We start from the raw sequence: 109,592 nt of genomic DNA, 5'->3' as shown, positions 1-109,592 counted from the left end.
CCGTTCTGGTCGCGCAGGCTCAAGGGCCGGTTTGACGACGGGTGCGACACGGCCGCCGCCCTGCGCAAAGCGGCCGAAGAGGAAGGGGAGCCGTGGCCTCGAAAACAGACGATCCGCTGACGGTGGCGCGACAGGAACTGGAGCCGGGCGAAGAGTTGATCTGGGCGGACCGCCCACAGCCGGAGGTTCTGGCGCGCACCAAACTGCCGCAGGTCATCCGCGGCACCCTGGGGCTGGCGGTGATCGCCGGCCTGCACTGGTACGGCTATGTTCCGGACTTTCGCGCCTCGGCGGAAAGCGCCTTGCTGTTTGCTTTCCTGGTGGCGGCCGCCCTCTACTGTCTGGCGCTGGTGGTAGCGCCGCAGGTGACCAAGGTCTCGGCAGGGCGCATGGTCTATGCGGTCACCAGCCGGCGGCTGATGATCCTGTCGTTCTGGCCCTTCCGCAGCAAGCGGGTGTTCATGCCGGAAGACCTGGATGAACCGCGCGCCCTGGCCGATGACTCCGGCCGCGGGGCAGCCGTGTTCATTGAACGCAAACTGCCGTGGTGGAAACGCAGCGCCGGCGGCAGCTATCAGATCGAGGCGTTCTACGGCATCGCCGACGCGCCGCGCGTGACGGCTGAGATCGCGCGACTGCGCGGTCCCGTCGACCGATCGCCTTTCGATGCGGAGGACTGAGAACCGGTCCGGAAAAAAGAGGGGCGGCGGGCCCTTTGCTCGGGGGGCGGCCCGCCGCCGCAAGTTGCAGGGTTATGGGTGTGTGTGCAGGGGATAGGCGCGAGGCCTTAGCGGTCGCGGCCTGCTGATGCCGAGATATCGACAATGTCTTCGCGGGTCAGTCCGAGATCCCTCAGGAGGTAGTCCGGCATGTCGTTGAGCCGGTCTTTCTCCTCAAGGCGTCTCTGCCAGGCGATCAGCGGGCGGGCCAGTGCGAAGAAGCCGTCCAGCAGCAGATTGGCGACCACCGCACGGTCCCGGCGCCACCGCATCTCCGGCCGGCCGAGATCGGCATAGCGACCGGAGGGTGTGCCTGAAAGCTGGCGGTACGGAAGGGTTGCGTGGACCCCAGAAGAGGCCCCGTTCGAAGAGCTGGTCATTAGGTCACCTGATAGGCTGGGGGTGGTGTCCGGGTTGACGGATCCCAAAGGTTCTGACCAGAAATATTGGCCAGATTCGAGAAAGCCACAAACGATGATTCGTAATGGGCTTAATAAGCTGGTCTAATGGGTGATCATGCCCCGAGACGTCCCCGGAGACGCCGATGCCATCGCCCCCGCTGGCAGCCTTGCGGACCTTCGAGGTGGCGGCCCGCCACCTCAGTTTCACCAAGGCGGCTGCCGAGCTGCACGTGACCCAGGGCGCGGTCAGCCAGCAGATCAAGCAGTTGGAAGCCAGCCTGGGCTTTGCGCTGTTTCACCGCGGCGCGCGCGGTCTGACGCTCACTGAGAAGGGTGAGGACCTGGCGGAGACGGCGCAGACGGTTTTTCGGCGGCTGTTCGACAAGGTCGCGGAACTGCAGCAGCCCGATGAGAGCGGTATCCTGACAGTCACTGCCAGCCCGTCGCTCGCGGTGAAATGGCTGATCCCGCGACTCGGGCGTTTCCACGACATCCATCCGGAGATCGACGTGCGCATCCGGCCGACCGGCAACCGCATCGATCTGGTGGCCGAGGCAGCCACCATCGACATGGCCATCCGCTTCGGCCAGGGTCCTTTTCCGGGGCTCGTCTCGAAAGCGATCATGCATGAGACGGTCTTTGCCGTCTGCAGCCCGGAGCTTCTGGCAAAGGGCCCGCCGCTCAGGCGGCCGGAGGACCTGAAACACCACACGCTTCTGCATACGGAATCGGCGCGCATGGAGGTGAACTCCATGGCGACCTGGTCGGTCTGGCTGGGGATTCTGGGGGCGAGAGGGGTCGACCCGACGCAGGGTCCCGCCTTTCCCAACAGCTACATGATGATCCAGGCGGCGATCCACGGACAGGGCGTCGGGCTGACCTGGGCCACCCTGGCGGAAGACGATCTGCGGGCCGGCCGGCTGGTGCGGCTGTTCGACCGCGCGGTCGAAGGGTCGATGTCCTACTTCGTCGTCTGCACCGAAGCGGCCGCGCGCAAACAGAAGGTGATCGCTTTTCGGGATTGGCTGGAGGAGGAGGGCCGCAGCCTGGCGCGCGGCGCCGAAGAGGACCACCGCGTCGCACAGCCCTCATGAGATCGCCCCGGGTCGCGCGGCCGCGCCAGACGGCCGGGATTGTGCGCGCCAGCCAAGTTGACCTGAGGGCCTGCCTGTGCTGAATAGCGCCCTCCAAAGGGCGGATAATCACTATGGTTAATGACAGGCGGGTCTATCTCTTCGACTCGACCCTGCGCGATGGGGCGCAGAGTCAGGGCGTCGACTTCTCGGTTTCGGACAAGCTGGCCATCGCCCGTGTCCTCGACCGCCTTGGTCTGGACTACGTGGAGGGCGGCTGGCCCGGCGCCAACCCCACGGACGACGCCTTTTTTTCGGAGTCTCCCGGCCTGGAGCGCAGCCGCTTCGTCGCCTTCGGCATGACCCGCCGCCCGGGCCGCAGCGCCGAGAACGATCCCGGTCTGGCCGGCCTGCTGAATTCCTCGGCGGAGGCCGTCTGCATGGTCGGCAAGACCTGGGACTTCCACGTCGATGTCGCCCTGGAGATCAAGCGTTCGGAAAATGTCGCCATGATTGCGGACTCGGTGGCCCACGCGCTCACCCGCAAGGACGAGGTGATGTTCGATGCCGAGCACTTCTTCGACGGCTACAAGGCCAACCCCGCCTATGCGATGGAGTGCCTGGAGGCCGCCCATAAGGCCGGCGCGCGCTGGGTGGTGCTCTGCGACACCAACGGGGGCACCCTGCCCGACGAGGTCGCCCGTATCGTCGGCGCGGTCTGCGAGCGGATCCCCGGCAGCCACGTCGGCATTCACTGCCATAATGACACCGAGAACGCGGTCGCCAACTCGCTGGCGGCGATCGATGCGGGCGCGCGCCAGGTGCAGGGCACCATCAACGGTCTGGGCGAGCGCTGCGGCAATGCCAACCTGATCAGCCTGATCGCCAACCTGATGCTGAAGACCGACTACGACGTCGGCCTGGACGAGCATGCCCTCGGCCAGCTCACCCATGTCTCCCGCCTGCTGGACGATCGCCTCAACCGCCAGCCCGCGCGTCACGCCGCCTACGTCGGCGAGGCGGCCTTCGCCCACAAGGGCGGTCTGCACGTCTCCGCCGTCGCCAAAGACCCGCGTACCTACGAACACATCGACCCCGCCACAGTCGGCAACCGCCGCCACATCGTGGTCTCCGACCAGGCCGGGCGCTCCAACATCCTGGCGCGCCTCGCCGAGATCGGCATCGATCTGGACCCCAAGGACCCGGGGGTCAACAAGCTGGTCGACGAGGTCAAAGCGCGGGAGTTCGAGGGCTTTGCCTACGACGGCGCCGAAGCGTCCTTCGAGCTGCTGGCGCGGCGCGCGCGCGGCGAGGTGCCCAGCTACTTCTCCCTGGCGCGCTTTCGCATCATGGACGACCGGCGATGGAACGCGCGCGGCGAACTGGTCACCGAGTCCGAGGCGACGGTGACGCTGGAGGTCGCCGGCAAGGCCAAGATGGAGGTGGCCGACGGCAACGGCCCGGTGAACGCCCTAGACACCGCCCTGCGCAAGGCCCTGGTGCCGCTCTATCCGCAGCTCGAGGACATGCGCCTGGTTGACTACAAGGTGCGGATCCTCACACCCCAGGCCGGTACCCGCGCGGTAACCAGGGTCATGATCGAGAGTGCGGATTCCCAAGGGCGGCGCTGGACCACCATCGGGGTGTCGACCAACGTGATCGACGCCTCCTTCAACGCGCTGCACGACGGCATCACCTGGAAGCTTCTGCAGGATGGCGCCGAGGTACCGGCGGAGGCAGCGGTATGAGGATGCCGGGCAGGCTCCTTGCGGCTGCATTCTGCTTCTTCTCGCTGTGGGCAGGGACGGCCGCGGCCCAGGCGCCGCAGACTGCGCCTGAAGATGCGGACACGGTTCACGCTGCCTTCGCACGGCTGGTCGAGCAGAGCGAGACAAGACGGCATTTCGGCCTTCCGCCGGACACCTTCTGGCGCCACAGCGGCTCGCTCGCCATTGCCTTGTTGAGCGACAGTGCCGAGACTTCAGCGGCGTCGCTGAGCCGGGTCGCGGCTGCCTTCTCCGATCCCACCGGACTGGACATCGCCCTGGCCGAAACCGGCGCCGCGCCGCAGCCCGGCGATACCCTCGACAGCTTGTCAGCCGGTGCCGATCTGGTGATCGCGGTCGGGCCGCGTCAGGATCTGGCGGAGATCGCTTTCGCGGCCGGTTTCGAAAAGGGCATGCTGGCGCGCTTCGAAATCGGCACGCTGCCCTTTGTCTTTTCCTTCACGGAAGCGCCGGCGCGCCGGGGTGTCGTTTTGCTGGCTGACGACGAGCCGGAGCGGGCACGCGAGGCCTCTTTCATCCTGGCGACCGTCTGGGCCTTGGGCGGCGTCACGCTGGGACCGGAGCTGACCGGTCTCATCGATCCCGATCCGGCAAGCGGGCCCAGCCTGACGCCCTTGGGCAAGGCCGTCTTTTCCCTGTTTTTCCGCCCGGAGCTGGAGGTCGGCGCCAGCCTTTCCGATACGCTGCTGCGGGCCCGCGCCCTTCTGGCCGAATAGGCGGGCCGTGGCGGGAACCGACCATACGCAGACGCCGGTGACCGGCCAAGGGCCGGCCATCATCCTGGTGGCTCCGCAACTGGGCGAAAACATCGGCATGGTGGCCCGCGCCATGCTGAACTGCGGCCTGACCGAACTGCGCCTCGTGCGCCCGCGCGATGGCTGGCCCAGCGAGAAGGCGGAGGCGGCGGCCTCCGGCGCTTCCGAGGTGATTGCCGGCGTGCAGCTTTTCGACACCACAGAGGCGGCGATCGCCGACCTGCAGCGTGTCTACGCCACCACGGCGCGGCCGCGCGGGATGGTGAAACCGGTGGTCACGCCGGCACAGGCCGCGCTTGAGCTGCGCGCGGCGGCTTCGGACGGCCAGAAGACGGGCCTGCTGTTCGGGCCCGAGCGCTCCGGCCTTGTGAACGACGACATCGCGCTGGCCGATGCGGCCCTGACCGTGCCGCTGAACCCCGCCTTTTCCTCCCTCAACCTCGCCCAGGCGGTGCTGCTGGTGGGCCATGCCTGGTTCATGGCCGCCGACGAGACCGAGCCGCGCCGCCTGGAAACCGGGGTCGGCGAGCCGGCCAGCAAGGAGGAACTGGTGAACTTCTTCACCCGGCTGGAGACGGCGCTGGACGAGACCGGCTTCCTCTTCCCGCCGGAAAAGCGCCCCAACATGGTGCGCAACCTGCGCAACCTTTTTCACCGCATCACCCCCACCGAGGCGGAGGTGAACACTCTTCACGGCATCATCTCGGCGCTGCGTGGCAAGCAGGGGCAGGACCGCTAAGCGGCCGCGGTTTGGCCTGACACGCCGGCTGTACTAGACTGCGCCGCGCACGCCCAAGCCCAGCTCAATGGGACCTGTCCGGGCGAAACGAAAATCCAAGGAAACGGTCGGAGGACGATGCAATGGCGAAAACGGCTTTGGTGACCGGTGCGAGTTCGGGCATCGGCCGGGCCTCGGCCCTGGCGCTGCACAAGGCGGGCTTCAGCGTGGCGATCTGCGGACGGCGCGCGGATGCGCTGAAGGAAACCGATGCCGAGGGCGGCGGCGGCATGACGGTGTTGCCCTGCGACGTCACCGACCCGGAGGCGGTGGCGGCGATGTTCTCAAAGATCGAAGCGGACGTCGGACGCCTTGATGTGATCTTCAACAACGCCGGCACCAACATCCCGGCGACGAACTTCGGCGACCTCGACTGGAGCGGCTGGAAAAAGGTCATCGACGTGAACCTGAACGGCATGTTCCTCTGCGCCCACGGCGCCTTCAATTTGATGCGCCGGCAGTCGCCCCAGGGCGGGCGGATCATCAACAACGGTTCCATCTCCGCCCACGTGCCGCGGCCCGGCTCCGCGCCCTACACGTCGTCCAAGCATGCCATCACCGGGCTGACCCGCAGCATCTCCCTGGATGGGCGCGCCTTCGATATCGCCTGCGGCCAGATCGACATCGGCAATGCCGCCTCCCACATGACGGAAGCCATGTCTTCGGGCGTGCCCCAGGCCGACGGCTCCATGAAGCCGGAGCCCACGATGGACGTACAGCACGTGGCCGACGCGGTGGTCCACATGGCCGGGCTGCCCCTGGAGGCCAACGTGCAGTTCATCACCGTCATGGCCACCAAGATGCCCTTTGTCGGGCGCGGATAGTGCAGCCCTGCGTTTGAAGGAGGCGCTCGCCGGGTGTGCGGCGGGCGTCTCGCCAGTTCGGCATACGAACGAACTGCCCTCAGAGGAGAGAACACTCCGCTTGATGCGTGACATGCAGTCCTTCGGACAGAACATATGGACGGTGAGCGGCGACGATGTCCGCATGTACGCGGTGCTGCCGTTCACGACAAGGATGACGGTCGTTCGACTGGAATCCGGCGGGGTCTGGCTTCATTCCCCCGTGCGGCCGACGCCGGAATGTCAGCGCGCCGTTGATCTGCTCGGCCCGGTCGAGCATCTCGTTGCGCCCAACAAGATCCATAGCCTTGGCATCACGCCCTGGAAGGCGTTGTACCCTTCAGCCAGGGTTTGGGCCTCGCCGGCATTTAACAAGCGTCATCCCGACATCGCCGTCGACACGCTGCTGACGAATGACATCGAAGCCCCTTGGAGCGGTGAAATCGATCACTGTGTGATTGATGGCCATGCCGTTCTGGACGAGGTCTGGTTTCTGCACAAGGCCTCCAAGACGCTCATCGTCACGGATCTGATCCAGAAGCATGAAGCCGCCGGCGAATCATGGCTTTGGCGCGGCGTGAAAGGCATGGCGGGCGTCCTGGGTGAGGACGGCGGAGTCCCTTTGGATATCAAGCTCAGCGTTCGGAACAAAGTGGCGATGCGGCGCGGCATCGAAACGGTTCTTGCTTGGGACTTCGACAATCTCATCGTTGCGCACGGCCATTGCCTGCAAGGCGGTGCAAAGGAAGACGTCCGCCGCGCATTCGATTGGATCACGGACGCCTAATGACTCAACGGGCGGGGTGTAAAAGACAGCCGCATGTGGCGCATGACGCGCTCTAGTCGGCGAGCAGGACCCTGTCTAGGACCGTGACGTCACCGTCTTTGCCGACGCGCAGCAGAACCATCTCGCCCGAGCGCGGGAACACACCCGTCAAGGCGGTGATGTTCACCTGATGGGTGACGAGCACCGCTGTTTCTCCGGGCGGTAACTCTGCCAAGGCGGCGGCGGTTGCGACGGTCTGGGAATCGGCGGTGCTGCGGTCGCGGAAGAAGGAGTTCAGCATCGGCGCCTCGGTCACCGGGCCGAGATCCAGCAGGAGGGCGGTCTCCGCCGTGCGGCACCACTGGCTGGTGAGGACGTGGTCGATGGCGATGCCGGCGTCGCGGACCGCTGCGCCGATGGCGCGCGCCTGCGCCCGCCCGACGTCATCCAGGTTGCGCTGCGTCGTGCAGTCGCCGAGGGTGAAGTCGGCCGGATCGCCGGTGCCGGGGGCCAGCGCATGGCGCAGGATCGCATGGGTGCCCGGCTCAGTCAGCCGGTCCAGGATCGGGTTCGCCTCGACAGGCTTCGTGGCCAGCAGGGCGGTGGCGACGACGAAGAGAGTGAGCAGGCTTGCGCGCATGGAAGGCTCCGGTGGTGCTCTCCTGTCAGCTAGACGCAGAACTGCCGAAGGCAAGCCCTAGGCCCAGTGTCAGTCCTCGGGCGGGCGCCGGCGCATCTGCTTCAGGCGTCCGCGCTGGGCCTTGGTGTCGAGGCGGCGTTTCTTGGAGGCCAGTGTCGGCCGGGTCGCCTTGCGCGGGGTCGGGGGGATCGCGGCCTTCTGCAGCAGGGCGACCAGCCGCGCCAAAGCGTCCTCGCGGTTGCGCTCCTGGCTGCGGAAGCGCGCGGCGGTGATCACCAACACCCCTTCCTTCGTCAGGCGCTTGCCGGCCAGCCGCTCGGCCCGGGCCCGCAGCGGGGCCGGCAGGGAGGGGGAATGCCTGAGGTCGAAGCGCAGCTGGACCGCGGTCTCCACCTTGTTGACGTTCTGCCCGCCGGGGCCGGAGGCGCGCAGGAAGCTTTCCTCGACCTCGGCGGGGTCGATGGCGATGTCTCTCGTGATGGCGATCATGGCCGCAGACCCCCGAAACCGGTCTGAAAACGGGCACCAGGTCCTTGATCTTTATAGAGTTTCTGCAGGTTTGACATTTCCGCCGCGATTCGTATAGTCCGCGCTTCTTCCCGGGAATGCGGGCGGGCAGAGGCCCCAACCCCGTTCAGGACCATTCCTAGGCCATTGCGGCCGGTCTTGAAACTACCGGGACAATATCAGCCGGACCCGAAAGCGGGACGGCGCCAAGCAAAGAAAGGAGCCGCCGGGCCATGTCCAAGCGCCTTGCGTCGAAGTACAAGATCAACCGCCGCCTCGGGGTCAATCTCTGGGGCCGCCCCAAGAGCCCCGTCAACAAGCGCGAATACGGACCCGGCGAGCACGGTCAGCGCCGCCGCAAGCCGACCGACTTCGGCATTCAGCTTGCCGCCAAGCAGAAGCTCAAGGGCTACTACGGCAACATCGGCGAGAAGCAGTTCCGCAGCTATTACAAAGAGGCCTCGCGCCGCCGCGGCGACACCGGCGAGAACCTGATCGGCCTGCTGGAGCGCCGTCTGGACGCGGTGGTCTACCGCTCCAAGTTCGTGCCCACGGTCTTCGCCGCCCGCCAGTTCGTGAACCACGGCCACATCACGGTCAACGGCAAGCGCGTCAACATCCCCTCTTACATGGTCAAGGACGGCGACGTGGTGCAGGTGAAGGCCAAGAGCCGCGAACTGCCGCTGGTGCTCGAAGGCGTCGAGTCGGTGGAGCGCGACCTGCCGGATTACATCGAGGTCGACCACAACCAGATGAAGGCAACCTTCGTGCGCGCGCCCAAGCTGGCCGACGTGCCCTATCCGGTTTCCATGGAGCCCAATCTGGTCATCGAGTACTACTCGCGTTAACGCGGTCTGACAGCATTTACTCTGGGAGACGCAGCCCCCGCGTCTCAAGTCTCTGGGGGCTGCCAAGAACGGAGCCGCCCGGCCATGCTGCCGGGCGGCTTTTTTCATGAGGGGGACAGACCATGACCCGCCTGAACGTAACCGCCGGATCGGTCACGATCGCGATCGAAACCCGCGACACGCCGACGGCGGCAGCGATCCTGGAAGCTTTGCCGATCCATGCCCGGGCCCGAACCTGGGGCGAGGAGGTCTACTTCGACACGCCGGTCAGCGTGCCGCAGGAAGCCGACGCCAAGACAATTCTCCAAGCAGGAGAGATTGCGTTCTGGCTTCCCGGCGACGCGATCGCCATCGGCTTCGGGCCGACGCCGGTGTCCCGGGGTGATGAGATCCGGCTGGCGTCCCCGGCCAACATCTGGGCTGATGCCCTCGACGACGTGCGAAAACTGGCTACGGTGCGCGATGGCGAGACTGTCGTTGTGGAACGCGCTGTCTGAGAAACAAGGAAGGGCGGCCGGCGATAGAACGCGGCCGCCCCCATTTCTTATGTCACCTAGTTGAACGTCCGCGTCGGCTCCGAACGCTCATACTCGGGGTCCAGGCAGAAGCTGGAGTACACGTTGTTCTTCTCGTTGCTCTCGGCGACCTTGTTACCGTGGTCGATGCTCATGACAAAACTCGCCTTGCCATTCACCCAGGCGCTGTCGGGGATGAGCGCCTCGAACATGTAGTTCGAACCGGGTTGCATCATCGTCTGAGTCTCGGAAACAGTCTTGCCGCCGGAGAACTTGAACTGCACGGTCACCTTGCCGGCGGGCTTGTCACCCTTGTTCTTGACCGAAATCTGTGCCCCTCGGGGCCGTGTGTCGTTGCCGGCCAGGAACATACAGTACCATTTGCCCGGCGTGCCCTCCAGGCCCAGGGGGTAATAGGGAAAGCCGTAGAGATCGACGTACGGCGTCGTCTTCAGGTCATCCGCCGCACCCGGCTTGCCAGCCGGCCCGCGCGTCGGCGGTGTGGGCTTGGCGGGAACCGCCTTGAACTGCGCCGACTGAACGCCGGGCTGTGCCGCGGCGTCGGAAACGACGCCGAAGTCCGGCGCGGTGACGGCCAGGGCCAGTGCTGCCGTGGCGGATGCGAAAACAAGGTTCTTGAACATGGAAAACTGCTCCAGTAGGGGTGGATTGCCCTATTGGTCGCGGCGATACGCAAGAGGGTTCAAAGACCAAGGTTTTCGGGCAGGAAGCTGAAAGCCTGGTTAAGGGTCTCGGTTAACGGGAAAACCGGGATTGACTGAATCAGATCGGCGGGTTGGGGCGTGGCGGGCCCGGCGGCCGCACGGAGATGTCGAAGCAGCCGCCCTGGGGCAGGGCGGCCAGCATGTCGGGCGAGAAGACGGCCCAGGCGCCGGCGGCCTTCAGCGCGCCGACAAAGCCGGGCTCGTCGGACTGGGCCAGCCAGAGACGGCCGCCGAGCAGGCTGCGGATCGGCCGGCCCTCGGCGGCGGCAACACGCAGAAGATTGCGGTCGTCGCCGACATTCATCGGAAAGGCGACAAGAACGAGGCCGCTCTCCGTGTCGTCGAGAGCGGCGCTGGGCAGGGCGACGGCCATGGCCGCCAGCCAGAGGCCGAGCAGCAGCAGCAGGACCTTCAGAGCAATGCCGTGGGTCCCTTCAGCCATGGCTTACCGTTACCCGGCCTGCGCCAGGCGCGCCACGCCCTGCTCGCGGATCGGCCAGTGTATCGCCGCGGCCAGCAGGCCAAGGGCGACGCTGATCCACCACACCACGTCGTAGGAGCCGGTCTCATCGAAGAGGTAGCCGCCCATCCAGACCCCCAGGAAGGCGCCGACCTGGTGGCTGAAGAAAACGATGCCGAAGAGCATGGCCATGTGCTGGGTGCCGAAGAACTGCGCCACGAGCCCGGAGGTCAGCGGCACGGTGGACAGCCACAGCAGGCCGATGGCCAGCGAGAAAGCCAGCACGCTGGCCTCGCTGATCGGCAGCAGGATGAAGAGCGCGATCACGATCGCCCGGGCGAAGTAGAGCGCGGAGAGCAGATACTTCTTGCTGAACCTGCCGCCGAGCACGCCGGAGGTGTAGGCGCCGATGATGTTGCCGCCACCGACGAGCGCCAGGGCCCAGGCGGCGAGGCCCGCCTGCAGGCCCATGTCGGTGATGTAGGCGGGCAGGTGGGTCTGGATGAAGGCGACGTGAAAGCCGCAGACGAAGAACCCGGCGGTCAGGTAGTTGTAGCTGGGATGGGCAAAGGCCTCCCCGAGGGCCGCGCGGATCGACTGCTTGGCCTCCTGGCGGGTGTCGGGCCGGCCGGTCAGTGCCGCCGCGCAGGGCACCATCAGCAGCGCCATGAAGCCGAAGATCGTCAGCGCCATCGACCAGCCGTAGGCCGAGATGAAGCTCTGGCCGAGCGGCACGACGAAGAACTGGCCGGCCGAGCCGGCGGCCGTGCCGATGCCCAGCGCCCAGGAGCGCTTCTCCGGTGAAACCCGGCGCGTGAAGGCCGCCAGCACGATGGCGAAGGAGGCGCCGGCCACGCCAAGGCCAACCAGAACGCCGGCGGAGAGGGTCAGCATCCCCGGCGTCGAGGCGTCGGCCATGATGAAGAGGCCCGCAGCGTAGATCAGCGCGCCGATGGTGAGCACACGACCGGAGCCGTAGCGGTCGGCAAAGGCGCCGGCGACCGGCTGGGACAATCCCCAGAGCAGGTTCTGAAGGGCGATGGCGATGGCGAAGACCTCGCGCCCCCAACCGAATTCGCTGGACATCGGGTCGAGGAAAAGCCCGAAGCTGGAGCGCAGCCCGAAGGACAGCAGCGCCAACAGGCAGCCGGCGGCGATGACGAAAAGCGTCGTGCGCCAGAACGGACTTTGCGGCTCGGTGGGGGCAGAGGCGGTCATCGACGGGTGCTTCCTCGGGCGCGCTGTCTCACTGCTTCGAAGTCTAAGGATCGCCGAGGGTTCCGGCAAACGCCGGTCGCTGACCGGGGGCATGCCCTGCCGGCATGGCTTCGGCGTCGCATTCCTGCGTCAGCCGGCCTGCGGACCCCTCTTTTTCTGCCATGCTGTCCTGATTGCTTGGCCGCCGCCGCGGACGTAGGCGGCCCGGCATTCACCGTCTGACGGTCACTTGATGCGGGCGCTTTCGCATTCGCGTCGCCGCAGGCGCCCACGGCGGCTTGCGAGGGTGCGCCTGCGCACTAGCTTAGCCTGCGGCTCCTTTCGGCCGCCGTGGGCGGCAACCGGAGGATCACATGGACCTCGTGCGCCGTCGTATCCTGGCCGCCCCGGTCGCGCTGGCGGGGGCCTGGTCCCTTGCGGCCCTGCCGGCCCCTCGGCCCCCGATCCGGCAAAAAGCCCTTTCGAACCGGGAACGGCCCATCACCACGCCTTTCTCGCCATGCGCCGGGCGGCGCCCAAGGTGGAGGCGCGCCTGCGCCGCTGGTCGGATCTGGCGCGGCGCGAGGCAGCAACGCTGGCAAGCTCCGACCATCCCGTGCTGGTGCGCTGGCGCCGTAACCTGGCGGCGCTCCCTTCGGGACGGAGCGACGGGCTCGTTCGGCAGGTGAACCTGCTCGTGAACTGCGACGTCCGCTATCGCTCCGACTGGGACCACGGGCACGTGCGGGACAAGTGGTACGGCCCGGTCGAGACCCTGGCGGAAGGGGGCGACTGCGAGGACTACGCCCTGCTGAAGGGCCTGCTGCTCCATAACCGGGGCTGGCCTGATCAGGCCCTGCACCTGGTGGCCGGTATCCTGGCAACAGGCGAAGGCCACATGATGTTGGGTGTCGACTATGCCGACGGGCGGCAGGTTCTGCTGGACAACCTGACGCCGCGCCTCCACGCCCGGCCCTTCGGCGGCTGGACGCCGAAGTACCAGATCGGCGCCCACCAGCAGACTCTCGTTTACATCAAGGCGTTCTGATCGAGCGCGTTCAGACTGCCCGCACCTCGAAGCCGGCGCAGTCCAGGGTGTAGCTGCCGTCCTCGCCGATGTCGAAGTGGGTGGCGGCCTCCTGCGGCGCTTGAGCCTGAAGCGAGCGTATGGCCCGCTGCCGGTCCGGCGGCGTCTGCATGCGTTCGATCCAGGGCTTGAAGTCGATGCGCAGGCGAAAGCGTTTGACCTCCTGAAGTGCAAAGCCCGCGGCCTGCAGGGCAGCCACCCATTCCTCGATGGCGTAGTCGCGCACGTGGGAGGGGTCGCGCAGCAGTTCGATGGCCTGCAGATGGGTGTCGAGGAGCGGTGTGCCGGGAGAGACCGCATCGGCGAAGACGGCCGTGGCGCCGGGCCGCAGCACGCGCCGGCAGTCCCGCAGGGCCGCATCCAGATCCTGCCAATGATGGGCGCTGAAGCGGCTGGCGGCGAAGTCGACACTGGCATCGCCCAGGGGCAGGGCGCGGACATCGCAGACCCTGGTCTCGAGGGTGTCCAGCCCCTTCGCGCGGGCCGTCTCCGTCACGGCGGCCAGCATCTGCTCGGAAAGATCGCAGGCGACCACCCGCCCGGCGTAGGGTGCGATGGCATAGCTGACATGGCCGCCACCGCTCCCGAGGTCGAGGGCGACTTGCGGGCGTGCGCGCTCCGCCCGCTCGGCAATCCAGGCCAGATCGGGACCGCTGCTGTGCACGGCGCTGGCGACATAGGCGGCCGCGCGCGGGCCGAACTGGTCGTCGATCAGGGCGCTGAGGGGTTTCTTGCCGGCCATCGCAGGGGTCCTTTTCTGGCATCGGGAAGGTCCGGCCGTGCGGCCGTCCGGGCCTGATCCGATCATGAGATTGTTTCTTGATCTGCGGTGAAGCGTCAGCCTATCCCAAGATTTCTCGATGTGCTAATGAGGGTTCGTGATAGATATTGAGATTCTCTCATGATTGACCGGCCCAGCCTGAAGGCCCTGCGGGTGCTGCTGGAGGTGCGGCGCAGCGGCAGCTATGCAGTGGCGGCCCAGCGCCTCGGCGTCACGCCCTCGGCGGTCTCCCACATGATCGCGGCGCTGGACGCGGAGCTCGGCGGCACCCTCTTCGAGGACCGGCGCCGCGCCCGCCTGAGCCCGCGCGCCGAGCGCTTGGTGGACAGTCTGGAGCCGGCCTTTCAGGCCATCGCCCATGCCGTCGGACAGTACCGCGCGCAGCGCGCCAGCATCCGCGTCTCGACCCTGTCCTCACTCGCGGTGCTCTGGCTGATCCCACGTCTGGGCCGGTTGCGGGCGCGCCTGCCCAACGTGGACATCCTGGTCTCCACCGACCTGCGCCCGGTGGACCTGAATGCCGAACCTTTCGACTGCGCGATCCGCTGGGCCACAAGCCCGCCTGAAGCCGCCGGGCTGGTGACGCTGCCGCTGTTCCGCGAACACCTGGCCGTGGTCGCCAGTCCGCGCCTGCTGGATGGACAGAAGGGGGCCTCCATCGCCGCGCTGCCGCGCCTGAAGGCGCGCTCGCGCATGGACGACTGGTCGCTCTTCCTGGGGGATGATGATGCAGGAGAGCCCGCTGCCGGCATCACCGTCTTCGAAACCCGCAGCCAGATGCTGGAGGCGGCGGTGGCCGGCCTCGGCGCCGCGGTCATCGACCTGAGCCTCGCCGAACAGAGCCTCGCCGCCGGCCACCTCGTCGACATCGGCGGCCGCACCGTCGAGCAGCCCGTCGGCTATTACTTTATCTGCCGCCGCGCCGCCCTCGACGAGCGTCCGCTCAGGATCTTTCGCGACTGGCTGGTGGAAGAGACGGCGAGTAAATCTGGCGAGAAGGGGTCCGCGGCCTAGATTGCTCAAAAGTCCTAAGCCGGCCCTGAGCGGTCATTCGTCTCTGGTCAGGCGACAGGTGTCCGTGCGGACAAAACAAACTTTTGCTGCCCATAAGCAAGGGTCGCGCCACAAACACAGGTCGTGATTGGGTTCAGACTCCCCGCCTACTGAAGACTGCGGTTATCGAAGACGGCGCGGGCTTTTTCGATCTTTGGGCGGTTTTCCAGCGCCCATGCCGACAGTCCCGCCAAAGGATCAATGAGCGACTGTCCGAGCTCGGTGAGGGCGTAGTCGACCCGCGGCGGTGTCGTCGGCGTTACGGTCCGCTCTACCAATCCTTCTCGTTCGAGTTTTCGCAGGGTCTGGGTCAGCATGCGCTGGGAAATGTCCGGAAGCGCACCAAGCAGCTCCGAGAAGCGGTGCGAGCCGAAGCGAAGGTGCGCAAAGATCAGCAGACTCCATTTGTCGCCAATCTGGCTGAGGACGTTTCGCACCGGGCAGAGCTCGCGGTCGTAGAACTCGGCCGGGGCGATGTTCGGGCTCCGTCTCATACTTTCACCTGCTCTTGTTACTAAAAAGTGCCTACTTCAATTCTGCGCGTTTGTTCTTGATAGTAACAAATACCATCGAGGGGTCCCAGTCGGGAAGAGAGGCAGCGATGAAACATCCGCTGCTGCAACGCACCGCTTTCGCCAGCGCCGCCATCGCGGGTCTGGCCGGTGCATCGAGCGCAGGAGCAGACGACATGAAAGAGACGGCAGTCGGCATTCTCATCGAAGGCATCGTGAACGGCGACAGGTCCTTTATCGAGGAGCACGTCGCCGAGGATTACATCCAGCATAACCCGAACGTGGCGGACGGGCGGGCGGGCCTGCTTGCGCTCATCGATCATCTGCATTCGCTCGACAGGAAACCTCAGATCACGCCTCTGCGTGTCCTTCAGGATGGCGACCTGGTCGCCGTCCATAGCGAACACGTCATTGGAACCGAAGGCGTCGCCTTCGATCTGTTCCGCTTCGAGAACGGCGTAGCCATGGAGCATTGGGACGGCATCCAGCCGAAGCCGGAGACCACCGTCAGCGGCCGGTCGATGACAGACGGCCCGGCGGAAATCGTCGATCTGGACGGGACCGCGGCAAACCGGGCGCTTGTCGTCAACTTCGTGGAGGACATTCTGGTCGGCGGGAAAAGCGACCGCATCACCGATTACATCGGCGAGACCTATCTCCAGCACAACCCCCGGATCGGCGACGGACTCGAAGGGCTCGGAGCATTCCTCGAGCATCTTCGGGCGACCGACATCTCGTTTTCCTACGGGTCAATCCACAACGTCGTCGCGGAGGGGAACTTCGTGATGACACAGAGCGAGGGAGAGATCGGAGGGGCGCCAACGGCGTTCTACGATCTTTTCAGCGTTGAGAAGGGGATGATCGTCGAACACTGGGATGTCGTGCAGGAAGTCCCGACCGAAATGGCCCACGACAACGGGATGTTTTGATCGGAGGCCGCCGCGACCGGCGAGGCGGCGTCGCCCCTCTAACGTCCATGAATCCTCTAACGTCCATGAATCAAGGGGCCGCTTCCCGAAGGAAGCGGCCCTTGGTCTCTATCGCCGTCTGGCGCGCCGGCTTACGCCGCCGGCTTGATGTCGATGCCGTTGGTCTGGAGGAACTCGGAAAGCTCGCCGGTCTGGAACATCTCGCGGATGATGTCGCAGCCGCCGACGAACTCGCCCTTCACGTAGAGCTGGGGGATGGTCGGCCAGTTGCTGAAATCCTTGATGCCCTGGCGGATGCCCGGGTCCTGCAGCACGTCGATGCCTTTGAACTTGACGTTCAGATGCGACAGGATCTGCACCACCGCGGCGGAAAAGCCGCACTGCGGGAACACCGGCGTTCCCTTCATGAACAGGACGACATGGTTGTCGCCGATCTCCTGCTTGATCCTCGCGGCTACGGTTTCGTCCATAACCTTCACTCCTTGTTTCTATGGCGTCTCTGTGTCGCGATCTCTGTCTTTCGAGATCTCTTTGATCGATTGGCGCCTGGCTGACCCCGCGCCCCTCTGGCGGTCGGCGCTCAGGCCCCGGCGTTCAGGTCCCGGCGTTCATGCTTCCGGCGGGGTCGAGGTCTGCAGCGCCAGGGCGTGCAGTTCGTTTCCCATACGCCCCTGCAGGGCCTGATAGACCATCTGATGCTGCTGGACCCGGGTCTTGCCGCGGAAGGCCTCCGAGACGATGTAGGCGGCGTAGTGATCGCCGTCCCCGCGCAGGTCTTCGATGCGGACCTCCGCATCCGGCATGGCGGTCTTGATCATGCCTTCGATTTCCGACGGGTTCATCGGCATTGGCTCTGTCCTTCCCCAGCCCCTCTCGTGGGGGTCCCTCTGATAGGCTGCTGATCGCCCCGATCGGCGCTGGCGGCGGTCAGACCTCTCCGGCCATGTAGGCGGCCAGCCAGGGTTCGTGGACGTCGCGCAGCTCCGCAAGCGATATGGCCTCGTTTTCCGCCAGATTCAAGCGATCCCCGCCGCTCAGGCCCAGAACCCGGGCAGGAACCCCGGCCTCGGCCGCCGCGGCCAGCAACGCCTCGGCGTCCCGGCAGGTGACAAGATAGCGCGCCTGGTCTTCCCCAAACAACCATGCGGACAGAGGGGTGTTTTCCGGTGCGGAGGCCGCAATATCGGCGCCGCAGTCCCCGGCCAGGGCCATTTCCGCCAGGCCGACGGCGAGGCCGCCGTCGGAGAGATCATGGCAGGCGGTGACGGCGCCGGCATGGATCTGGGCGCGGACAAAATCCCCATTGCGCCGCTCGGCAGCCAGATCCACCGGCGGCGGCGCACCCTCGCGGCGTCCTTCGATATCGCGCAGGTAAACCGAGGCGCCCAGATGGCCTTCCGTCTCGCCGATCAGGACGATGGTCTCCCCGGCGCCCGGCATGCCGATGCCGACGGTCCGGTCGAGGTCGTCGATCAGGCCGACGCCGCCGATCACCGGGGTGGGCAGGATCGCCTGGCCGTTGGTCTCGTTGTAGAGCGACACATTGCCGGAGACGACCGGGTAGGCGAGGGCCTCACAGGCCGCCTTCATGCCGGCGACGCAGCCGACGAACTGGCCCATGATCTCCGGGCGCTCCGGGTTGCCGAAGTTCATGTTGTCGGTGACGGCCAGGGGCCGGGCGCCGACGGCGGTGAGGTTGCGCCAGCTTTCCGCGACCGCCTGGGCGCCGCCGCGCTCCGGGTCTGCCTCGCAGTAGCGCGGCGTGCAGTCGCTCGCCATGGCGAGGCCGCGGTTGGAGCCGTGGATGCGCACGACAGCCGCATCGCCGCCGGGCCGGGCCACGGTATCGGCCATGACCATGTGGTCGTACTGTTCCCAGACCCAGCGCTTGGAGCAGAGGTCGGGGCCCGCCATCAGTCGCTTCAGCGCCTCGGCGGCACCGGTCACGGGCGTGAAGCCGGGGTCGATGTCCGCGCGCTCCGGCGTCGGCTGCCAGGGCCGGTCATACTCGGGGGAGGCCTCGGCCAGGGGGTCGATGGGCAGGTCGCCGACGACCGCGCCATGCATCTTCAGCACCATGCGGCCGCTGTCGGTCAGCCGGCCGATGATCGCGAAATCCAGGTCCCACTTCTCGAAGATGCCGCGGGCCAGGTCCTCCTTGCCGGGCTGCAGGACCATCAGCATGCGCTCCTGGCTTTCGGAGAGCATCATCTCGTAGGGCGTCATGCCGTCCTCGCGGCAGGGCACCTTGTCGAGGTCGAGCTCGACGCCGGAGCCGCCCTTGGAGGCCATCTCGAAGGAGGAGGAGGTGAGGCCGGCGGCGCCCATGTCCTGGATGGCGACGATGGCGTCGGTGGCCATCAGCTCCAGGCAGGCCTCGATCAGCAGCTTCTCGGTGAAGGGGTCGCCGACCTGCACGGTCGGGCGCTTTTCCTCCGAGTCCTCGTCGAACTCGGCCGAAGCCATGGTGGCGCCGTGGATGCCGTCGCGCCCGGTCTTGGAGCCGACGTAGACCACGGGCTTCCCGACCCCGGCGGCGGCCGAATAGAAGATGCGGTCGGCCGGGGCGATGCCCACGGTCATGGCGTTGACCAGGATGTTGCCGTTGTAGGAGGGGTCGAAGTTCACCTCGCCGCCGACGGTCGGCACGCCGACGCAGTTGCCGTAGCCGCCGATGCCGGCCACCACGCCGGCCAGCAGGTGGCGGGTCTTGGGATGGTCCGGCGCGCCGAAGCGCAGGGCGTTGAGGTTGGCGACGGGCCGCGCGCCCATGGTGAAGACGTCGCGCAGGATGCCGCCGACACCGGTGGCCGCGCCCTGGTAGGGCTCGATGAAGGAGGGGTGGTTGTGGCTTTCCATCTTGAAGATGGCGGCCAGCCCCTCGCCGATATCGACCACGCCGGCGTTCTCGCCCGGCCCTTTGATCACCTGCGGGCCCTTGGTGGGCAGGGTCTTCAGCCACTTCTTCGAGGACTTGTAGGAGCAGTGCTCCGACCACATGACGGAGAAGATGCCGAGCTCCAGCAGGTTGGGCTCGCGGCCCATAATGTCGAGAATGAGGTCGTACTCGGCATCGCTGAGGCCGTGCTCGCGCGCCACCTCCGGCGTCACCGGCCGCTCGTTGGCCATGGCAGCGGTCACGACAGCGCCTCCACCAGGCCGTCGAAGAGGGGGCGCCCGTCGCTGCCGCCCAGCCGCGGGTCGGCCAGGCGCTCCGGATGGGGCATCAGGCCGAGCACCGTCTTGGTCTCGTTGTAGACGCCGGCGATGTTGCGCTGGGAGCCGTTGGGGTTGGCCTCCGCCGTGATCGCACCATCCGCCTCGCAGTAGCGGAAGGCGACCTGGCCGCGGTCTTCCATCGCCGCCAGGGTGTCGCCGTCGGCGAAGTAGTTGCCGTCGTGATGGGCGACGGGAATGCGGATCGCCTGGCCCTGCTCGTAGCGGCTGGTGAAGAGGCTCTGGCTGGTTTCCACCTTGACCGTCACGTCGCGGCAGACGAAGCGCAGGTCGGCGTTGCGCATCAGGACGCCGGGGACGAGGCCGGTCTCCGTCAGCATCTGGAAGCCGTTGCAGATCCCAAGCACCGCCACCCCCTTGGCGGCGCGCGCAACGACTTCTTTCATCACGGGGGAGTTGGCCGCCATGGCGCCGCAGCGCAGGTAGTCGCCGTAGGAGAAGCCGCCGGGCAGCACGATCAGATCGACCGGGTCGAAAGTGGTTTCCTTGTGCCAGACCATCAGCGGCTCCCGCCCCATGGACTGGCGCAAAGCGACCTGCACGTCCCGGTCGCAGTTCGATCCCGGAAAGACGATGACCGCCGCTTTCATGCGCGCTCTCCTAAGAATTTCGGGTCCCGGGTCAGGCGCACCCGGATCAGCCATCCAACTCGATGGCGTAGTTCTCGATCACGGTGTTGGCCAGCAGCTTCTGGCACATGGCCTCGACGTCGGCCCGGGCCTTCGCCGGATCGCGCTCGGCCAGCGAGAACTCGATGACCTTGCCCTGGCGGACGTCCTCGACGCCGTTGAAGCCGAGCGCGCCCAGGGCCTGCTCGATGGCCTTGCCCTGGGGGTCGAGAACACCGTTCTTGAGGGTAACGTGGACGCGGGCCTTCATGGGCAGATCGCTCCGACTCGCGGGGTGGAAAGTTGGCCGGACCTTAGACGCGCCGGCCCCGCAAAACAACTGCCAAGACAGCCCATCGCCAACGCCGGACGCGGGCTGGCCTGCTGTCTTAGAGCCAGCGCCGAACCCTTTGTTTGTAGGCCCTGTAGTCGTCACTGAACCTGCGCTCCAGGTAGCGCTCCTCCCTGTGGATAACGCCGATCTGCATGGCCGCCAGCAGCGGTATCAGCAGGACCAGGGCGCCAAGGCTGGCGAGGCCCGCCACCAGCCCCAGGTAGACCAGGGTGAGCCCCAGGTAGATCGGGTTGCGGCTATAGCGGTAGAGGCCGTCTGTCACCAGCGCCGTCGAGGGCAGGTGGGTCGGGATGTTGGTGCCGGCCTTGATGAAGCGGAACGCGGCGGCGAACAGCAGGGCGAGGCCCAGTGCGCCAAGGACGACCCCCGCGGCCAGCCCGGTCCCGCCTGGGAGGTAGGGCAGCGGCGGCAGCGCCAGCAGCCAGTCTGCGCCGAGTCCGATGAAAAGGGCGCCGAGATAGAGCACCGGCGGGTGGGCGATCACGCCCGCCGAGTCGTCGTGGTTCCCAGCGTTCACCAGCGCTGGCTCCCCACCACCGCAGCGTCGATGCGGCTGCGCTGCTGCGGGTCCAACAGGGCGTAGAAGGCGGCGAAAGCGGGCTCGACGCTGTCCAAGGCGGCAAGACCGGCCGTCATGCGCTCGCGCAGCGCCGCAAGCTGTTCGGGCGCCGAGGCCGATGGCCGGCCGGGCAGGTCACCGCGGGCCTCGCGGGTTTGGGCCATGGCCGCCTTGGCATCGGCGACAAGGTGCCGCCATGCCGGTAGCTGGCCTGCCGTGAGATCCAGGTTGTTCTCGATGAAATCAGCCATGCGATCGAACATGGCGGCTTCGTCTGCCAAGTGACAGGTCTGTCGACGGTGCCGATGCACTTCTGCCTCCTTATTTGACAAGAAAATTGTCAATTAAGCGAAGCCTATAAATTGACAACTTAATTGTCAATATTGATTTGGCGATCCATTGCCTCAGGCGGAATCGGTCTCGATCGTTGTGGCAAGATGGTCCTTCAAGTCTCTGATTGTATGAGAGCTTATCTTGAGCTCTTCGAGGTCTCGGCCCTGTGCGAGATCGTGGCAGAGGGCCATGAGGTCCCGGGTTATCTCCCGGTAGAGCGCCTTGCCCCTGGCGGTCGGGCGGAGGAGCCTGGAGCGCTTGTGGGCCGGGTTGTCGATGAACTCGACAAGGCCCTGGCCGGCCATGTCGTCGGCCAGCTTCTGGATGTGCTGGCGTGCGACCGGTCGGCTGCGGGCCAGGTGCGGCACCGTCTGCGGCCCCTCGGTCTCCAGGCTGCGCAGCAGCCCCCAGAGGCCGCCGCCCCAGGAGGTGACGCTGCCGTTGCGCTGGCCCAGGGCCCGCAGCTTGAACGACAGCGCCAGGCTTTCCAGGAAGAGGTCGAAGACGGCTTCGGCGCGCGGGTCGGCTGCCGCGATCTTTGAGGTCTTGGCCATGGACCAGCAGTATCAGGGCCGACGGCCGGATGACAACTGTCTTGTCATCCGGTCGTCAGGGTTGCCGGCAGCCGGTGCGTGCTACCCGCGCAGGCCTATTCGGGATTTATGGTGGTGATCTTCGTTCCCTCGATCGTCAGCCCGGCCATGAGGCCCTTCTGGTCGAAGAAGAAGACGTAGATGCCTTCCCGCTGCGTGGTGGTGGAAAGCGCCGCGCTGGCGCCGCTGTCGACCACCACTGCGTTGGGCGTGGTACCGATTTCCCAGCCGTCGCTGCTGTCGAGGTAGTTGAGGCTGGCGTCGTCGAGGAAGAAGACGGCGTAGCCGTAGGTCTGAATGCCGGCCTGCAGCCCGAAGGAGGCGGCGGCCGTGCTGTAGTAGCCGGAAACGGCGTCGCTCTTGAACAGGGCCCCCTCGCCGTACTGGCCGCCAACGATGAGGCCGCCCTTGACGATCTTCGGGAACACCAGAATCCCGGCCGCGTTCTGCGACAGCGCCTTGGCGCCCGCGGAGCTGTCCAGCAGCAGCGCCAGCGCATCGCGGGAGTTTTGCTCGATGGTGGCCGCCTTCTCGGCGAAAGCGGTCTGGCCGCCAAGGCCAAGCGTCACAGCGGCCACAATCAGGATGGCCAGGATCTTTGGAAATCGCACGCGCATCGCTGCTCCCTTCTTTGAGCAAGCCGACCGATCAATTGCCCCGTTTAAAGCGAATCGCCTTCAACTGGGCGGAAGTCTAGCGCCATCTCACCGGCAGGGAAAAGGGGACAGCCGTGAAGCCACCCCCCTTCAGCAGTCTTTGCTTCGCCGCCTGGGGGCGGGCCTGCATCACTGCAGCAGCCGGGGGCCCTTGATATCGATGGGGCCGGCTTCCGGCAGCACGCCCAGACGCCGCGCAACCTCCTGGTAAGCCTCCTCGACGCCGCCGAGGTCGCGGCGGAAGCGGTCCTTGTCCAGCTTCTCGTTGGTGGCGATGTCCCAGAGCCGGCAGGAATCGGGACTGATTTCGTCGGCCAGGACGATGCGCATCTCCTCGTCTTCCCAGATGCGCCCGAACTCCAGCTTGAAGTCCACCAGCTTCAGGCCGACACCGAGGAAGAGGCCGCAGAGGAAGTCGTTCACCCTGAGGGCGTACTGCAGCATCTCGTCCAGATCCTGCGTGTGGGCCCAGCCGAAGGCGGTGATGTGCTCTTCGGACACCAGCGGATCGCCCAGCTCGTCGTTCTTGTAGTAGTACTCGACAATGGAGCGGGGCAGGGGCGCGCCTTCCTCCATGCCCAGGCGCTTCACCAGGGTGCCGGCGGCGACGTTGCGCACGACGATCTCGATCGGGATGATTTCGACCTCGCGTACGAGCTGCTCGCGCATGTTCAGCCGGCGCACGAAGTGGGTCGGAATGCCGATGCTCTCCAGCCGCGTCATCAGGTACTCGGAGATGCGGTTGTTCAGCACCCCCTTGCCGGTGATGATCCCGTGCTTCTGATTGTTGAAGGCGGTGGCGTCGTCCTTGAAGTATTGGACGATGGTGCCGGGCTCCGGCCCCTCGAAGAGGATCTTTGCCTTGCCTTCGTAAATCTGTCTGCGTCGCATTGGCTGCATCCAGTTCTAGGAAAAATATCCTGCAATCTGCAGGGTCGGTCTGACGCCGGGTCCATCGGACGGCCCGCCGCCGCGCCATGGTCCCGGCGGCGCCGGCCGGCCCGGGGGGCCAGTGATATAGCAGGTGGTGATGCGCAAAACAATCGTGCCTCCCGGGCCCGCCAAAGGCCCCGGTTTCGCCCCTAAAACCCCCCGAAAACCGGCCCTTTGCCGGTAGCCAGCGCCGGCGGCAGAGCAAGGTCGACGGCCGCGTAGGGGTGCCGGTCCGGGCGCCCGGCGGCAAACAGCCAGCGGGCCGGCGGGGTGCCGGGCGGCGGGGCCGCGGCCAGGGCGATGAGGGAGGAGGAGACGGTCTGGAAGCCACCCAGGCTGACGGTCATCGCCGCCTCGGCCGGGGCGCCGGGATCGCTCTCCGCCGAGCGGGCCAGGATCGCCTGCCAGGCGGACCACGCGCCGTCGTCCGGCTCCGGTGCGGCCGCGCGCCGCAGATCTTCGGCATGGCGGGCGATGCGCGGGCTCGCAGGATCGTTCAGGTCGTAGGCGGTGATCATCGACAGGCCTTCCGGTACCGGCAGGACTTCGACGGGGTGGGCGCCGGCATCCCTGCCACCGTCCCTGCCACCGCCCCTGCCGCCTTCGCTGCCTGCGTTCTTGATCCAGTAGGCGTCCCTGTTGTCGGCCACCACCATGTTGAAGCTGCGATAGGCGGCCGGGTTGAGCTCCGCCAGCGCTTCCGCCGCCGCCAGGGCGTCGGCGTGGTCGAGGGCTTCCAGCACCAGCTCCCCGCGGCTGCGCTTGTCGGCCGCGGGACCGAGGGTTCCGCGCCGGTTGAGGATCGCCGCGGCGAGGCCGTGATCGTTCACCCCCAGCCAGGACCCGCCGCCGGTGCGGTCGAGGCCGGCCACCACCTCCGGCCGGTCGGCCCAATGGCGGCCGGGCGCCGCCCAGGGCCGGTCGACCATTTCATCGCGGTTGGCCGCCAGCAGCAGCGGCCAGGGGTGTTCGGGGCGTCGCAGAAGCACGAGAGTACACATGGCGCGGCGTCGGCTCTCCAAGGGCGGCGAAGGGGCGCATTTCCCCCTCCGGAGGACGTAAATTGAGCGGCAAGCGGGCTTACCCGCCTGCCAAGAAACCGATATACTTATCCTGAGGTTCTAATGCTTGACGCAGCGGAATAGAACCGCCACCTGAAAGAAAGCAGCTATCGTACCGGGAGACAAAGGGTCCGATGACCACATTCAACGAGCGCGAAAAGGCCTTCGAAGACAAGTACAAACACGATCAGGACCTGCAGTTCCGCACCGAGGTTCGCCGCAACAAGCTTCTGGGCCAGTGGGTCGCCACCGAACTGCTGGGCCTGGAGGGCGAGGCTGTGGAAAGCTATGCCAAGGACGTCATCGCCTCGGACCTCGACGAGCCCGGGCCCGATGATGTGGTCCGCAAGGTGATGGGCGATCTGGAGGCCAAGGCCGTCGATTTCAGCGAGCACCGCCTGCGCCACCGCATGGACGAACTGCTGGCCATCGCCAAGAAGCAGATCATGGAAGAGTAGGCCGCGGCGCTTTCAAGCCTGACGCAAAGGGGCCGTCCCGCGGGGGCGGCCCTTTCCTGTTCCCGGACATGCCGGGGTCGCACGCAGACTGAGACTGCCGCCTAGTCCTCAGAGCGGCCCGCGGAAGTGCGGTCGCGGTCATAGCGTCTCTTCAGCGGAAACGCCGGCAGCCAGGATTCGCGGCGGATGGTCCAGAGTTCGTAGGTCGGCTTCAGTTGGTCCGGGGCATCGAGGGATCCCAGGTTCACTTCGATTTCATCCCCGTTGCGTCCGAACACGGTGGAGCCGCAGTGCGGACAGAAGTGCCGCCTCTCGTAGTTGCGCGTTTCGCCGTCGATCGTCACAGCGTCCCCTGGGAACACTGCGGAAGCATGAAAAAGCGCCCCATGGTGCTTGCGGCAGTCGAGACAGTGACAAAGGCCGACCCGGTAGGGGCGTCCCGACGCCACAAATCGCACTTTGCCGCAGAGGCAGCCGCCGGTGAACCGCTCCATGCCGTGCCTCCTTTGAAGACATCAAGCCGTCTTCAGCCGAAGACGCGCCGGAAGATCGTGTCCACGTGCTTGGTGTGATAGGCCGGGTCGAAGCAGGCTTCCAGCGCCGGAGCCTCGATGCTGCCCGAAACCTCGGGGTCGGCCTTCAAGAGGGCGAGGAAATCGCCTTCGCCGCCCCAGACCTTCATGGCGTTGCGCTGGACGAGGCGGTAGGCGTCCTCCCGGCTGACGCCGGCCTGGGTGAGGGCCAGCAGCACGCGCTGCGAATGGACCAGGCCGCCGAGCTGGTCGAGGTTCTGCTGCATGGCCTCCGGATAGATCAGCAGCTTCTCGATGACACCGGCGAGGCGGTTGAGGGCGAAGTCCAGGGTCACAGTCGCATCGGGCCCGAACATGCGCTCCACCGAAGAGTGGGAGATGTCGCGCTCGTGCCAGAGGGCGACATTCTCCAGCGCCGGCACCACGGCGGCGCGCACCACCCGGGCGAGGCCGGTGAGGTTTTCCGTCAGGATCGGGTTGCGCTTGTGCGGCATCGCCGAAGAGCCTTTCTGGCCCGGCGCGAAATACTCCTCGGCCTCGCGCACCTCGGTGCGCTGCAGGTGGCGGATCTCGGTCGCGAGGTTCTCGACGGAGGAGGCGATGACCCCCAGGGTCGCGAAGAAGGCGGCGTGGCGGTCGCGCGGGATCACCTGGGTGGAGACCGGCTCCGGCGTCAGGCCCAGCTTCCCGGCGACGTACTCTTCTACATAAGGGTCGATGTTGGCGAAGGTGCCAACGGCGCCGGAGATGGCGCAGGTGGCGATCTCCGCCCGCGCCGCTTCCAGGCGGGCGCGGCAGCGCGCGAAGGCGGCGTAGTGGCCGGCCAGCTTCACGCCGAAGGTCGTGGGCTCGGCATGGATGCCGTGGCTGCGCCCCAGGCAAACGCTGTTCTTGTGCTCCAGCGCCCGCGCCTTCAGTGCGGCCAGCACACGGTCCAGGTCGGCCAGCAGGATGTCGCTGGCCTGGGTCAACTGAACCGCGAGGCAGGTGTCGAGGACGTCGGAAGAGGTCATGCCCTGGTGCACGAAGCGCGCCTCCTCGCCGACGTGCTCGGCCAGGTTGGTGAGAAAGGCGATGACGTCATGCTTGGTCTCGCGCTCGATCTCGTCGATGCGCGCCACCGCGAAAGCACCACGATCCCAGACTGCCTTGGCGGCTTCCCTGGGGATCACCCCCAGCTCCGCCTGGGCATCGCAGGCATGGGCCTCGATCTCGAACCAGATGCGGAACTTGTTCTCCGGTTCCCAGATGGCGGTCATTTCCGGGCGGCTGTAGCGAGGGATCATGAAGGTCGGGTCCTGAACGCGCGCGGCCCCCGAAGAGGGGCCGTGGAAGGGGATGGCTTTGAGGCGATGCGAGTCTGTTCGGCAGACGCCCCGGTTTATAAACCCATGGGCGCGCTACAGCAAACCCGCCCTCCAGCAAGCCCGCCTTACAGCAAACCCTGGGCCCGAAAGCTGGTGTGGCCGGCGCGGCCGATGACCAGATGGTCGTGGATGACGATGCCCAGCTTCTCGGCGGCATCGCGCAGTTCCTCGGTCATGGCGATGTCGGCGGGTGAGGGCTCGGGCTCGCCGGAGGGGTGGTTGTGCACCAGGATGAGGGCTGCCGCCCCCAGTTCCAGGGCGCGCTTCATGACCTCGCGCGTGTAGACCGGTGTGTGGTCGATGGTGCCCTCCTGCTGCACCTCGTCGGCGATGACCCGGTTGCGCTTGTCGAGAAAGAGCAGGCGGAACTGTTCGACCGGCGCATGGGCCATGGTGATCCGGCAGTAGTCGAGCAGCTGGTCCCAGGCGGAGATCACGGGAGCATCGACCATCTGCTCGCGGGCGAGGCGGGCGGCAGCCTCCGGCACGATCCGCAGGGCGGCGACGGAGGCCTTGCCCATGCCGGGAACCTTCGCCAGCGTCTCCGGGTCGGCGGTCAGCACCCGCGAAAGGCTGCCGAACTCCGCCAGCAGCGCCTTTGCCAGCGGTTTCATGTCGCCGCGCGCCCGGGCGCTGAACAAGAGGAACTCGAGGACTTCATAGTCCGCCAGGCTCTCGCCGCCGCGATCCAGCAGGCGGTCGCGCAAACGGTCGCGATGGCCGTGGTAGTGGGGCTGGTCGTTCTTCTCTTCCGCGCTCACCGGACCGTGTTCCCTGAAGATATCCCTATCTCGCATCCGCCTGCATTCGCTTCCGTCCGCGGCTCGCTCCCGCAGCGGCGGAGATTTGTCTGCGCTGCCGTTCAACTCTGGGGTCGCCCTTTCCCAGGGCTAGCTATTTGTTAACCGAGCACAACATTATAATGGGTACCACCATGGAGTCTTTGCCCACCTTTGTGCATCACTGCTGCAGGGAATGACCATGACCGATGCCACCGTGATCGCGTTTCCAGGACACGCGCCCTCTTCGGCTCCTTCGAGCCCCGCCGAGGCGTATCGCGACTGGCTGAGCTGGGCGGAATGCGAGTTCTCGATTCTCGGGCACGACATTGCGGCGAGCGGCTTCGACTGGGAAGCCGCCTATCGCGACGGGCTGCGGCCGGAAGCGGCGGCCGCGCAGGCGGCCGCGCAAGTCGAGGCCGGCTGAGCCCGGTCAGGAGGGCAGCGCCGGCGACGCGGGCGACGCGCCTGGGGCCGCCGCGGTCTTCGTCCCCGCCATCAGTTTCAGCCAAACACAGCTATCCGTTTGGGCGCCGTCCACCACAAATGCGCAGCCCTGCAAGCCCGTGATTCGATAGACAAGCCCTGCGGGCAGGCGTAGCGTAACCACCATCTGCTCATGACCGCGAAGAGCGTTCCCTGGACCGCCCGGGGTGGTATCAGTCTCTCGTCGGTCGACCCCTTGCCTGTGGCCCCGGGTGGGCTGCAGGGCCCGATCTGAACGACGGGGCGCTGATCACGCCGCAGCCTTCAGAGAAGGGTTTCCGGCTTCAGGACCTGCAGACCCTGAAGGTCCGATCTACGGATCGACAGTTCGGTATTCGACGGTTCGGCGCTCCCTGTTCGGTACAGGCGCCGGACCCAGGCGCCGCCCGCGCGGCGTGGGACTGTTCCTCTCGATGCGACTTCCAAGCAGCCGCCAAGCAGGCGATCCCAAGACGGTGATTGCGTCCCGACAAGGGGCGCGGTGAGGATAGCGAAAACGGTCTGCCGGGTGCCGTGGCCACGGTTCCCGCCGGGCAAGCGATGCTCGCACCGCCGTTCTGACGCGCAGGAAGCGCGGCCATGAACAGCAAACCCCTCTGGCATCCGGCCGGAAGCGGATGGAGGTATGACCCCATGGATATCGAAGCGGTTCTCAGGAAGCACGAAGACAGCCTGCTGTCCTACCTCAACGTCAACGGCGTGGGGATCGGAGAGCGGGCCGGCCGCCCGGTGATCAAGGTCATGGTCATCAAGAAGGTTCCGGAATCCTCCCTGCCGCCCGATCAGATCCTTCCCAAGGAACTGGAAGGCTGTGCGCTGGACGTCGAGGAAGTTGGCGAGATCACGGCCCGCTAGGGCCGTACCCATCCGGGAGAGAAGATCATGATGGATGCGAAAAAGATGGTTCTGAGCCCCGAGGATGCCCAGAAGGCCCAAAAGGCGCATGCAGCGGCGGTGGACGATTTCCTGCAGCCGGAGAAGGCGCCCGCCAATGTTGTCGGCATGGGTTATGGGGTGAAGTGGAGCGACGGTGAGCCGACCGGTAAGCCGGCCCTTCTGGCCCTTGTCTCTCAGAAGGTCGACAAGGAGGAACTGACCGAGGCCGACATGGTGCCGGGCAAGATCGGCGATCTGCCCACCGACGTGCTGGCGATCGGCCAGCCATTCGCCGGTCAGGCCGAACCGCTGGAGGTCGGCGTTCAGGCCCTGGCGCAGCGCGCCCGTCCGGCCCCCGGCGGCAGCAGCGTCGGCCACAAGAACATCACCGCCGGAACGATCGGCACCTGCGTCTTCGACATGGTGGGAACCCCCGGCAATCCGGTCGGCATGCCGGGGCACTACTACATCCTGTCCAACAACCACGTGCTGGCCAACAGCAACAACGCCACGCCGGGCGATGCGGTTCTGCAGCCCGGACCCTTCGACGGCGGCAGCGACCCGACCGACCGCATCGCCTCGCTCAGCCGATTCATCCCCATTACCTTCGACCCGCCGGTGCCACGGGCTCTGCATCGCAACCTGGTCGATGCGGCGGTTGCGGAAGGCGAGTTCCACGACCTGAAGCGTGAGATCCACTGGGTCGGCCATCTGCGCGGCTGGCGTTCGCGCGGGCATGTCACCGTCGGTACGCTGCTGCACAAGACGGGACGCACCACCAACTACACCACCGGCCGTATCACTGCGGTGAACGCCACCGTCGACGTGAACTTCGGCGGCGGGCGGGTGGCCCGTTTCCGTGACCAGATTCTCACCACGCCGATGTCGGCGGGCGGCGATTCCGGTTCGCTGGTGGCGGACCGCGAGAACTTCGCGGTGGGGCTGCTCTTTGCCGGTTCGCCGCTGGTGACGATCCTGAACCAGATCCAGCACGTCCGCTCGCTGCTGCGGGTCGAGATCGTTTGACGTCCGCGGCGGCGCTGCCGCCACCGCCATGAAGCAGGGGCGCCGGGCAGTTCTCTGCCCGGCGCCCGTTTCAATTCGTCCGTTTCAGTTCTGGGTGGGTGCGTCCGCTTGTGGCGCTTCAGGCGTAGGGCGGCGCGCTCCAGCCCTGGGGCGAGACAGTGAAGATTTCGTAGCCGCTGGCGGTCACGCCGATGGAATGCTCGAACTGGGCCGAGAGCTTCATATCCCGGGTCACCGCGGTCCAGCCGTCCTGCAGGATCTTCACTTCCGGGCGGCCGGCGTTGATCATCGGTTCGATGGTGAAGAACATGCCTTCGCGCAGGGCAATCCCATCGCCCGCCCGGCCGTAGTGCAGCACGCTGGGGGCGTCGTGAAAGACCTGGCCGAGGCCATGGCCGCAGAAGTCGCGCACCACGGAGAAACGCTGCTTCTCGGCGAAGCTCTGGATGGCGTGGCCGATGTCGCCCAGCGTGGCGCCGGGTTTCACCACCTCGATGCCCCGCATCATGGACTCGTAGGTGATCTCGACCAGGCGCCGCGCCTTGATCTTGGGTTCGCCGACGAAGAACATGCGGCTGGTGTCGCCATGCCAGCCGTCGACGATCACCGTCACGTCGATGTTGATGATGTCGCCGTTTTCCAGGCGCTTGTCGTCGCTGGGGATACCGTGGCAGACCACGTGGTTGACCGAGGTGCAGATCGACTTGGGAAAGCCGCGGTAGTTCAGCGGCGCCGGGACCGCGCCATGGGCCTCGATGAAGTCGTGGCAGAGTTGGTTCAGCGTGTTGGTGGTCACGCCCGGCTTCACCTCCGGCGTGATCATGTCGAGGGTCTCGGCGGCAAGGCGGCCGGCCCGGCGCATGCCCTCGAAGCCTGCCTCGTCGTGAATGACGTAGCCGCCGTCCTTCGGGCTCACGCGCTCCACGCTGTATCCTTGCTTCATCGAATCGATCCTCTCAGGGGTGAACCTTTCGGGTGGCGCCCTCTTCGCGCCGGCCCGCAACCCTGGTCCGTCTTCGTCGTGACGCCCGAGCCTCCGCTGGCTCCGGCGACCGCTTATCGTGCCAAGTTATAGTGCCAAGGGCAGTGGCGCGTCCAACGCCACGCCCTCGGGAGATACCTCGCAACTATAGCACAACACTTCAACCCCCTGGGCGCGCGCCCGGTCCAGCGCTTCGCCGTAGTGGGGATCGATGTCCCTGGCGACTCCGACCTCCCGGCAGTCGCCGCGCTGAACGAGGAAGAGCAGGACGGCCCGATGGCCTCCAGCAACCATCGCCGCCAGTTCCTCCAGGTGTCGGGCGCCACGGGCGGTCACCGAGTCCGGAAACTCGGCCAAACCGTCCGAGCGCTTCAGAGTGACTGATTTCACTTCTAAATAACAATCCTTTACACCGTCTTTCTGCAAGAGAAAGTCAACCCGGCTCCGCGCGCCGTAGGGGACTTCCCGGCGCACCCGGCCGCTGGCGTCGAGGGCCGGAATCCGCCCCTGGTCCAGGGCTTCGCCCACCAGGCTGTTGGCCCGCCCGGTGTTGATGCCGACCAGCGCCCCTTCCGAGTCGACCAGCTCCCAGGAAAATCTGAGCTTTCGCGCCGGGTTTTGTGCGGGCGACAGCCATACAACCGAACCGGGAGCGGCGAGGCCTAGCATCGATCCCGGATTGGCGCAGTGGGCCACCACGACACCGCCATCCTCCAGCTCAACATCGGCGAGGAAGCGCTTATATCGCTTGAGAAGACGGCCGGGAATCAGGGGGGCTGGAAAACGCATCTGGGCGGATTAAATGGAGGGTCAGGATACGCAACTCTCAGGTGTGGATTCGGGCACCAAGGCCGATGACACGGGCTTGCAACTTCGGTGCTGTAAAGCCACTGTACGCAGCGTAGGTTAGCAGTTGACCTCCGCCCGCTCCACACCAAGGGGCGCCGTTCCGGCTTGAGGGACAGGCGTCCGCAAGGAACCCCAGATGTCCGTGCATCACTCACCGCGTGTCGCTCTGCGTCTTTCCACCTTGACGGCCGGTCTTCTGCTGCTTGCGGCATGTTCGTCTTTTCCCGGTCTCGGGGGGGAGGAAACGGGCTCCGCCCCGCCGCCCGGCAGTGCGGACCGCGGCGCACAGACCGGCCAGGCGCTGCCGCCGCCGGGCGCCTCGGGCGAGGCCGGCGCCACGCTGCCGCCGACCGCTTCGGAAGGCTTGCCGTCGCAGCAGGCCGCCGCACCGGAAGGGGATGGGGAAGCCGTCATTCTGAAGGGCCCTGACGGGACCAACTGGGCGGTGAGCAGCGACAGGGACGAAGAGGCTTACCGGGACGACATCGAAGACTGCTATGCCTATGCGACGGCGCAGACCCGGCGCGACGCGCAGATCACAGATGACCGCAATGCGGGCATCGACACCCTGACCAGCGAGTCCCGCTATTCGGCCCTGCGCCAGCGCGTCGACGAGTTCGACCTGCGCCAGCGCCGCGGATCGCTGATGACCGGCTGCATGGAAGCCAAGGGTTACGTCCGCACCGACACCGTGCTGCCGCGCCTGGAATTCTGAGGCCCATGGCGCAAGAGAAGGTCACCGCCTGCCTGCTGATTATCGGCAACGAGATCCTCTCCGGCCGCACCAAGGACAAGAACCTCGCCTTTCTGGGGGAAGAACTGAACCGTCTGGGTATCCGCCTGATGGAGGCCCGGGTCATTCCCGACGTGGAAGATGTCGTTGTCGCCACGGTGAACGAGGTCAGGCAGTGCTTCGACTATGTCTTCACGACAGGCGGCATCGGTCCGACCCACGACGACATCACGGCGGACTGCGTGGCCAAGGCCTTCGGTGTTCCGCTGATCGTCAACCCGCAGGCGCGGGCGATCCTGGAGGCGCATTACGAGAAGGGGCAGCTGAACGCAGCGCGGCTGCGCATGGCACGCACGCCGGAGGGCGCCGACCTGATCGAGAACCCGGTCAGCCGCGCGCCGGGGTTCCAGATGGGCAACGTTTTCGTCATGGCGGGCATCCCGGCCATCATGCAGGCAATGTTTCAAAGCCTGCGCCACCGTCTGGCCGGCGGGGAGCCGCTGCTGTCCAGAACGGTCTCGGTGGATCTGGGCGAAGGCACCCTCGCCGCGGGCCTGGGCGAGATCCAGGATCGCTTTGCGGATGTGGAGCTTGGCAGCTACCCCTTCAACAGGAACGGCACCTTCGGCGTTCGCCTGGTGCTGCGGTCGACCGATCCCCGGCGCCTGGAGGCGGCGGGGCAGGCGGTCGATGAATTGATCCTAGAACTCGGAAGCCGCGGGGATTGGGACCCGGCGGGGCATGGCCCCGTGGAACCGCGGCCGACCGGGCAATCGTCGGGCGTCTTGGGTGCGGACTAATGCCTTAGCACCAATCGGCTAGGGGAGAAAGAAGGGCAAACCGAGCAATGGACCTCTTGCCGTTGCTGTTTACCACTGCCTTGGTCGCCTACGTCCTGGCCCTCGGCAGCGTCGATCTTGCGCGCACCATCATTCGAGTCGTCTCCCTCTTTGCCGCGGCTGCCTGCCTGGTTGCCTGGGGCATAGCGATGCTGTCCTACGGGGACTGGGGTCAGCCGGTCATCGACGAGTTCTATGCGACGGCCTACATCCACCGGCGGCTGGACTACGAGCTGGGCGGACTCGTCCTGGTGCTCGGCGGCCTGGTGCCGATCTGTTTCGCGCTCTTCGAGCTCTGGCGCCTGAAAGCGACCCGGCCGTCCCTTTGATGCCGCCGTCCCTTTGACTCTGGCATCCCTTTGATGCTCGACGCCGCCGCGTCCCATTTGCTTTGATGGGATTCGTGGTTCAGGAAGACGTGGGAGGAGAGGAGCAGATGAGCGAAGCGCAGAAGCAGGCCAAGGGAGACCCGGTCGACCTGATCATAGAGCCGCGCAGCCGCGACCTTGGCGGTTTCGAGGTGCGGCGCATCCTGCCTTACGCGAAGCGGCGCCTGGTCGGCCCCTTCATCTTCCTGGACGAGATGGGCCCGGCGGACTTTCCGGCAGGGCAGGGCATCTCCGTAAGGCCGCATCCCCACATCGGACTGGCGACCGTGACCTACCTCTTCGAGGGCGAAATCATGCACCGCGACAGCCTGGGCTATGAGCAGCCTATTCAGCCCGGTGCGGTGAACTGGATGACGGCGGGCAAAGGCATCGTCCATTCCGAGCGCAGCCCGGAGGCGGCGCTCGCCGGCCCCCAACGCCTGCACGGCATGCAGTCCTGGATCGCCCTGCCGCTGGCCCATGAGGAGGCGGCGCCGAGCTTCACCCATTATCCCACAGCCGATCTTCCGGAGATCGAAGCCCCGGGGCTGTGGATGCGGCTGATCGCCGGCTCGGCCTTCGGCCACTGCGCGCCGGTGCGCGTCTTCTCCGAGATGTTCTACCTCCATGCCGAACTGGACGCGGGCGCGACGCTGGAACTGCCGGCGGACTACGCCGAGCGCGCGGTCTACGTGGTGAGCGGTGCGGTAGAGATGGCCGCTGGAGAGATGGCCAATGGAGAGGCAATGGGTCAGAGTTTTGCGGCCAACACCATGGCGGTGTTCAAGGCCGGTGCGCCGGTTCGCCTGACGGCCGCAACGGCCAGCCGGGTCATGCTGCTGGGCGGGGCTCCGGTCGACGGACGGCGCTTTATCTGGTGGAACTTCGTCGCTTCCTCGCAGGACCGCATCGAGCAGGCCAAAGCGGATTGGAAAGCCGGGCGGTTCGCTATGGTGCCCGGCGACGACGAGTTCATTCCGCTTCCCGAAGACTGATCCCGAAAAAAGCCTCGCCTGCCTGAACCGCCGCCGTCGCAGCCGCGACTAAGAAGTGCCAACGGGTCGGCACCTGACCCGGGGGACGGGCCGGCGCAATTCATCTGCGTGCGCGCCCAGGGCGGGCGGCTGTTGGCGGCGACTACAGCCGCCCGTTTCCTTTCCGATTACAAGACAGTCCGGCTCTCCGGAGAATGGCCCGGCAGGCTCGCCGGTTCAGACGGTCGGCCGGATGGGCGGCCCCCGCACTGGCCCTTTTGCACAGACATCGTAATTGAAAGGGGCGCGGGGCGCTCTGCTGTTCAGGCCGCGAAACCCCGTCGCGTCTGCCTCCTTTGCCGCGGGCCCCAAGGGTCCTGCGAACTTGCATAGAGGTTGTGCGGTTTCACGGGTTCACGGCTGGCAGCCGGATCTGTATCTGGTTCGGGCGAGTGCACACCGCGGAGGGCCGCCCACATGGCATCTTCACGGATCGCACCCGCCCTGACGCTGAGTTTAGCCGAAGGGCAGGTTTTGAGCAATTGGTCTGCTCTGCACTCGCAGGCGGGCGGCTACCGGCGGTGATTGTAGCCGCCCGTCTCTGTCTCAGGCAGTCGTCCGGCGGCCTCTTCTCCGCAATTTAATCGGGCGATTCCTGAGGCAAGCACCTGAGCGCCGAGGGTCCGCGCGCTCCGACAAACAACCGTGCAAGAGAGCCAGTGGCCGGCCCCCGAAAGGGGTCTGGCGGCAGGGGACGGGTGGCTGCCGTGGGTGAGACGGCGGCCGCCCGCTTTCCCTTCACCAAGCGTCGGGTTCTGGCTCCGAATTCGTAAAAATCAATCAATATCAATGAATTAAAGGCACGATCCGGCAAAATCCCATTGTGCTTATGCGGTTTCGCGGGTTCACCCTCGCGTTGCGTAGCTGTATCCCAGCCGTCCCGCCGATGTGGGACGGTCGAATGGGGTCTTGCACAGAACCGCGGTGCCTTAAACCCAAGCGCTTCCTCCAGCGACCAACACGAAACTCTGCCGTATGGGCAGCCTTTCCGCTTTGCCGATTGAGAAGGAAGACATGATGTCCAGTCGCGATAGTTCCGGCATCCCTTTCCGAAAACCCTGTGTTGCCTCCCGGCCAACCGGGAGGAGTGCCTTCCGGCGCGGACTGCTGTCCGCTGCCGTCCTAGCCGCTACGGTCTCCGCCGCCGCACCGGCGCTGGCGGACTCTGGGAGCGCTTCGGTGATTGAGCTGGACCAGGCCGTCATCCAAGTGGCCAGCGATGGTGAGCGCTATACGGCAGTTCTGAATTCGTCACCCCCCATTACTGGGGTGATGCGTATGACTCTGAACGCCCACAGAGATGGGTTTGTGAGGCGGTGGAAGCTCTGGTCGAGCATCCAGGCGGAAAACATGCCCAAGGAGCAGTTTCCGGATCTCAATTACTCCAAGAACTATAAGCTCAGCGAGCGGATCAAAAAGGTTCGCCGCGAACTGCCTTTCTCCATTCCGAGACAGGCCTACAAAGCATACGCGGAGGAAGCCTGCAACGAACTGGCCAAAGATCTGCAATTGCTGCACGGGAAGACCGACGCGGAGATCTTTGCGGAGGATCGCTCGATTGCCGTTGAGGCTGGTGCTGAGGTCAGCTGGGACATGTCGGGCATAGCTGAAGCTAACCCGCCGCTGACTGAGGTCTCCGGCGGCGGCCAGCCAAACCCCAAGATCAAGACGGTCACCATCCTCTGCTTAAAGACGCCGCCGGCCCCGCCGAAGGTCAATGGGGCAGCCGTCTTCGTCCAGGGCATCGATCCGGTCAACTCCCAGGGCAATTGCCGGATGCGGCTCGGCGGCTCACTGATCTCCAACCTGCCCAATGTCGATGGCATCAGTTTTCGCTACGTCGACGACAAAGGCAACCAGAGTGACCTGAAGACGGTCAACACTGGCGCCGACAGATGGGCCAGCTTCGAGCACGAGTATCCCCTGAACCGTGGTCAGAAGAGAGACGCCAAGATCCGGATCGTTGGCGAGAACTTCGACTTCGCCTCGCCCTGGAAGGACTTCGAATACGAGTGTGAAGACAAGCCGATCGGTAGTCTGACCACTGAGCTGCCGCCGGAGGCCACGAGTTTGAACTACTTCGTGAAAGAAGAGGTTGTCCGCCATGGCATGGTTTGCCCTTCAGCCATAACGGTCTTCGGCGTTGTCAAAGGCCGTGGTGGGTCCTCCGGCACGGTCACGCTCGGCGCAGATGGGAATCAGATTGCCGAAAAGCCTTTCAAATTCATCGGCGATGAAAGCAAAAGTTTTGCGGCCCAACATCAGATCTCCTGGAAACGCAAGGCCCGATTGAAGCAGGACGTGCCTTTGACACTGCGTATTCATGGGCTTAAGCCGGCTGACAACGGAGCAGGGGAGAACTCTCTGGGGCCATTGCAGGGCGGTTTGCAGAAGATGGTGACCGTTGAATGCCGCGAGCCGGCACTGCCGGAGCTGACCCTCTCCGTAAGGGTGGGGGAAAGGAAGCTGTATCAGGGCTACATGTGCCCGGAAAGTGTGCCTCTGAGAGCCAGCCTTCGGGGTCAGGAAGACTTTGACGGACGGACGACCTTTATCGTCAGACAGCAGCCGTCGCTGTTCGAAGCCCAATCGCAGGTGAAGGAGTTCAACTTCGCCATCACAGATGGTGAGCGCCTCCTGTTCGACTTCGCGCCCGAGGTACGATGGAGCAACGTGCCCCAGAACGGTGATGCGCCGCCCAAGCAGACGCTGGACGTCACCGTCCAGATTGTCAGGGCCGGCGCTGTCGTCGACACGACCGAGCGGTCCGTGGAGGTGAACTGCACGGGCGTGAGTATCCCGAACGTCGGCATCAGTTTCGATCCGCCCAAGGCGATCAACCTGCAAGTCGTTCCGACGACGGATGAAGTCCTCTATCAAGGTCAAATCTGTCCGGCGAGCGTGGAAGTCATGGGGGCCTTTCTCGGCCAGGGTGTCGCTTCCGGTAATGCCCTTTTGGGCGCGAATGGAAGTTTCCTGACGCAGGAATCCTTTTCCATCGACGACGGTGATGTCGGGACTGTTCGAGGCGAACACACCCTCAACTGGGTGGGCGTTGAGGGCCCGTTCCAGCAGGATGTTGACGTTGTGCTGCACCTCATTGACCCCCTAGGGACCGAGGTAGGCCGCTTGGCGAAGACTCAGACCATTGAGTGCCGCAAGCCGCAGCTTGCCAACGCGACCAGAGACCGGGCGGATGCGCTCTCGATCGGCAACCCGTCGGTAACCCATGGGCAGCAGGCTGGAAAGCCCGCGACGCCGGGGAATGGTGCGGCTGCGCAGCTCGCCCTGCAGGCGGGGCCGGCCTTCGCGGTTCAGGCACCCAAGGGTCAGGTGCGTGAGGGCAGGATCCAGCTGTCCGGCGGCGCGGCGAACGCCAAGTATGACCTGCGCTTCTACCGCGGGGACAAGGGCGGCTACCGGTCGGTGCGCTCCGCCCAGCTTCCCCGGCAGATGACGGGCCGCGCGGCGCGCTTCAGCCTCAGGGCCCTGAGTGGCGGACTCGATTGGCGCATCGAGGTCTGCCCGGCCGGCAGCAAGTCAAAAGCGGCCTGCAAGACCTCCGACTTCCGCATCCTGCAGAGCGGCTCCGTCGGCAAGGTGAAGACGCCCGGCACGCAGGGCGATGCCAAAGTCTTCATCATGCCAGGCAGCGGCAGCTAGATCGAAATCGGAAGCCGGGCCCGCACCCGCGGGCCCGGCGGCCGCGCCCTTCATCAAGTTCATTTTTTTGATTCTTAGAGGACGAAACCATGTTTCACCGGTTCATTTCCAAGCGCCGGGACGGTTGTGTATTTCATGCAGGCAACATCACGCGGAGCAGAGTCTTCAAGCATGGTTCGCTTGCGGCAGCGGCGATGGCTGCGGCCATGGCGGCAGCCGGTCCGGCGTCAGCGGACTTCGCCTACGCTCAAGTAACCGCGGTAAATACGGTGACCATCAAGGTCGAAAGCGATGGAGAACGCTATACGCAGACTGTGATTCCGAGCTCTCCCATTCACGGCGAGATTATCGCCTATTTCAATTCGGACGGAACCGGAACAGTCGAACAATGGCGGGCCTGGCCGAGCATCCTGGCAGAGGGAATGGACAATAAAGTTCAGCTTCACCACCTCGGCTTGTCTGAAAGCTATCGGCGGGGCGACCGGCCTTCAGTCGTGAAGCGCAGGTTTTCCTTCAAAATTTCTCCGTCGGACTACAAGCATCACACAAAGGCGGCCTGCAACACGCTGGCTGACCATATGCGGTATGAGGAAGGCCGGACCAACGAGGAGATTTTCGCCGAGGACCACATGATTCCGCTCGCCATCATGGGCGACTATACATATGAGATGACCGGCCTCGCCGACCATCCTCATCCCCCTGATCTTCCCGTAGTGCCGGAAACCAGTCGGGTGCAGATTCTCTGTGCGAAGGCGCCGGCGGCAGATGCGCCGACGGTGGCGGACCCGGTGCGCGAGAAGCCGGAAGTGGCAACGGTGACGCTCGCCAATCTGAAGGTGGTCGGCAACGACAGCAACACCGGCGCCTGCTCGGTGTCGCTTTTGGCGACCCTCAAGACGGAAGCGCCGCACACCCAGGCGCGGTTCTATTTCGAGAGCCAGGGCGGCCAGAAAAGCGACCTGAAGAAGCTGACAACGCCGGGGAATGCCTTCGTGCAGAAGCGCTACGACTATCCGCTTCCCGGCGGGGGCACCACCAAGACCGGCAAGATCCGCATGGTGATCGAGGGCGACAGCGTAAAGTCCGACTGGGAGGACTATGAAGTCCGCTGCGAACTGCCGCTGCAGACCCTGCTGCCGCCCAAGGCCGCGGTACTGACCATGGCCGTGGATGAAGAGGTGTCGCACAAGGGTAAGATGTGTCCTGCGGTTGTCACCGTCATCGGCCGGGTCGATGGCCGTGGCAAGGCGTCCGGTAAGGTGATGCTCGGGGCCGCCGGAAATCAGATCGCCGAGAAGTCTTTCAGCTTCGAAGGCGACGAGAAGAAGCTTTTCGTTGGCAAGCATCAGATCTCCTGGCAGGGAAAGCCCGCGACCCGGCAGGACCTGCCCCTCACGATGATGGTGCAGAACGCTCTCGGCGACACGGTCGATACCCTGCAGAAGATGAGGCGCCTTGAGTGCCGCCGGTCGGCGGGTGCCGGCGACGGGGCGGCGGCACCGCGGTTTGCCATCCGGGCGCCGAGGGGTCTCATCAACAGCGGCGATATCCAACTCGCCGGCGGCAAGAAGGATGCGCAGTATGTGTTGCGCTTCTACCGCAAGGTGGCGAACGGCTATCAGCGGCTGCGGTCGACAAAGCTGCCCACGCAGATGACGGGATCGAAGGCGTCGTTCGATCTGGCGGCGCTGACCGGTGGCCACAGCTGGCGCCTGCAGGTCTGCCCCGCCGCCAGCAAGGGGACGAAAGACTGCAAGACCTCGGAGTTCCAGCTGCCGTCGGCGCGGGCCGCCGGCAAGGCGAGGGCGCCCGGCACGCAGGGTGAAGCCAAGGTCTTCATCCTGCCGGGCAGCGGCGGTTGAGTGTCGGCAACTGAATGATGGGCCGGGCCCGCAGGGGCGGGTCCGGCACCCCCGCGGCGGTCGCCGTCTCTGCGGCCTCCCGGCAGAGCATTGCTAATCAATGCTTCTGCAATCATTGATGTAAGTGATCGACTTGGCAGAACTGCATGGCGCAAGTGCGGTTTCGCGGGTTCCCCGTTGCGCGCCAAGGCTGTACTCCCCGCCTGCGACTCTCTGCGCCCGGCCCCGATGCGGGCCTGGCCGGTCAACGTCCGCGCCGACCAATGGCACCTTGGATCACAAAACACGTCCGATCACGAACCATGTCGACCACAGACGACATACTGCTCACAAAGCGAGGTTCCGCCACAAGGCAAGGTTTTGACTGAACCCGCTTTTACCCCCGTGCGACCCACCGGGGATGGCCACACCGCCGGCCAAGCGAACGAACGCGAACCGATACGGAGACTGAGCTATGGGCCTCATGAATCCTCTCGGCGGTGCCGGCTGTCTGTCCAAGCCTTCTGCACACCGCACGCTGCTGACCCTCACGGTCTTCGGCGCCGCCCTCGCGGCGGCCGCGCCGGCCTCTGCGGGCGATTCGGCTGAAAGCGATGTCGTCTCCGTTAACAACCCGCCGATCATCGTCAAGAGCGATGGCTCGAACTACATCGGCGTGGTGGCGAACATGAGCCAGTCGATCAAAGGCCAGATCAATGTCAAGCTGAATACCGGTGTCGCCGGGCGCGTCCTGCATTGGAGCGCCGGTCCGACCTTGTCGGTCTTGGTCGAGCCCGCGAACTACCCCAGCCCTGCCGCCTATGCGAACTTCACGAAGTTCGAAGAAAGCGGTCATTCCGAAAGCTACTCGACCCCGCGCCCCAAGTCGGTGAACAAAACCTTCGGCTTCGAGATCACCAAGCAGCAGTACGCCGACTATGTTGTCGAGGCCTGCAACATGATGGCCGAGAACCTGCGGGACAACGGTCTCACCGACCAGCAGATCTTCGCCGAGCACCGCACGGCGATGATCGATGTCGGCTCCACGCTGGATTACGAGATGTCGGGCCCGTCGGGTTCACCGACACCTCCCGAAGTCGACTCACCACAGTATATGAACATCACCTGCTATGGGGATCCGCAGCGCTTCTCTTCTCCCAAGATCGTCACCGACGCGACCATGGAGGCCGAAACCGGCCTGGGCGGCATGGTCGGGTCCTGTCAGCTCCGCCTGAACGGGACCATCACCTCCAAGACTTCGGGGGCCGAGCTTCGCTTCCGCTACCATCACGGCAGCGGCCAGAAGAGCGAGGTGAAGACCATCGGAACCAACAGCAACGGCGTGGCCACCTTCGAGCATGTTTACCCGCTTGAGGAAGCCGACGGCACGACCGGCAAGGTGCGGATCGTCGGCGTCAGCCATGTCTTCCAGTCCGACTGGGCCGACTACGAGGTTGACTGTGCCAGCGGGCCGCTGACTGTCGAGATCCCGTTGCCGCCGACGCTTGAGCTGAACTACAGCGTGGTCTCGGAAGTGCTGCATCAGGGCTACATGTGCCCCGAGGGTATCCTGGCCGCAGGCAGGCTTCACGGCCGCGGCCCTGCATCGGGTACGGCCGCGATCACCATCAACGGCAATACCAAGCCCTTCGAGGGCTACAGCATCACCGGCGAAGAGATCTACACAGTCCTGCGCTCGGGCGAGTTGTCCTGGGGAGGAGGGGGCATCCAGGACGAAAAAGCGGCCCCCGGTGTCCAGCCGGCGCCTCAGAAATCCTTGGTTATCGCCCTGGATGTCTATAGCTCGGCCGGTGGTTACATCGGGTCGGAAACCGTCAACAAGACCTTGTACTGCCGCTCCATCCAATCGACGTTCGAGCCGCCTGAAACCCTGATTCAGGCGATTACGGTCACTGATGAGGTGCTTCATCAGGGCATGGTCTGCCCGGCGGCTGTGCGGATCACCGGAACAGTGATCGCGCAGAGCGACTCCCTGGGTACGGTCTGGGTGGCCGCGGACAGCCAGCCGCTCCTGGAAACCGCTTATGACTTCGAAGCCGGCAAGGGCGAGGTCTACAACGTCGATCATGAGCTGTCCTGGGACAACAAGCCGGCGACCACGCAGAGCATCAAGTACAGTCTGGTGGCCGTCGCTCCCGATGGCGAGACTTTGGCTCAATCGCGGATCACCAAGGATCTGTCCTGCCGCTCCAAGGCGTTCGACATCGTGTCGCCCAAGGGCCGTGTGCCCGGACGCAGTGCTGATGGCGAGATCCGTCTGACGGGCGGCGTACCGGCTGAGGACTACACGCTGCGGTTCTACCGCAAGGTTGCGGGGTCTTACGAAGCCCTCGAGTCCGCCGCACTGCCGGCGACCATGTCGGGCCTCACCCAGAGCTTCCCCTTGGCGGCGCTGACGGGCACGCGCTTCTGGCGCCTGCAGGTCTGCCGGGTGGCCAGCCCGCTGGACTGCAAGGTCAGCGATTTCCGCAAGCCGCTGCTGACAGGACAGGGGGGCCAGGAACCGCAGGAGCTTGTCCTGAACCCGAACCTGGTGGTCTTCGCGCCGACGGTGACCGGACTGCCGGACCCTTCGGTCCTTGAAGAGGCCCCGCGCCTTGGCAGGTTCTGCCCCGTCAAAGTGAATCTCGGGGCGCAGATCGCAGGCCAGGGCTCCGCCTTTTCGGGTTCTGCCGTGGTGCAGGTGGGCGCGCAGACGTCCCAGCCGGTGCCGTTCAGCGTCGGCGCGGAGGGTTTTGCCCAGGTCACCAGCGTCAACTTCCCATACGTGGTGACCTGGGACGTTGCCGATGAGTCGGCGCAGACGATTCAATATGCCGTCAGGCTCTTGAATGAAAACGGTGATGAGGTCGATTCGGACTGGCGTTCGGCGGTTCTCGAGTGCCGTGAGCCGAACTGGGCCGGCCCGCCGCAGGGCGGCAACGGCCAGGAGGGTGACGCTGTCCCGCCGCAGGCTGTGATCGTTCCCGGCGCCGTCACTTTCGTACCGAAGGTATCGGAGGTATCCGAGCCGCAGGTGCTCCAAGAGGTCGAACTCAATGGCATGATCTGCCCCAGCGAGGTGGGGCTGAAAGCCCAGATCGTGAGTCAGGGCTCCGCCTTCTCGGGGTCGGCCGTGATGCAAGTGGGCACAGAGACGCTCGATCCGGTGCCCTTCAGCGTCGCTGCCCAGGGGCTCGCCGTCTTCACCGATGTGAACGCGCCTTACGACGTTTCCTGGACCGGTGTTGCCTTCACCGAGGGCGCCGCGCCCCAGCAGACGATGCCGCTGACCGTCAGGCTCTTGAACGAGAACGGCGACATGGTTGGCTCGAAGTCGAGGCCTGCTGTCCTCCGGTGCCGCAAGGCGCCCGTTGTGATGGCGGCCGGCAAGGTCAATTTCCGGTTCCAGATCCTGGCGCCCCGGGCTGTCGCCACCAATGGCAACATCCGCCTGAGCGGCGCCGAGCCCGATCAGGATTACACCTTGGAATGGATGCATCGCCAGAACAACGGCCAGTGGAAGCCCGTCACCTCGGCCCATCTGCCCGGAGAGATGACCGGCGCCAGCGCCAGCTTCAACGTCCATGCTGTCGAAAGCGGGACCTGGAAGCTGCGGGCCTGCAAGAAAGGGGGGACTGCCACTGCGCACAGCTCGCACTGCAAGGCGAGTACCTTCCAGGTGGTGAAGAAGGGCAGCGGCAGCGGCCCGCATGCGCCCCCGGGCGGGCAGACGCCGGAGATCATGCTGATCACCCCCGGCGCGATCAACACGAACTAGAGCACAAGGCCGGGTCCCTCACCGCATGGGGCCCGGCCGTTTGCTTCGGGAAACCCGGCCACTTCCTTCGGGAAACAAAGAGCGAAATGAACCTTCGCGGGTGGTGAGGCGACCGACGGCAAAGGAGCGTGATCGCATGACCCTGCCGTCCTCCGCCACCTTTGCCGTGGTTCCGCTGCATCTGACCGCGGGTTTCCTCTTCGCTCTGGTGCCGGCCTCGGTCCATCACCCGGCCTACTACGCTGTCTTTGGTGCGATCGTGCTGACGTTGCTGGTGACCGTGGTGGTCTACGGCTTCGCGGTCTGGCAGCTTCAACCGGGGTTTGCCGTGCTCTGGCTTCAGTTCCTGCTGGTGCTGCTGGCGGTGGCCGTCCCGTTCTTCACCGTCGACTTTGGCGACGCCTGGACGGCGATCGTCTACCTGCCCATCATGGCGGGATCGGCGCTGGCCTGCCTTCTGCTCGGCCATGCCCTGCGGTTCATGGCCTGATCCAGGAGAGCGGCGGACCAGGCAGGCCGCCGTTCCGCCGTGCCGCGACCCGGACGCTTCGACGAGTTTGGTGCCCGCTGCCGGACTCGAACCGGCACGACCTCTCGGTCCCGAGATTTTAAGTCTCGTATGTCTACCAATTCCATCAAGCGGGCAATTCCATCAAGCGGGCAATTCCACGGGTGCGCGTTGCAGGCGCCGCGCCTTCCTTGTGCCCCAAGGCCACCGCCCGAAGCAATAGGGCGCGCGGCTGCGGGGATGGGCAGCGTCGCATAAAACCTCAGATTGAATCAAACGGGCTCCATTGAACCGATCCCTGTCCGGTGGCGACGAACCGTGAGTTGCGCCTTTTCGGGCGCGTCGTTCGCCGGGAACCCCTCTCACCCATAACCGCATCTTCTACCGCCTCCCGGCGGCCCGGGTGCCGCCTGTGCCGCAGGCGCGCGGCGCCGACGCGAGCGAAAGGCTGCTGCGGGGTGGGCTTTCCGTGCGCGCAGACGGCCTGCCCCGGGACCGGTTCGGCGGGCTGACAGGGCTCTCCCACAGCTCGAACGGCCTGCCGAACGCCCCGCGGGCCCACTCCCCAATCCACCCCGGGGACAGGCCCGCGGGGCACCTCCTTCGCGGGCTGGGGGAGGGGCTCACCCCCTGGGCTCACCGCGTGGGCTCAGGTTGTGGGTTCAGGTCTTGGGCTCAGGGCGCCTCGGCGACCTTGCCTGCGCAGGGGGCATGGTTCGCCGGCAGGAACACCGACTGAAAGCTCTCGCGCAGCCAGCGGATCGTGGCCTGGATCCGCGCCGCTTCGACCGTGTCGGGGTGGGCGTGGAGGTGCAGTGCCCGGATCAGTTCCGGCTCTCCCTCCTTCACGCGGACCAGCTGGTCGTCCCCTTCGGCCAGGCACATGGGCAGCAGGGCCTTTCCGACTCCGTGGCGCACGGCGGAGAGCATGATGCCGGCATCGGTCGCGGTCATGCGCAGCGGCTCTCCGCGGCTGCGCAGGCGCTTGTGGGCGCGGGCGACGATGGGGCGGGCGGCGTCCTCGTCGTAGAACGAGATCCAGCCGAGCTCCGCTTCGTCGGCGTTGTGCGCGCGGTAGACGGCATAGGGCACGTCGCCCAGCTTGATCGCGAACTCGCTTTCGCGTGGCTCCACCTCGAACCAGATCGACAGCGAGGCCTCGCCGCGCATGCGGCTGCGCGGCGTGAGGGTGATGAGCCGCAGGTCGAGACGCGGATGGCGCTGCAGGAAGGCGCCCATCGTGGTGCGGGCCAGCCGGTCCAGGGTCCAGTGGTTGCCGAGCAGGCGTACCGTCCCGGCGGGCCCGCTCTCGCTCGGCGTCACCGCATCCCGCAGCCGGTCGATCCGGCGCTCCACCTCGATGGCTTGGTTAATGGCGGCTTCCCCGGCGTCGGTCAGGGCGAAGCCAGTTTTGGAGCGGACGAAGAGAATTGTCCCCAGATCGCCCTCCAGGGCCGTCAGGCGCCGGCCGGCGGTGGACTGGTCGATGCCCAGCGCCTGGGCTGCCTGGGTCAGGGAGCCCAGGCGGCTGATCGCAAGCGCCACTTTCAGATTGTCCCAGTCCATATGCGGCCTCCTGGCAGGAACATGCAATGCTGCATTTTCGTTGTGCGGTTTCTCGGGTTCAAGCCTCGTGCAATTGCCGGTACTTATTTATTGCTCGCCGGCGCTCAGCAGGATCGTGGATACCATGGAGTGTCGAGTTTGTGATTAGAGGGATTTGACTAGAGACACCGCCCGATGGCTTTGACTCCCGACGAAACAGAGCTGATCCGTAGCAGCTTCCGGGTTGTCTCGCAGGACAGCCAGCAGGCGGCCAACCGTTTTTACCGGATCCTCTTCGAGCGGTCGCCCCACCTGCGCCACATGTTTTTGAACGACATGGAGCAGCAGGGAGGAATGTTGATGAGCAAGCTGGGCCTGATTGTTGCCGAGCTGCAGAATATACCGGGGCTCGTTCCGGTCTTGGAGGATCTTGCACTGCGCCATGTCGCCTATGGCGTAAAGCCGCAGCATTATCCCCTGGTCGGTGATGCGCTGATCCGGATGCTCGCGGAGGTTTTAGGCGAAGATTTCACGCCGCAAACGCGGGCGGCTTGGGTCAAGGCTTATGACGATGTTTCTCGGTTGATGATCAGAAGTGCCTACAGTCACGAGGTGATACCGGCGGAAACCTGACTGATGCCCGGGCGAGACCCGGTAAGCCGAGGATCTGCCGCTGTGCTGACCGTATTTGAGTGCTGGCCCTATTTGATTGAGGATTTTTTGATGATGATTGTTATCCGCAACGCGCCCGGTGCCACCACCCCGACAGCGCCAGAGGCTTCTTCGGAACCGGGCCGCTGGTCGACAACGCGGGTTGGGGTGGCTTAGGCGCTTCCTCGAACTCAAGAAAAACAGCCCTCTGCCGCAACAAAGATTGAACCGCGGCAGCAGAGGGAACGACTGAAGATATAGGAACGCGGCGCTCGCGCCAGCCTGTTTGGGAAAGGATCGCTTACCCCCTCGTTAACGCAGGGCGTCTGCCCGACAGACACCGCAGCGTTTCCTTTTCCAAGCAGAGACAAGTCGACAGGCTGATAGGGCTCTCCCACCCCTCCACCCAGTCTGTCGTTGCCCCACGGGTCGCAGCCTTCTCCACCCCTGGAGCGGCCCGTGGGGCGCCTCTCTTTTTCTGAGCAAATCCTAGGTCCCCGCCGGCGGGCCATCACACGGGCCGTCATTGGGCGTCTCGGTGAGGCCCCTCGAACCGCCTGCGCGGAGGGATGCCGGGCGGACTGGCCCTGCCCGCGTACTTCTTCTATGAAGGATCTGTGACACGGTGGGACGGCAGCAGAAAGCGGCAGAGGGAGGAACACCGGTATGGCCGGGCGGCTCGACGGAAAGGTGGCAATGGTGGTAGGGGCCGGCTCTTCCGGGCCCGGCTGGGGCAATGGCAAGGCGGCTGCCGTGCTGTTCGCGCGCGAAGGTGCGGCGCTGTGTTGTGTCGACATCAATGCCGCAGCGGCGGAGGAAACGGCGGAGATCATCCGCGGGGAGGGCGGCGATGCCGAGGCGTTGCAGGCCGACGTCTCCCAGGCCACAGATGTGGCGGCGACGGTGGCGCAGTGTCTGGAGCGCTACGGCCGCATCGACGTGCTGGACAACAACGTCGGCATACTTGCCGTCGGCGGACCGGTGGAGACCAGCGAGGCCGATTGGGACCGGGTCATTGACGTAAACCTGAAGTCGATGTTTCTGACCTGCAAGCATGTGCTGCCGGTGATGGAGCGCCAAGGCGGCGGCGCCATCGTCAACATCGCCTCCATCGCCGGGATACGTGACACCGGTGTGCCCTACGTCTCATACTCCGCCAGCAAGGGTGCGGTGATCCCTTTCACCCGCTCGGTCGCACTGCAATACGCAAAGAAGGGTATCCGTGCCAACGCGGTGCTTCCCGGTCTCATGAACACGCCCATGATCGTGGAACCTCTGAAGGATGCCTATGCCGAGGGCGACGTGGACGAAATGGTCCGCAAGCGCGACGCCCAGTGCCCGACCGGCAAAATGGGCGATGCCTGGGACGTTGCCTACGCTGCGCTGTTTCTGGCGTCGGACGAAGCCAAGTACATCACCGGCACCGAGCTGATCGTCGACGGCGGCATCACCGCTAAGTTTTCGTAGGCCAAGTTTTCGTAGGGCTAGCGCGCGCAAAAAGAAAAGGGGCGCCCGGCGCCTCAGCGCCGGACGCCCCAGCCGGGAAGGCGTAAGCTAGGCTGCGCGTACGCGGCCCAGGAATTCCTCGACCTTCTTGTTGAGCTCGACCGACTGCTGGGAGAGGCCGGTGGCCGCTTCCAGCGCCGCGCGGGCGGCGGTCCCGGTATCCGCCGCACCCTTCTGCACGTCGCCGATGTTGGAGGAGACCTCCTGGGTCCCTGTGGCGGCCTGCTGGGTGTTGGTCGAGATCTCTGAGACGGCGGCGGTCTGCTCCTCGATGGCCGCGGAGATCGAACCGGCGATCTCGTCGACCTTGACGATGGTCTCCTTGATCCGGCCGATCGCCTGCACGGCGGAGTCGGTGGTCGACTGCACGCCGGCGATCTGCTGAGAGATCTCCTCGGTGGCCTTGGCGGTCTGCTGGGCAAGGCTCTTGACCTCAGAGGCGACCACGGCGAAGCCCTTGCCGGCCTCGCCGGCGCGGGCTGCTTCGATGGTGGCGTTGAGGGCCAGCAGGTTGGTCTGCTCGGCGATGTCTGAGATCAGGGTGACGACCTCGCCGATCTTCTGGGCGGCGCTGGCGAGATCGCGGACCACGGTGTCGGTTTCCTCGACCTCCGACTTCGCCTCGCCGGTGCTGCGGGTCGATTCGGTCACCTGACGGGCAATCTCGTTGATCGAACTCGACATCTCTTCGGAGGAAGCCGCGACCGTTTGGACGTTGGCAGTCGCCTGCTCCGCGGCCGCGGCAACGGCCGTCGACTTGGAGGTCGCCTCCTCCGCGGCGCTGGTCAGGTTCTGCGCTGAAGTCTTGATCTCGTTGGAGGCTGAAGACACCGAGTCGACGACCTGCTTGACCGAAGTTTCGAAGTCGCTGGCAAGCTGGTTCATAGCCTGGCGCTTCTCTGCCTCGGCTTTCTTCTCCTGTTCGACGCGCTCCTCGGCGAGGCGGTCCATCTCGATGGCGTTTTCCTTGAACACCTGAACCGCTTCGGCCATAGCGCCAAGTTCGTCCTTCTGGCCCAGAGCGGGAACCTCCAGCGTCTTGTTGCCCTTGGCCAGTTCCGTCATGGTCGCGGTCATCCGGTTGATCGGGCGAGAGATGCCCATGCCGATCACCCAGGCAATGGCCACGCCCAGGGCCAGGGCAACGACGGAGATGATCGCATCGGTGACTTCGGCCTGTTCCATCGCAGCGGTTGCCTCGGGACCGATCTGATCCTGGCGGCTCTTGACGGAGAGCTTGTAGTCCTCGATGGCCTTCGCCACCTCCGGACCGATCTTGTCGAGCTGCTCACTGATGACGGCGTTGCGCTGATTGATGACCACGTTCACGTCACCGAAAGACGTCTCATAGATGGAGACGTTCTCGACCACAGCCGTGGCCAGCTGGCGCCGGCGCGGGTTCTGCAGGCTGGCCAGCAGATCGTCGGACAGCTCGGTCAGCTCGCCGAACTCCTTCATCACGCGGTCATAGGACTCCTGCTTGTTGTCGACCAGGAACTTGGTGGCATAGAGCCGCGCGAGCAGAAGGTTGCGCAACACCATGCCGGCGGTGAAGGCAGCCTCGGCATCGCCGTCTCTATAGGCGCTCTCCATGATCGCCGTCAGGTCCTTTTCGATCTGCGGACCGATGACGTTCAGGGTGCTATTGACGATCTGGTTGCGCTTGTCATTCAGTGCGACGACGTTTTCAAAGTGGCCCTTGTATTCGGCCATGCGTCCCTTCATGCCTTCCAGCAGGGTACGCCGTCCCGGGTCGACGACCAGCGTCAAGGCATCGTCGATCAGCTCAGCGGTCTTTTCCTCGAAGTGGAAGACTTCGTCCCGGTCCTTCTCGGACTTGGTGATGATGAAGTCCTTCACGTTCATCCGCGTCATCAGCAGGTTGGCCTGCACGCGCCCGATCGCATTGGCCTGGCGGGCCAGGGTGCGGTATTCGCCGAAAGTCTCATTCGCGAAGTTGAGCGAGTAGATCGACAAGACGCCGATCACCGTCAGCATGACCAGGATCAGGCCAAAGCCTCCGAAGACCCTGGTCGAGATTTTGAGATTGCTCATGAAGCCGAGCAGACTGCCCGCCTTCTCCTTAACGGAAGAGATTTGGCCCAGGTTTGCGCTTTTCATTGTCCTTACCCATCCGATGACTGCTGTGACCGTGTTAATCGCGCCTCGTTCCATCTCCCTCGGCGAAGAGGTCTCCGGCAGCCATAAGCGCGAGTTTCTTACAGGTTTATCTACTCAAAGTTTTTATAATAATTAGAGCTATTTTTATGCATATTCCGACTAGATGATTAACAACGGGTTTCGTCGCGCCTTTATTGCGATTTGAGGGTGAGAACGCCGCTCAAGCCGTTTCGCTTCGGGAGAGCGGCAAAAGAACGGGGCGCCTGGCGTGTTGCGCCAGACGCCCCGAGCCGGGATCGGCCCCCCGGTGAGGGGGCGCAGCAGTTGAAGGAGCGTAGCTAGGCTGCGCGGACGCGGCCCAGGAATTCCTCGACCTTCTTGTTGAGTTCGACCGACTGCTGGGAGAGGCCGGTGGCCGCTTCCAGCGCCGCGCGGGCGGCGGTGCCGGTATCCGCCGCACCCTTCTGCACGTCGCCGATGTTGGAGGAAACCTCCTGCGTGCCGGTGGCGGCCTGCTGGGTGTTGGTCGAGATCTCCGAGACGGCGGCGGTCTGCTCCTCGATGGCCGCGGAGATCGAACCGGCGATCTCGTCGACCTTGACGATGGTCTCCTTGATCCGGCCGATCGCCTGCACTGCCGAGTCGGTGGTCGACTGGACGCCGGCGATCTGCTGAGAGATCTCCTCGGTCGCCTTGGCGGTCTGCTGGGCAAGGCTCTTGACCTCAGAGGCGACCACGGCGAAGCCCTTGCCGGCTTCGCCGGCCCGCGCGGCCTCGATGGTGGCGTTGAGGGCCAGCAGGTTGGTCTGCTCGGCGATGTCGGAGATCAGGGTGACGACCTCGCCGATCTTCTGGGCGGCGCTGGCGAGATCGCGGACCACGGTGTCGGTTTCCTCGACCTCCGACTTCGCCTCGCCGGTGCTGCGGGTCGATTCCGTCACCTGGCGGGCAATCTCGTTGATCGATCCGGACATTTCCTCTGAGGCGGAGGCCACGGCCTGGACGTTGGCCGTTGCCTGTTCGGACGCAGCGGCTACGGCCGTCGAGCGCGCGGTTGCGTCTTCCGCCGCCTTGCTGAGGTTCTGTGCGGAGTACTTAATGTCGTCGGCGGCAGACCCGACGGCGTCGACCACCACTTTCACAGAAGCTTCGAAATCACCGGCCAGACCGTCCATCGCCTGGCGTTTTTCCTGCTCGGCCTTCTTTTCCTGTTCAACGCGTTCGGCGGTCAGGCGGTCCATTTCGATGGCGTTTTCCTTGAACACCTGCACCGCTTCGGCCATAGCGCCAAGTTCGTCCTTCTGGCCCAGGGCGGGCACGGTGATGCTCTTGTCGCCGTCGGCCAGGCGGTTCATGGCCGACGTCATGCGGTTGATGGGGCGGGACGTCCCGATACCGATTGCCCAGGCGATCAGGATGCCCAAGGCCAGGGCGAGGCCCGAAACGATGGCGCCGAACCGTTCGGCCTGACGCATCTGCGCTGCGGCTGCCGGACCGATCTGGTCCTGCCGCGCCTTGACCGCCTGCTTGAAGTCCCGGATCGTGCCGGCGATGGCAGGGCCGATCTGATCGAGCCTCTCGGCGATTACGGTATTGCGATGGTTGATGACCCTGCTGACTTCTTCAAAGGCGCCGGAGAAGGTGGCGACACCATCGGCGACCTGAGTGGCAAGGGTTCGGCGCCGCGGGTTCTGGAGGCTGGCCAGCAGGTCGTCGGAAAGCGCCGTCAGTTCTTCGAACTCCTGCATGACCCGCTCGTAAGACTCGGGCTTGTTGTCGACCAGAAAGGTGGCCGCATAGGTCCGCGCCAGCAGCAGGTTGCGCAGGACCATACCCGCAAGGAACGTCGCTTCCGCGTCGCCGTCTCGGTTCGCCGTCTCCATGATCTCGCTCAGTTCTGTTTCGATCTTCGGACCCAGTACATCCAGCGTTCCATGCACGATCTCGTTGCGCCGGGCATTCAGCGCGACGACGGTGTCGAAGTGGCCGCGATAGTCTTCCATGGCGCGCTTGACCTCATTGAGTTCGGCCCGGCGGTCGGGGTGGGCGACCAGTTCGAGCGTTGCGTCGATGCCGGCCAGCGTCTGCAGTTGGTACTTGTTGACGTCTTCCCGGTCCTGTTCGGAATTGCTGATGATGAAGTCCTTCACGTTCATCCGCGTCATCAGCAGGTCGGCCTGTGCCTCGCCCACGGTGGCGGTTTGACGCGCAAGGGCGCGGTACTCCGTAAAGGTGTCGTTGGCCGCATCGAGGGCGTAGATCGAGAAGCCGCCGAGGCTGCAAAGCAGCAGGAGAACGATTCCAAAGCCGCCGAACACCCGCGTCGACACCCTGATGTCGTTGATGAAGGCGAACAGCGGCGTCGTCCGCCCGGGCGCGGCTGCGATCCCGCTGCGGGCCCGGGTCCCGGGTGAAGAAGCGTCGAAGGTCATGGTCGTTCACCTCTTATTTAGCGATTGCTTATGATGTTTATTTGAATGGCGTTTTTCATCCGGATTTCGCTGTAACTATCTAAATTACATAGATAAATTCTACAGCGGCTGCGGCCTACGCCTAAAATCTACGATAGATTGTGCGATAATTTACAAGCGATCTGCTAATGAATGGTTATCTTGATCAACCCTGGCGTTTGGGGCGCGGCCCAACCTCCGGCCGCCCGCGGCTCTGCGGGCGATCGTCAGCGCGGGCTGGGAAGGGCTGGCCCGAAAGCCGCGGTCAGGGCTCAGTGTGCCCCAGGCTGGTGGCGTCGATGGGGTAGGCGCCCCAGGGGCTCGCGGGCGCGGTGTCTTCGACGCTGACGGGCACAGACCCATCGACTGCCCTGTCGCCGTCGAAATGGTCAGGCGCAATGACGATGACCTGCCGGGCAGGGGGCTGGGCGTCCGGGCTGTTCAGGAGAGACTCCAGTTCGGCCCCGGGAGAAACGGCGTCGTCCGGACCGAACAGTTCCCCGTCGAGGTTCAGGCCGAGCGGCAGCACAAGGCAGAGAGCCAGCAAAACGGCGAGAAAACGATCCGACATCACGACCCCTGCGACTCTTTCGAGACACTGCCAAAGCTGGCCCGGGCGGCGTGACAGGAGTGTGTCAAGTCTAGGGCCGGCCGAGGCCGCCAAATCGGCCCGGCGGCTGTTACTCGGAGCCTGTCATTCGGAAGCTGGCAGCTTGCTTCGTCCGGTCATCCCGGCGGGCAGAATGCGAAAGAGAAGCGGGGTGAAGACGACGATGAAGAAAATGCGCACGATGTGGTGCGTTGCCACCAGGGCGGCATCGACGGAAAGTGCAAGGGCGATCAGGCTCATCTCTGCGACGCCGCCCGGCGCGTAGGCCAGGAACAGGGCGATGGTCGGCAGACCGGTCAGCGGATGCAGCATCACCGCGAACAGCAGGCAGCCGCCGACCAGGATGACGGTGCTTCCCAGCGATGCCAGCAAGGTACGCCCGACAAGCTTGAGCCCGACCCCGGCAAAACGGCAGCCGATCGTCGTTCCCACCACAACCTGCGCTGCGGCGACGAGTTCGTTCGGCGGCTTGGCATCACTCCAGCCGGCCAGGTGGATGGCCGCCGAAGCGGCCATGGGCCCCAGGATTGCGGCCGCCGGAAGGCGGGCCATGCGGGCGGCGAAGAAGCCAACGACGCCGCAGAGCGTCAGGACCGCCATGTCGAAGGCCTCGGCCTCCACCAGCGGAATGCCGCCGGGCGGCCGCGGGCCGGGGGTGAAGCCGAAGACCCACTGCATGACGAAGGGCAGGGCGAGGACCACCAGAAGGATCCGCGAAGTGTGGGTAAGGGAGATGATCCGTTCGTCACCACCCATGGCGCCGCCGATGATCATCATTTCCGAAAGACCGCCCGGCGAGGCGGAGAAGTAGGCGGTGATCGGATCGTAGCCGGCGACCCTGCGCAGGAAGACCGACACCACCGCCGCGGCGACCAGCGTGTAGGCGATGAGGCCCAGGAGGGAGATGACCCAGTCGCCGACCCGGTCCAGAATCTCCGGTGCGAAGCCGCTGCCCAGCATGACCCCCAGCACCGCCACCATGGCGGTGCGGTAGAGGATCGGCAGAGCGATCGGCAGGCCGGCCATGGCGGCGATCGTGGTCGCCAGCATGGCCCCGATCATCCAGGCGAGCGGCAGCGCCAGAAGGCTGGCCAACCAGCCGCCGGCGGCCCCCACGGTCAGGGCCAGGACGATCTTGTGCCAGGGCGTGGCTTGCGCCTGTTTTGGTTTCGGTGCCATCAGCCGGCGGTCCGCCGGCGCGATCTTGCTGTTCCGGCGCGCGAATCGTTCAGCGGACCGGCTCGGCCCGCGGATGGAGGGAGCGACCTCAATCCAGCAGTCCCAGGCGCGTCAGATCATCGGCCAGGAGATCCGGCGACGTGAAGTGCAGAGCCTGCCAGCCGGCCTCCCGGGCGGCCGCCGCATTGTCCCTGCGGTCGTCGATGAAGAGAGTTTCGGCGCGTGTCAGACCGAAGCGTTCGGTCAGCAGATCATAGATGCGCGGTTCCGGCTTTTTCATGCCGACCTCGCCGGAGATCACCATTCCCGAAAAGCGTTCGAAGAAGGCGAAGCGCCGGCGCGCGTGAGGGAAGGTCTCCGCGGAAAAGTTGGAAAGCACGAACAGCGGCAGTCCCTTTTCGTGGAGGCGTTCGACCACGGACACGGTGCCGTCGATCGCCCCTTTCATCATCTCGGGAAAGCGATCGTAGTAGGCCTCGATCAGTGGAAGTTTTTCGGGATGGAGAGCGCAGAGTTCGGCAGTGATCTCCGCGGTCGGGCGGCCGCCGTCTGCCTGTTCGTTCCAGTCGGAGGAGAACACTCTGGTCAGGAAGTGCTCCATCTCCGCGTCGTCGGAGAAGATCTTGCGGTAGAGGTGCCGCGGATCCCAGTCGATCAGAACACCGCCGAGGTCGAAGACCACGGCAGCCACGTTGCGGCCGCCCTGTTGTTGCTGCGACCTCTCGTCAGCCATGGGCGAGCCCGCCGGGGCGTACCCGTTCCTCCAGCCGGTCCATGAAACGCTCACACAGTGCGATCTGCTCCAGGGTCACGAACTCGTCGGGTTTGTGGGCCTGGTCGATGGACCCAGGGCCGCAGACCACGGCGGGGATGCCGCTGTCGTCGAACAGCCCGGCCTCGGTACCGAAGGCGACTTTCCCCGTCGCATTGCTGCCGGTCAGGGCCTTTGCCAGATCGACGACCTCGGCCTCCGGGGCCAGGTCGAGGCCGGGGAAGCTGGACAGCGGCTCCCAGGTGAAGCCGCTCGCCGGGTCGATGGCCTGCATGGCCGGGGCGATCTCCTGCTCGGCGTAGGCCTTGACCCTGGCCAGAAGCGCATCGGGGGAGTCCTCCGGCAGATAGCGGAACTCGAACTCGAAGCGGCAGTGCCCAGGTACGATGTTCAACTGGGTGCCGCCCTCGATGAGCCCCGTATGGATGGTTGTATGGGGCACGTCGTAGTCGCTGTCGAAGGGGCCGTTCGCCGTCTTCTCTGCCGCCATGTCGGTGAGCAGCCCAATCACCCTGGCGGCGGCCTGGATCGCGTTCACGCCGTGGGGGGCGAGGGAGGAATGCGCCTCCTTGCCGCGCACGTGGCAGGCCATCGACAGCTTGCCCTTGTGGGCGGTGACCACCTTCATGTCGGTGGGTTCGCCGACGATGCAGAGCCGCGGGCGGACCGGCTGCTCGGCAAGATGGGCCAGGAGGCCCGGCACGCCGCGGCAGCCGACCTCTTCGTCGTAAGAGAGGCAGAGATGGATCGGCGTTTCCAACTCGCCGCTCAGGAAACGCGGCGCGTGGGCGAGCGCCACCGCCACGAAGCTCTTCATGTCGCAGGTGCCGCGCCCGTAGAGCCGGCCGCCGGATTCGCTGACCTGCCAGGGATCGCGGGTCCAGTCCTGGTCGTCGATGGGAACCACGTCGGTATGGCCGGAGAGCGCAATGCCGCCGCGGTCCTGCGGCCCCAAAGTGGCATAGAGGTTCGCCTTGCCGCCGCCGGGGTCATGGACCAGCGTTGCGGTCACGCCGAGATCCGCAAGGTAGTCCCGGACATAGTGGATGAGGTCCAGGTTGGAGTTGCGGCTGGTCGTGTCGAAAGCGATCAGGCGCTCGATCATGGCGCGGGATTCCGGCCTGATGGCCGGTCTTTCGGCATTCAGGGTGTCGGGCAAGACAGGATCACTCCGGGCAAAGGGTTGGGGGGCGAAGGGGATGGAGGCAGGGGGACAGGAACATCGAGCTTGCAGCCTCAGCAGGATGACAGAGCGGCGGATTCCGCGCCAGTCTTCCGCGCTTCTTCCAGAAGCCACTGGCGGAAGAGGCGGACGCGGCGACGCTCCGCCAAGGCCGGTGGGCAGACGATGTAGTAGGCGAACTTCGACGGCACGCTCGGTCCGAAGGGCTGGACGACACGCCCGCTCTCCAGGTCGGCCGCGGCCAGCCAGCGGTGGGCGAGGGCGACACCCTGGCCGGCGGCGGCCGCCTCGATCACCATGGAGGAGTCGCTGAAGCCGGGGCCGCGGGTGCAATCAATACCGCTGACCTTTGCCGCCCGCAGCCAGTTGCGCCAGTCCGGGCTTTCGTCGTGCCGCGAGACCTCGTCGTGCAGCAGCGTGTAGTGACGCAGGTCCTCCGGTGCCTTCAGCGGATTGGGGCCCCTGAGCAGTGAGGGGCTGCAGACCGGAAAGACCTCGTCTCTGAGCAGGAGATCGACCTGCAGACCCGGATAGTTGCCGGCGCCGTAGCGAATTGCCATCTCGACGGAGTCGTCCGAGAAGTCGACCAGCTTGTTGTTGGCCGAGATCATGACGTCGATGTCAGGGTGCCGGTCGCGAAAGCGCGACATTCGGGGCAACAGCCACTTGGCGGCCAGCGAGGGCAGAACGCTCACCGTCAGCGGGCCGGAGTCATCGTCCTTGAAGAGTTGGCTGGTGCCGGCGGCAATGCGGTCGAAAGCATCGCGCAGTACCGGCAGATAGATCTGGCCGGCCTCGGTCAGGACAAGGCGCCGGTTGAGGCGCCGGAAGAGCTGGAGCCCGAGGTGCTCCTCCAGCAGCTTCACCTGGTGGCTGATGGCCGCCTGGGTGACGTTCAGCTCGGCGGCTGCCTGGGTGAAGGAGAGGTGACGCGCCGCGGCCTCGAAGGCCCGCAAGGCCTTCAACGGCGGGAGTTTTCGGGACATGCTTTCGCATTAGATTTGCTGATGATGTGCATGAAATATCATCGTTTGCCGGATTCAGCAATCGTCAATAAATCTTGCGCTAAGAGATTGTCCAAAGTTGTAAAAGCCTGCGCCGCCGGGCGCCTCATAGTGAATTTTTCGTATAAGGAAGCCTAAGATGTCGAACGCAGTTTCACGGAGACCGTCCCCGGTCCTGGGCGCTCAGCCCTCGGCCCTCACCGACATCCTCAAGGCCGTGCTGCGGCTGCCGCTGGCCGTGCTGGACCTGATGATCGACTGGCAGCAGCGTTCCGAGGAACGCGCCTCCATGGCCCAGATGAGCCAGCACCAGAGGCGTGATATCGGTCTTACCGAAGAAGATCTGTCGGAGATGGCCAGCAGGCTGCGCTGGAGCCGCCACATCTGAGCCGCCGCATCTGAACTGGTCGCCCGGCAGCACGCTACGCGGCGCCGGGCCCGGCCGGGCCTGCGACCGCCCCTGCGACCGGCCCTGCGACCGGCCCTGTAGCTTTTGTACAAAACCCGCTAAGCTCCCGGCGTTGATGCGATTCTGATCTGATGCTGGCGAGGACGGGTATGACTGAACCGCTTGAGCGGGCCACTCTGATTGAGCAGCTTGAGAAACTGGGCAGTGCGCAGGACGAGGAGGCCCTTGCGGCGGCGCGCCGGCTGCATGGCATGGTAAGCGGTGCCGGCCAGTCCTGGGATGCGCTCATCGTGCCCGAGGAAGACGACGACGCGTCCGCGGACGAGCTTGAGGCTGACGATCTCGAGGACGACTTCGAAGACGGCGAGCTTGAGGACGAGGCGGAAGACGAGGGCGGAGACGAGTCGTCCGATGACGCGCACGCGCCGCTGAGCGCAGAGGAGCGGCAAGCCCATCATGCGGAGGCGCTGCGCATCATCGAAAAGCTCCTGGCCGGCCCCAGTGTCTCGGACGACCTGCGCGAAGAGCTTGAGGGCTACAAGACCGACATCGCCGAGGACGAGTTCACCGCCGGCGACCTGCGTTATCTGAAGGCCCTCTCGGCGCGGCTCGGCAAAGGCGCCGCCGCCGGCTGAGGCGCGCCGGCCCCGTGTCTGTCCGGCGCAGCGCCCGCGAGGCACCGGACCGGGGACGGATGTCTCCGGCAGGTAGCGAGCCGCGCAATGGCTGACAAGCGCTTGCTGATTGTGGCCCACGCGCCTTCGGCCAACACCAGAGCATTGAAGGAGGCCGTGGTCGGCGCCGCGCGGGACTGCGAGACCGACAGCCTCGACGTCACGGCGGTCCCGCCGCTCGATGCAGGGCCGGACGACGTGCTGGCGGCGCAGGCGGTCATTCTCGGGACGACCGAGAACCTGGGCTACATGAGCGGTGCGCTGAAGGACTTCTTCGACCGCAGCTACTACCCCTGCCTCGAGAAGACCCAGGGCCTGCCCTATTGCCTCTACATCCGGGCGGGACACGACGGCACCGGCACCCGGCGCGCCGTTGAGAGCATCACCACCGGGCTGCGCTGGCGGGCTGTGCAGCCGCCACTGGTGTTCAAGGGCGCGTGGCAGGACAGCTTTCTGGATGAAGCGCGCGACCTCGGCGCCGCCATGGCGGCCGGCCTCGATGCCGGAATCTTCTGAGACCTGACACCGGCGAATGACTGTCCGCCGGCTGTAGGCGCCCCGGACCCCCTAGACCATTCTGCGGCCCTGCGCGAAGACCTGCTTCCAGGTAGCGATGCGAACCGATTTGCGAAGCCCGGTCGGCCAGAACGGGTCTTCCCGAACCATACGGTCGACGGTGTCGCGGTCGTCCGCCTCGACCAGCCAAAGCCCGCCTTCGGCCTCGCCGCCCGCCGACAGGAGCGGGCCTGCGGCGACAACGCGCTCCCTGTGTCTTTCGAGAAACCGCAGATGGGCCGGCAGATGCTGAGCGCGCAGCGCCGCGGCCTCTCGCGGGTCGTCCTCGAAGAGTACCGCAAAGAGCATGGCTCACTCCCGGGTTATGGATGACCTTTCGCAGGGCAGCCTAGGCCTGCATACTTGCAGGTGGAAGGCGAAGTTATGCAATTGGAGCTGCAGAAATGCAGAAGCCGAACTGGAACGATCTGCGCTACCTGCTGGCCATCAGCCGGGCCGGGCGTCTGACACCGGCAGCCCGGCGGCTCGGGGTCGACGATACGACGGTATCCCGGCGGTTGGCGGCTGTTCAGGCCGCCCTCGGACAGCGGCTGTACCAACGCCTTGCAGACGGCCGCTTCGAACTCACGACGCTCGGACGCTCTCTGGTGCGCATCGCGGAGCGGACCGAGCGCGACCTTGCCGCACTCGATGGCGCCGCACTCGATGGCGGAGACGGCGGCGTCGAAGACACGGCCGGCGTGGTGAGGCTGACCACGGTGCCCTACGTCATGAACCGCATTCTCATTCCGAGACTGCCGGAGCTGAAGCGGAGCCATCCCGCGCTTCGGCTGGAACTGGTGTCGGACCTGAAGGATCTCAGTCTGACGCGCCGGGAAACCGACATGGCCTTGCGGTTTGCGCGCCCGCGCAGCGGCGGGTTTCGGGTGAAAGCGCAGTGCGTCGGCCGGCTGGCTTTCGGCGTTTACGGAGCCGTCGGCCGGAGCGCCGCTGCCCGGCCGCCACAGCCCTGGGTCACCTACGACGAAACCATGAGCCACCTGCCGCAGGCACGCTGGCTGGAGGCGGCGCTGCGCAGGTCGGGCGGATCGGCCGCGCCCTTCAGAGTGAGCGATGTCGATGCGGCGCACGAGGCCGCAGTCGCAGGCTGCGGACGGACGCTGTTGCCCGCCGCCGTCGCCGGACACGATCCGCGCCTGCGAAAACTGCCGCCGCCGCGGGGCCTGCAACTGCCCACGCGCGAGCTGTGGCTGCTGGTCCCGCGCGAACTGGCCGCCCTGCCGCGCATGCGCGCCGTCAGAGGCTGGATCGAGGAAACGTTGGGCCGGATCTGAGCCGCCGTGACCGCTGCTCCGACCTGCGGACTGTCAATGGTCGAGGGCGTTCAGGTCTGTTGTTTCCGTCCGGGGTCTGCTGACGGCCCCGGACCTGCACAGCGCGTCGACTTCGGCAACCGTGTAGCCGAGCATGGCAAGCACCTCCGCCGAGTTTTCGCCCAGGCGTGGCGGTGGGGAGACGGGGGCGTGGGTTGCGGCCTCACCGATGCGGAACGGCAGGGTTGGCAGCGTGAGGCCGGTCTCTCCGTCGTGATGAAGGAAACGGCGCGTGGCCGTCTGTTCAAGCGCGAGGCTCTCCGGCAACGAACGCAGGCACGCGGCGGGCACCCCGTTGGCGAGCATCTCCTCTTCCCACTGCGCTGCCGTGCGCGTCAGCAGGGCTTCGGCTATTGCGTTTTCGAGGACGGCACTGTGCACCCCGCGGGACCGGCGATCGACGAAGCGCGGATCGGTCAGCCACTGCGCACGTCCCAGCACCCGCGCCAACGCCTCGAATTGATGCTCTTCGTTGACGCCGAGGCTGAGGACACCCTCCTTGCAGGGAAAGTTGCCGGCGCCGGGACTACGGCTGTTGGCAGCGTTTCCTCTGGGTGCCGGTGCGTTACCGGTTGCGAAGAAATCGGTGATCGTCGAACTCATGAGGGTGAAGGCCGTCTCCAGCATCGATACGTCGACAAAGGTGCCCTGCCCGCTGCGCTCGCGCTGATGCAAGGCCGCGGTGATGGCGAAGCCTGCGGCAAGCGCGGTCCCGTAGTCCATGATCGGCGCGCCGGTGCGCAGGGGGCCGGACTCGGGCGTGCCGGTCAGGGTCATCAGGCCGCAGGCCGCCTGGATGTTCACGTCGTAAGCCGGCGCGTTCTCCAGGCTCCCCTTGCGGCCGTAGCCTGTCATTGCACAGTGGATCAGGCGCGGATTCAGCACCCGAAGGAACGATTCATCGAGGCCGAGGGCTGTCAGCGTTTCGGGGCGGTGGTTTTCGACCAGGATGTCGGCGGAGCCGATCAGCCGGCGCATGACCTCGCGGCCATTTGGACATTCGAGATCGAGCGCGACCGACTTCTTGCCGGCCGCCTGGGTCAGGTAGGCGGTGCTCATCCCGGCGTCGGCGCGGGCGCTGTCGGTGCCGCCGCGATAGCGCATGGCATCGCCGCGCCCGGCGGACTCCACCTTGATGACCTCCGCCCCCAGGAGACCCAGGAAGTAGGCGCAGGCCGGACCGGCCAGCACGTGGGTGAAATCGATGACCCGCAGCCCGGCCAGCGGTGCGGGTGCCGCCTCGTCGGTCTGTCCGTTGCGCCGGGCCATGTCTAGGCGTCCTCCAGGGCGGTCTGGCGCGCCTGGCGGCTGAGGCTGCGGGCGCGGAAGAACACGGCAGCAACCCCCAAGAGCAGAAAGGCCAGCGCGACGGGACGGGTGAAGAAGATCAGCACGCCGTGGTCGGACAACAGCAGCGACTGCCGGAAGGTCTCCTCCGCGCCGCCCGCCAGCACGAAGGAGATGACAAAGGCGGCTGGATTGAAGTCGAGTTTGCGCATCAGCCAACCGGCGAAGCCCGCCGCCACCATGACGTAGACATCGAAAAGGTTGCCCCGGGAGGCGTAGGCGGCAACGAAGGCGGTCAGGAATATGACCGGGTAGAGAACGCCGGTCGGCACCCGCAGGATGAAACGACCGACGAAGGCCGCCCCGAAGTAACCGATCAGTCCGTAGAGAACGATGCCCAGCAGCCCGGCGGCAAAGAGGCTGTAGACCAGCTCTCGGGAGGTCAGGAACAGGGTCGGGCCGATCTGGATGCCGTGGATCAGGAACACGCCGACCAGGATCGCCCCGATGGTCGATCCGGGGATGCCAAGGGTGAGCAGCGGCGCCATGGAGGGGCCGGATACGGCATTGTTGGCGGCCTCCGGCGCGGCAATCCCCTCCAAAGCGCCCTGGCCCCATTGTTCCGGGTTCTTCGCCCGGCGCTTGCCTTCGCCGTAGGCGACAAAGGCGGCGATCGCGGAGCCGAGGCCCGGCAGCATGCCGATGAAAGCGCCGATGAAGGACGAGCGAACCACGTGGGGCATACAGGGCTTGTACTCCGCCCAGGTCAGGCGGTTGCGTGCCCGGGCCTCCGCGCTGGAAGGGGGCGCGAAGATCTCGGTCTTGCGGTGCCGCTGTTCGAGCTGGGCGAAGACCTCGCCGAGCACGAAGATCCCGATCATCAGCGGCACCAGGGAGATTCCGTTGGTCAGGTCGAAGCTGCCGAAGGTGAAGCGCTCTTCGGAGGAGATCGGGTCGAGGCCGACCATCTGCACGAGGACGCCGAGGGCGGCGCTGGCCAGGCCCTTCAGGATCGACTTACCGATCACCGAGCCGATGACGACAAAGGCCGCGAAGTAGATGGCGAAGAGTTCCGGCGGGCCAAGCCTGAGCGCGATGGCCGCGATGAAGCCGACACCGACGATCAGGAGAACCTCGCCGGTGAAGTCGCCGATCACGGAGGACACCGTGGCGACCTTCATGGCCTTGGAGGACATGCCGCGCCGGGCCAGGGGGTAGCCGTCGAGCTGGGTGGCGGCGGAGGCGGCGGTGCCCGGCGTGTTGAACAGGATCGCGGCGATGGAGCCGCCGTAGCGGCCCGACTTGCCGATGACATAGAGAAAGGCGAGGGCCGAGAGGGGCTCCATGTAAAAGGTGATGGGCAGCAGCATGGCGATCGCCGCCGAAGCCGTGAGCCCCGGAATGGCCCCCACCACCATGCCCACGATGGCCGCGAGCAGGACAAAGAAGACCAGCGCGGGATCGGTCAGGACCGTGGCGAGGCCGGCGAAGATCTCCATGCCTCAAGGTCCCCCGATCACGTCGAGCAGGTCGAACCATGCGCCCAGGGGCGGAAAGACACCGAGACCGACGAAGAAGACGAGATGGTAAAGCAGCGGACAGAGCAGCGCGGCGGTCAGCAGAGCGAAGAGGTTGCGGACACCGAAGAGCCAGAGCGCGAGGGGCGCTGCCAGCGCCGTGCTGATCAGGTAGCCCAGTTTGGCCATAAGCCAGACGTAGGCCAGGGAAAGCAGCAGCAGTGCGAAGACGGCGGAGAGCTGAGGTGTGGCAGGGGGCGGTGCGGTCTCTCCGGCCGTCAGTCCCTTCATCACTTCCAGCAGGCCCAGCACCAGCAGCGAGGCGGACCCGGCGAGCGGGAAAATGCGCGCGCCCCAGCCGCCGTCCGGGTCTGGATTGATGCCGAAGCTGCCAATCAGCGCCAAGGCCCCGAAGGCGGTCAGGACAGCGCCGACCACAACGGCGCTGTTCCACCGCGTCACGGTCATGGCGTCAACTCTTGGACTTCAGCTGGTCGATGATCGGGGCCGCCTGCTCCTTCATGGCCCGCAGCCGCGCCTCGGCCTCGGCACCGCTGAGGAAGGCCGGCGTGTTGCCGCGCTGCGCCATGATCTCGGCAAACTCCGGCAGGGCAGCGATTTCCTTGATCGCGGCTTCCATGCCCGCCACCGTTTCGTCGTCCACGTCCATGGGTGCGAAAAGAACGATGGGTGAGCTGACATCGACGAAGTCATGGCCCTGCTCGGTGAAGGTCGGCACGTCGCTCATGATGGCATCGCGGGAGTCGGCGTTCAGACCCAGAACGCGCAATTCCTTCTCGAAGCCGGCGGCCTGTTGCACCCCTGTGAAGCCATAGTCCACCTGGCCGCCGATGATGGCGGCGCGGGTTGGCGATCCGCCCTTGAAGGGAACGTCCTGGGCTTCCAGGCCGTTGGCGTTGAGGAAGCCCTGGCCGGCCACGTGGTGCACGCCGCCGCGCCCGGTGTGCGCCCAGCGCAGTTGGCCGGGCCGCGCCCTGGCATCGGCAACCAGATCGTCGATGGTTTGGTAGGGGCTGTCGGCAGCGACCATCAGTGAGGTGGTGAGGTTGCCGATCTGCGCGACGATGCGGAAGCTGTCCAGCGGCGTCACCTCGGTCTCGCGCAGCATGGAGGTCAGCAGGAACGAACCCGCAGAGGTCAGCATGACCGTGGTGCCGTCCGGACGCGCGCGTGCCGCTTCGGTGGCACCGGTGATGCCCGACGATCCTGGCTTGTTCACGATCACCAAGGGCACCGCCAGCACCTTGTCGGAGACCGCTGTCATCGCACGGCCGAAACTGTCGGTGCCGCCGCCGGCTTTGTACGGCAGGATCACATTGATCGGGCGCCGCGGCTTCCACTCGGCGAAGGCGGTCCGCAGGGGTACAAGGCTCAGGGCCGATGCGGCAATCGAAAGGCGCAGAAGGTCTCTGCGGTCCATGGCTTCCTCCCAGGATGAATGCTTCCAGCATGTTTTCGCTGGTTTCACGCTGGCGCAACGGTAGTGGATTTCTGTTATTTGAAAAATTATAATAATTCGAATGACAATTTGAAAAATTCGAAGATATGAATCTGAAGAGCCTGCGCGTGTTCATTCACGTGATGGAAGAGGGCACGCTGGCGCGGGCCTCCGGCAGGCTGAATCTCAGCCAGCCGGCGGCGAGTCGGCTGTTGCAGATCCTGGAGCAGGAGTTCGGCTGCGCGCTCTTTTACCGCGACAAGAAGCGCCTGGTCCCGACGCCGGAAGGAGAGCTCTTCTACCCGGAGGCCCTGCGCATTCTTTCGTCCATCGACGACATCCCGGGCTTTTTCGCTCAGATCAAGGCGAACGCCGTCGTTCCCCTGCGCATCATCTGCCACCCGCGCATTCTGAACGGCCTGGTATTGCCGGCGATGGCCAGGCTCAGCCACAGCCGACCGGGTCTGAAGATGAAGCTGGAGATGCATCCGCGCCGCGACCTCGGGCGGCGGATCATGCACGATATCTTTGACATCGGGGTCTCGACCCTGCCGTTGCCGGTGGAAACCCTCACGCCGCAAAGGCTGCGGTCCGCCGAACTGCATGTGGTGCTGCCGAAGCGCCACAAACTCGCAAGGCGGCGCTTCCTGACGCCGAAGGATGTCGCCGATCAGCCCTACGTTGCGCTGGACCAGCACACGGTGATCCGCCGGATCGTGGATCAGGAACTCGCCAAGATCGGCGCGCATCTGGAGGTGGCGCACGAGGTCTCGGCAGGCGCGGCGGCCTATCGCCTGGTGCGCTACGGGCTGGGGTTCACCTTTGCCGATCCCGTGGCGCTCGACCCGGAGTTCGTCGACGATGTCGCACTCGTTCCCTGGCGGCCGGCCATGACAGTGGACTTCGGCTACTTCCTCTCCGGCAGCGGACGGCGCCACGAGGCGCTGATGTCCTTTGTCGACTGCCTGAAGGAGATCTGCGACGAACGTCTGGCCGCCTAGGGCTGGAACTGTTCCTTGATGATGCGTTCTTCCAGGTCGTGCTCGGGGTCGAAGAGCAGGTTGAGATCAAGGCTCTTGTCCTCATAGACCCGGACCTTCAACACATCGCGCACCTCGGTGAAGTCCGCGGTTGCGGAGACCGGGCGCTTCTGCGGCTCGTGCACGGTGAAAACGACTTCGGCGGAGGCCGGCAGCAGGGCTCCGCGCCAGCGCCGGGGCCGGAATGCGGATATCGGCGTGAGGGCTAGGAGCTGGCCGCCGATCGGCACAATGGGGCCGTGGGCGGAGAGGTTGTACGCGGTGCTGCCGGCAGGCGTTGCGACCATCACCCCGTCGCAGATCAACTCGTCCATGCGCTCGACACTGTCGATGGCAATGCCGATTTTGGCGGCCTGGCGCCCTTCGCGCAGCAGGGAGACCTCGTTGATCGCAAGCGCCTCGCAGCTTGTACCGTTGACGCAGTCGACCGTCATGCGCAGGGGGTGCACCGTGGCCGGCTCAGCCGCGCTCAGCCGTTCGGGCAGGTCGTCCTCGCTGTACTGATTCATGAGGAAGCCGACGGTCCCGCAGTTCATGCCGTAGATCGGCAGGCCCTGGTTCATGAAGCGGTGCAGGGTCTCCAGCATCAGGCCGTCGCCGCCAAGGGCGACGATGATCTCCGCGTCTTCGACGTCACGGTGGCCGTATCGCTGCTCCAGGCGGTCCAGCGCCTCGGCGGCTTCCGGCGTCTCGCTGGCAACCAGGGCGAACTTCGGGGCGGTCACGGTTAAGGGGAGTCCTTCCAGAGGGCCCCGCTTCGGGGCACTGACGATTGGGGGCGTCGGTTGAGACGGGCCAGAGTATAGCCATGAATTGCTTTGGCGCCAGCCCGCCCCCCGGCCCGATCGGGGAGGTCTGTGTCCAGGCCGTGCCTTTCGCCGAAGGCTTTCCCATTGTCAAAAGCAGTCTGGTCAAACCTGCTCTTGTCAAACGTCCCGTCCTCCCGCAGGCTTGGCGCAACAACGGACTGGGCTTTGTACAGGGAGAGGGTTGATGGGGTTTTGGCCACCAGCAGGGCGGCGGTTTTGCGCAACGGCAGCGATCCTGGCCGGCGTGGTTCTGGCAGGCGCAGTTCTTACGGGCCTCGCGGCGGTGACGGCGCCGGCTCATGCGGACGACCGGCATGCCGGCTACTATTATCCCGAGCCGACGTCCCGCGAGACCTATCAGGCCCGCTCCTTCACCCTGCCGGAGACCTCACGCAAGTCCCGCATCGCCTTTGTGACGGGTATCACCAGCGAGCAGAACAAGGCGCCCTATCCGCCGACGGCGGCGATCTTCGCCAAGGGCAGCGAAGCCGAGAAGCTGATTATCGTCGCTCTCGATGACGGCCGCATCGATACGGTCTTCCGCGCCCGCGCGATCTTCGCGCAGATGACGGCGGTAGCCCGGCTGCTGCCGGTCTTCTCGGAGCTGGGGGTGGAGGACTTCTTTACCTTCTTCGACCTTGCGAAGATGCTGGGCTTTGAGCAGATCACCATTTCGAACGGGCGGGACTTCGCCCATCAGGTCATGATCCGCTGAGACGCAGCCGCTGAGGCACCGCCGATAAGTCGCTGCTGAGGATCAGGCGGCGGCTGCATCAGCCGCCGGCCATGCGTCAGCCGCCGGTCACACTCATGTGGCGGGAGACCGCCGGCTGCTTGCGGCGGCGGTCGATGACGAAGTCGTGGCCTTTGGGTTTGCGGCCGATGGCTTCCATGATCGCCGCGTCCAACAGGTCGTCGCTGTCGCTGGCGCGCAGCGGCGCGCGCAGATCCGCGGCATCCTCCTGGCCCAGGCACATGTACAGCGTGCCGGTGCAGGTCAGGCGCACCCGGTTGCAGCTTTCGCAGAAGTTATGGGTCATCGGCGTGATGAAGCCGAGGCGCCCGCCAGTTTCGCGGACGCGGACATAGCGTGCCGGTCCGCCGGTGCGGTAATCGATCTCGTCCAGGGTCCACTTCTCGGCCAGTTCGGCCCGCAGCATGGACAGCGGCCAATACTGCTCGACCCTGTCCTCGCCGCCGATGTCGCCCATGGGCATGACTTCGATGAAGGTGAGGTCATGGCCTTCGTCGCCGCACCAGGAGACGAGACGATGCACCTCGTCGTCATTCACGCCCTTCAGGGCGACGGCGTTGATCTTGACCTGCAGGCCGGCGGCCTTGGCCGCGGCGAGCCCCTCCATCACCTGATCGAATTTGCCCCAGCGGGTGATGGCGGCGAACTTGTCGGGGTTGAGGGTGTCCAGCGAGACGTTCACCCGCTTCACACCGATATCGGCCAGTTCGTGGGCGAAGCGGCCGAGCTGGCTGCCGTTGGTGGTGAGGGTCAGTTCGTCGAGGGCACCGCTTTCGAGGTGGCGGGAAAGGCTGCGGAACAGCGTCATGATGTCGCGGCGCACCAGCGGCTCGCCGCCGGTCATGCGCAGTTTGCGCACGCCCTGGCGCACGAAGGCGCTGCAGACCCGGTCCAGTTCCTCCAGACTCAGGATCTGTGCTTTCGGCAGGAAGGTCATGTTCTCCGCCATGCAGTAGACGCAGCGGAAATCACAACGATCCGTGACCGATACACGCAGATAGGTGATCGCTCTCCCGTAGGGATCGATCATCTGAACCATTCCGACTCTCCCGACCTCTTGATCCGGCCGAAGGTAAACCGGACTCGACGATTTCTAATTGATGCTTATCAAAAGTAATACCAGCCCGGGCCGATTTCGCCCCCAACTTTCGTAGGGCCAAAGATCGCCAGGGCGGGCGGAACGGGGCGCGGGCTGCCGGCCCTCGACGGGTTTCCGCGAGCCTTCCAGCGGGTTTCGCGAGCCTTGCGCGAGGGCTTGTAGGCCCCCCGCCTGGGCTTTAGCCTCTGCGCCATGGCTGAACCCCGGCAAGAGGTCTCTTTTCTAGACCGTCCCATCGCCCGCGTCTGCGCCTTGGGCGTGGCGCTCCTGATGGTTGTGGCACTGGGCGTCATGCACCGCGACGATCTCTTTCCGCCTGAAGTGGCAGAGCCGGCGGCGGATGACCCGGTCGCCCGCTGCCTCGCCGAACGCGCGGCCGACATCGACGGCATGGTCGAAGAGGGCACGATTACCGCAGCCCAGGCCGACCTGTTCAAGAGCCGTGCCGAGGCGCTCTGCCAGTCTCAGGTCGGCGGTGGAGGCGGCCCGCCCCTGCCGCCCCAATAAGGGCCGCAGCAGGCGGTTCAGTTTCCCTGCGCGATGCGCCGCACGGCGGTGAAGCCGCCGCCGGTCTCGGCGCGCACGCGGCCTTCCAGGGCGGCCAGATCCTCGATGGCCACTGTCATGGTAAAGGCGTTGGCGTGCACGATGCGTGCGGCGTCTGGCATGCTGGCGTCCAGAACCATGGCGACGTGCCCGGGCGAGAAGACCAGATCACCGCGTTGCAGGACGACCTCGCCGGGCAGGCCGTTGAGCGCCTCGCCGGCGGAGGTGGCCTGCTGACAGGAGTCGCGCCTGAGCGACACACCGGCGCAGGCCAGCGACAGCTGCACCAGGGTCGAGCAGTCCAGGCCGACGCTGCTGCGCCCGCCCCAATAGTAGGGCGTGCCGAGAAAGCGCAGGGCCGTGGCGACGAAGTCCGGCTCGGAGTCGTCGAGCGGCGCGATGTGTTTGCCGTAAACGTAGCCGCCGCCGTGAAGCGCGGCGTAGTCGCCCTCGCGGCCGACGATGCAGAGCGGCGAAGCGATGCTGAGGCAGTCGAGGGGCGGCGCCTTGAGGTTCGGCTCCGGGAACAGATAGCTGCGCAGGGCCGTCACCCGGTGGGTGGGCGGCGGCGGCGCGGCGCCGAGGGCGGCACTTTCAACGTAACCGACGTAGCCGTCGGTCCGGTTCTGCACCCAGGCCCAACCGTCCGCTTCGTCGAAGACGGTCACGGCCTCACCGAAGAGCAGCTGTGTGTCGAGGCCGGAGCGGGCATTCGGGGCGCGTCGCAGATCGGCAATCCCACGCACGACGCCGGCGGACCGTCCCTCGGCGAAGCGCTCCGATGACACCCGGCCTTTGAGGGCGGCATCCGCCAGATCGTCGCGAAAAGCGTTGAGGCGCGGGTCGAGAGGGGCGCAGGGCTGGGTCATGCGCGGGAGTCTAGCGCGCCGCCCATGAAAAGGCGATTAACCGCCTGCTCTAGCCGGCGTCCTCTCCGTTGCCGCCGGTCTTGCCTGCCGCCCGCTCCGCCAGCACCTTCTGGCGCGCCTCTTCGATCTCGCGCTCGCGCAGGTAGTCGTCGGTGGTGCGCGGGGTGGGGCGCGGCCCTGCGGCAAAGGGGTCCTGGCCGCCTTCGAACTGCACCACCACCCGGCAGTCGTCGCACATTTTGATGCGTTCGATCTGTTCGGCGTTCTGGAACATATGGTGCTTGCCGGCCAGCTGCTCGGCGATGCGCTCGATGGACTGGCGCACGCCGAAGGGCTTGCCGCAGCGTACGCATTCGAAGGGCTCGGCCTCGTTCAGCATGACCGCACCCATCGCCGCCGTCGTGAAGTTGATGCGCGGCTCCAGGGTGATGACGCTTTCGGGACAGGTGTTGCGGCAGAGCCCGCACTGCACGCAGGCGTCTTCCTTGAAGCCCAGCCAGGGGCGTTCCTCGTCGTCGAGCAGCGCACCGGTGGGGCAGGCGCCGACGCAGGCAAGGCAGAGGGTGCAGCCTTCCGTATCGACTTTCACGGCACCGAAGGGCGCGCCCGGCGGCAGCGGCAGAACGTCCACCGGCTGTGGCGCATTGTCGTGCAGATGGCGCAAGGCAAGGAAGGCGCGGCTGCGCTTGCCGCCGAGGGGCAGGAAGTTGCCGCCCGGCATGGCCTGCTCCGGGACGGCGAGATCGTAGAGCTGTTGCTCGACCGCGTCCGGGTCCGCTGCCTCGACCACATGCACGCGCCCGCCGCCGTAACCGAGTCCGTCCAAGACGGCTTCCGCCAGACCGATCTGCCCGGCGAGCCCCGACAACTCGTCGCGCTTCTTGGGGTCGGCCAGCACGACGATCTGCTCGACGCCGTAGGCGAAGGCCGCGGCCAGGAAGTCGATGCCCACCTGGGTCACTTCGTTGAGCGGGAAGGGCAGAACGCGGGCGGGCAGGCCACGGCCCAGACGGGCGGAGAGCGCGATCACCTCGGCACCGTAGCTCGTATCGTGCAGCAGCAGCAGGGGCGCCTCGCCGCCGGCTTCCCGATAGGCCTCCAGCAGGGTGCGCAGGCGCTGGAACAGGCTGTCGCCGGCCGGAAGCTGGTAGGTCGCCGCCCCGGTGGGGCAGACCGAGGCGCAGGACCCGCAGCCGGCGCAGACCAGCGGGTCGATCTCCACCGTGTCGCCGGCGGAGGTGATGGCCGAGGTGGGGCAGATGTCCAGGCAGCGGGTGCAGCCGGTCTTGCGGCTGCGCGAGTGGGCACAGATGTCAGCGTCGTAATGGACGTAGCGCGGCTTGTCGAACTCGCCCACCAGATCCGCGGCCTCGAAGAGCGCGCGCTGCACCGCGACCGGATCGCCGGGATCGGGCCGGAAGTAGCCGTCGCGCTTGTCGTGGGCCGGGAAGAGGGGCGTCGCACCGGTGAGATCGATGATGAGATCGCATTCGGAAAAGGCGCCGTCGCGCGGCGGCTCGAAGGTCAGGTGCGTGCGGCCGGAGGGGGAGGCGGGCGCATAGTCGTTCACCGTGATGCCGAAGCCGCCGAGCTGGCCCTTGGCCTGGACAATGGTGCCCTGAAAGACCGGCACGTCCATGGCCGGCGGCGGCAGGATCTCGCCCGGCGCGCTCAGCAGCACCGTCACCTCCAGGCGGCCGGCCAGTTGGCGGGCCGCCTCCAGCGCGCGCTCATCGCGCCCGTAGACCAGGCAGACGCCCTGGGAGGCCAGGGCCACCAGCGGCGTCGGCTCCGCTTCCACCGCCGCCGCGGCAATCAGCGCTGCGATCTTCGGCGTGGCCGCCTCGGCCTCGCCGGACCAGCCGGCGTTCTCGCGGATGTTGAAGAACTCCACGGTGGCCTGGGGGTTGTCTTCCTCGGCGACCTCGCGGAACAGCGGCGCTTCCTGGGTACAGGCCACCAGCACCGGCTGCTGGCCCAGGATGGCGCTCTGGAAATTGCCGAGCTGGGCGCGACAAAGCTGGCTGTTGAGATCGGCCTCGCCGCTGGCGCCGGCGGCCTGGCAGGCGCGGGTCAGGCCCTTCTCGTCCAGCGGCATGGTGGATTCGCAGTTGCAGACGAGGACGCGTTTGCCGCCCATCTCCATAAGGAAACTCTCCTGTGTGCGTCCGCAGGTTCGCCAAGCCCCGGCCCGACGCCAGTGCCCAGCTTCCGCAGACGATGCTTCTTGTTGGCCGCGTCGCCCCTGGACCCGGCGCAAGTGGTATGACCAATCTGACCGTATCTTAACGGCCCGGCCCCGGCCATGACGACCCTAATTTTGCTGCGGTCATTCACAGACTTTCCTGGGTGGAAAGGGATGGGTCGTTCAGCTAATAGTTGAACGGACCAATCCATGAAGAACGGTAGGGCGATGATCTCAAGACTCCTCGTGTTTGGCGTTGTGGCATCTCTGGCGGGCTGTGGCGGCCCGGCAACCGATTTCGGCTCCAGAAGCGCGACCTTCGGCAGCACCACGATGAACGTCACCGAAGCCTTTGATGTGTGCGGGCCGAAGATGAGCTACGCCAAGCATCAAAAGGCGATCGCCGTCATTGAGGAATTCATGTCGGCAATGGAGTCTGTTGAGAACGGCTTCTGGATGGGCCGCTTCGCGGTTGCCGACTGCTACCTGAGCTACGGCCATTTCGACGAGGCTATGCAGCGCTACAGCGATGCGCTGAACGACGTGGAGGCGCGTTGGGGGCGGGAGGACATGCGCTTCGCCGCGACGCTGGAGAAGATCGCCGGGGTCTACCTGATCCAGGGCCGCTACGATCAGGCCGCCGTGCTTTACCAGCGCGCCCTCGGCGTGAAGACCGCGCTTGTGGGGGAGGACGATCCGCTGCTGGTCCTGCCCCTGACCGGACTTGGAGAGACTCATCTGCGCAGTGGCCAGTTCCGGGAGGCGCAGGGCCGCTTTGCCCGGTCCCAGGCGATCTGTGAAGAGGCGCAGGGCGCCGATCATCCCGATTGCGCCTACACGCTGAGCAACGTGGCCAAGGCCTACTACCACACCGGACGTGAGAAGCAGGCGGAAGAACTCCTGCAACACGGGCTTTCCATTGTGGAGGAGGCCGTCGGCATGCAACACCCTGCGGTGGCGGAGCGGCTCAACGACCTGGGCAGCTTCTACTATGCCCAGGAGCGGTTCGACGAGGCCAAGCCGCTGTTCCAGCGCGCGCTCTCAATCCTTGAAAGGCGGCTGGGGTCGAGCGATCTTGCTCTCTCGCCCAGTCTCAACGGCCTCGGGGCCATCAACTATGAACTGGGCCGCTTTGAGGAGGCCGAGAACCAGTACCTGCGCGGGCTTGACCTCATGGAAACGGCTTTCGCGCCGACCGATCAGCGCCTCTTCGGCGTTCTCGTGAACCTTGTTGAGCTCTACGGCGCCCAGGGACGCGAGGCGGAGGCCGATGCTCTGCGGGACCGCATCGACGATATCCTCACCGAGCACGGTTTCATTCCCGAAGACACCTTCCTCTAGGAACGGTCTCCAGGACCTGTCCCTAGAACGGACTGCTTCCAAAGCCGTTACTCTTCGTCGAACCAGAAGGTATCTGCGCGGTAGCGGCCGAAGTAGGCGCCGGGGTCGTAAAGGTAGACGGCTTCGTCTGGCAGGTTGCGCAGGCTCGCGCTGGCGACCACCGGCTGGCGCACGGCGCCCAGCAGCCCGATGGTGAAGACCTGGTCGGCGTGGATCGCCAGCATGCGCCGCCAGATTTTCTCCTGCGCGTCATCGTCGGGGCCGCTGGCCCAGGCCTCGTAGAGTCCCAGCAGTTCCTGAACGACCGGCAGGTCGGGGGCTTCCCCGGCGCTGCCGCCGCTCTGATGATGTAGGCCCCAGAGCGGCCAGTTGTTCTGGCGGTTGCTGGTTGGGGCCAGTTCCGCCGGGCTCATGGAGGCCGTGGCAAGTCCGTTGGTGAGCCCGTAGAAGATGCTCATCACCGTGGCGCCGCTGCGCACCCGCTGGCGCGCGGCCTGGCGCCCCTGGCTGCGGATGAGGACGGCGATGCCGACCTCCCGCCACTGCGCCGCAAGCACCTCCAGCGCATCGGTCTCCGAGGCGTCGGCGTCGGCGGTTTCGATCACCAGATCGGCGCGCCGCCCGTCCGGCAGATGGCGGATGCCGTCCTTGTCGCGCCACAGCATCCCCATGTCGTCGAGCAGGGCGTTGGCCCGCTCCGGGTCGTGGTCCGCCCAGGCGCGGCGGTCTTCTTCCTTGTAGAGGGGCGAGCCGGGCAGCAGGGTGTTGGCGCCGGGCAGGGCGGTGCCGCTGTAGAGCACCTGGTTCAGTTCCTCGCGGTCGGTGGCGAGGGAGAGGGCGCGGCGGAAGCGTACGTCCCGCAGAGCGTTCCGCCAGCCGGGCGAAACCACGTTCAGGTTGGGGTAGAGCGCGAGCTGGGCGCCACGGCCGATGGGCCAGAGCCGCAGCGTGATGCGGCCGCGATCCTCCGCCTCCTTCAGCACCGCGGCGTCCTTGAAGGAGAGCCCGCGGGCGATCAGGTCGGCCTCTCCGGCGGCGGCCTTGGCGGCCATCAGCCGCGCCTGGGTGCGCGTCAGGATGACTTCGTCGATGTAGGGCAGTTGCCGGCCCTGGCCGTCGACCCGGTGGAAAAAGGGGTTGCGCGTGGCGACGAAGCGGTCGGCGGGCGGCGGTACGGTATTGATCCAGGGCTGCAGGGTCGGCCGTTCCGGGTTGTCGAAGCGGAAGGGGCGGTCGCGGCGTTGGAACAGCTCGGCCCAGCTGCGCAGCCCCATGGCTTCCGCCTGGGCGGTCAGCTCCTCTTCGTCGGCGTAGCTGGCATGGAACTGTTTCAGATAGTGCGCCGGGCGGTAGATGAACAGCGGCGAGGCCGCGGCCAGCGCTGGCAGAAAGAGCGGATTGGGCTGCTCCCAGGTGAAGCGCAGGGTGGCGTCATCCAGCACCTCGAAGCGGGGCGGCTTGCCGTCCACCAGCATCGCCGGCGGCAGGCCGCGCGGCGAGATCTCCCTGTTGTTGGCGATCTCCGCCCACCAGAAGCGGAAGTCGGCGGTGGTGAAAGGAGCCCCGTCGGACCAGCGGTGTCCGGCCCTGAGGGTGAGGGTGAAACTCCGCCCGTCCTGGACCTCCACAGACTTCAGGATGTCCGGTTCCAGTTCCAGGTCTTCGTTCCAGACCATCAGGCGTGCGTAGCCCAGCAGCACGAGGTCGCGGGCATCGCGCCCGGCCCGGCTCAACAGGCGCAGGCTGCCGCCGTAGCGCCCTTCCTGCCAGCCGTCGCGATTGGGGAGGGCACTCTTCGGCTCCGCCGGCAGACGTTCGGTGAGGGACGGCAATGCGCCGGTGGCCAGTTCGAATCGCAGCGCGGGGGGCTCTTGCGGCGGCTTTGACTCCGGTGCTTCCTGGGCTGCCGCAGCGGTCGCGGCAAGCGTGGTCGCCGCGAGCAGCGTTGCGGCGATGTGGGTCCGGAGCGGGCTCATCCCGCCCTTATAGCCGGGCCGCTGCCGCGCACCAAGGGGCGGTCTGGAGGGCGTTCGTGCAGGAGTCATGGCGCGTTGAGGTATATCCGCCAATCCTTTGAATTTTCGTTAGGAAATGACGTTCTTGAAGTAAGATGTCCGGCCGTGGCTTGCAGGGGGCGGGCCCGGACCCCATAGTCTGCCAGACAGTCTTTCGGGCGGCGGAGCGGAGGAGAACGAATGGCCGAGAAGACGGCAGGGCCGGGAGTAGAAGGGGGGGTGGACGGCGGGCTCAAGCGCCTGCGCAAGGGCCGCGCCAAGGCAAGCGATCCGGCGCTGCTGGAGGAGTTCGCCCTGCGCCCCGATCCCGCCGATCCCAAGCTGACCGAGCGCATCGCCGGCGTTGATCAGGACGGCACGGCGGTGGAGACCGCCGTGGTGGTGGAGCGGCCGCTGACCCTGTTCCTCAACGGGCAGGAGATCGTCACCATGATGACCATCGGCGACTACCCGGACTATCTGGCCCTGGGCTATCTGCTGAACCAGAACATGCTGCGCCCGGACGATGTGATCGAGGGGGTGGACGTCGACGAGGAACTGGACGTGGTGGTCGTGCGCACCCAGCGCGAGACCGACTACGAGGAAAAGCTGAAGAAGAAGGTGCGCACTTCCGGCTGCGCACAGGGCACGGTATTCGGCGACCTGATGGAGAAGTTCGAGACCGTGAAGCTGCCGCCGGAGGCCGTCCTGAAGACCTCCTGGCTGGCCAGCCTCTCGAAAAAGATCAACGCCGTGCCCAGCCTCTACCTGGAGGCGGGGGCGATCCACGGCTGCGTGCTCTGCGAGGGCGACCGGCCGCTGCTCTACATGGAAGACGTCGGCCGCCACAACGCGGTCGACAAGATCGCCGGCTACATGCTGCGCCACGGCATCGCGCCGGACGACAAGATCTTCTACACCACCGGGCGCCTGACCTCGGAGATGGTGATCAAGACCGTGCAGATGGGCATTCCCATCCTGGTCTCGCGCTCCGGCTTCACCGCCTGGGGCGTGGAACTGGCGCGCCAGGCGGGCCTGACCCTGGTGGGCCGCGCCAAGGGCAAGCGCTTCGTCGCCCTGGCCGGCGAGGAGCGCCTGGTCTTCGACCACGATAGCGAGAGCCTGGAAGAGGAAGACCCGCGCCACCAGCGCAAGTCCAGCCGCGCCGACGATGCGGCCTAGCGTCCGCCAACTCGCATGACAATGGATAAGAAGACCGTAGCCGGCGTGCTGCTGGCCGGGGGCCTGTCGCGGCGCATGGGCGGCGGCGACAAGTGCCTGCGCGATCTCGGCGGGCGGCCGATCCTGGCCCATATCATCGAACGGGCAGCGCCCCAGGTGAGGGCGCTGGTGTTGAACGCCAACGGCGATGCGGCGCGCTTTGAGGCCTTCGGCCTGCCGGTGGCCGCCGACGTGGTGGAAGGTTACGCCGGGCCGCTCGCCGGCATCCTCACCGGCCTCGACTGGGCGGCCGAAAACGCGCCCGGCGCGCAGTGGCTCGCCAGCTTCGCCTGCGATGCGCCCTTCCTGCCGGCGGATCTGGTGGAGCGCATGGCCAACGCAGTGGAGGCGGAGGGCGCGGATCTGGCCTGCGCCGTCACCCACGGTCGCACCCACCCGGTCTTCGGCCTCTGGCGGCTCAGCCTGCGCGAAGACCTGCGCCGGGCGATGCTGGAGGAAGAGATGCGCAAGGTCGACCGCTGGACGGCGCGCCACCGTCTGGTTGAGGTGGATTTCCCCGACCTCGACACGCCGGCCGGCCCCCTCGACCCCTTCTTCAACACCAACCGGCCGGAAGATCTGGAAGAGGCTGCGGGGTACCTGGGGTAGCCTGGAAAGGCGGCTTCGCTGTGCGAGGCCGTTCTCCGGCCTCAGTATCCGAAGACCGCGGCGGAAAGGGGCTTCTGCAGGATGATCGCGGCGATCTCGCTGGTCAGAAACAGCAGCAGGAAGACGATCGCCACGCCGGTGATCAGGTTCGCGCGCTGGCGGGCGCTGCGTTGCCCGCGGGGCCTGCCGCTTTGGGCGGCATGAACCCGGCGGGTGCCTAGCGTCGCGGGGCGGTTTGTGGCCGCGAGGCTGGCCGAGGTGATGCGCACCTCCTGATGCTGGCCGGTGACGTCAGCCCAGCGCACGTAGGCGTAAGGCAGGCCGTCCTGCTGGAAGGCCTGCCGCGCCGCGTTTTGCAGGTCTTCGAGCGAGTCCGACATGGCCAGGTGCTGGCGGTTGTTGTCGTACAGGTGATAGATCATGGTTTGCAGAAACCGAGCTTCGCCGAATACGCCATCGGGCGCTTAAGACTGGGAAACTCCCAGGCTGGGGAACTCCCAGAAAGCTCCCGGAACTGGCGATGCGGTGAGACGAAGACTGGGCCTGCCGAGTTAACATTTGGTTGAGTGATCGCGGCAGCTAGTATCGTTATAGTTTTGATTAATCGAAGAGATTATGTTGCGCAGGACCTTCTCTGGCCGAGCGACGATCCTGCTGTGGCCGCGACGGCAGCAGTGCCTCAGAACACGCCGTAGCCGTTTGCGAAGAAGGCTCCCTTCGCCAATGCGGGAGCCCAAGAGCGGGAGCCCAAGAGCGGGAGCCCAGGAGCGGGAGCCTCACAGCGGCCAGGCGCGCCCTGCGATGGCCGGGATCGGGAATGCCTTCTCGGCAGCCTCGCCTCGGCCCGATTGCGCCCTAGTTCTTGGATGGCGGACTGCATCTGCGAAGGCAGCGCCGAACGACGAAGGCCCCCATGACAGATCCCGTTCACGTGGTTTGGTTCAAGCGCGATCTGCGGATCGCCGATCACCGCGCGCTGACCAAAGCGGCGGCGCAGGGTGCCGTGCTGCCGCTCTTCGTGGCCGAGCCCGCCTTGTGGCGGCAGCCGGATATGGCCGGGCGCCACTGGGCCTTTGTCGCGGACTGCCTCGTCGAACTGCGCCACGATCTGGAGGCTCTCGGCCAGCCGCTTGTCGTGCGTGTCGGCTCTGTCACTGAGGTTCTGGAAACAATCGATGCGGCCCGGGGCATCGCCGCGCTGTGGTCGCACGAGGAAACCGGCAACGCCTGGACCTACGCCCGCGACCTGGAGGTGGCAGCCTGGTGCCGGGCGCGTGGCGTGACCTGGCACCAGGAGCGGCAGAACGGGGTGATGCGCCGGCTCGGCTCGCGCGACGGCTGGGCCCGCAGGTGGGACCGCTTTATGGCGGAACCGGCGACCGCGCCGCCGCCGGCTTTGCCGTCGTTGGCGGGGTTGGACCCCGGCGGGATTCCCGCGGCGGCGGACCTGGGCCTCGGCCATGATCCCTGTCCGCAGCGGCAGAGGGGTGGTCGGGATGCGGCGCTGGAGCGCCTGCAGACCTTCCTCAGCGAGCGTGGCCGCGACTACCGCCGCGCCATGTCGAACCCCGCAGAGGGCGCGGCGGCCTGTTCGCGGCTCTCACCGCATCTGGCCTGGGGCAGCCTCTCGGCACGCGAGGTGACTCAGGCCACCTGGGCGCGGCAAAAGGCTCTGAAGGCTGCGGCCAAAGAAGCTGCCGCAAGGGAAACCATTGCAGGCTGGCGCGGTTCCATGACGTCCTTCGCCGGACGGCTGCACTGGCGCTGCCACTTTGCCCAGAAACTGGAAGACGAGCCGCGCCTGGAGTTTGCCTGCCTGCACAGCGCCTATGAGGGGCTGCGCCCGGCCGAGCCGGACCGCGCGCGCCTGATGGCCTGGTGTAACGGCGAGACGGGTCTGCCCTTCGTCGATGCCTGCATGCGCGCGCTGACGGCCACCGGCTGGATGAACTTTCGCATGCGCGCCATGCTGACGGCGGTCGCCAGCTACCATCTCTGGCTGGACTGGCGGCGGCCCGGCGAGCATCTTGCGCGCCTCTTCACCGACTATGATCCCGGTATTCACTGGCCGCAGGTGCAGATGCAGTCGGGCACGACCGGCATCAACACCGTGAGGATCTACAACCCCGTCAAGCAGGGCCACGACCAGGACCCGCAGGGGGCCTTCGTGCGCCGTTGGCTCCCCGAGCTTGCGGCGGTGCCCGACCAGTTCATTCATGAGCCCTGGCGATGGGAGGCGGCGGGGCGCGTGTTGGACCGGGACTATCCTTTTCCCATCGTCGACCATTTGGCCGCAGCCAAGGAGGCGCGGCAGAAGGTCTGGGCAGTGCGGCGCGGGGCTGCCTACCGGGCGACGGCGGATGCGATTCAGGACAAGCACGGCAGCCGCAAGAGCGGCGTCCGGCCGGTCGTCCGCCCCAAGCGCCGGTCGCCGCCGGGCGACCAACTGTCCCTGTCGCTCGGGCGAGAGGAGCAGTCATGAAGATGCGCAGGAAGGGCGATCTTCCCACGAAGATCTGCGCGCACTGTGGTCTGTCTTTCGCCTGGCGCCGGAAATGGGCACGGGACTGGGAACAGGTGCGCTATTGTTCCGAGCGGTGTCGGCGGGAGGCCAAGCGCAGGCATGGCTGACGACCGTGCAGGCTCAAGACGACGGAAGGCCGAGCCGGATGGGGCCTCGGGCCGCGCCCGGATCGATCGCCACACCCTTTTGCAGAACGACCACGCGGCCGTCTCTCGCCAGTGCCGCAGCAGCAGCGCGGACGTCAGGCATCAGCGACCGCCAGTCACTGCCGTCCGATGTCAGCCTGCGGGCGACCTCCGACGGGCAGATCGTCTTGCCCACTCCGCGCTCGCGGCAAAGCGCAAGAATGCAGGCGGCAATGTCCTCGTCGCTGAAGCCGTTCATGCCGTCCTTGTTCCCGCGTTCGCATTGCAGTGTCACAGTCAAAGTCAGGATAGATGGTGGACGCCGGAACCGACACGGATTTGAGCGCTTTGATCTGGACGCCGCAGCGCAGCGCGGCGCTCGACCGTCTGGAGCGCTTCGCGCCCCGGGCCGGGCGGGCCTATGCCGCCCGCCGCAACTTCGACTTCGGCCCGCAGGACCGCTCCAACGTTTCGGCGCTCTCGCCATGGATTCGCCATCGGCTGATTCTCGAAGAAGAAGTTCTGAGCAGCGTGCTGCAACGCCACAGCTTCTCCGCCGCCGAGAAGTTCGTTCAGGAGGTCTTTTGGCGCGGCTACTTCAAGGGGTGGCTGGAACATCGCGCGCAGGTCTGGGCCCGCTACCGCAGCGATCTTTCCGACTGCCTCGAGGGTCTGGATCGGGACCCGGCATTGCGCGACCGTTACGAAGCCGCCGTCGAGGGGCGCAGCGGGATCGACTGCTTCGATGCCTGGGCGAAGGAACTGGTCGCCACGGGCTATCTGCACAACCACACGCGCATGTGGTTTGCGAGCATCTGGATCTTCACCCTGCATTTGCCCTGGCAACTGGGCGCCGATCTCTTCCTGCGCCACCTGCTGGATGGCGACCCGGCCTCCAACACCCTCGGCTGGCGCTGGGTGGGCGGGCTTCACACCAGGGGAAAGACCTACCTTGCGCGGGCCTCCAACATCGCCCGCTACACCGACGGCCGCTTCGATCCGGCGGGCCAGCTTGCCACCGCCGCGCCGGCCTTGAGCGAGCCCGCTCTGGACGCACCGCGTTCTCCGCAGTTCGATGCAACGCCGAAGGATATCGGGCGTTTCGGTCTCTTGGTGACGGAGGAGGACGGGCAGCCGGAGACCCTCGACCTGCCGGGCCGGCCCTCTGCGCTCCTGGGGCTGGCCGCAACGGCGGAGCGTTCGCCTTTGGCGGTGAGCGACGTTGCACGCAGCTTCGCCGAGGCAGCCGTTGGCGATGCGCTGTCCCGCGCCGCAGAGGCGTTCGGGGCAGAGCCCGCTCATACCGGTGATCTCCAGCCCGGTGCCGAGGCCTGGGGACCGCGGCTTGTAGACTGGGCGCGCAATCGCGACCTGTCTGTGATCGTAACCGCCGCGCCACCCGTCGGCCCGATCCGCGATTCTCTGACGACCGCAGGTCCGGTGCTTGCCGACGCCGGCATCACGCTGCTGACAGTCGCGCGCCGCTACGACCGTGCCGTCTGGCCCCATGCCGGCAAAGGCTTCTTCCAACTGAAGGCAAAGATTCCGAAGCTGCTGAATGGCCTCGGCCTCAGTGCCTAGCCGAGCCGCGCCAGGACCTTCTTCGCGCTTTTCCGATAGTCGGCCTGCTTTTCGGGGGCCATGCGCTGCCAGGTGCGGTAGACCTGGGCGAGGCGCGGGTTGCCGCGCAGCTTCTCCTCGTTGCGCAGCAGGAAGTCCCAGTAAAGCGGATTGAAGGGACAGGCCTTGTCTCCGGTCTTCTGCTTCACGTCGTAGCGGCAGTGGGCGCAGTGGTCCGACATCTTGCTGATGTAGTTGCCGCTGGCGGCATAGGGCTTGGAGCCGAGCAGGCCGCCGTCGGCGAACTGGCTCATGCCCAGCGTGTTGGGCAGTTCGACCCACTCGTAGGCGTCGGCGTAGACCGCCAGATACCACTCGTGCACCTGCCGGGGATCGACGCCCGCCAGCATGGCGAAGTTGCCGGTCACCATCAGGCGCTGAATGTGGTGGGCGTAGGCCTCTTCCTTGGTCTGGGTGATGGCGGCCCTGAGGCAGGCCATGTCGGTCTCGGCGGTCCAGTAGAAGTCCGGCAGCGGCCGGTCGGCCCCGAAGAAATTCTCTTCCACGTAGCCCGGCATCTTCAGCCAGTAGATGCCGCGCACGTATTCGCGCCAGCCGATGATCTGGCGGATGAAGCCTTCGGCTGCGTTCAAGGGCGCCCGGCCGGCGTGGTGCTCGTCCGCAACCCGCCGGCAGACCGCCAGCGGGTCGAGAAGACCGGCGTTGATGTAGAGGGAGAGAACGGAATGATAGAGGAAGCGTTCTCCTTCCAGCATTGCATCCTGGTAGTCGCCGAAGAGGGGGAGGGCATGCTCGATGAAGTGCTCCAGGGCCGCTTCGGCCTCCACTTCGGTGACGGCGAACCAGAAGGGGTGCAGATCGCCGAAGTGATCGCCGAAGCGCGCGTCGACGAGGTCCAGGACGTCCTGCGTGATCGCATCGGGTTCGACCTGGTGGGGCTGCGGCAGGAAGAGATCGGCCTTGGCCGGCTTGCGGTTCTCGGCATCGAAATTCCACTTTCCGCCTTCCGGCTGGCCGCCATCCATCAGCAGCCCGGTCTTGCGCCGCATGTCCCGATAGAAGAACTCCATGCGCAGTTGCTTGCGCCCCTCGGCCCAGGCGGCGAAGTCGTCGCGTGAACACAGAAAACGGTCGTCGTCGAGGATATCGACGGGCAGACCGAAGTCATCCGACCATCGGCTCATGGCGTCGCGGACGCGCCACTCACCCGGTTCCGTAACGATCAGACGCTTCGGGCTGTGGCGCGCGATGGCGCGTTCCACCTCGCCGCCGAAGTTGCCGGTGTTTTCCTCCGCGTCGAGTGGGACATAGTCGATCTGCCAACCCGCTTTCTTCAGGGCTTCGGCGAAGTGACGCATCGCGGCAAAGAGAAAGGCGATCTTCTTCTTGTGATGCCGGACGTAGGTGGCTTCCTCCTGGACCTCCACCATGAGCAGCCGGTCTTGCGCCGGATCGGCGGCCTTCAGGGAAGAAAGCCCCGGCGACAGCTGGTCACCGAGGATGAGGACGAGGTTTCTAACGGCCATGAAGTTGCCCAGACGTGACGAGGTATCTGGGTTATACGCGCCCCGGCCAGCCGCGTATCACCTGCCGCCGCCCTTAACCGCGCAGCCCCGGGTCAGCCCGGCGGATGGTACTGATAGAGCCAGGCTTCGGTCAGCACCCGGCCTTCCAACTCCATGAAGCAACGCAACTCGACGGGCTCGCTGCCGGTCACCGTCAGGTCGAAGGAGGCGAGCCAGCGCGGCGTGTACCAGACCGGCTCGGAGCGGTTCAGGCTGACCTCCCCGCGTGAGGTGGAGACCACCACCTTCGGCCGGGCGCCCCAGGGAATGTCGGCCAGGCTGGGGCCGTCGAACTCGACCACGAACTTCACCACACCCTCCGGACGGGGCTTGCCGGCCTCGCCGCCGCGGCCCATGCGGGTCGCCACGCAGCGTGCCAGATCGACCACGGGAAAGAAGGGCTCGAACTCGACCCAGTGCAGGCGGTAGCGGTAGGTGAGGCTGCTGCCGGCCAGCACCGGATCGGCCGGGCGCCAGTAAGCGACGATGTTGTCGTGGATCTCGTCGTCGGTCGGCAACTCGACCAGTTGCACGGCCCCGTCGCCCCAGGAGTCCAAAGGCTCCACCCAGCAGGTGGGGCGATGGTGGTAGTTCACGCCGTCCAGGTAATGCGCGTAGCTGCGGTCGCGCTGCGACAGGCCGAAGCCGCGCGGATCGCGGTCCTGAAAGCTGGAGGTCATCAGCCGGGGCGGGTTGTTGAGCGGGCGCCAGATGCGCTCGCCGGTGCCGGTCCAGAGCGCCAGCCCGTCGGAATCGTGCACCTCCGGCCGCCAGTCCTTGAGGCGCTGGTCGCCGTATTCGCCGAACCAGAACATCGAGGTCAGCGGTGCGATGCCCAGGCGCGCAATGTCGCGGCGGATGAAGAGGCGCTTTTCCACCTCCATCACCACCGCGCGCCCGCGCTCCATGACAAAGCGGTAGGCGCCGGTCAGGCTGGGTCCCTCCAGCAGCGCGTAAACGACCTGGGGGTCGCCCTCCCGCTGGGTCGGCGTGAACCAGAACTGCGTGAAGTCGGGAAACTCCTCCGGGCCGGGGTCGCCGACGTTGATGGCGATCCCACGGGCGGAGAGACCAACCTGTCCCAGTGGGCCCACGGCTCTGAAGTATGAGGCGCCGACAAAGGTGGCCCAGGGCTCGCGCGCGCGCCAGTCGCCGGAGCGGCGCGATTCCTGGACCCAGAAGCCGGCGAAGGCGGAGGCGTCGGGCGGGATGCGGGCTGCCGGATGGTCGGCCGGGATGGTGAAGTAGTCCGGCGCATAGAGCACCTCGCGGGCCTGGCCGTTCTCCACCTGATGCATACGAACGGATTTGGGGAAGTAGCGCCCGAGATGGACGAAGGTGATGGGATAGACGCTGCCGTCCGTTCCCCAGAGCGCGTACTCGGGATGCAGGCGCAGCTTGCCGTGGGCGTCGTAGTCGATTTCCTGGACAACCCCGGGGGCCGGACGCGGCGGCTCCAGGTAGGAGCCGGCGGCGCGCTGGCGCGCGTGATCGATCAGCCAGTTCCAATCGAAGTCTTCGGGCAGTCCCAGCCGCAAGGCCGGCGCTTGCGCGCCGGCCAGACGTGGAAGGGCGAGGGCGGTGCCCAGCACAGCCAAACCCTGGCCCAGCGTCTGACGCCGAGTGATCTTCATGTTCTGCCGTTCGATTGGTTATGCGGATGCACGAACATATAGGTCTCAAAGCCTGGCTCAGTTGTGAGATTCCGGTGATCAGCGCTGTGAGGGGAGCGCTGTGAAGGGATGGGGGCGCGCAGGGGCCGCGCAGTTCTGCGCCCAGTCTGTGGACGCTTCGCGCCGCATATAATTCCCTGCTGTAGGATAGGCCGGAGATGGCGCTAGGATTGCAGCTGACGCCGAGCGGCCTGTTCGAGAGGAGGCGGCGATGTCCGCACCGCAGTTTGCCACCCACGAGGTGATCAACCAGAGCCCGCCCTTTGAGGATGTGAACCTGTTTCTCAGCGATGCGCCGCTGCGCGACGCGGCGGCGCGGGAAGGCGCCGGGACCGCGCGCGAGGACCTGGCCGCCTTCGGCGCGATGACCGGCTCGGCACGCGGTTTCGAGATCGGCCGTCTTGCAAACGAAAACCTGCCCAGGCTCCTGCGCTTCGACCAGAAAGGCTTCCCCGCGGACCGCATCGAGTTTCATCCGGCCTATCACGAGGCGATGACCATGAGCTGCGCCGCCGGCCTGCACTGCAGCCCCTGGGAACACCTTAAGGAGACCGCTTCCGGGCCGCCGCCGGGGGCGCAGGTGGCGCGTCTGGCGCGGCTCTACATGATGACCCAGATGGAGCCGGGCCACGTCTGTCCGATCACCATGACCAACGCGGCGGTGCCGACCCTTCTGATGCAGGCCGATCTCGCCGAACCGCTGCTCCCCAAGGTCCTCTCGCGCCGCTACGATCCGGCCTTCAAGCCGGTCGCGGAGAAGTCGGGCGCGACCATCGGCATGGGCATGACCGAGAAGCAGGGCGGCACCGACGTGCGCGCCAACACGACGACGGCGCAGCCGGCGGGCAGGGGCGGGCCGGGGGCCGAGTACATCCTGGTGGGCCACAAGTGGTTTCTCTCGGCACCCATGTGTGATGCTTTTTTGATGCTGGCCCAGGCGCCGGGCGGCCTCTCCTGTTTTCTGGTTCCCCGCTTCCGGCCGGACGGCGCGGTGAACCCGCTGCGCCTGCAGCGCCTGAAGGACAAACTCGGCAACCGGTCCAATGCCTCCTCGGAGGTCGAGCTGCAGGGCGCCCATGGCTGGCTGGTGGGCGAGGAGGGCCGGGGCATCGCCACCATCATCGAAATGGTGACCATGACGCGCCTGGATTGTGCTGTCGCCTCGGCAGGTCAGATGCGGCTGGCGCTCGCGCAGGCCATTCGTCACTGCCGTCACCGCAGCGTCTTTCAGAAGCGGCTCGTCGATCAGCCGCTGATGACCCAGGTGCTGGCCGACATGGCACTGGACGTCGAGGCGGCGACGGCACTCGCCTTCCGCCTTGCGCGCGCCTTCGACGAGGCCGCGCAGGACAGCGCAGCGGCGGCCTGGCGACGCCTGATGACGCCAGTCACCAAATACTGGGTCTGCAAGATGGCACCGGCGCTGGGCTACGAAGCCATGGAGTGTCTGGGTGGCAACGGGTACGTCGAAGAGGGGCTGGCCGCACGGCTTTACCGGGAACTGCCGCTGAATGCCATCTGGGAAGGCTCGGGCAACGTCATGTGTCTGGACGTGCTGCGCGTACTCTCCCAGGACGCGGGAACGGCGGCGCTCGTGTTCGATGAACTGGAGACGGCAAGCGGCGATGACCGGGTGCTGGCGTCCGCGCTGCGCGACCTGCGGGAGGTCGAGCCCGAAGGCCTGGGACCGGGAGCGCGCCGCTTCGTCGAACGGCTGGCCGTTACCGCCGCCGCGGTGCTCCTGCGGCGTCACGCACCGGCTGCCGTTGCCGACGCCTTTATATCCAGCCGACTGGTGGATGGCTTTCGCCACACCTATGGCGCCGGCACCGCGCATGCCGACAGCCGCGCCATCGTCGATCGCGCCTTGCCGGCGGAGACGGCCTAGCAATCCGCGGCGTCGTTCTTGCCGCGGCCTTCAACCGTGACGAAAACCGCAGCCTGAGAGAGCGCTGGATGCTCGAGGGGCTGGAAAACCACCAACGGTTGGCGGTAGCCTGAGGGCGCCGAAGGCGGCGGTGGGGCCGTGGGTGCGAGGTGGCCTTTCTGAGAGTGAGGAGCGGGGTTATGGGTCAGGTAATTCGGGTGCGCTTTGCTGCCGGCGGACGGGCAGGTGCTGTGTGTGGGGCCGTCGCCGTTCTGTTGGGCGCCTGTTCGCTGGCCATCGACGAACGGGACGAGATGGCCGAGCAGATCTATGGCAAGACCTGGATCGCCAGCCAGATCGAGGGTGCGCCGGTCGTTCCGGGCATCACCTCCGACCTTCTCATCGCTGCGGACGGAAAGGTCAGCGGCAATGCCGGCTGCAACAATTACTTCGGGTCGGCCATCGTCGATGACGATGCCATGGCCTTCGGCAACCTGGGCACCACCAAGAAGGCCTGCCCCGGAGCGACGATGGGCCAGGAAGACAGAATGCTGCGAGCCCTGGACAGCACGCGGGGCTATCGCCTGGACCGGGACGATCTGCTGCTTCTGGATGCGGGCGGCAACACCGTTCTGCGCCTGACCCTCGGTGAAAGCGCCTGACCGCTTCAGTTTCGACGGACCCGGCCTTTGGCCGACCTCAACCTTTGATCTGCCGGCGGAATTTCTCGCAGAGATCCTCTTCGTCGACCCGGGCCGTGAACCAGACGAAATCGAACCGCCCGGCATCGAAGGACGGATAGTCTGCGGCGCGGTGCACACCCCTTGCCACCTCGACGATGGCAAGGCTGAACACCGGCTCTCCGAGGCGCCAGGGCACGCCCCAATCCTCCCGGACGTGGTGGCCGCCTGCGATCAGGATGGCGCCGTCGCCGCTGTCGGCTTCGCGCAGGCTGGCGCTCATCGAGGCGTCGCGCAGGCGCTGCACGTCGGCCATGGCCGGCAGGTCTTCCTCCGGCACCATGCCGCAGTGCGAGGCCGCGAGTATTTCAGTGAGATCCGCGAGCTGTGTCTGTGAGTACTCCAGGCTCCAGTCGAGCCGCTCGGCGTCCGCGGCGGAGAGGGGCTCGCCGCGCCTGACCTTTCCGGTCATCTCCCGTGAAGCGTTGCCGGGAGCCATGACCATGCCGTGCTTCAGCGCCGCCGCCGCGATGGGGCGGTAGGTGGACCAGGCCGGCCAGCCGCGCGCTTCCCAGGAAAGGGCATCGCCCAGACTGTCGAGAGAGTCCAAAGTCGCGCTGCGAAGCGCCTCGGCATGCTCTGGAGTGGCCATCTCCCAAACCACCGCGGGGCGGCGCCCGGCAGCGCCGACGCCGTCGACGACGCGCGCTTGCAGTCGATGGTGTGCTGGATTGTCGTGCTTTTCTCCCAACAGGACCCATTTGGCCTCGACCGCCGCTGCGACCAGCTCGGCTTCGGTGATCTGGCGGTTTGCGCGGGCGTCCCAGATGCTGCCGACCAGCGGATGGCCTTGAAGCAACAGCCCGTCGCTGCCGGCCGATGCCGGCGCGGCTGAAAGCGCGCACGCCAAAGCCAGACCGGCCAGAGCATTTCTGGCGGCGCGCAGCCGGTCCGCAAAAAACCCGTTCACCATTTCTCTCAGCCTGTCTTCCGCATTCCCTAACAACGAAATAGCGGAACGGACGCGGAAGTCCATACGACAGAGAGTCGCCAATGCCTACTCGGCTGCGACTCTGCCCGGTTCGGCATCGCCGCGGGGGCTCTTATGAAAGGCGCCGTCTTTCATGATCGCCGTCAGGGCCTCGGCCTTCTGCAGCAAGGTCACATCCTTGGCGGGATCGCCGTTCACGAGCAGCAGATCGGCCAGACAGCCTTCCTTGATGAGGCCCGTGTCCATCTCCATCAGCTCGCCGCCCAGCCCGGTTGCCGCGGCGATTGCCTCCAGCGGCGTGAAGTCGAGCAGCTTCACGAAGTGGTCGAGGTCTCGGGCGTTGGTGCCGATCGGATTCCAGGCAAAGCCATAGTCGCCGCCGGGCAGCACCCGCAGCCCGCGTTTGCGCAGCAGCTTCATGTTCTCGATGCACATTTCCAGTTCGCGGGCGAAGTAGATGGCGACCGGATGATCCTTGTCGATGCCCCATTTGGCTCCCTCGCCTTGGGAGGTCGCATACATGATCCCCATGGCCGGGGCGATGAAGATATCGTCCTTGCGTGCCTCCAGCATGTCCAGCGCCTCTTCGTCGCAGAGCGTGGCGTGATAGACCACGTCGACCCCGTTGCGCACGCACATCTTGACCGATTCCGCCGAGCGGGCATGGGCCGCGACCTTTTTGCCGCGGGAGCGCGCGACCTCGCAGACGGCGGCCACCTCGGCCTCGTTCATCACGGTCTGATGCGCGCGGGCGAAAGGCACGAACTCGTCGCCGGAAGGATTGATCTTCAGGGTGTCGACGCCTTCGCGGCACATTTCCCGCGCGGTGCGCAGGAACTCATCGGCACCGTCGCAGCAGATCGCAAAGGTTTCGCGGTACATATGCGCGCGGCGCACGTCGCCCAGGCCGCCTGTCACCGTCAGTTCCGGGCTGGCCGCACGCATGCGCGGCCCGGGTATGAGACCGTCGTCGATGGCGTTGCGGATCACCACATCCAGCCGCGCCTTGGCCGCCGCCGCCGAGAACAGCGCCGTAAAGCCCTGGTCCAGCATCTTGCGCGCATAGGTCATGGTCTTGAGGGTGTGTTCCTCGGGCGGGATGTCGCCGAGCCCCTCCAGATCGGGGGTATCGCAGAAGCTGATGTGGGCGTGGGACTCGATGAGCCCCGGCATCAGCGTCTGGCCACCGCCATCGATGACCGCGGCGCCGTCCCTGGAAAGGCCGTCGGTCGACCTGGCTACGCTCTTGATCCGGTTGCCTTCGACCAGAACCTCGCCAGCGAAAGGCGCATCGCCGGAGCCATCGATGATCTGCACATTGGTGAAAAGCGTCGCACTCATGATCTCTCCTCCCGTTGGCTGGGTCGGTCGACCGAGTCATGCGGTCGCGCCGCCGTCGCTCTTTTGGCCGCAGTGGCTCTTTTGGCCGTAGTGGCTCTTTTGATTGTGCGATGCCGGGGGAGGGCAATGGATTTCGCCCCGTTCGGCAACGGGGCAAGTCTAGCAGCTTTGCGCGGCGGGTTCCTGTGTTTCCCGGGGTGTGCGCCGGGAGATCAGGGAAAGATGTTGAACGACCGCAGCGGTGCGGCGCCGGTCAGGCGGCGCTGCGCTCGCTCTGCAGAGCCGGCGTCTCGGCCGTCGCCTTGCTGTCACGGTGACGGTTGACCACCATGCGGTCGTGCAGCTTGGTGATCATCTGGCTGCCGTACTTCTCAAACAGGAAGGGCAGCAGTGCATGGACCAGACAGGCCAGGCTGGCAATCGCCATGCGCCAGGAGAAGCCCCAGGCCGAGGCCATATGCTGCCAGTAGGTCTCGCCCACCGAGGCCGGATGATCTTCAAAAAGGGAACGCAAAGGCACCGGATCAACTCCACAAGGTCCTGGCTGACCCCGCCGGGGGCGAAGACAGCCGCATTGACGGCAACGGGAGCAAGCATATCGGGGATTCGGAGGTAGGATCTTGCAAATTTGCGGTTATATCGGATAATCGGGGTATGTGATTTCTTCAAAATAGAAATTTGGGGTAAAAATAACCTTGGATGACGTTGACCGCAGAATCCTGAAGGTTCTTCAGTCAAATGCGGACCTTCCGGTCGCCGAGATCGCCGAGCAGGTAGGCCTTTCGGCCTCGCCCTGCTGGCGGCGCATTCAAAAGCTGGAGGCAGAGGGGATCATCGAGCGGCGTGTGGCGCTCCTGAATCCGGAGAAGATGAATGTCGGGGTAACGGTCTTCGTCGCCATCCGGACGTCGCGGCATGATGAGGACTGGCTGACCGACTTCGCCACCAAGGTCACCCGCATTCCCGAAGTGGTGGAACTTTATCGCATGAGTGGCGAGATCGACTACATGCTGCGGATCGTGGTGCCGGACATCAAGGCTTACGATGCTGTCTACAAGCGCCTCATCGCGGCGGTGCCGCTGTTCGACGTCAGTTCGTCTTTCGCCATGGAGGCGATCAAGTACACGACCGCCCTGCCGGTCGACTATGCGACCTGAAACCGCGACCCGAGACAGCGACCCGAGACCGCGACCCGAGTGGGGCCGCTGCGCTGCTGCCGCCGCTACTCCGGCAGTGCGAAGCCGCTGCTCACGCGGTGTACGCGGTAGCGGTTGCCGCTGACGAAGTGCTCGTACTCGAAGACCTCGGGCTCCAGACGGATGATCCGATAAGCGTCGTAAAGCTCCGGGCTGGTGGTGTCGGCCTCCAGCAGGGTGTCCCCATCGATCCACCCCTTGGTGGACAGGAAGTAAACCGGACCGGAAATCGCCCACTCGCCGACCTCGATCTGTTCGCGGTAATCGCCGTCGGGCTCGTAGAAGCGAAAGGTGATGAGAAAGACCCCGTCCGGGAAGGTTTCCACTGTCCAGCGTTTGACCTTGCCGCCCGCCCGCTGCTGCTCACCGTACCAGCGGCCGATCAGAACGTCCCGGGGCGTGATCGCCTCGTCTGACTGCATGGTTTCGGCATCGGCGGTTGCGGGGCCCCGAATGGCGGCATTCACGTGTTGCGCCCACGCGGCCAAAACCAGACAGGCCAAGATCGTGATCACCGCGCCAAGCAGCAGACCCTGACGTTTGCTGTCGACCTTGGCGGCATGGGCCCGCGCGCGGGCCGCTCTGTACTTCCTCATGATCGCCTCCTGCATCGCTGTCACGGCCCTCGTGGCCGTTAACCATACCCTTGAAACTGCAAGGATATTTTAACCGATCATTTACGATTTGGCGACGGTTTCGCTGAGCAGGCAGAGAATCTCATACATCATGGTGGCGCCGACCAGGGCGGTGGCCCCGCTGGGGTCGAAAGGCGGGGCGACTTCGACCACGTCGCCGCCGACAAGGTTAACGCCGCGCAGGCCGCGGATCATGCGCTGGGCCTCGTGGGTGGTGAAGCCGCCGATCTCCGGCGTGCCGGTCCCGGGGGCATAAACGGGGTCCAGCCCGTCGACGTCGAAGGAGAGGTAGGTCGGCCCGTCTGCGACGACGCGGCAGGCTTCCTGGATGACCGCATCCACGCCGAGATCGTAGAATTCCTCGATGGTGATGACCCGGATCCCCTGTTCGAGACCCCAGTCCATGTCGTGGCTGGTGTAGAGCGATCCGCGGATGCCGATCTGCACCGTGCGCCTGGGATCGAGCAGGCCCTCTTCGATGGCACGGCGGAAGGGGGTGCCGTGTGTCAGCTTGTGTTCGCCGAAGTAGCGGTCGTTGGTGTCGGTGTGGGCGTCGAAATGCACCATACCGACGGGCTCCGCGCGGGCGATGGCGCGCAGGATGGGCAGGGTGACCAGATGATCCCCGCCGGCCGAGAGCGGCACGATGCCGGCGGCATGCACCTGGCGGTAGAACGTTTCGATACGGTCGATGGTGTCGTTCAGGTCGATGGGGTTGACCGGCGTGTCGCCCAGGTCCGCGCAGTTCGCCAGGTCGAAAGGCTTGATGCCGCTGACATGGTGCACGTTGCGCACGAGGGTCGAGAGGTCGCGGATCTGGCGCGGACCGTGGCGGGCCCCGGCGCGGTTTGTCGTGCCCCCGTCCCAGGGTACGCCGATCAGGCCGATCTGGACGTCTTCCGGCTCGTCCAAGGGAACGTGCGGCAGACGCATAAAGGTGGGAATGCCCGCAAAGCGCGGCAGGGCGAAGCCGGAGACCGGTTTGTAAGAACGGGGCTTTTTCGCCATGAAGTGATTTCGGTCCCGAGGCTCGTGCATGCAGGCGGCACTGCATACAACCGCCTGACAGGGTGACGCGAAGGCGGGACGCGCACAACACGCGCTTTCTGAGAAACAGTGAGGGGCGCTTCGTCTTTTGGTCGCGCTTGGCCGGTGGTCGCGCTTGGCCGGTGGTCGCGACTGACCGGGTCAGCCTGGCCCGGGAACTGCGCGGCTTCGCGCCGGATCCCAGAGGTAAGGCGGGTGCTGGCCGACCAGATGCAGGCCGCCGACCCAGCGATCCAGGCGTCCCTGATCCAGCCAGTTGCCTTGGCCATCGAGAAGACGGCGGCCCAGATCCGTCAGTTCGATTGGATCGCGCCACTCTGAGAACGCAGTAACCGCCGGTGCCGGCGCTTTGGCCAGCCCGGCGAGGATGGGCCAGAACATGGCATCCCCCAGATAGGGTTGGGGGTCCAGATCCCTCATGAGCCTGCCGAAAACCCTGCCCGGTGTGGCCGCCCCTTCGGCGATCGCGGTCAGGGCGAGCTGCTCCGTCAGTCCCAGCCCGCTGTCGATCCAGGGCAGCTCCTGCAGGTGGCGCCGCAGGGCCGCCCGCGCAAAGGGAAGGGTGCCGCCGACCGCCTGCAGGCTGTCCTGCAATGCCAAGGGGTCACCGCTGCTGTAGCGCGCCCAGAGTACCGCCGCTTCGTCAAACTGAGCTTGGGTGATGGCCGCTTCGCGTCCCCACAGCTGAGCCAGCTGGTCGGGGGCAAGCTGGCCCAGGCCGATGAAGCGGTCGATGCCCGCAAAGCCGTCGATTGCGATCAGGTAAAGGCGATCCTGCAGCGCGGGCCGCTTGCCGAAGTCTGCAAGGAGACGCAGGAGGATCGCCTGATCGTAGAGATCGTGCTCGAACCAGAGGACGATCCTGGTATAGCGATCCAGGTGCTTCAGCCCCCAGGCCTCGGCTTCCAGCTTCTCAAATACCTGGTCAGCATTGCCGATATCCTTGTAGGTCGAGGCGATCACGTCGGCACGGTGACGGCGCAGCGCGCCGGGCGCGTGCATCGGGGAAAGCGGCCCCTGGCAGAGCGGGTCCGACACCTCGAGAAAGCTTCCGGGGATGCCGGCCTCCCGCAGGCCTTCGTAGATGTCGCTGCCGCAGCGGACATGAAGCAGCGCGTCGTCCGCCGGATTCAGCGGACGAAAGGGGGACGCATCAAGGGCGGCTGCCTGGGCCATCGCTCACTCCTGCAAACCTGCGCTCACCCGATGTGCGCAGAGCTGCAGACTGCATAGCATAGGCCCCCTGCGATTGCAGTGTCCGTTCGGTGTTCGCGACAGACGATGTCCCGGTCCCCGGAACAGTCTCCGCACCGCAGGGCTCACGTTGGACTTGCGAACCCTGCGGCGCGGAAGACCCGGGCCGTTCGGCGTATCAGCCGGTCGACTCGTGGCACATACCCCAGGTCTGTTGGGGCCCGTTGGTGCCGGGCGGCTTATAGGTGCCGCTGCACGACGCGATCAGATCGTCCGTGCATTCGGCATAGCCGCCGGGACCGGAGCCTTTGCCGCAGTACCAGTCCGCCAGTTCATGCGGCGGCGCGGCGAAGCTGCCGGGCCCCGTGGGCCGGCCGGGACGCGCTTTCAGCTTTGACATGCCTTGGCTTTGCGCGCCGAGAGTCCGCCCGGGTTTGTGCGGCAGCGCGCGCAGTTTCATTGCGTCACCTGCCTGGGCCCCGTGTGATGGGGGAAGAGGCCGGTTTTCTCCGGCTTGGGCTTCGGCCAGGGTGGCTGAAGCCAAAAGGGAGACCGCAACGGCGAGGACCGGGGCGGTGATCAGCAGGCGGCAGCCTGCTCCAACGGTGCTACGCATGATCCATCTCCTCGTTCACTGACTGATCCGTCCTGGAAGGGAAGCGTGACCTGCGTAGTTCTGTCGTCTAGACGGTGCTCTTAGGTTCAAGGACGCTTGCAACTATTTGCGCCTTGCCCCCGACGGCGCATGACGGCAGGGCTTACCCCTTTCGGGTCTGCCGCCATGGCTCAACAGATTTGTCACTTTTCAGCGGCGCGTCTTTGTGGCACAAGACACCTTCCGTCGGGCGCCGTGCGCGCGCCTTTGGCAAAGACTTTTAAGAAAGAGGGATAGCGGATGCCTAGCACCATGTTCGACATCGTCGCGTCCCGCGTCTTTGCGCCACCCAATTAAGGCGGTGGCACCTCGGCCCGGGACGTTGACCGGGCCGGCGGATCTTTCCATTCCAGACCTTTCAGGCTCACGTGGCACCCAGCCTCTGCACGTGCGCCTCCTGACCTTCTCCGCTTGAGCCTTCGGTCGCTCTCCCTGTGTGGTGGCGCTCGCCGCGCCGCCTGAGATGGTTCAGAAGATAAGGAGGCTGCCGCGCAGGGTGAACTGCGGGCGGCACGGACAAAACCATGAAGGACAAATTCGGTTTCCGCGACGCCGCGGCTTTTGTCGGCCGTTACTGGCTGCAGGTTCGCTGGCTGCTCGGCGGCGCATTCTTCACGATGGCCCTGGCGACGCTCTGCGACGTCTTCCTGCCACTCTTCGCAGGCAGGCTGATCGACGCGCTGGCGGACGTCGCGCTCAGCGAACGGGGCGCCCAGATCGGCGCGGCCTATGCCGCGCTTGCCGCCTTTATCGGCATCTCGCTCGGGTTCTATGTCTTTCGCGAGGTGTCCTATCGGTTCTGGATACCGCTGGCGACCATCACCATGCGGCGGATCGTCTGCGACGCCTTTTACCGCGTGCAGAGGTTCTCCGCCGACTGGCAGGCCAACGCCTTCGCCGGCGCGACGGTGCGCAAGATCTCGCGCGGCATGTGGGCCTATGACGAGTTCGCCGACACCATCTACATCGGCTTCCTGCCGGCCGCCATCGTTCTGGTCGGGGTGACGGCGAACCTGATGGTGCACTGGCTGCTGATGGGCGTCTTCGTCCTGGTCGCGTCCATCACCTACGTGGCGGTGAGCATCGCCTTGGCGTCGCGCTACGTGGCCCCGGCCAACGTCGTTATGAACAAGTCGGACTCGGCGATGGGCGCTGCGATGGCCGATGCGGTGACCTGCAACGCGGCGGTGAAGTCGTTCGGGGCGGAAGTGCGCGAGGACAGCCGCTTCTTCGACGTCGCCGATCGCTGGCGCCGCCTTGCCCGCCGGGCCTGGTCGCGCGAGATCAACAGCGGCACGGTCCTTTCGGCCATGTCGTTGCTGCTGCAGGCCGGCCTGCTTGTCTTGGCGCTGTGGTACTGGTCGAAGGGGCTGGCCACGGCCGGCGACGTCACCTTCGTGATGACCAGCTATTTCGTCGTGCACGGCTATCTGCGTGAAATCGGTCACCATGTCCGCAACATGCAAAAGGCGATCAACGAGATCGAGGACCTGGTCGGTTTCGAGAAGCAGGATATCGGCGTCGCCGACCGCGCAGATGCCAAACCGTTGGCCGCCGATCAGGGCGCCATCGCCTTCGACGGCGTGACCTTCCGCTACGGCAATCAGCAGCAGCCGATCTATGCCGACTTCTCGCTGCAGATCGCAGCAGGGGAGCGTGTGGCGCTGGTGGGGCCCTCGGGAAGCGGCAAGTCGACCTTCGTGAAGCTGGTGCAGCGTCTTTACGATGTCGATGCCGGCCGCATCCTGATCGACGGGCAGAACGTGGCGGAGGCGACGCAGGAGAGTCTGCGCAGGGCGATCGCCCTGGTACCGCAGGACCCGGCGCTGTTTCACCGCAGCCTTGCGGAGAACATCGCTTACGCCCGCCCGGAAGCGAGCCAGGCCGAGATCGAAGCGGCGGCGCGGCGCGCCCATGCGCACGACTTCATCGCACGGCTGCCCCAGGGCTACGAGACCCTGGTGGGCGAACGCGGCGTGAAGCTCTCCGGCGGCGAGCGTCAACGGGTTGCCCTGGCCCGCGCTTTTCTGGCCGATGCGCCGATCCTGATTCTCGACGAGGCGACCAGCAGTCTCGACTCGATCACGGAAACCCAGATCCAGGAAGCGATCGAGGAACTGATGGAAGGGCGCACCACGATCGTCATCGCGCACCGTCTGTCGACGGTGCGCAGCGTCGACCGCATCCTGGTCTTCCGTGACGGCGCGATCGTGGAACAGGGCAGCCAGGCGGAGTTGCTGGCGCGCCAGGACGGCCACTTCAAGAAACTGCATGCCATGCAGGTTCAGGGTCTTGTGCTGGACGGCAGCTAGCGGCTGTGGAGGTCCGGGTTCTGCCGGTTTTCCGCGCAGAATCTGAAGTGAAAGAAACAAAAAAACGGATGGCGAGACACAGAGCAGAAACAAGCCGCGCCTAAATTCCTCGTCATTGACCTGCCCCTATCCCGGAAGGCTAACCCCATCTCCCAGCAGTCCGGGATACCAGGGATTACCCAGTCCCTGGGTTGGTGGGGTGCCGCGACCAGCGGTACCCCACCACCATTTTTGAAAAGTGCCCTATTTCAACGCAGTATAGAAAAGCTCGCCGCCTCCTCTATTCATCGAGGAGGCGCTTTTTTGTGCGCTCAGCGGAGGAGGGATGCGGGCGAGAACAGCACACCGAACTGCTCGCACCAGATGACCACCGAATTGTACTTCGACAGATCGGTCCCGGCGGGAATGTCGTAGTTCTGATCGCCGATGTTGCCCTTCAGTTGGCCAAGAGCCAGCCATTCGCTTCCGGTCACATCCGATGAGGCGGTGACGTTTTCCGCCGCCACCAGCCAGACCTCCAGGTCCGGGCCGTTTGTCACTTCGAAGTCGCTGAGCCGCAGCGTGTGCCGGCCGTCCGTGCCTTCGAAGATCGTCGCCGTGCCGCGGCCGCGGTGGGCGGCATCGGCATCGGAGAAGGTGCCGCGTGCCAGGATCCGGGCTGTTTCGGATTGGGAAATCCCCTCATCGACCACCTGGTCGATCCACAAAGGGCTGGCCAGATACCAGAAGGCATTGCCGGCAACGAAGCCGACTGTGCCGGCGATAAATGCGACAAGGATGAGTTTCTTCATCAGAAGGTGTCCTTCGCTGATCCGGTGGCCCGGAAGTCGTTGTTCATCTGTAACGTCCCTAAACGCAGGCGTGTGGGGAGACTTTGCAGGCATCGATACTCCCCAAGGCGATGGCCTGTCGACGGCGCAGATGGATGCGGGAACGATCAAGGTCCCGTCACGTTTGGGTGAAACCCGCGCGAGGACTCGCCTGTAATCGCGGCGCGGGGCCCTTGCGGGCGTCGGCATGCCGATGACCTCGGCCAAGCGCGTTCCGGCCAGGAGCAACTGCAGTGAAACGGGGTCAGGTCTTGCGCAAATCGAATGCGAAGGATAGGCTCCAATCCATGGCGCGACCTTTGCGACTGGAGCGGCCTGGCGCGGCCTACTTCATTTCCACCCTTGGCAATGCGGGCCTGACCGTCTTCCGCGGGCCGGAGGACTCGCGCCGGTTCCTTGAGGTTCTGGGCGAGACCTGCGCCCGCCATCAGTGGCGATGCCTGGCCTACTGCCTGCTGCCCGACCGCTATAACCTGGTCGTCGTGACCGAGGCGCCGACGCTTTCGCGCGGCATGCGGCAGATCAACGGGCGCTACACACAGGCCTTTCACCGGCGCTATGGGACGGCGGGACACCTGTTCCAGGGCCGCTACCGGGCGGTGATGGTCGAACCGGGGCCTCACCTCGTTGCGGTCTGCTGCGAGGTCCTGCGTCAGCCGGTGGTGCTGGGCCTGGCCCCCGATGCGTCCGCCTGGCGCTGGTCCAGCGCCCGTCACTGCCTGGCCCGCAGGGAGCACGCTGGCCAAGGGCGCGATGGTGAGGCTCCGCCCTGGCTCGATCGCGCCGGGCTTCTGCGGGCCTGCGCCCCCGATCCGGGTCAGGGCGATCCGGAACGGGCGAGAGAGCGCCTCGCGCGGGAGATCGGGACCGAGCCCCAGCCGCCGGTCTGGGAGCATCTGCGTCATCAGGTCTTCCTGGGCTCGGAGGTTTTCGTCGAAGCGATGCGCGAGGAGGCTCGAAGCGCCGCGGCCGCAAGGGGCAGTCTTGCTGAGATCCCCCGTGCGCAGTGGCAGGCCCCGCCGCCGCCGCTCCAGGACTTTGCCGAGCAGGCGCAGAGCCGCGACGAAGCCATGGCCCTGGCCTATCAGTCCGGACACTATAGTCAGGCCAGCATCGCGGCCTATTTTGATGTACACTACAGCTCTGTAAGCCGCGCGATCCGGCGCCATGAACGTGCCCGTGCGGAGGAGCGCCAGGATGCGTGAGCCGGACCGCCGTCGCGGGGCGCGCAGGAAGAGGAGACGAAACCCGTGCCATTGCTGAGAAGGCTTCTGTTTTCAGCAGCGCGCCGCTTGGCGGAAGACCCCGAGATGCAGGCCAAGGCCGCGGACGTCTATGAGCGGGGTGTGAAGCCGAAGCTGAACGCGGCCAAGGACGAACTCCGCGACCTGACCAGCGAGGTCAACCCGCTGGACGATCCGGCCGGTTTTGCGCGGCGTCTCGGCCAGCGTATCCGCGACGTGAACAAGCAGGACTGAACGCCGCACGCAGGGTCCGCGCCGAATGCCGGGTCTGGACCTCTCTTTTCCGGGCCTCCCTTCTCCGGGCCTCTCTTCACAGAAGCTTCACGATCTTGCCGCCCGCCCGCTTTGGGTTTTGCTAACCCTTGATGGTATAGTGGGCGTTTGGGCTGGCGCCGCTTCGGCAGCGGCGGCGCCTGCCTGGTGTAACCGATGCTGCTAGGAGACCTGGTATTTCCGGCGGGTTCACAGAGGCCGAGCGCCAGCGCTTTCACAATCTGCTGCATTTGGCGGCGGAGAGCCCGTTTGAGGGCGAGCGTGCCAACGCCCTGGCCGCGGCGACGCGGCTGGCGGCGCGCTTCGGTCTGACCCTGGACGAGGCGGCCGCCGGCGGCGCCCTGCAGGAACCACCGCCGGACCTTGACCGCGGCGATGCGCATATGGCCGAGGATGTCGGCTTCCGGCCGGAGTCCCTGGACCGTTTCGCCCGTGCCGTCCATCTGATGGACAGCTTCATCTCCGACGACAAGGCGCGGCGCGAGGCCGCGCTGCGGGAGGCCCAGGCGCGCGGCCTGGATGCCGAGGAACTGCGCCGCTCGGTGGCCAGCACCACCGTACGCTGGCGCGCCAAGGCGCGGCGCATGAACCCTTATCGTCATGCGGCCACGCTGCTGCGCGAGACGTCGCTGTCGTTCCGGGAGATCTCCAGCATCACCGGCCTCGATATCTACAAGGTCGTCGGCCTGAAGCTGAAGCTTCGGCAAAGCCACCGGTCTTTCGGATAGCCGTTCCCCGCGCAGTTTGCGCGAATGCCCGGCAAATGCGGTTTGCCTGAAGGCAGTGCCGGTTTCCGGTCCCTTTCTACCCTCGCTTTTCCGTCAAATTGCCGTGGTCTGTGACAAGATCGGAACCTCCGGGCCCCGGTAAGATTCGATAAAGCCTGATTCCCCACACTTCCTCTTGCGACGAAAAGCAGGCCTCCACCGGCCTTGCGCTCCTCCTTTGGGCCTTGCCCCGCGGAAGGAGCACCCGAAGGGCGGGCCTGCAACAATTTCCTGCAGCGGGTTTCTGCGGCGATGCGGTGATTTGAGGTGAGGGACGAAGTATGGGCAAGATCAAGAAACGGATCCTGGCAGGGCTGGTGGCGTTGGGCGCGGTGGGAACGACCGTCAGCGGCGCGAACTCCCTCGTGTGGCCGATGCTGATGGATGGTTCGGTAGAAGACCGGGCAGCAACAATCTTCACGTACCAGAACCAGGTTTCCTCCGCTCTGGCGCAGACGATTGTCGATGCCGAGGCGGAGCACGCCGTCATTCTCGATGCGCTTTATGCCGTCGAGGAACAGCTGAACGTGGCCTGCGCGCCGGTGCAGGAGGCGGGCCGCCGTCATATCGATGACGAGCCGATCGGCGGGCTGCTGCAGCTTGCGGTGCTGAACAGCATGGAAGACTGCGAGGCGAAAACCGACGAGGTTGCCTACTACGTGCGGCTCGCCCGCGGCAACTCGGCTGAGGCCTTTATCCGCATCTTCGAAGCGGCCCTCGACTGACGGCCTGTATCCCCGTTGCCATGGCGGGCGGCCGCCCTTGCGGCGCGAGCGTCCGGCAGTTGGTCTGGGCAGTTGGCCTGGGCAATTGGCCTGGGCAATTGGCCTGGGCAATTGGTCTGAAGTCGAAACCGGTCCGGTGCATTTTGGGACAGAAAGCCCAGGACCGGGCTTGTTTGTGTTCAGGGGACTCGCCAAGGCCACCACGACCGCCTAGGTTGCCTTTCCGGGGGATCTGCCGCGCCAAGCGGCAGTTGGCAGCAGAGTCTGAACAGGGAGGCCCATGGAATCGAGCGAAGTCCTGCCTTTAGGGGTGGTGGTCGAGCGGCGACGCATCGACCATCCCTGGAAGGACTGGGCCTGGAAACCTGTTGCGGTTATTCCCGGAGCGCCGCCCCTCGACCCCGAGACGGACTGGACCGTGCTGCGTGAAGGCGAGGGCTGGGTCCATTATCACTGCGGCACGCTTCCGCTGGAGCTGTTTCGCCGGGAGACCGAAGGCTACAAGGTCAACCTGAGCCAGGAACCGCCGCAGATCTTCGTCCTGCTGCGCAGCGAAGACGATCCCGAAAGCCCGCACGAGTTCCTGCCCTTCCTGGTGACGGCCAGCCCTTACGAGGCCCAGGACTATCTCGACAGCGGCGAAGAGATCGTCGAGGGCGTGCCGATGCCCCCGGATCTCGTGGCCTTTGTGCAGGCTTTCGTCGATGCTCATCACGTCGACGAGGTGTTCCACAAGCGCAAACGCCAGAAGGCCCGCAGCGGCGACGATGCCTTCAGCCGCCAGGCGCCGGTCGCCCGCGCCGCGGCGGGCCGCGGCCGCCGGGACTGAGGCCGCCATGGCCGGTCGCAGACCGCAGGACCGCAGGCCCGACGACGGCGGCTTCCTGTCGCGCTGGGCGGAGCGCAAGCGGGAGGCGACCGAGCGCCAGCAATCGGCCCCTGAGGCCGAACCGGAGGGGGCGGGCGGCGCTTCGGCGGGCGGTGCATCGGCGGGCGGTGCATCTGCGGACGGAGCCGCCCCCGGCGGCGCGCCGCCGGAACGCGATTTCGATCCGAAGGATCTGCCGGACATCGAAACGCTGGAAAAGGACTCCGACTTTTCCGTCTTCATGCACGAGAAGGTGCCCGAGGCGCTTCGACGGCGCGCCTTGCGCCGTCTGTGGCGCGTGGACCCGGTGTTCGCCCATCTGGATGGCATGAACGACTACGACGAGGACTACACCGACGCCGCCCTGGTGGTCGAAGGGCTGAAGACCGCCTATCAGGTCGGCAAGGGCATGTTGGTCGAGGAACCGGAGGCGGCGGCTGAGGCCGGTGAGCCGTCCGGTCGCGATGAGTCCGGTGTCGATGAGCCCGCTGTCGATGAGCCCGCTGTCGATGAGCCCGGTGTCGATGAACCCGGTGTCGATGAACCCGGTGGTGACGGGCCCAACGCCGATGAGCCTGGGGAGAAGGCCGGTGATGGGGAACCGGCAGTGGCGGCCTCTGGGGACGCCGACCGTCAGGTGTCCGCCGCCGCCTTGGACGACGGCCTGCCCCCCGCGCCGGAGCAGCGCGCCCAGCCGGTGCCGCTGCCCGGGGAGGAGGGGAAGCACAGGGCCGGCGATTCGGACTCGCCGCCACGTGGCGCGGCCATCAGGCGGCGCTGGGGCGACCGATCGGGCTGACTGCACGTCATGGTTGGCGGACCGGCCGGCAAAATCGGTTTCGGGTCGTCTGTAAACACCTGTTTCGGAAGGGATTATTCGCGCGCCGTGAGTTGTGCAGTGCAACATCTGATTTAGTTGACAGCTGCGCGGTAAAGGCAGTCTAATCGTCCGGTAAGCAGCAAAAACCCTGGGAAAATCAGGGATATAACAGCAGTAGGAATAACGACCGAGGTTGGGGGTAAATCGGGTTAGCCGAGCCGACCACGGTCAGCTGTTTAAGTGATTTCTACTGCAGGTTGGGAGAGTTGTGCGCTTGAGCGGCTTCGCTGCGCAGGTACCCATTTCAGAAGAAGACCAGCTTCGCGCCGGATGGTACGCGTTGCTGGGCCAATTGCTTGCCGGCGAGCCGAGCGAGGCGACGCTGCGCATGCTGGGCGGGCTCAGCGGCGACGACTCCGAACTGGGCGAGGGGATCAAGGCGCTGGCTGCAGCGGCGCGGGGCACGACGGTCGAAGCGGCGCGTCAGGAGTACTTCGATCTCTTTGTCGGGCTGGGCCAGGGCGAGTTGCTGCCCTATGCCTCCTACTATTTGACGGGTTTCCTCAACGAGAAGCCGCTGGCTAGGCTGCGGGACGACATGGCCCGGCTGCGGATCGCGCGGGCCGATGACGTCACCGAGCCGGAGGACCACGTTGCCGCGCTCTGCGAGATGATGGCGGGCCTGATCAAGGGCAGCTTCGGCGCGCCGGCGGATCTGGAGGAGCAGAGGAAGTTTTTCGACACACACATCGGCTGCTGGGCGCCGCGGTTCTTCGAGGACCTGCAGGCGGCCCAGTCGGCGGTGCTCTTCATGCCCGTCGGCACCATCGGCCGGGCGTTCATGAACATCGAAAGCCAGGCTTTCGAGATGGCGGCCTAGCGCCAGCGGCCTCACCTTTTGAGGCCGCAAAGCCGGGAAGCGACGACCCGCTGGGCAGTTTCGTCGCACAATGAACAAGGTCACCACACAGCAAGGAGGGTGAACCGTTGAGCAAGAAGGAAGAGATCAAACTCGGTCGTCGGGACTTCTTCAAGAAGGCCGGCCTTGGCGCCGGTGCGGCCGCGGTTGCCGTGACAGCCTCCCAGGCGGGCGCTGTCGAAACTGCGGCGCCGCAGAAGAAGTCTGCCGGCTACACCGAAACTGACCACGTACGGACGTTTTACGATCTGGCGCGCTTCTAGAAGCGCCTGCCCGTGACCAGAACCGGGGCATCCCGCCCCTCCGTACCGACCGCGAATTAGGGAGAGGTCAATGCTTACCAAAAGGACGAATGGGGTTGCGAATGGCCCCCGTTTGTCAAAGGCGTTTGCCGGTGCTTCCGGAAGCGCTATTGACCGCCGTACATTCCTGAAACGATCCGGGCTTGCAGCCGGCGGTGCCGCTGCTGCTACGGTTCCTTTCGGAATGGTGAAGAAGGCCGAGGCGGCCTCTGCGGCGACAGGCAACGTGACGCTTGTGAAGTCCGTGTGCACCCACTGCTCCGTGGGCTGCACGGTGATAGCCGAGGTTCAGAACGGTGTCTGGACCGGGCAGGAGCCCGGCTGGGACAGCCCCTTCAATCTCGGCGCCCACTGCGCCAAGGGCGCCTCGGTGCGCGAGCATGCCCACGGCGAACGCCGCCTGAAGCATCCGACCAAACTGGTCGACGGTAAGTGGACCAAGATCTCCTGGGATCAGGCCATCAACGAAATCGGCGACAAGATGCTGGAGATCTATGGCAGCTCCGGTCCCGATTCCGTCTATTGGCTGGGCTCTGCAAAGCACAACAACGAGCAGGCCTATCTCTTCCGCAAGTTCTACGCCTTCTGGGGCTCCAACAACGGAGACCACCAGGCGCGGATCTGTCACTCGACCACGGTCGCAGGTGTCGCCAACACCTGGGGCTATGGCGCGATGACCAACAGCTACAACGACATCCACAACTCGCGCGCCATCTTCCAGATCGGCGGCAACCCGGCCGAAGCCCATCCGGTGGCCATGCAGCACATGCTGAAGGCCAAGGAGCAGAACAACGCGCCCTTCATCGTCTGCGATCCGCGCTTCACGCGCACGGCCGCCCATGCCGATGAATACGTGCGCTTCCGCCCGGGCACCGACGTCGGCCTGATCTGGGGCATCCTCTGGCATGTCTTCGAGAACGGCTGGGAGGACAGAGAGTTCATCCGCCAGCGCGTCTGGGGCCTGGACCAGATCAAGGCCGAGGTCGCCAAGTGGACGCCCGAGGAGACGGAGCGGGTCACAGGCGTGCCGGGTTCCCAGCTGAAGCGCGTGGCGCGGACGCTGGCCAACAACCGGCCCTTCACCATCATCTGGTGCATGGGCGGTACCCAGCACACCAACGGCAACAACAACACCCGCGCGTACTGCGTCCTGGGCCTGGCCCTGGGCGTGATCGGCACTTCGGGCGGCGGCACCAACATCTTCCGCGGCCACGACAACGTGCAGGGCGCCACCGATCTGGGCGTGCTCTGCCACACGCTGCCGGGCTACTACGGCCTCAAGACCGGCTCGTGGAAGCACTGGTCGCGGGTCTGGGATGTCGACTACGAGTGGCTGAAGAGCCGCTTTGCCAGCAAGGACATGATGGAGAAATCCGGCGTGCCGGTTTCCCGCTGGTTCGACCTGGCGCTCGAAGCCAAGGAGAATATCGATCAGAACGATAATCTCCGGGCCATGGTCTTCTGGGGGCATGCGGCGAACTCGCAGACCCGTCTGCCCGACATGAAGAAGGCGATGGAAAAGCTCGACATGCTGGTCATCATCGACCCCTATCCGACGATGGCGGCGGTGATGAACGACCGTAAGGACGGCACCTATCTGCTGCCCGCGGCGACGCAGTTCGAGACCTATGGTTCGGTGACGGCTTCCAACCGCTCGATCCAGTGGCGCGAGAAGATCTTCGATCCGCTCTTCGAGTCCAAGACCGACCACGAGATCATGTATCTCCTGGCCAAGAAGCTCGGCTTCGCCGACGAGATGTTCAAGAACATCACGGTGGAGAACAACGAGCCGCTGATCGAGGACGTCACCCGCGAGTTCAATCGCGGCATGTGGACCATCGGCTACACCGGCCAGTCGCCGGAACGGCTGAAGCTGCACATGGCCAATCAGCAGACCTTCGACAAGACGACGCTGCAGGCGCGTGGCGGTCCGGCCGACGGCGACTACTACGGCATGCCCTGGCCCTGCTGGGGTACGGCGGAGATGGGGCACCCGGGAACCCCGGTGCTCTACGACACCTCCAAGCCGGTGGCCGAAGGCGGTCTCTGCTTCCGTGCACGCTTCGGCGTCGAGCGGGACGGCGACAACCTGCTGGCCGAGGGTTCCTATCCGGTGGACTCGGAGATCAAGGACGGATATCCGGAGTTCACCATGGCCATGCTGAAAAAGCTTGGCTGGGATGGCGAGCTGACCGACGAGGAGCGGGCCACGATCGAAAAGATCGCCGGCGACAAGACCAACTGGAAGACCGACCTTTCCGGCGGTATCCAGCGGGTCGCCATCAAGCACGGCTGTGCGCCCTTCGGCAACGCCAAGGCCCGTACCGTGGTGTGGAACTTCCCGGATCCGGTGCCCACGCACCGCGAGCCGCTCTACACCTCCAGGCGTGATCTGGTGGCCGACTATCCGACCTACGAGGACCGCAAGATGTATCGCTTGCCGATCCTCTACAAGTCGATCCAGGACAAGGACTTCTCGACCGATTTCCCGATCATCCTCACCTCCGGCCGACTGGTCGAATACGAGGGCGGTGGCGACGAGACCCGGTCGAACCCCTGGTTGGCCGAGCTCCAGCAGGACATGTTCGTGGAGATCAACCCGGTGGACGCCAACAACAACGGCGTGCGCGACGGGGCGATGGTCTGGGTGTATGGACCTGAGGGCGCCAGGGTCAAGGTGAAGGCCATGGTGACCGAACGTGTCGGGCGGGGCGTTGCCTTCATGCCCTTCCACTTCGGCGGCCATTGGCAAGGCGAGGATCAGCGGTCCAAGTATCCCAAGGGTGCTGATCCCTACGTACTCGGTGAAGCCTGCAATACTGCGCAGACCTATGGCTACGATTCGGTGACCAATATGCAGGAAACCAAAGCCACGCTCTGCCGTATTGAGCCGGCATAAGGGAGGAGCTGACTCATGGCACGTATGAAATTCCTCTGTGATGCTGAGCGCTGCATTGAGTGCAATGCCTGTGTCACGGCCTGTAAGAACGAGCATGAGGTGCCCTGGGGCGTCAACCGGCGCCGGGTGGTGACCATCAACGATGGTCAGCCCGGTGAGCGGTCGATCTCCGTGGCCTGCATGCATTGTTCGGACGCGCCCTGCATGGCGGTCTGCCCGGTGGACTGCTTCTACGAGACCGAAGAAGGTGTCGTGCTGCACTCCAAGGACCTCTGCATCGGCTGCGGCTACTGCTTCTATGCCTGCCCCTTCGGCGCGCCGCAGTATCCGCAGGCGGGCAACTTCGGCAGCCGTGGCAAGATGGACAAGTGCACCTTCTGTGCCGGCGGGCCGGAAGAGGACATGTCCGCCGCGGAGTTCTCCGGCTATGGCCGCAACCGCCTGGCCGAGGGCAAGCTGCCGCTCTGTGCGGAGATGTGTGCGACCAAGGCCCTGCTCGCCGGCGACGGCGATATGGTGTCGGACATCTACCGCGAGCGCGTTGTCGCCCGTGGTTTCGGATCCGGCGCCTGGGGTTGGGGTACCGCCTACGACCAGAAGTCCGGATCCTGATCCGGCTTTCGGACGTCAACCGAAGTGCCTGAACGGGCAGCTTCGTGATGAGGGGGGCGGCGTATCAGCGCCGCCCCTTCCCATCCAGGCGGACCGGGCAGGATGGCCGGCAGAGAATGAACGGAAACGGCGGCAAGGGCCCGAGGGGCTGTTGCCACCGTAAAACCGAGAACCAACCATAACCGTTTGTTCTGCTTGCCTCGATCGGAGGAATGAGAGTCGTTATGGCGCTGAAATCCTTGATTCCCTTATCTCTTGGAGCAGTCCTGATGCTCGGCCTGGCGGCCTGCGACGAGGACGAGCAGGGGCGTATTCTGCGCTACGAAAAGGGAACCTATCTTGGCCCGACAGACACGGAGCTTTCCGAAGAAACCCTTGAGGCCCTGCGCGCCCGTACGTCACTGCAGGGCGACTAGCCTTGCGCGGCGAGAGGCGCAGACCCCAATGGCGGCCCATGGTCGTGCCGGAGGCGGTCGGAGCCTTTCATCGGAACCCCATGGACCAACCCGCTGGACGAAGAATTTTGTGATGCAAAGCCCTGCTGACAAGAGACATGCGACACCGGCCGCCACGGCCCGCACGGACCGCGTTCCCGGCCTTCTGCCGCTCGCAGCACTGCTGCTGGCCGCGGCCCTGCTGGCCTTCGGCGGCCTGACGTCTGCGGCCTGGGGGCAGCAGTCGAGCAACCCGGTTGCCGAGGAAAGCCCGACCGGCGGTCAGGTGCCCGGCAACGTGCTGGGCAACCAGGCCGACAGCGAGATGTGGCGGGCCGTGCGCGGCGGCGTTGAAGGGTCCGTTTCGATTCCCGACCCGCAGGCGGCCTTTCTGATCCAGTCGGAAGGCGACAACTGGCGGGCCGTGCGCAACGGGCCGGTCACGGTTTACGGCGCCTGGACCATGCTGGGGATCATCATCGTTGTCGCGCTGTTCTTCGTGCTGCGCGGACGCATCAAGATCGATGCCGGCCCCAGTGGCACCACGGTCGAGCGGTTCAACCTGATCGAACGGACCGCCCACTGGCTAACCGCCGTATCTTTCATCGTTCTCGCGCTGACCGGGCTGAACATGCTCTACGGCCGCCATGTGCTGCTGCCGGTCCTCGGCCCGGAGATCTTCACGGCCATCAGCATCGGCGGAAAGTATGCGCACAACTTCCTTGCCTTTGCCTTCATCGTCGGCGTGGTGATGATGTTCTTCCTCTGGGTCCGCCACAACATTCCCAACAAGATGGATCTTCAGTGGCTGGCCAAGGGCGGCGGGCTCTTTGCCAAGGGCGTGCATCCGCCGGCTGCGAAGTTCAACGCCGGACAGAAGTTCATCTTCTGGGCCGTAATCCTCGGGGGTGGTTCCGTCAGCGTCTCGGGGATTGCTCTGCTGTTTCCCTTCGAGTTCGCTTTCTTCGGCAAGACCTTCGCCTTCCTGAACATCTTCGGCTTCGATCTTCCGACGCAGTTGACGATGCTGCAGGAAATGCAGCTTTCGCAGGTCTGGCACGCCATCGTCTCGCTGGTGCTGATCGCCATCGTGATCGGTCACATCTACATCGGCTCGGTGGGTATGGAAGGCGCATTCGACGCCATGGGCAGCGGCCAGGTGGATTCCAACTGGGCGCGCGAGCACCACTCGGTCTGGGCGGCGGAGGTGAACGCCAGCCGCTCGCAAGCGGCCGAGTAGACCGACCGGAAGGTTCCTGGGAAAGGAGTTACTGTTCGATGGTGCGCGCAAAGCCACTTCGCAGCCTCTGTCTCGGCATCGCAGCAGCCGCGCTGATGCTGACTTCGCCGGCTGCCGCGGCGGTGACCGAGGAAGCGGCGGCCGAGCGCATTGCCGAGGAGTTCGGCGTCGAAGTGCTGCGGGTGCGGCCGGGTGAGCGGGACGGCAGGGCAGTCTGGCTGCTCACGGTCATGCAGCCCGAAGGCTCCAGCAACGCCACCTTCCAGGTGCACATCCTGGCCGTCGACCAGGAGAGCGGAGCCCTGCTGCCTTCATTCCGGCACCGCAGCAGCGGCTACGACCTGCCGCCACCGACGGCCGGCGGCGGACGCCCTTTCTGAGAGTTCCAGGGATGGACGCCGCCGCGCGGAGCCGCTTTGCCGCCTTGACCCAAAGAGGATTCTTGACTTCACGAGGCTGTCTGCGCTGGTCATGCGCGATCTGCGGGGAAAGCCGAAGGACAGTCAGGAGATTGCTATGAGGGTCTCGATCGCATCTGTTGCCGCCTGCCTCGGTGTCGTTGCCGGCCTTCTTGCGGTCGGGCCCGACAGCGCGCGGGCGGTGGACCCGCAACTGGCCCAGGCCGGCAAGTCCGCAGGGCCACCGGCGCCCGGCATGATCACCAGCCAGGCCTTCAAGGAGTTTCCGACAAGCGCGCCCATCACGGTCACGCCCTAT

Annotated in this window: 112 protein-coding genes and 1 tRNA gene (2 of these 113 cut by a window edge); 58 read left to right on the top strand and 55 right to left on the bottom strand. The window is 65.7% G+C overall.

Annotated elements, in window-relative coordinates; genetic code table 11:
- On the top strand, nt 1–35 hold the final stretch of the coding sequence (locus tag ACO06P_RS05400; protein WP_420348983.1) for a universal stress protein. Its footprint begins 406 nt before the window's first position; only the last 35 of its 441 coding nucleotides appear in the window; the start codon falls outside the window, past its left edge; its stop codon occupies nt 33–35.
- A 57-nt stretch (nt 36–92) separates the two neighbouring features.
- Entirely contained in the window at nt 93–680 is a 588-nt protein-coding gene (locus tag ACO06P_RS05395; protein ID WP_420348982.1) for a hypothetical protein, read from the top strand.
- A gap of 107 nt (nt 681–787) precedes the next feature.
- Here the strand turns inward: ACO06P_RS05395 and ACO06P_RS05390 are convergent, their stop codons facing one another.
- Nucleotides 788–1,099 (bottom strand): DUF1127 domain-containing protein, encoded by a 312-nt coding sequence (locus tag ACO06P_RS05390; RefSeq protein ID WP_420348981.1) that lies wholly within the window; start codon nt 1,097–1,099, stop codon nt 788–790.
- Nucleotides 1,100–1,263: 164 nt separating this feature from the next.
- Here ACO06P_RS05390 and gcvA point away from each other — a divergent pair, with 164 nt between their 5' ends.
- From gcvA to ACO06P_RS05360, 6 genes are all read left to right on the top strand, one after another.
- Nucleotides 1,264–2,214, top strand: a complete 951-nt coding sequence (gene gcvA / locus ACO06P_RS05385; protein WP_420348980.1) for a transcriptional regulator GcvA — start codon at nt 1,264–1,266, stop codon at nt 2,212–2,214.
- 113 nt (nt 2,215–2,327) lie between these two features.
- A complete protein-coding gene (gene cimA, locus ACO06P_RS05380) occupies nt 2,328–3,941 on the top strand; it encodes a citramalate synthase (RefSeq protein WP_420348979.1) in 1,614 nt (537 codons plus the stop codon).
- Nucleotides 3,942–3,943: 2 nt separating this feature from the next.
- Nucleotides 3,944–4,696, top strand: a complete 753-nt coding sequence (locus tag ACO06P_RS05375; protein WP_420348978.1) for a hypothetical protein — start codon at nt 3,944–3,946, stop codon at nt 4,694–4,696.
- A 7-nt stretch (nt 4,697–4,703) separates the two neighbouring features.
- Nucleotides 4,704–5,474, top strand: coding sequence for an RNA methyltransferase (locus ACO06P_RS05370; protein WP_420348977.1), 771 nt, complete (start codon nt 4,704–4,706; stop codon nt 5,472–5,474).
- 122 nt (nt 5,475–5,596) lie between these two features.
- A complete protein-coding gene (locus ACO06P_RS05365) occupies nt 5,597–6,337 on the top strand; it encodes an SDR family oxidoreductase (RefSeq protein WP_420348976.1) in 741 nt (246 codons plus the stop codon).
- Nucleotides 6,338–6,440: 103 nt separating this feature from the next.
- Complete coding sequence (locus ACO06P_RS05360; RefSeq protein WP_420348975.1) at nt 6,441–7,142, top strand: DUF4336 domain-containing protein; 702 nt, start codon at nt 6,441–6,443, stop codon at nt 7,140–7,142.
- A 52-nt stretch (nt 7,143–7,194) separates the two neighbouring features.
- On the opposite strand, the gene ACO06P_RS05355 is transcribed toward ACO06P_RS05360, so the two are convergent.
- Nucleotides 7,195–7,761, bottom strand: coding sequence for a histidine phosphatase family protein (locus ACO06P_RS05355; protein ID WP_420348974.1), 567 nt, complete (start codon nt 7,759–7,761; stop codon nt 7,195–7,197).
- A 69-nt stretch (nt 7,762–7,830) separates the two neighbouring features.
- On the bottom strand, nt 7,831–8,250 hold the full coding sequence (arfB, locus tag ACO06P_RS05350) for an alternative ribosome rescue aminoacyl-tRNA hydrolase ArfB (RefSeq protein ID WP_420348973.1): 420 nt from the start codon (nt 8,248–8,250) through the stop codon (nt 7,831–7,833).
- 251 nt (nt 8,251–8,501) lie between these two features.
- On the opposite strand from arfB, the gene rpsD reads away from it, so the two are divergent.
- On the top strand, nt 8,502–9,116 hold the full coding sequence (gene rpsD, locus ACO06P_RS05345; RefSeq protein ID WP_299396775.1) for a 30S ribosomal protein S4: 615 nt from the start codon (nt 8,502–8,504) through the stop codon (nt 9,114–9,116).
- Between the two features lie 122 nt (nt 9,117–9,238).
- Nucleotides 9,239–9,613 (top strand): cyclophilin-like fold protein, encoded by a 375-nt coding sequence (locus ACO06P_RS05340; RefSeq protein WP_420348972.1) that lies wholly within the window; start codon nt 9,239–9,241, stop codon nt 9,611–9,613.
- A gap of 56 nt (nt 9,614–9,669) precedes the next feature.
- On the opposite strand, the gene ACO06P_RS05335 is transcribed toward ACO06P_RS05340, so the two are convergent.
- The 3 genes from ACO06P_RS05335 to ACO06P_RS05325 all read right to left on the bottom strand — a co-directional run bounded on the left by ACO06P_RS05335 (nt 9,670) and on the right by ACO06P_RS05325 (nt 12,034).
- Nucleotides 9,670–10,275, bottom strand: a complete 606-nt coding sequence (locus ACO06P_RS05335) for a CARDB domain-containing protein (protein WP_420348971.1) — start codon at nt 10,273–10,275, stop codon at nt 9,670–9,672.
- A 139-nt stretch (nt 10,276–10,414) separates the two neighbouring features.
- Nucleotides 10,415–10,798, bottom strand: coding sequence for a hypothetical protein (locus tag ACO06P_RS05330; protein WP_420348970.1), 384 nt, complete (start codon nt 10,796–10,798; stop codon nt 10,415–10,417).
- 9 nt (nt 10,799–10,807) lie between these two features.
- On the bottom strand, nt 10,808–12,034 hold the full coding sequence (locus tag ACO06P_RS05325; protein ID WP_420348969.1) for an MFS transporter: 1,227 nt from the start codon (nt 12,032–12,034) through the stop codon (nt 10,808–10,810).
- A gap of 499 nt (nt 12,035–12,533) precedes the next feature.
- Here ACO06P_RS05325 and ACO06P_RS05320 point away from each other — a divergent pair, with 499 nt between their 5' ends.
- On the top strand, nt 12,534–13,061 hold the full coding sequence (locus ACO06P_RS05320) for a transglutaminase-like cysteine peptidase (RefSeq protein WP_420348968.1): 528 nt from the start codon (nt 12,534–12,536) through the stop codon (nt 13,059–13,061).
- Between the two features lie 10 nt (nt 13,062–13,071).
- Here the strand turns inward: ACO06P_RS05320 and ACO06P_RS05315 are convergent, their stop codons facing one another.
- Nucleotides 13,072–13,842 (bottom strand): class I SAM-dependent methyltransferase, encoded by a 771-nt coding sequence (locus ACO06P_RS05315; protein WP_420348967.1) that lies wholly within the window; start codon nt 13,840–13,842, stop codon nt 13,072–13,074.
- A gap of 159 nt (nt 13,843–14,001) precedes the next feature.
- Between ACO06P_RS05315 and ACO06P_RS05310 the strand changes: the two genes are divergently transcribed.
- Complete coding sequence (locus ACO06P_RS05310) at nt 14,002–14,895, top strand: LysR substrate-binding domain-containing protein (protein WP_420348966.1); 894 nt, start codon at nt 14,002–14,004, stop codon at nt 14,893–14,895.
- Between the two features lie 146 nt (nt 14,896–15,041).
- On the opposite strand, the gene ACO06P_RS05305 is transcribed toward ACO06P_RS05310, so the two are convergent.
- Nucleotides 15,042–15,428, bottom strand: coding sequence for a winged helix-turn-helix transcriptional regulator (locus ACO06P_RS05305; protein ID WP_420348965.1), 387 nt, complete (start codon nt 15,426–15,428; stop codon nt 15,042–15,044).
- Between the two features lie 107 nt (nt 15,429–15,535).
- Here ACO06P_RS05305 and ACO06P_RS05300 point away from each other — a divergent pair, with 107 nt between their 5' ends.
- Nucleotides 15,536–16,375, top strand: a complete 840-nt coding sequence (locus tag ACO06P_RS05300) for a nuclear transport factor 2 family protein (RefSeq protein ID WP_420348964.1) — start codon at nt 15,536–15,538, stop codon at nt 16,373–16,375.
- Nucleotides 16,376–16,506: 131 nt separating this feature from the next.
- Here ACO06P_RS05300 and grxD read toward each other — a convergent pair whose 3' ends face one another.
- The 11 genes from grxD to ACO06P_RS05245 all read right to left on the bottom strand — a co-directional run bounded on the left by grxD (nt 16,507) and on the right by ACO06P_RS05245 (nt 24,650).
- Nucleotides 16,507–16,845, bottom strand: a complete 339-nt coding sequence (grxD, locus tag ACO06P_RS05295) for a Grx4 family monothiol glutaredoxin (RefSeq protein WP_420348963.1) — start codon at nt 16,843–16,845, stop codon at nt 16,507–16,509.
- A gap of 138 nt (nt 16,846–16,983) precedes the next feature.
- Nucleotides 16,984–17,223 carry a BolA family protein gene (locus ACO06P_RS05290; RefSeq protein ID WP_299397731.1) on the bottom strand — a complete coding sequence of 80 codons (240 nt, stop codon included), beginning with the start codon at nt 17,221–17,223 and terminating at the stop codon, nt 16,984–16,986.
- Between the two features lie 79 nt (nt 17,224–17,302).
- On the bottom strand, nt 17,303–19,504 hold the full coding sequence (purL, locus tag ACO06P_RS05285; RefSeq protein WP_420349702.1) for a phosphoribosylformylglycinamidine synthase subunit PurL: 2,202 nt from the start codon (nt 19,502–19,504) through the stop codon (nt 17,303–17,305).
- A gap of 8 nt (nt 19,505–19,512) precedes the next feature.
- On the bottom strand, nt 19,513–20,202 hold the full coding sequence (gene purQ / locus ACO06P_RS05280) for a phosphoribosylformylglycinamidine synthase subunit PurQ (RefSeq protein WP_420348962.1): 690 nt from the start codon (nt 20,200–20,202) through the stop codon (nt 19,513–19,515).
- 46 nt (nt 20,203–20,248) lie between these two features.
- Complete coding sequence (purS, locus tag ACO06P_RS05275) at nt 20,249–20,491, bottom strand: phosphoribosylformylglycinamidine synthase subunit PurS (RefSeq protein WP_420348961.1); 243 nt, start codon at nt 20,489–20,491, stop codon at nt 20,249–20,251.
- A gap of 118 nt (nt 20,492–20,609) precedes the next feature.
- Nucleotides 20,610–21,092, bottom strand: a complete 483-nt coding sequence (locus ACO06P_RS05270; RefSeq protein ID WP_420348960.1) for a methyltransferase family protein — start codon at nt 21,090–21,092, stop codon at nt 20,610–20,612.
- On the bottom strand, nt 21,089–21,397 hold the full coding sequence (locus tag ACO06P_RS05265) for a Spy/CpxP family protein refolding chaperone (protein ID WP_420348959.1): 309 nt from the start codon (nt 21,395–21,397) through the stop codon (nt 21,089–21,091). The genes ACO06P_RS05270 and ACO06P_RS05265 overlap by 4 nt, the downstream gene beginning before the upstream one ends.
- Before the next feature lie 141 nt (nt 21,398–21,538).
- The gene (locus ACO06P_RS05260) at nt 21,539–22,021 is read right to left on the bottom strand and encodes a MarR family winged helix-turn-helix transcriptional regulator (protein ID WP_420348958.1); all 483 of its coding nucleotides are present in this window, start codon (nt 22,019–22,021) and stop codon (nt 21,539–21,541) included.
- A 95-nt stretch (nt 22,022–22,116) separates the two neighbouring features.
- A complete protein-coding gene (locus ACO06P_RS05255) occupies nt 22,117–22,677 on the bottom strand; it encodes a YSC84-related protein (protein ID WP_420348957.1) in 561 nt (186 codons plus the stop codon).
- A gap of 168 nt (nt 22,678–22,845) precedes the next feature.
- The gene (purC, locus tag ACO06P_RS05250) at nt 22,846–23,607 is read right to left on the bottom strand and encodes a phosphoribosylaminoimidazolesuccinocarboxamide synthase (protein ID WP_420348956.1); all 762 of its coding nucleotides are present in this window, start codon (nt 23,605–23,607) and stop codon (nt 22,846–22,848) included.
- Between the two features lie 191 nt (nt 23,608–23,798).
- Nucleotides 23,799–24,650, bottom strand: a complete 852-nt coding sequence (locus ACO06P_RS05245; protein WP_420348955.1) for an NRDE family protein — start codon at nt 24,648–24,650, stop codon at nt 23,799–23,801.
- 194 nt (nt 24,651–24,844) lie between these two features.
- On the opposite strand from ACO06P_RS05245, the gene ACO06P_RS05240 reads away from it, so the two are divergent.
- The gene (locus ACO06P_RS05240; protein ID WP_420348954.1) at nt 24,845–25,168 is read left to right on the top strand and encodes a DUF1476 domain-containing protein; all 324 of its coding nucleotides are present in this window, start codon (nt 24,845–24,847) and stop codon (nt 25,166–25,168) included.
- A 101-nt stretch (nt 25,169–25,269) separates the two neighbouring features.
- On the opposite strand, the gene ACO06P_RS05235 is transcribed toward ACO06P_RS05240, so the two are convergent.
- The 3 genes from ACO06P_RS05235 to radC all read right to left on the bottom strand — a co-directional run bounded on the left by ACO06P_RS05235 (nt 25,270) and on the right by radC (nt 27,829).
- Complete coding sequence (locus ACO06P_RS05235; protein ID WP_420348953.1) at nt 25,270–25,662, bottom strand: GFA family protein; 393 nt, start codon at nt 25,660–25,662, stop codon at nt 25,270–25,272.
- A gap of 32 nt (nt 25,663–25,694) precedes the next feature.
- Entirely contained in the window at nt 25,695–26,987 is a 1,293-nt protein-coding gene (gene purB, locus ACO06P_RS05230; protein WP_420348952.1) for an adenylosuccinate lyase, read from the bottom strand.
- 146 nt (nt 26,988–27,133) lie between these two features.
- Nucleotides 27,134–27,829 (bottom strand): RadC family protein, encoded by a 696-nt coding sequence (gene radC / locus ACO06P_RS05225; protein WP_420348951.1) that lies wholly within the window; start codon nt 27,827–27,829, stop codon nt 27,134–27,136.
- Between the two features lie 220 nt (nt 27,830–28,049).
- Here radC and ACO06P_RS05220 point away from each other — a divergent pair, with 220 nt between their 5' ends.
- The 3 genes from ACO06P_RS05220 to ACO06P_RS05210 all read left to right on the top strand — a co-directional run bounded on the left by ACO06P_RS05220 (nt 28,050) and on the right by ACO06P_RS05210 (nt 30,235).
- Nucleotides 28,050–28,274, top strand: coding sequence for a hypothetical protein (locus ACO06P_RS05220; RefSeq protein WP_420348950.1), 225 nt, complete (start codon nt 28,050–28,052; stop codon nt 28,272–28,274).
- Between the two features lie 638 nt (nt 28,275–28,912).
- Nucleotides 28,913–29,188 (top strand): hypothetical protein, encoded by a 276-nt coding sequence (locus ACO06P_RS05215; protein WP_420348949.1) that lies wholly within the window; start codon nt 28,913–28,915, stop codon nt 29,186–29,188.
- A gap of 27 nt (nt 29,189–29,215) precedes the next feature.
- Nucleotides 29,216–30,235 carry a hypothetical protein gene (locus ACO06P_RS05210; RefSeq protein WP_420348948.1) on the top strand — a complete coding sequence of 340 codons (1,020 nt, stop codon included), beginning with the start codon at nt 29,216–29,218 and terminating at the stop codon, nt 30,233–30,235.
- Nucleotides 30,236–30,353: 118 nt separating this feature from the next.
- Here ACO06P_RS05210 and map read toward each other — a convergent pair whose 3' ends face one another.
- Together map and sfsA are read right to left on the bottom strand one after the other, a co-directional pair.
- A complete protein-coding gene (gene map, locus ACO06P_RS05205) occupies nt 30,354–31,178 on the bottom strand; it encodes a type I methionyl aminopeptidase (protein ID WP_420348947.1) in 825 nt (274 codons plus the stop codon).
- Nucleotides 31,179–31,304: 126 nt separating this feature from the next.
- The gene (gene sfsA, locus ACO06P_RS05200) at nt 31,305–32,006 is read right to left on the bottom strand and encodes a DNA/RNA nuclease SfsA (protein ID WP_420348946.1); all 702 of its coding nucleotides are present in this window, start codon (nt 32,004–32,006) and stop codon (nt 31,305–31,307) included.
- A gap of 196 nt (nt 32,007–32,202) precedes the next feature.
- On the opposite strand from sfsA, the gene ACO06P_RS05195 reads away from it, so the two are divergent.
- The 8 genes from ACO06P_RS05195 to ACO06P_RS05160 all read left to right on the top strand — a co-directional run bounded on the left by ACO06P_RS05195 (nt 32,203) and on the right by ACO06P_RS05160 (nt 44,815).
- Nucleotides 32,203–32,781, top strand: coding sequence for a hypothetical protein (locus tag ACO06P_RS05195; RefSeq protein WP_420348945.1), 579 nt, complete (start codon nt 32,203–32,205; stop codon nt 32,779–32,781).
- Nucleotides 32,782–32,786: 5 nt separating this feature from the next.
- A complete protein-coding gene (locus ACO06P_RS05190; RefSeq protein ID WP_420348944.1) occupies nt 32,787–33,599 on the top strand; it encodes a competence/damage-inducible protein A in 813 nt (270 codons plus the stop codon).
- Between the two features lie 47 nt (nt 33,600–33,646).
- Entirely contained in the window at nt 33,647–33,967 is a 321-nt protein-coding gene (locus ACO06P_RS05185) for a hypothetical protein (RefSeq protein ID WP_420348943.1), read from the top strand.
- A 107-nt stretch (nt 33,968–34,074) separates the two neighbouring features.
- The gene (locus ACO06P_RS05180) at nt 34,075–35,001 is read left to right on the top strand and encodes a pirin family protein (RefSeq protein ID WP_420348942.1); all 927 of its coding nucleotides are present in this window, start codon (nt 34,075–34,077) and stop codon (nt 34,999–35,001) included.
- A gap of 1,218 nt (nt 35,002–36,219) precedes the next feature.
- A complete protein-coding gene (locus tag ACO06P_RS05175; RefSeq protein ID WP_420348941.1) occupies nt 36,220–38,703 on the top strand; it encodes a hypothetical protein in 2,484 nt (827 codons plus the stop codon).
- Nucleotides 38,704–38,897: 194 nt separating this feature from the next.
- Entirely contained in the window at nt 38,898–40,565 is a 1,668-nt protein-coding gene (locus ACO06P_RS05170) for a hypothetical protein (protein WP_420348940.1), read from the top strand.
- A gap of 454 nt (nt 40,566–41,019) precedes the next feature.
- On the top strand, nt 41,020–44,325 hold the full coding sequence (locus ACO06P_RS05165; protein WP_420348939.1) for a hypothetical protein: 3,306 nt from the start codon (nt 41,020–41,022) through the stop codon (nt 44,323–44,325).
- Nucleotides 44,326–44,461: 136 nt separating this feature from the next.
- Nucleotides 44,462–44,815, top strand: coding sequence for a hypothetical protein (locus ACO06P_RS05160; protein ID WP_420348938.1), 354 nt, complete (start codon nt 44,462–44,464; stop codon nt 44,813–44,815).
- Nucleotides 44,816–44,883: 68 nt separating this feature from the next.
- Here ACO06P_RS05160 and ACO06P_RS05155 read toward each other — a convergent pair.
- Nucleotides 44,884–44,970, bottom strand: a tRNA-Leu gene (locus ACO06P_RS05155).
- 538 nt (nt 44,971–45,508) lie between these two features.
- Nucleotides 45,509–46,399, bottom strand: coding sequence for a LysR family transcriptional regulator (locus tag ACO06P_RS05150; protein ID WP_420348937.1), 891 nt, complete (start codon nt 46,397–46,399; stop codon nt 45,509–45,511).
- A 174-nt stretch (nt 46,400–46,573) separates the two neighbouring features.
- On the opposite strand from ACO06P_RS05150, the gene ACO06P_RS05145 reads away from it, so the two are divergent.
- Nucleotides 46,574–47,011: a globin domain-containing protein gene (locus ACO06P_RS05145; RefSeq protein WP_420348936.1), complete on the top strand. Its 438-nt coding sequence runs from the start codon at nt 46,574–46,576 to the stop codon at nt 47,009–47,011.
- Between the two features lie 684 nt (nt 47,012–47,695).
- On the top strand, nt 47,696–48,496 hold the full coding sequence (locus ACO06P_RS05140; protein ID WP_420348935.1) for an SDR family NAD(P)-dependent oxidoreductase: 801 nt from the start codon (nt 47,696–47,698) through the stop codon (nt 48,494–48,496).
- Between the two features lie 87 nt (nt 48,497–48,583).
- Here ACO06P_RS05140 and ACO06P_RS05135 read toward each other — a convergent pair whose 3' ends face one another.
- From ACO06P_RS05135 to ACO06P_RS05105, 7 genes are all read right to left on the bottom strand, one after another.
- Complete coding sequence (locus tag ACO06P_RS05135) at nt 48,584–50,590, bottom strand: HAMP domain-containing methyl-accepting chemotaxis protein (protein WP_420348934.1); 2,007 nt, start codon at nt 50,588–50,590, stop codon at nt 48,584–48,586.
- Nucleotides 50,591–50,994: 404 nt separating this feature from the next.
- On the bottom strand, nt 50,995–53,088 hold the full coding sequence (locus tag ACO06P_RS05130) for a HAMP domain-containing methyl-accepting chemotaxis protein (RefSeq protein ID WP_420348933.1): 2,094 nt from the start codon (nt 53,086–53,088) through the stop codon (nt 50,995–50,997).
- A 283-nt stretch (nt 53,089–53,371) separates the two neighbouring features.
- A complete protein-coding gene (locus tag ACO06P_RS05125) occupies nt 53,372–53,677 on the bottom strand; it encodes a hypothetical protein (RefSeq protein ID WP_420348932.1) in 306 nt (101 codons plus the stop codon).
- Nucleotides 53,678–53,800: 123 nt separating this feature from the next.
- Nucleotides 53,801–54,895, bottom strand: a complete 1,095-nt coding sequence (locus ACO06P_RS05120; protein WP_420348931.1) for an AbrB family transcriptional regulator — start codon at nt 54,893–54,895, stop codon at nt 53,801–53,803.
- Nucleotides 54,896–54,983: 88 nt separating this feature from the next.
- Nucleotides 54,984–55,628 (bottom strand): HAD family hydrolase, encoded by a 645-nt coding sequence (locus ACO06P_RS05115; protein WP_420348930.1) that lies wholly within the window; start codon nt 55,626–55,628, stop codon nt 54,984–54,986.
- Complete coding sequence (argE, locus tag ACO06P_RS05110; protein ID WP_420348929.1) at nt 55,621–56,826, bottom strand: acetylornithine deacetylase; 1,206 nt, start codon at nt 56,824–56,826, stop codon at nt 55,621–55,623. The genes ACO06P_RS05115 and argE overlap by 8 nt, the downstream gene beginning before the upstream one ends.
- A gap of 77 nt (nt 56,827–56,903) precedes the next feature.
- The gene (locus ACO06P_RS05105; protein ID WP_420348928.1) at nt 56,904–57,836 is read right to left on the bottom strand and encodes a transcriptional regulator GcvA; all 933 of its coding nucleotides are present in this window, start codon (nt 57,834–57,836) and stop codon (nt 56,904–56,906) included.
- Nucleotides 57,837–57,993: 157 nt separating this feature from the next.
- Between ACO06P_RS05105 and ACO06P_RS05100 the strand changes: the two genes are divergently transcribed.
- The 3 genes from ACO06P_RS05100 to ACO06P_RS05090 all read left to right on the top strand — a co-directional run bounded on the left by ACO06P_RS05100 (nt 57,994) and on the right by ACO06P_RS05090 (nt 59,453).
- Nucleotides 57,994–58,242: a DUF1127 domain-containing protein gene (locus tag ACO06P_RS05100; protein WP_420348927.1), complete on the top strand. Its 249-nt coding sequence runs from the start codon at nt 57,994–57,996 to the stop codon at nt 58,240–58,242.
- Between the two features lie 170 nt (nt 58,243–58,412).
- Nucleotides 58,413–58,898 carry a hypothetical protein gene (locus tag ACO06P_RS05095; RefSeq protein WP_420348926.1) on the top strand — a complete coding sequence of 162 codons (486 nt, stop codon included), beginning with the start codon at nt 58,413–58,415 and terminating at the stop codon, nt 58,896–58,898.
- A gap of 87 nt (nt 58,899–58,985) precedes the next feature.
- Complete coding sequence (locus tag ACO06P_RS05090; RefSeq protein WP_420348925.1) at nt 58,986–59,453, top strand: flavodoxin family protein; 468 nt, start codon at nt 58,986–58,988, stop codon at nt 59,451–59,453.
- A 51-nt stretch (nt 59,454–59,504) separates the two neighbouring features.
- On the opposite strand, the gene ACO06P_RS05085 is transcribed toward ACO06P_RS05090, so the two are convergent.
- The gene (locus ACO06P_RS05085; protein WP_420348924.1) at nt 59,505–59,801 is read right to left on the bottom strand and encodes a YciI family protein; all 297 of its coding nucleotides are present in this window, start codon (nt 59,799–59,801) and stop codon (nt 59,505–59,507) included.
- Between the two features lie 95 nt (nt 59,802–59,896).
- On the opposite strand from ACO06P_RS05085, the gene ACO06P_RS05080 reads away from it, so the two are divergent.
- Nucleotides 59,897–60,787 carry a LysR family transcriptional regulator gene (locus ACO06P_RS05080; RefSeq protein WP_420348923.1) on the top strand — a complete coding sequence of 297 codons (891 nt, stop codon included), beginning with the start codon at nt 59,897–59,899 and terminating at the stop codon, nt 60,785–60,787.
- Between the two features lie 33 nt (nt 60,788–60,820).
- Here ACO06P_RS05080 and ACO06P_RS05075 read toward each other — a convergent pair whose 3' ends face one another.
- From ACO06P_RS05075 to ACO06P_RS05060, 4 genes are read right to left on the bottom strand one after another with little or no spacing between them, the layout of a single operon-like run.
- The gene (locus tag ACO06P_RS05075) at nt 60,821–62,095 is read right to left on the bottom strand and encodes a CaiB/BaiF CoA transferase family protein (RefSeq protein ID WP_420348922.1); all 1,275 of its coding nucleotides are present in this window, start codon (nt 62,093–62,095) and stop codon (nt 60,821–60,823) included.
- Nucleotides 62,096–62,097: 2 nt separating this feature from the next.
- Complete coding sequence (locus ACO06P_RS05070; RefSeq protein WP_420348921.1) at nt 62,098–63,612, bottom strand: tripartite tricarboxylate transporter permease; 1,515 nt, start codon at nt 63,610–63,612, stop codon at nt 62,098–62,100.
- 3 nt (nt 63,613–63,615) lie between these two features.
- Nucleotides 63,616–64,098 (bottom strand): tripartite tricarboxylate transporter TctB family protein, encoded by a 483-nt coding sequence (locus ACO06P_RS05065; protein WP_420348920.1) that lies wholly within the window; start codon nt 64,096–64,098, stop codon nt 63,616–63,618.
- A gap of 4 nt (nt 64,099–64,102) precedes the next feature.
- Complete coding sequence (locus ACO06P_RS05060) at nt 64,103–65,071, bottom strand: tripartite tricarboxylate transporter substrate binding protein (protein ID WP_420348919.1); 969 nt, start codon at nt 65,069–65,071, stop codon at nt 64,103–64,105.
- A 125-nt stretch (nt 65,072–65,196) separates the two neighbouring features.
- On the opposite strand from ACO06P_RS05060, the gene ACO06P_RS05055 reads away from it, so the two are divergent.
- Entirely contained in the window at nt 65,197–66,090 is an 894-nt protein-coding gene (locus ACO06P_RS05055) for a LysR family transcriptional regulator (RefSeq protein ID WP_421935156.1), read from the top strand.
- Here the strand turns inward: ACO06P_RS05055 and ACO06P_RS05050 are convergent.
- Nucleotides 66,087–66,854 carry an NAD kinase gene (locus ACO06P_RS05050; protein WP_420348916.1) on the bottom strand — a complete coding sequence of 256 codons (768 nt, stop codon included), beginning with the start codon at nt 66,852–66,854 and terminating at the stop codon, nt 66,087–66,089. The two genes, ACO06P_RS05055 and ACO06P_RS05050, sit on opposite strands and share 4 nt — an antisense overlap.
- A 268-nt stretch (nt 66,855–67,122) precedes the next feature.
- Between ACO06P_RS05050 and ACO06P_RS05045 the strand changes: the two genes are divergently transcribed.
- Nucleotides 67,123–67,653, top strand: a complete 531-nt coding sequence (locus tag ACO06P_RS05045; protein WP_420348915.1) for a molybdopterin-guanine dinucleotide biosynthesis protein A — start codon at nt 67,123–67,125, stop codon at nt 67,651–67,653.
- Nucleotides 67,654–67,729: 76 nt separating this feature from the next.
- On the opposite strand, the gene moaA is transcribed toward ACO06P_RS05045, so the two are convergent.
- Nucleotides 67,730–68,722 (bottom strand): GTP 3',8-cyclase MoaA, encoded by a 993-nt coding sequence (gene moaA / locus ACO06P_RS05040; protein ID WP_420349701.1) that lies wholly within the window; start codon nt 68,720–68,722, stop codon nt 67,730–67,732.
- Nucleotides 68,723–68,983: 261 nt separating this feature from the next.
- Between moaA and ACO06P_RS05035 the strand changes: the two genes are divergently transcribed.
- Complete coding sequence (locus tag ACO06P_RS05035; RefSeq protein ID WP_420348914.1) at nt 68,984–69,298, top strand: hypothetical protein; 315 nt, start codon at nt 68,984–68,986, stop codon at nt 69,296–69,298.
- 17 nt (nt 69,299–69,315) lie between these two features.
- Here the strand turns inward: ACO06P_RS05035 and ACO06P_RS05030 are convergent, their stop codons facing one another.
- Entirely contained in the window at nt 69,316–70,206 is an 891-nt protein-coding gene (locus ACO06P_RS05030; RefSeq protein WP_420348913.1) for a C40 family peptidase, read from the bottom strand.
- Between the two features lie 49 nt (nt 70,207–70,255).
- Nucleotides 70,256–72,352, bottom strand: coding sequence for a 4Fe-4S binding protein (locus ACO06P_RS05025; protein WP_421935155.1), 2,097 nt, complete (start codon nt 72,350–72,352; stop codon nt 70,256–70,258).
- A 267-nt stretch (nt 72,353–72,619) separates the two neighbouring features.
- On the opposite strand from ACO06P_RS05025, the gene ACO06P_RS05020 reads away from it, so the two are divergent.
- The gene (locus ACO06P_RS05020) at nt 72,620–73,732 is read left to right on the top strand and encodes a tetratricopeptide repeat protein (RefSeq protein WP_420348911.1); all 1,113 of its coding nucleotides are present in this window, start codon (nt 72,620–72,622) and stop codon (nt 73,730–73,732) included.
- A gap of 47 nt (nt 73,733–73,779) precedes the next feature.
- Here the strand turns inward: ACO06P_RS05020 and ACO06P_RS05015 are convergent, their stop codons facing one another.
- On the bottom strand, nt 73,780–75,708 hold the full coding sequence (locus ACO06P_RS05015; RefSeq protein WP_420348910.1) for an ABC transporter substrate-binding protein: 1,929 nt from the start codon (nt 75,706–75,708) through the stop codon (nt 73,780–73,782).
- A gap of 219 nt (nt 75,709–75,927) precedes the next feature.
- Between ACO06P_RS05015 and fdhD the strand changes: the two genes are divergently transcribed.
- Both fdhD and mobA read left to right on the top strand, forming a co-directional pair.
- The gene (fdhD, locus tag ACO06P_RS05010; RefSeq protein ID WP_420348909.1) at nt 75,928–76,908 is read left to right on the top strand and encodes a formate dehydrogenase accessory sulfurtransferase FdhD; all 981 of its coding nucleotides are present in this window, start codon (nt 75,928–75,930) and stop codon (nt 76,906–76,908) included.
- 15 nt (nt 76,909–76,923) lie between these two features.
- On the top strand, nt 76,924–77,556 hold the full coding sequence (mobA, locus tag ACO06P_RS05005; protein WP_420348908.1) for a molybdenum cofactor guanylyltransferase MobA: 633 nt from the start codon (nt 76,924–76,926) through the stop codon (nt 77,554–77,556).
- A gap of 41 nt (nt 77,557–77,597) precedes the next feature.
- On the opposite strand, the gene ACO06P_RS05000 is transcribed toward mobA, so the two are convergent.
- Entirely contained in the window at nt 77,598–77,978 is a 381-nt protein-coding gene (locus ACO06P_RS05000; protein WP_420348907.1) for a hypothetical protein, read from the bottom strand.
- A 491-nt stretch (nt 77,979–78,469) separates the two neighbouring features.
- Between ACO06P_RS05000 and ACO06P_RS04995 the strand changes: the two genes are divergently transcribed.
- Both ACO06P_RS04995 and ACO06P_RS04990 read left to right on the top strand, forming a co-directional pair.
- A complete protein-coding gene (locus ACO06P_RS04995; protein WP_420348906.1) occupies nt 78,470–80,038 on the top strand; it encodes an FAD-binding domain-containing protein in 1,569 nt (522 codons plus the stop codon).
- Nucleotides 80,035–80,187, top strand: coding sequence for a DUF2256 domain-containing protein (locus ACO06P_RS04990; protein ID WP_420348905.1), 153 nt, complete (start codon nt 80,035–80,037; stop codon nt 80,185–80,187). Before ACO06P_RS04995 ends, ACO06P_RS04990 begins: the two co-directional genes overlap by 4 nt.
- A 13-nt stretch (nt 80,188–80,200) precedes the next feature.
- On the opposite strand, the gene ACO06P_RS04985 is transcribed toward ACO06P_RS04990, so the two are convergent.
- Nucleotides 80,201–80,464 carry a DUF3253 domain-containing protein gene (locus ACO06P_RS04985; RefSeq protein WP_420348904.1) on the bottom strand — a complete coding sequence of 88 codons (264 nt, stop codon included), beginning with the start codon at nt 80,462–80,464 and terminating at the stop codon, nt 80,201–80,203.
- Between the two features lie 53 nt (nt 80,465–80,517).
- Between ACO06P_RS04985 and ACO06P_RS04980 the strand changes: the two genes are divergently transcribed.
- Nucleotides 80,518–81,786: an FAD-binding domain-containing protein gene (locus ACO06P_RS04980; protein ID WP_420348903.1), complete on the top strand. Its 1,269-nt coding sequence runs from the start codon at nt 80,518–80,520 to the stop codon at nt 81,784–81,786.
- Here the strand turns inward: ACO06P_RS04980 and ACO06P_RS04975 are convergent.
- Together ACO06P_RS04975 and ACO06P_RS04970 are read right to left on the bottom strand one after the other, a co-directional pair.
- Nucleotides 81,783–83,312 carry a cryptochrome/photolyase family protein gene (locus ACO06P_RS04975; RefSeq protein ID WP_420348902.1) on the bottom strand — a complete coding sequence of 510 codons (1,530 nt, stop codon included), beginning with the start codon at nt 83,310–83,312 and terminating at the stop codon, nt 81,783–81,785. The genes ACO06P_RS04980 and ACO06P_RS04975 overlap by 4 nt on opposite strands.
- 92 nt (nt 83,313–83,404) lie before the next feature.
- The gene (locus ACO06P_RS04970) at nt 83,405–84,985 is read right to left on the bottom strand and encodes a glucan biosynthesis protein (protein WP_420348901.1); all 1,581 of its coding nucleotides are present in this window, start codon (nt 84,983–84,985) and stop codon (nt 83,405–83,407) included.
- Nucleotides 84,986–85,235: 250 nt separating this feature from the next.
- Here ACO06P_RS04970 and ACO06P_RS04965 point away from each other — a divergent pair, with 250 nt between their 5' ends.
- Nucleotides 85,236–86,912, top strand: coding sequence for an isovaleryl-CoA dehydrogenase (locus tag ACO06P_RS04965; RefSeq protein ID WP_420348900.1), 1,677 nt, complete (start codon nt 85,236–85,238; stop codon nt 86,910–86,912).
- A gap of 179 nt (nt 86,913–87,091) precedes the next feature.
- Nucleotides 87,092–87,553, top strand: a complete 462-nt coding sequence (locus ACO06P_RS04960) for an META domain-containing protein (RefSeq protein ID WP_420348899.1) — start codon at nt 87,092–87,094, stop codon at nt 87,551–87,553.
- A gap of 37 nt (nt 87,554–87,590) precedes the next feature.
- On the opposite strand, the gene ACO06P_RS04955 is transcribed toward ACO06P_RS04960, so the two are convergent.
- From ACO06P_RS04955 to ACO06P_RS04945, 3 genes are all read right to left on the bottom strand, one after another.
- Complete coding sequence (locus ACO06P_RS04955; protein ID WP_420348898.1) at nt 87,591–88,544, bottom strand: ChaN family lipoprotein; 954 nt, start codon at nt 88,542–88,544, stop codon at nt 87,591–87,593.
- 84 nt (nt 88,545–88,628) lie between these two features.
- Nucleotides 88,629–89,903: an amidohydrolase family protein gene (locus tag ACO06P_RS04950; RefSeq protein ID WP_420348897.1), complete on the bottom strand. Its 1,275-nt coding sequence runs from the start codon at nt 89,901–89,903 to the stop codon at nt 88,629–88,631.
- 253 nt (nt 89,904–90,156) lie between these two features.
- A complete protein-coding gene (locus tag ACO06P_RS04945; RefSeq protein ID WP_420348896.1) occupies nt 90,157–90,423 on the bottom strand; it encodes a DUF6356 family protein in 267 nt (88 codons plus the stop codon).
- A gap of 175 nt (nt 90,424–90,598) precedes the next feature.
- Here ACO06P_RS04945 and ACO06P_RS04940 point away from each other — a divergent pair, with 175 nt between their 5' ends.
- Nucleotides 90,599–91,060, top strand: a complete 462-nt coding sequence (locus tag ACO06P_RS04940; RefSeq protein WP_420348895.1) for an Lrp/AsnC family transcriptional regulator — start codon at nt 90,599–90,601, stop codon at nt 91,058–91,060.
- Between the two features lie 65 nt (nt 91,061–91,125).
- Here the strand turns inward: ACO06P_RS04940 and ACO06P_RS04935 are convergent, their stop codons facing one another.
- The 4 genes from ACO06P_RS04935 to ACO06P_RS04920 all read right to left on the bottom strand — a co-directional run bounded on the left by ACO06P_RS04935 (nt 91,126) and on the right by ACO06P_RS04920 (nt 94,591).
- The gene (locus ACO06P_RS04935; protein WP_420348894.1) at nt 91,126–91,695 is read right to left on the bottom strand and encodes a hypothetical protein; all 570 of its coding nucleotides are present in this window, start codon (nt 91,693–91,695) and stop codon (nt 91,126–91,128) included.
- 81 nt (nt 91,696–91,776) lie between these two features.
- Complete coding sequence (speB, locus tag ACO06P_RS04930; RefSeq protein WP_420348893.1) at nt 91,777–92,742, bottom strand: agmatinase; 966 nt, start codon at nt 92,740–92,742, stop codon at nt 91,777–91,779.
- Between the two features lie 180 nt (nt 92,743–92,922).
- Nucleotides 92,923–93,957 carry a DUF1835 domain-containing protein gene (locus tag ACO06P_RS04925; protein WP_420348892.1) on the bottom strand — a complete coding sequence of 345 codons (1,035 nt, stop codon included), beginning with the start codon at nt 93,955–93,957 and terminating at the stop codon, nt 92,923–92,925.
- Nucleotides 93,958–94,153: 196 nt separating this feature from the next.
- Entirely contained in the window at nt 94,154–94,591 is a 438-nt protein-coding gene (locus tag ACO06P_RS04920; RefSeq protein WP_420348891.1) for a hypothetical protein, read from the bottom strand.
- A 563-nt stretch (nt 94,592–95,154) separates the two neighbouring features.
- Here ACO06P_RS04920 and ACO06P_RS04915 point away from each other — a divergent pair.
- On the top strand, nt 95,155–96,942 hold the full coding sequence (locus ACO06P_RS04915; protein ID WP_420348890.1) for an ABC transporter ATP-binding protein: 1,788 nt from the start codon (nt 95,155–95,157) through the stop codon (nt 96,940–96,942).
- Nucleotides 96,943–97,253: 311 nt separating this feature from the next.
- Here the strand turns inward: ACO06P_RS04915 and ACO06P_RS04910 are convergent, their stop codons facing one another.
- Entirely contained in the window at nt 97,254–97,733 is a 480-nt protein-coding gene (locus ACO06P_RS04910) for a DM13 domain-containing protein (RefSeq protein ID WP_420348889.1), read from the bottom strand.
- Nucleotides 97,734–98,059: 326 nt separating this feature from the next.
- Here ACO06P_RS04910 and ACO06P_RS04905 point away from each other — a divergent pair, with 326 nt between their 5' ends.
- The 14 genes from ACO06P_RS04905 to ACO06P_RS04840 all read left to right on the top strand — a co-directional run.
- Nucleotides 98,060–98,977 carry a transposase gene (locus ACO06P_RS04905; protein WP_420348888.1) on the top strand — a complete coding sequence of 306 codons (918 nt, stop codon included), beginning with the start codon at nt 98,060–98,062 and terminating at the stop codon, nt 98,975–98,977.
- A gap of 45 nt (nt 98,978–99,022) precedes the next feature.
- The gene (locus tag ACO06P_RS04900) at nt 99,023–99,250 is read left to right on the top strand and encodes a hypothetical protein (protein ID WP_420348887.1); all 228 of its coding nucleotides are present in this window, start codon (nt 99,023–99,025) and stop codon (nt 99,248–99,250) included.
- Between the two features lie 269 nt (nt 99,251–99,519).
- Complete coding sequence (locus ACO06P_RS04895) at nt 99,520–100,017, top strand: hypothetical protein (RefSeq protein WP_420348886.1); 498 nt, start codon at nt 99,520–99,522, stop codon at nt 100,015–100,017.
- A gap of 320 nt (nt 100,018–100,337) precedes the next feature.
- Nucleotides 100,338–100,781 carry a hypothetical protein gene (locus tag ACO06P_RS04890; RefSeq protein WP_420348885.1) on the top strand — a complete coding sequence of 148 codons (444 nt, stop codon included), beginning with the start codon at nt 100,338–100,340 and terminating at the stop codon, nt 100,779–100,781.
- Between the two features lie 280 nt (nt 100,782–101,061).
- The gene (locus ACO06P_RS04885; protein WP_420348884.1) at nt 101,062–101,610 is read left to right on the top strand and encodes a DUF3305 domain-containing protein; all 549 of its coding nucleotides are present in this window, start codon (nt 101,062–101,064) and stop codon (nt 101,608–101,610) included.
- A gap of 7 nt (nt 101,611–101,617) precedes the next feature.
- Complete coding sequence (locus ACO06P_RS04880; RefSeq protein ID WP_420348883.1) at nt 101,618–102,448, top strand: DUF3306 domain-containing protein; 831 nt, start codon at nt 101,618–101,620, stop codon at nt 102,446–102,448.
- Between the two features lie 289 nt (nt 102,449–102,737).
- Nucleotides 102,738–103,349 (top strand): TorD/DmsD family molecular chaperone, encoded by a 612-nt coding sequence (locus ACO06P_RS04875; RefSeq protein ID WP_420348882.1) that lies wholly within the window; start codon nt 102,738–102,740, stop codon nt 103,347–103,349.
- Nucleotides 103,350–103,456: 107 nt separating this feature from the next.
- Nucleotides 103,457–103,651, top strand: a complete 195-nt coding sequence (locus ACO06P_RS04870; RefSeq protein ID WP_420348881.1) for a twin-arginine translocation signal domain-containing protein — start codon at nt 103,457–103,459, stop codon at nt 103,649–103,651.
- Nucleotides 103,652–103,721: 70 nt separating this feature from the next.
- Nucleotides 103,722–106,589, top strand: coding sequence for a formate dehydrogenase subunit alpha (locus ACO06P_RS04865; RefSeq protein ID WP_420348880.1), 2,868 nt, complete (start codon nt 103,722–103,724; stop codon nt 106,587–106,589).
- A gap of 15 nt (nt 106,590–106,604) precedes the next feature.
- Entirely contained in the window at nt 106,605–107,201 is a 597-nt protein-coding gene (gene fdh3B, locus ACO06P_RS04860; protein WP_420348879.1) for a formate dehydrogenase FDH3 subunit beta, read from the top strand.
- 224 nt (nt 107,202–107,425) lie between these two features.
- Nucleotides 107,426–107,617 carry a hypothetical protein gene (locus ACO06P_RS04855; protein WP_420348878.1) on the top strand — a complete coding sequence of 64 codons (192 nt, stop codon included), beginning with the start codon at nt 107,426–107,428 and terminating at the stop codon, nt 107,615–107,617.
- Between the two features lie 112 nt (nt 107,618–107,729).
- Entirely contained in the window at nt 107,730–108,875 is a 1,146-nt protein-coding gene (locus tag ACO06P_RS04850; protein ID WP_420348877.1) for a formate dehydrogenase subunit gamma, read from the top strand.
- A gap of 38 nt (nt 108,876–108,913) precedes the next feature.
- Nucleotides 108,914–109,255, top strand: a complete 342-nt coding sequence (locus tag ACO06P_RS04845; protein WP_420348876.1) for a hypothetical protein — start codon at nt 108,914–108,916, stop codon at nt 109,253–109,255.
- 136 nt (nt 109,256–109,391) lie between these two features.
- Nucleotides 109,392–109,592 carry the start of a hypothetical protein gene (locus ACO06P_RS04840; protein WP_420348875.1) on the top strand. 483 nt of this gene lie beyond the right edge of the window, so 201 of the gene's 684 nt are visible here — the first part of the coding sequence; its start codon is at nt 109,392–109,394; its stop codon lies off the right edge, out of view.

It is taken from the genome of Pelagibius sp. (genome assembly GCF_965227505.1).
GTDB lineage: Bacteria > Pseudomonadota > Alphaproteobacteria > Kiloniellales > Kiloniellaceae > Pelagibius.
Note: the sequence above shows the minus strand (reverse complement) of the source record. Positions and strands in the feature narration are given on the sequence as shown.

What these genes read in the sequence shown, in the direction of transcription:
- ACO06P_RS05070 (WP_420348921.1), bottom strand. Translation starts at nt 63,612, where the DNA reads ATGGAGATCTTCGCCGGCCTCGCCACGGTCCTGACCGATCCCGCGCTG.
- ACO06P_RS05075 (WP_420348922.1), bottom strand. Translation starts at nt 62,095, where the DNA reads ATGGCCCGGCGCAACGGACAGACCGACGAGGCGGCACCCGCACCGCTG.
- ACO06P_RS04915 (WP_420348890.1), top strand. Translation starts at nt 95,155, where the DNA reads ATGAAGGACAAATTCGGTTTCCGCGACGCCGCGGCTTTTGTCGGCCGT.
- ACO06P_RS05290 (WP_299397731.1), bottom strand. Translation starts at nt 17,223, where the DNA reads ATGCCGATGAACCCGTCGGAAATCGAAGGCATGATCAAGACCGCCATG.
- speB (WP_420348893.1), bottom strand. Translation starts at nt 92,742, where the DNA reads ATGGCGAAAAAGCCCCGTTCTTACAAACCGGTCTCCGGCTTCGCCCTG.
- mobA (WP_420348908.1), top strand. Translation starts at nt 76,924, where the DNA reads ATGACAATGGATAAGAAGACCGTAGCCGGCGTGCTGCTGGCCGGGGGC.
- ACO06P_RS04955 (WP_420348898.1), bottom strand. Translation starts at nt 88,544, where the DNA reads ATGGTGAACGGGTTTTTTGCGGACCGGCTGCGCGCCGCCAGAAATGCT.
- ACO06P_RS05025 (WP_421935155.1), bottom strand. Translation starts at nt 72,352, where the DNA reads ATGGAGATGGGCGGCAAACGCGTCCTCGTCTGCAACTGCGAATCCACC.
- fdhD (WP_420348909.1), top strand. Translation starts at nt 75,928, where the DNA reads ATGGCCGAGAAGACGGCAGGGCCGGGAGTAGAAGGGGGGGTGGACGGC.
- ACO06P_RS05055 (WP_421935156.1), top strand. Translation starts at nt 65,197, where the DNA reads ATGAATCTGAAGAGCCTGCGCGTGTTCATTCACGTGATGGAAGAGGGC.
- purL (WP_420349702.1), bottom strand. Translation starts at nt 19,504, where the DNA reads ATGGCCAACGAGCGGCCGGTGACGCCGGAGGTGGCGCGCGAGCACGGC.
- ACO06P_RS05095 (WP_420348926.1), top strand. Translation starts at nt 58,413, where the DNA reads ATGACTGAACCGCTTGAGCGGGCCACTCTGATTGAGCAGCTTGAGAAA.
- ACO06P_RS05135 (WP_420348934.1), bottom strand. Translation starts at nt 50,590, where the DNA reads ATGAGCAATCTCAAAATCTCGACCAGGGTCTTCGGAGGCTTTGGCCTG.
- ACO06P_RS05360 (WP_420348975.1), top strand. Translation starts at nt 6,441, where the DNA reads ATGCGTGACATGCAGTCCTTCGGACAGAACATATGGACGGTGAGCGGC.
- ACO06P_RS05140 (WP_420348935.1), top strand. Translation starts at nt 47,696, where the DNA reads ATGGCCGGGCGGCTCGACGGAAAGGTGGCAATGGTGGTAGGGGCCGGC.
- ACO06P_RS05030 (WP_420348913.1), bottom strand. Translation starts at nt 70,206, where the DNA reads ATGACCCAGCCCTGCGCCCCTCTCGACCCGCGCCTCAACGCTTTTCGC.
- moaA (WP_420349701.1), bottom strand. Translation starts at nt 68,722, where the DNA reads ATGATCGATCCCTACGGGAGAGCGATCACCTATCTGCGTGTATCGGTC.
- ACO06P_RS05065 (WP_420348920.1), bottom strand. Translation starts at nt 64,098, where the DNA reads ATGACCGTGACGCGGTGGAACAGCGCCGTTGTGGTCGGCGCTGTCCTG.
- ACO06P_RS05255 (WP_420348957.1), bottom strand. Translation starts at nt 22,677, where the DNA reads ATGCGCGTGCGATTTCCAAAGATCCTGGCCATCCTGATTGTGGCCGCT.
- ACO06P_RS05145 (WP_420348936.1), top strand. Translation starts at nt 46,574, where the DNA reads ATGGCTTTGACTCCCGACGAAACAGAGCTGATCCGTAGCAGCTTCCGG.
- ACO06P_RS05080 (WP_420348923.1), top strand. Translation starts at nt 59,897, where the DNA reads ATGCAGAAGCCGAACTGGAACGATCTGCGCTACCTGCTGGCCATCAGC.
- ACO06P_RS05215 (WP_420348949.1), top strand. Translation starts at nt 28,913, where the DNA reads ATGAACAGCAAACCCCTCTGGCATCCGGCCGGAAGCGGATGGAGGTAT.
- purB (WP_420348952.1), bottom strand. Translation starts at nt 26,987, where the DNA reads ATGATCCCTCGCTACAGCCGCCCGGAAATGACCGCCATCTGGGAACCG.
- ACO06P_RS05185 (WP_420348943.1), top strand. Translation starts at nt 33,647, where the DNA reads ATGGACCTCTTGCCGTTGCTGTTTACCACTGCCTTGGTCGCCTACGTC.
- ACO06P_RS05240 (WP_420348954.1), top strand. Translation starts at nt 24,845, where the DNA reads ATGACCACATTCAACGAGCGCGAAAAGGCCTTCGAAGACAAGTACAAA.
- ACO06P_RS05375 (WP_420348978.1), top strand. Translation starts at nt 3,944, where the DNA reads ATGCCGGGCAGGCTCCTTGCGGCTGCATTCTGCTTCTTCTCGCTGTGG.
- ACO06P_RS05105 (WP_420348928.1), bottom strand. Translation starts at nt 57,836, where the DNA reads ATGTCCCGAAAACTCCCGCCGTTGAAGGCCTTGCGGGCCTTCGAGGCC.
- ACO06P_RS05020 (WP_420348911.1), top strand. Translation starts at nt 72,620, where the DNA reads ATGATCTCAAGACTCCTCGTGTTTGGCGTTGTGGCATCTCTGGCGGGC.
- ACO06P_RS05000 (WP_420348907.1), bottom strand. Translation starts at nt 77,978, where the DNA reads ATGATCTATCACCTGTACGACAACAACCGCCAGCACCTGGCCATGTCG.
- ACO06P_RS05090 (WP_420348925.1), top strand. Translation starts at nt 58,986, where the DNA reads ATGGCTGACAAGCGCTTGCTGATTGTGGCCCACGCGCCTTCGGCCAAC.
- ACO06P_RS04975 (WP_420348902.1), bottom strand. Translation starts at nt 83,312, where the DNA reads ATGGCCGTTAGAAACCTCGTCCTCATCCTCGGTGACCAGCTGTCGCCG.
- ACO06P_RS05085 (WP_420348924.1), bottom strand. Translation starts at nt 59,801, where the DNA reads ATGCTCTTTGCGGTACTCTTCGAGGACGACCCGCGAGAGGCCGCGGCG.
- ACO06P_RS04965 (WP_420348900.1), top strand. Translation starts at nt 85,236, where the DNA reads ATGTCCGCACCGCAGTTTGCCACCCACGAGGTGATCAACCAGAGCCCG.
- ACO06P_RS05235 (WP_420348953.1), bottom strand. Translation starts at nt 25,662, where the DNA reads ATGGAGCGGTTCACCGGCGGCTGCCTCTGCGGCAAAGTGCGATTTGTG.
- ACO06P_RS04950 (WP_420348897.1), bottom strand. Translation starts at nt 89,903, where the DNA reads ATGAGTGCGACGCTTTTCACCAATGTGCAGATCATCGATGGCTCCGGC.
- ACO06P_RS05060 (WP_420348919.1), bottom strand. Translation starts at nt 65,071, where the DNA reads ATGGACCGCAGAGACCTTCTGCGCCTTTCGATTGCCGCATCGGCCCTG.
- ACO06P_RS04880 (WP_420348883.1), top strand. Translation starts at nt 101,618, where the DNA reads ATGGCCGGTCGCAGACCGCAGGACCGCAGGCCCGACGACGGCGGCTTC.
- map (WP_420348947.1), bottom strand. Translation starts at nt 31,178, where the DNA reads ATGAAGCAAGGATACAGCGTGGAGCGCGTGAGCCCGAAGGACGGCGGC.
- ACO06P_RS05305 (WP_420348965.1), bottom strand. Translation starts at nt 15,428, where the DNA reads ATGAGACGGAGCCCGAACATCGCCCCGGCCGAGTTCTACGACCGCGAG.
- ACO06P_RS05315 (WP_420348967.1), bottom strand. Translation starts at nt 13,842, where the DNA reads ATGGCCGGCAAGAAACCCCTCAGCGCCCTGATCGACGACCAGTTCGGC.
- ACO06P_RS05335 (WP_420348971.1), bottom strand. Translation starts at nt 10,275, where the DNA reads ATGTTCAAGAACCTTGTTTTCGCATCCGCCACGGCAGCACTGGCCCTG.
- ACO06P_RS05150 (WP_420348937.1), bottom strand. Translation starts at nt 46,399, where the DNA reads ATGGACTGGGACAATCTGAAAGTGGCGCTTGCGATCAGCCGCCTGGGC.
- ACO06P_RS05330 (WP_420348970.1), bottom strand. Translation starts at nt 10,798, where the DNA reads ATGGCTGAAGGGACCCACGGCATTGCTCTGAAGGTCCTGCTGCTGCTG.
- ACO06P_RS05180 (WP_420348942.1), top strand. Translation starts at nt 34,075, where the DNA reads ATGAGCGAAGCGCAGAAGCAGGCCAAGGGAGACCCGGTCGACCTGATC.
- rpsD (WP_299396775.1), top strand. Translation starts at nt 8,502, where the DNA reads ATGTCCAAGCGCCTTGCGTCGAAGTACAAGATCAACCGCCGCCTCGGG.
- ACO06P_RS04935 (WP_420348894.1), bottom strand. Translation starts at nt 91,695, where the DNA reads ATGAGGAAGTACAGAGCGGCCCGCGCGCGGGCCCATGCCGCCAAGGTC.
- ACO06P_RS05355 (WP_420348974.1), bottom strand. Translation starts at nt 7,761, where the DNA reads ATGCGCGCAAGCCTGCTCACTCTCTTCGTCGTCGCCACCGCCCTGCTG.
- ACO06P_RS04905 (WP_420348888.1), top strand. Translation starts at nt 98,060, where the DNA reads ATGGCGCGACCTTTGCGACTGGAGCGGCCTGGCGCGGCCTACTTCATT.
- ACO06P_RS04910 (WP_420348889.1), bottom strand. Translation starts at nt 97,733, where the DNA reads ATGAAGAAACTCATCCTTGTCGCATTTATCGCCGGCACAGTCGGCTTC.
- ACO06P_RS05115 (WP_420348930.1), bottom strand. Translation starts at nt 55,628, where the DNA reads ATGGCTGACGAGAGGTCGCAGCAACAACAGGGCGGCCGCAACGTGGCT.
- grxD (WP_420348963.1), bottom strand. Translation starts at nt 16,845, where the DNA reads ATGGACGAAACCGTAGCCGCGAGGATCAAGCAGGAGATCGGCGACAAC.
- ACO06P_RS04885 (WP_420348884.1), top strand. Translation starts at nt 101,062, where the DNA reads ATGGAATCGAGCGAAGTCCTGCCTTTAGGGGTGGTGGTCGAGCGGCGA.
- ACO06P_RS05340 (WP_420348972.1), top strand. Translation starts at nt 9,239, where the DNA reads ATGACCCGCCTGAACGTAACCGCCGGATCGGTCACGATCGCGATCGAA.
- ACO06P_RS05035 (WP_420348914.1), top strand. Translation starts at nt 68,984, where the DNA reads ATGGCTGAACCCCGGCAAGAGGTCTCTTTTCTAGACCGTCCCATCGCC.
- ACO06P_RS05190 (WP_420348944.1), top strand. Translation starts at nt 32,787, where the DNA reads ATGGCGCAAGAGAAGGTCACCGCCTGCCTGCTGATTATCGGCAACGAG.
- purC (WP_420348956.1), bottom strand. Translation starts at nt 23,607, where the DNA reads ATGCGACGCAGACAGATTTACGAAGGCAAGGCAAAGATCCTCTTCGAG.
- ACO06P_RS05260 (WP_420348958.1), bottom strand. Translation starts at nt 22,021, where the DNA reads ATGGCCAAGACCTCAAAGATCGCGGCAGCCGACCCGCGCGCCGAAGCC.
- cimA (WP_420348979.1), top strand. Translation starts at nt 2,328, where the DNA reads ATGGTTAATGACAGGCGGGTCTATCTCTTCGACTCGACCCTGCGCGAT.
- gcvA (WP_420348980.1), top strand. Translation starts at nt 1,264, where the DNA reads ATGCCATCGCCCCCGCTGGCAGCCTTGCGGACCTTCGAGGTGGCGGCC.
- ACO06P_RS05125 (WP_420348932.1), bottom strand. Translation starts at nt 53,677, where the DNA reads ATGTCGGATCGTTTTCTCGCCGTTTTGCTGGCTCTCTGCCTTGTGCTG.
- ACO06P_RS04865 (WP_420348880.1), top strand. Translation starts at nt 103,722, where the DNA reads ATGCTTACCAAAAGGACGAATGGGGTTGCGAATGGCCCCCGTTTGTCA.
- ACO06P_RS05120 (WP_420348931.1), bottom strand. Translation starts at nt 54,895, where the DNA reads ATGGCACCGAAACCAAAACAGGCGCAAGCCACGCCCTGGCACAAGATC.
- ACO06P_RS05245 (WP_420348955.1), bottom strand. Translation starts at nt 24,650, where the DNA reads ATGTGTACTCTCGTGCTTCTGCGACGCCCCGAACACCCCTGGCCGCTG.
- ACO06P_RS05195 (WP_420348945.1), top strand. Translation starts at nt 32,203, where the DNA reads ATGTCCGTGCATCACTCACCGCGTGTCGCTCTGCGTCTTTCCACCTTG.
- ACO06P_RS04970 (WP_420348901.1), bottom strand. Translation starts at nt 84,985, where the DNA reads ATGAAGATCACTCGGCGTCAGACGCTGGGCCAGGGTTTGGCTGTGCTG.
- ACO06P_RS05160 (WP_420348938.1), top strand. Translation starts at nt 44,462, where the DNA reads ATGACCCTGCCGTCCTCCGCCACCTTTGCCGTGGTTCCGCTGCATCTG.
- purS (WP_420348961.1), bottom strand. Translation starts at nt 20,491, where the DNA reads ATGAAGGCCCGCGTCCACGTTACCCTCAAGAACGGTGTTCTCGACCCC.
- ACO06P_RS04990 (WP_420348905.1), top strand. Translation starts at nt 80,035, where the DNA reads ATGAAGATGCGCAGGAAGGGCGATCTTCCCACGAAGATCTGCGCGCAC.
- ACO06P_RS04960 (WP_420348899.1), top strand. Translation starts at nt 87,092, where the DNA reads ATGGGTCAGGTAATTCGGGTGCGCTTTGCTGCCGGCGGACGGGCAGGT.
- ACO06P_RS05265 (WP_420348959.1), bottom strand. Translation starts at nt 21,397, where the DNA reads ATGTTCGATCGCATGGCTGATTTCATCGAGAACAACCTGGATCTCACG.
- fdh3B (WP_420348879.1), top strand. Translation starts at nt 106,605, where the DNA reads ATGGCACGTATGAAATTCCTCTGTGATGCTGAGCGCTGCATTGAGTGC.
- ACO06P_RS05130 (WP_420348933.1), bottom strand. Translation starts at nt 53,088, where the DNA reads ATGACCTTCGACGCTTCTTCACCCGGGACCCGGGCCCGCAGCGGGATC.
- ACO06P_RS05320 (WP_420348968.1), top strand. Translation starts at nt 12,534, where the DNA reads ATGCGCCGGGCGGCGCCCAAGGTGGAGGCGCGCCTGCGCCGCTGGTCG.
- ACO06P_RS05365 (WP_420348976.1), top strand. Translation starts at nt 5,597, where the DNA reads ATGGCGAAAACGGCTTTGGTGACCGGTGCGAGTTCGGGCATCGGCCGG.
- ACO06P_RS05210 (WP_420348948.1), top strand. Translation starts at nt 29,216, where the DNA reads ATGATGGATGCGAAAAAGATGGTTCTGAGCCCCGAGGATGCCCAGAAG.
- ACO06P_RS04890 (WP_420348885.1), top strand. Translation starts at nt 100,338, where the DNA reads ATGGGCAAGATCAAGAAACGGATCCTGGCAGGGCTGGTGGCGTTGGGC.
- ACO06P_RS05045 (WP_420348915.1), top strand. Translation starts at nt 67,123, where the DNA reads ATGGGGTTTTGGCCACCAGCAGGGCGGCGGTTTTGCGCAACGGCAGCG.
- ACO06P_RS05325 (WP_420348969.1), bottom strand. Translation starts at nt 12,034, where the DNA reads ATGACCGCCTCTGCCCCCACCGAGCCGCAAAGTCCGTTCTGGCGCACG.
- ACO06P_RS04920 (WP_420348891.1), bottom strand. Translation starts at nt 94,591, where the DNA reads ATGCGTAGCACCGTTGGAGCAGGCTGCCGCCTGCTGATCACCGCCCCG.
- ACO06P_RS05100 (WP_420348927.1), top strand. Translation starts at nt 57,994, where the DNA reads ATGTCGAACGCAGTTTCACGGAGACCGTCCCCGGTCCTGGGCGCTCAG.
- ACO06P_RS05310 (WP_420348966.1), top strand. Translation starts at nt 14,002, where the DNA reads ATGATTGACCGGCCCAGCCTGAAGGCCCTGCGGGTGCTGCTGGAGGTG.
- ACO06P_RS05390 (WP_420348981.1), bottom strand. Translation starts at nt 1,099, where the DNA reads ATGACCAGCTCTTCGAACGGGGCCTCTTCTGGGGTCCACGCAACCCTT.
- ACO06P_RS04925 (WP_420348892.1), bottom strand. Translation starts at nt 93,957, where the DNA reads ATGGCCCAGGCAGCCGCCCTTGATGCGTCCCCCTTTCGTCCGCTGAAT.
- ACO06P_RS05220 (WP_420348950.1), top strand. Translation starts at nt 28,050, where the DNA reads ATGACCGATGCCACCGTGATCGCGTTTCCAGGACACGCGCCCTCTTCG.
- ACO06P_RS04980 (WP_420348903.1), top strand. Translation starts at nt 80,518, where the DNA reads ATGGTGGACGCCGGAACCGACACGGATTTGAGCGCTTTGATCTGGACG.
- ACO06P_RS05170 (WP_420348940.1), top strand. Translation starts at nt 38,898, where the DNA reads ATGGCTGCGGCCATGGCGGCAGCCGGTCCGGCGTCAGCGGACTTCGCC.
- arfB (WP_420348973.1), bottom strand. Translation starts at nt 8,250, where the DNA reads ATGATCGCCATCACGAGAGACATCGCCATCGACCCCGCCGAGGTCGAG.
- ACO06P_RS05165 (WP_420348939.1), top strand. Translation starts at nt 41,020, where the DNA reads ATGGGCCTCATGAATCCTCTCGGCGGTGCCGGCTGTCTGTCCAAGCCT.
- ACO06P_RS05015 (WP_420348910.1), bottom strand. Translation starts at nt 75,708, where the DNA reads ATGAGCCCGCTCCGGACCCACATCGCCGCAACGCTGCTCGCGGCGACC.
- sfsA (WP_420348946.1), bottom strand. Translation starts at nt 32,006, where the DNA reads ATGCGTTTTCCAGCCCCCCTGATTCCCGGCCGTCTTCTCAAGCGATAT.
- ACO06P_RS04855 (WP_420348878.1), top strand. Translation starts at nt 107,426, where the DNA reads ATGGCGCTGAAATCCTTGATTCCCTTATCTCTTGGAGCAGTCCTGATG.
- ACO06P_RS04985 (WP_420348904.1), bottom strand. Translation starts at nt 80,464, where the DNA reads ATGAACGGCTTCAGCGACGAGGACATTGCCGCCTGCATTCTTGCGCTT.
- ACO06P_RS04850 (WP_420348877.1), top strand. Translation starts at nt 107,730, where the DNA reads ATGCAAAGCCCTGCTGACAAGAGACATGCGACACCGGCCGCCACGGCC.
- ACO06P_RS04845 (WP_420348876.1), top strand. Translation starts at nt 108,914, where the DNA reads ATGGTGCGCGCAAAGCCACTTCGCAGCCTCTGTCTCGGCATCGCAGCA.
- ACO06P_RS04995 (WP_420348906.1), top strand. Translation starts at nt 78,470, where the DNA reads ATGACAGATCCCGTTCACGTGGTTTGGTTCAAGCGCGATCTGCGGATC.
- purQ (WP_420348962.1), bottom strand. Translation starts at nt 20,202, where the DNA reads ATGAAAGCGGCGGTCATCGTCTTTCCGGGATCGAACTGCGACCGGGAC.
- ACO06P_RS05300 (WP_420348964.1), top strand. Translation starts at nt 15,536, where the DNA reads ATGAAACATCCGCTGCTGCAACGCACCGCTTTCGCCAGCGCCGCCATC.